Origin of the sequence: Stenotrophomonas sp. SAM-B (assembly GCF_013387485.1) — a bacterium.
GTDB classification, from domain to species: Bacteria; Pseudomonadota; Gammaproteobacteria; order Xanthomonadales; family Xanthomonadaceae; genus Stenotrophomonas; species Stenotrophomonas maltophilia_AA.
Genome location: NZ_JABBXB010000001.1, coordinates 815,590 through 930,932 on the forward strand (window position 1 = coordinate 815,590; position 115,343 = coordinate 930,932).

The following is a 115,343-nucleotide window of genomic DNA, read 5'->3' on the forward strand; positions in this document are numbered from 1 at the left end:
TTCTGGGACGACAACCACATCTCCATCGACGGCAACACCGATGGCTGGTTCACCGACAACACCCCCGAGCGTTTCGAGGCCTATGGCTGGAACGTGGTGCGCGGCGTCGATGGCCACGATCCGGAGAGCATCAAGTCCGCCATCGACAGCGCGCTGTCGCAGTTCGACAAGCCGACCCTGATCTGCTGCCGCACCACGATCGGTTTCGGCTCGCCGAACAAGGCCGGCAAGGAATCCAGCCACGGCGCCCCGCTGGGCAAGGACGAGCTGGAAGCGACCCGCAAGCAGCTGGGCTGGCCGTACGGCCCGTTCGAGATTCCGGAAGAGATCTACGCCGGCTGGCGTGCCGGCGGTACCGGCACCCTGCGCCAGGCCGAATGGGAGCAGCAGTTCGACAAGTACGCGGCGCAGTACCCGGCCGAAGCCGATGAGCTGATCCGTCGTTCGCACGGCGAGCTGCCGGCCGACTTCGTTGCCAAGGCCGATGCCTACATCGCCCAGGTCCAGGCCGACGGCCAGACCATCGCCTCGCGCAAGGCCTCGCAGCTGGCGATCGAAGCGTTCGCGCCGCTGCTGCCGGAACTGGTGGGCGGTTCGGCCGATCTGGCGCACTCCAACCTGACCCTGTGGAAGGCCAGCAAGTCGGTCGCCACCGACGACCCGAACGCCAACTACGTCTATTACGGCGTGCGCGAGTTCGGCATGACCGCGATCGCCAACGGCCTGGCCCTGCATGGCGGTTTCATCCCGTTCGACGCCACCTTCCTGGTATTCAGCGATTACGCCCGCAACGGCGTGCGCATGAGCGCGCTGATCCCGGCCCACGCGATCCACGTGTACACCCACGATTCGATCGGCCTCGGCGAAGACGGCCCGACCCACCAGCCGGTGGAGCACCTGGCCTCGCTGCGCTACATCCCGAACAACGATGTGTGGCGTCCGTGCGATGCGGTCGAATCGGCGGTCAGCTGGAAGTCGGCGCTCACCCGCAAGGACGGTCCGAGCTGCCTGGTGTTCAGCCGCCAGAACCTGCCGCACCAGCCGCGCAGCACCGAGCAGGTCGCCCAGATCGCGCGCGGTGGCTACGTGCTGGCCGACGCCGAAGGCGGCGTGCCGGACGTGATCCTGATCGGCACCGGTTCGGAAGTGGGCCTGGCCGTGACCGCCAAGGCGGAACTGGATGCCGCCGGCATCAAGACCCGCGTGGTGTCGATGCCGTCGACCGACGTGTTCGAGCGCCAGGATGCGGCGTACCGCGAGTCCGTGCTGCCCAACGCCGTGCGCAACCGCGTGGCCGTGGAAGCCGGCGTCACCGGTTTCTGGCGCCAGTACGTCGGCCTGGACGGTGCGGTGGTGGGTATCGACACCTTCGGTGCCTCGGCACCGGCGGAGGCGCTGTACAAGCACTTCGGCATCACCGCCGAGCACGTCGTGGCCGCGGCCAAGGCGCAGCTGGCGAACTGATCGCGGCGCCGGGCTCAGCCCGGCCGCTGCAACACGAAAGGCCGGGGATATCCCCGGCCTTTTCGTTTGTTGAGGGGTGGATCCACGCATGGCGTGGATCTACATCACACTGCCGCCGTGCGCGCCAATCCCAACCGCACCAACCGCGCCTCGATGCGTTCGCCGAACGTCTTCGGCGCTTCCAGTCCCATCCGCTGCAGATAGGCCTGATCGCCATCGCCGGCAGGTTGGGCCACCGCGGCCAGCACCGTGCGCAGCTTCGCCATCGGCGTCTGCGTGTTCTGCTTCAGCCAGCCCAGCGCCTTGACCAGGTGCTGCTCGACCTCGGTGAAGTCGCTGCCCAGCGGATAGTCCGGCAGCAGCCCGGACTGGCGGAACGGCGCCAGCGACGCACTGACCGCCGCGGCCGTGTTGCGCTGCCCATCGGCGGACGGAGTGAAACCGGTCGCCAGCTTCTTCGAGGCTTTCGCCTTGTCCAGCAACGCGGCCTGGAACTGCGCATCGGTGATCGCGGCCATCGCGATCACGCAGTCCTCGTCGGTCATGTTGCGCAGGTCGGCGATGCCGTACTCGTTGATGTAGAGATCGCGCAGGTGCCGGGGGATCGTGGTGTGTCCGTAGTTCCAGCGCACGTTGGACTGCAGCGTGCCCTTGTCCTCGCGGGTGGCGCGGAAGATCAGCGCACTGCGCGCGCCGGGCAGGGCATGCGCCATCGCCACGAAGTTGTACTGGCCGCCCACGCCGGAGACCACGCGGCCGTCTTCGAGCGCATCGGAGACGGCGGCGCCGAGTGCGGTGGCCATCATGCAGGAGTTGAAGAAACGCGCATCGCGTCGCTGCATCCGCTCCAGCGTTTCATCGCCGCCGTAGAGCTGGTTGATCTCGCTGATCCGGCGCATGCCGATCGCGCTGCGCTCGTCATCGGGCAGGTCGCGCAGCCACTGGTAGAACTCCGGCGAGCCCAGGTAGAACGCGCCGTGCAGGTACTCGCCCTCGGCCTCGAGGGTGGCGTAATCGGTGGTCCAGGCGGTGCCGTTCTCGATCCGCTGCAGCAGCGCCAGATCGTCGTGCACCTTGCGCCGGATCACGCGGGTCTGGATCAGCCGGCGGAAGCCCTCGTTGAGCATTTCGCTGCAGCCGTACAGGCCGATCTCGAACGGCTCCAGGCCGCCGCATTCCAGCACGGTCGGGTGGCTGGCCAGGCCGGGATCCAGCGCCTGCAGGATCTGCCGGTAGCGGGCGTTGTCGGTATGCCGCAGCACCAGTGCATGGCTGAGCGCATCGGCCAGCGTACCGATGCCGATCTGCAGCGTGCCGCCATCGCGCACCAGCGTGCTGGCATACAGGCCGATCGCGTAGTCGGCATCGCTGACCGGCTGGCGCGGCAGGCCGAACAGCGCCGGATACGGCCCCGGTGGCGTGATCACCAGATCGAAGAACGACACGTCGACCGTGGCCGAACCGGCCAGGTAGGGCAGTTGCGGATCGATCTCGGCGATCATCAACGGGCGGGGCAACCCGCGCGCGACCATCGCATCCAGCGTGTCCTGGGTGATGTCGTTGTTGCATGACAGCGACAGTCGCCGATCATTCGCGCGCATCGCCACTTTCTGCACGATCGCGTGCGGCGCGCGCTGCGCCACCGCGTCGGCGGCGTGCGTGTAGTTCAGGCTGGTGTAGCTGCGCTGGGCCTGCGACGAGCCAAGCAGCGCGCCGGACTGCATGTAGAACTCTTCCACCTGCACATGCGACGGCAGCTGGTCGCGCACCATCGCATCGGCGTAGGCCAGCCGCGGGAAATCCTCGCCGAAATGACGCTCGGCGAACGGCTTCATGAAGCGTGCCTCCAGCCCCGCACCCCCGCGCGGCGGATTCAGCGACAGCGCGGTATACAACTGCAGTGGCCGCGAAGCATCGTTTTCCACGCGTGCATACAGCGCGTTGAGCAGCCGGTGCGGCTTGCCCAATGCAAGCGGGGCGCCGATGCGCAGGGGGCCATCGACCCGCTGCAGCAGCCAGTCGACGGCGGCGTCCAGGTCGGTCAGGTGTTCGGTCATGCGGCGCTATCCTGCGAAATCATGCGGGTCATTACAGCATTTCCGGTTTGAACAGACGGCGACGCGAGACTTCATCGAGTTTTCGGTAGCGTCTCATCGAGGGCTCCGTGGGGCATGCGCCGATGCTGGCAGCGGCTGCATGAACCGGCTGTCGAAGGGTTGACACTCCCTTCGATTACGGGCGTAATCGGATTGTCGATTACGGGTGTAAATGATGAGCCAGATCAGTGAGGCCGAAGCCGTGGTGATGGAGGTGCTGTGGCGCAGCCATCCGCTGGGCGCCGACGAGGTAGTGGCCGCGCTGGCCAGCCGCGACTGGGCGGAGCCCACCATCAAGACCCTGCTCAACCGGCTGCTGACCAAGGGGGCGGTCAGCGCCAGCCGCGACGGGCGCCGCTATCTGTACGCGCCGGTGCTGCAGCGCCAGGCCTGGGTGGCCGAACAGAGTGAAGGCTTCCTCGGTCGCGTTTTCGACGGTCGCGTCGCGCCTCTCGTGGCGCACTTCAGCCAGCGCGGCGAGCTCAGCGCGCAGGACATCGCCGAGCTCAGAAAGCTGATCCAGGAGATGGACCATGACTGAGCTGCTCGATGGACTACTGCAGGCCAGCGTGTGGCTGTCGGTGGCGACGCTGGTGCTGGCCGCGGCCAGGCCTCTGCTGCTGCGCCTGGGGGGCGCAGCGCTGGCCTACCGCAGCTGGTGGCTGTTGCCGCTGATGCTGATCGCCCCGTACCTGCCGCTGCCGCCGCTGCCGATCACCGAGACGGCGCCGGTCATGGCGATGGCGTCGGCCCTGCGCGCGCCGGCCGTGCCCACCGACACCTCGCAGTGGCCGCTGCTGCTGTTGACGGTGTGGCTGCTCGGGGCCGTGGGGACGGCCTGCCTCGGTTGGCGGGCGCAGCGGCGCTTCGAGCATGCACTGGGCGCGCTGCAGCCGCGGGGGGATGGCAGCTGGCAGGCCAGTGGCGATCCCGGCCTGCCGGCGCTGGTCGGTCTGTGGCGACCGCGGATCGTGGTCGGTCCTGATTTCGAGCAGCGTTTCAGCCCGGCCGAGCAGGACCTGATCCTGCGCCATGAACACAGCCATCGACGTCATGGTGATCCTTGGGCAAACGCTGTGCTGGCCCTGCTGCGCTGCGTGTTCTGGTTCCACCCGTTGCTGCCGTGGGCCGCGCGCCGGTTCCTGCGTGACCAGGAATTGGCCTGCGATGCCCGCACGGTCGACCCGCATCCGGCCCTGCGCCGTCTTTACGCCACCGCGCTGCTCAAGGCGCAGTTGGTCCACCCGGTTGCGCCGATGGCCTGCCACTGGCGCAGCCAACCGATGTTGAAGGAGCGTATTGCGATGTTGAAGGAACACAAGCGCAGGACGGTGCCGTGGTTGACGGGGCAGATGATGGTGATCGGGCTGTGCGTGGGGATGGGGACCGTGGCCTGGGCTGGCCAGGGCAGTGCGGTCCCGGCCGCGAGCGGGATCGGTGGGCGCGCCGTGGTGGCCGATCGCACGGCCATTGCCCACAGAATGCCGCCACCGTCCTACCCGAAGATCGCCGTCGAGCAGCGCATCGTCGGCAAGGTCGTCGTCCGGGTGGACGTCGATGCGGACGGCAAGGCGACCGACGTCCGCGTCCTCGACGCAACTCCGGCGGGCGTGTTCGATGACGCGACGGTCGCTGCCGCGAAGCAGTGGACCTTCGAACCGGCGATCAGAAACGGCAAGGCGGTGGCCTCGGCGCTGAAGATTCCGGTCACCTTCGCGATGGATGACGAGGAGTCCGCGCCGTGATGCGCGTGACGCGCGCGGCAGCGACCGTGCTGTCGGTGGCCCTCCTGGCAGGCTGTGCCGGCCACGACCAGATCACCACGGTGGACACCCGCGCCGAGAACGTGGGCCACCAGCGTCTGGATCCGGACGTCGGCGCTCAGGGGAGCGGAAAGGTGGAGACGTATCAGCTGGGGCCGACCGAGGGCTACCGGATGCCGCAGCTCAATGCGGGGCCTGATCCGGTTGTCGGTGATCGCGATCCGCGCCGCGCGCTGGCACCGACGACGGTGTGCCTGCAGCTGGTGATCGATGCGGAAGGCAAGGTCGAACGCAGTCTGCCAGTGAGCGATCGCAGCGACTGTGCCGCCGGCAATGCGCCTGAGAACGCGCCCCTCATGCAGGCTGCCCAGGAAGCGGTGGCGATGTGGCGCTTTGTCCCTGCGGCCGTCTGTCATTTCCCTCCGCAGCGCGTGCCGACGGATCGGGGCAACTGCGAAGGCGCCGAGCGCATTGAACCGGTGCCGGTGAGCCTGCTGTATGGCTTCACGTTCGAGATCGTGAAAGGGCAGCACGTGGTGCGCCGGCAGGGGCGCTGAGGAAAACGACGGACGGGCCGCACGTTGCAGGGGAGCCGGCCAGCGGCCGGCACTACCTCGGCGGGCCGCCCTGGATGTTCGCCTTCACCGAGGGCTGCATCAGTTTCGGCTCGGGCAGGGTGGCATCACGCGCCTGGCGGGTGGCAACGAACTCGGCCTCGCTGATGCCGCCATGCAGGTGGATGTTGTGCGTGCGCTGCGCGCCGATGGTGGTCTGGTTGGCGACTTCGCGGCCGCCCGGGCCGTAGTCGTGGCAGATGAACACCCGCGTCGCGTCCGGCAATGCCAGCAATCGCTGGATCGAGCGGTACAGCTGCGCCGCGTCACCGCCCGGGAAGTCGCAGCGGGCGGTGCCGCCGTCCGGCATGAACAACGAGTCGCCGGTGAACAGCGCGTCGCCGATCCGATACGCGACGCTGTCACTCGTGTGTCCCGGCACCGCGATCACCTCGGCCTCGATTCCTCCGAGCGTGAAGCGCTCGCCATCGGCGAACAGATGATCGAACTGCGAGCCGTCGGTCGGAACATCGAGCGCGTAACGCGGTGCGAAGGTGCGCTGGACCTGCACGATGCCCTGGCCCATCGCCAGCGTCGCGTCCGGCCACTGGGATTTCAGCCAGCGCCCGGCACTGACATGGTCGGCGTGGGCATGGGTGTCCAGCAGCCAGTGCACCTTTAGGCCATGCCCGCGCACATGCGCAAGCAACGGCTGCAGCGGCCCGGCGCCGAGTGCATCGGTGTCCGGGTCGTAGTCCAGCACGGGGTCGATCACCGCCGCCTGCAACGTCGCCGGGTCATGCACCACGTAGCTGAAGGTGTGGCTGTCCGGGTGGAAGAAACTGGCGACGTGCAATGACATGGTACTGACCTCAGCGCTTGCCCAGGGTGTCGTTGAGCAGCACCGCCAGGCGTTCACCGGCCAGGCGCAGCTCGCGCTCGGCGACCGGGCGATAGGTCGCCGCATAGCTCGGAGCCAGCGTACGCTTGTCCGGGTAAACGCCAGGTGCAATGGCGATCCGGCAGCTGGCTTCGGCCCACTGCACGGCATCGACATCGATGTTCGAACGCTTGCCGAGCGTGGGCTTGGGCAGGGCGAGCAGGCGCTTGAGGTACTGGTCGTCATCCAGCTTCTGCTCGTTCAGCATGCCGCTGTCCCACAGCGAGTGCAGGTTGGTACCGCGGTTGTTGAACTGCACCTGGAAATCGTTGCCGCCCTTGTCGTGGCCGTAGCCGGCATGCATCGGCTGGTGGATGTCGCCGGCGAAATGCACCACGAACTTCAGCGCCTGCGCGCGCTCGGCGTCGGACCTGCTGCGGTCGCCGAGGATCGCGGTCTGCGCCTTCAGCGCCTCGACCACGCAGTTGCCGTTCCTGCAGTGCTTCTGCACCTCATAGTGGCAATCGTCTTCGCCGATGTTGACGTAGTGCCAGCCGGCCGAGCGCTTGCCCAGCCCCGGGTCCTTGGCACGCAGCTCATCGGCCCACGGGGCGATGGCGTGCAGGGTCGGGTCCGGTTCGGCGGCGAGCAGGCGGTCGACCTCGGCCTGGGCCTGCGGGGTCAGCCGGGTTTCGGCGATCCGCGCCACCAGCCGGTGGCCTTGCGCGCCCCAGGCCAGGGCATCGGTGGAGACAAGGGTGAGGGCCAGCGCGAGGGCGGTGGCCGGAAGCAGGGAAGGCATTTTCATCCGCGGCATTCTAGCGGGCCGGCCGCCGTGCCGGCTTGCCAGGATCTGGCCGGCTGCAGCGCCGGTCAGCTTGGGCTAGGCTCGCCGGGTGCCTGGCATCGGGCAGACACCGGAGGTACCCATGGCCCACATCGTTGGCTTGATCGGCGGCATGAGCTGGGAAAGCTCGACCCACTATTACCGGCTGATCAACGAGCAGGTGCGCGACACGCGGGGCGGCCTGCATTCGGGCCGGATCCTGTTGTGGTCGTTCGATTTCGCCGAGATCGAGGCACTGCAGCATGCCGGCGACTGGGACACCGCCACCCAGCGCATGATCGATGCCGCCCAGCGCCTGCAGGGCGCGGGTGCGACGGCCATCGTGATCTGCACCAACACGATGCATCGCATGGCCGACGCGGTGCAGGCGGCGATCGCGATTCCCCTGCTGCACATCGCCGACCCCACCGCCGAGGCGATCAAGGCCGCCGGGCTGCAGAGGATCGGCTTGCTGGGCACCGCGTTCACCATGGAGCACGATTTCTACAAGGGACGGCTCATCCAGGCGCATGGCCTGGAGGTGCTGGTTCCCGCGGCTGATGATCGCGCGGCGGTGCACCGGATCATCTATGACGAGCTGGTGCAGGGGCGGGTGCTGCCGGCGTCGCGCGAGGCGTTCCGCGCGGTGATGCAGCGGCTGGTGGAGCGCGGCGCGCAGGGCATCATCCTGGGCTGCACGGAGATCATGCTGCTGGTCGGCGCGCAGGATGCGACGGTGTCGGTGTTCGATACGACGACGCTGCATGCGCAGGCCGCAGCGCGGCACCTGTTGGCCGAATGAGCCAAAAAAAACCCCGGCCGAAGCCGGGGAAACTGTCTTGCTGCGAGGGTGTTGCCTTGTTGGGTTCTGATCCGCCGATCAGAACTTGAACACGTACGACACGCCGTAGGCGAGCGGGTCGATGTTGACGGTGCCGATCTTTTCGCCGTCGAGCTTGACCTTGCTGTCGATGTCCATCCAGCGCACGTCCACGCGCAGCGAGCCCTTGTCGTTGATCGCGAAGTCCACGCCGGCATGGGCGGCCAGGCCCCAGGAGTCTTCCATCTTGAGCTTGCTGCCGGCCAGCGCGCCGCCGGTCTTCTCTCTGAAGAAGGTGGTGTAGTTGATGCCGGCGCCCAGGAACGGGGACACCTTGCCCGTGCTGTTGAAGTGGTACTGCAGCGACACCACCGGTGGCAGGTGCTTGGTGCTGCCCACGTTGCCGAGGCCGGCGATGTTGATGTCGTGCTTGAACGGCAACGCGGCCAGGAGCTCGATGCCCAGGTTGTCGGCGATGAAGTACTCACCGGTGATGGTCGGCTTGATGTCGTTGTCGACGTCGACCTTCAGCGTGCCGCCGGCCAGCGAGCCGTTGTTGGACTTCGGGGCGACCTGGTGCACGCCGGCACCGATCGTCCAGTCGCCCTTGGACTGGGCCATGGCGGGGGCGGCGGCCAGCGCCAGGGCGGCGGCCAGGCTGGAGAGCAGGAGGGGGGAGGTCTTGCGCATGAGACGGTCTCGTGGCGGGTTGGAATGGCGCCAGTTTTCCCGCCCGCGCCGCTGTGCGCCTTGATCCGGATCAATCCGGGTATTTACCGTTGTAACCGGTTCCCATTCGTCTTCCCCGGGCCGGGCCGGTTCCGGCCCTGCTAGAATGAACACCCCTTTCCATCGGCGCCGCACCGTCGCGGCTGCAGGAGCTTGTGAACATGGCAATCAAGGTTGGCATCAACGGTTTCGGTCGCATCGGGCGCAACGTGCTGCGTTCGGCCGTGCTGAACTTCGGCAATGACATCGAAATCGTCGCCATCAACGATCTGCTGGAGCCGGACTACCTGGCGTACATGCTGAAGTACGACTCCGTGCATGGCCGCTTCAAGGCCGACGTGGAAGTGTCCGGCAACGACCTGCTGGTCAACGGCAAGAAGATCCGCCTGACCCAGGAACGCGATCCGGCCAACCTGAAGTGGGACGAAGTCGGCGTGGACGTCGTCATCGAATCCACCGGCCTGTTCCTGACCAAGGAAACCGCGCAGAAGCACATCGACGCGGGTGCCAAGAAGGTGATCCTGTCGGCGCCGTCGAAGGACGACACCCCGATGTTCGTGTTCGGCGTGAACGACAAGACCTACGCCGGCCAGGCGATCGTCTCGAACGCCTCGTGCACCACCAACTGCCTGGCCCCGCTGGCCAAGGTCATCAACGACAAGTGGGGCATCAAGCGTGGCCTGATGACCACCGTGCACGCCGCGACCGCGACCCAGAAGACTGTCGATGGCCCGTCCAACAAGGACTGGCGCGGTGGCCGTGGCATCCTGGAAAACATCATTCCGTCCTCGACCGGTGCGGCCAAGGCCGTCGGCGTGGTGATCCCGGAATTGAACAAGAAGCTGACCGGCATGAGCTTCCGCGTGCCGACCTCGGACGTGTCGGTGGTCGATCTGACCGTCGAGCTGGAGAAGGAAGCCACCTACGCCGAGATCTGCGCTGAAGTGAAGGCACAGAGCGAAGGCGCGCTGAAGGGCATCCTGGGCTACACCGAAGACAAGGTCGTGGCGACCGACTTCCGTGGCGAAACCCACACCTCGGTGTTCGACGCCGACGCCGGCATCGCGCTGGACAGCACCTTCGTCAAGCTGGTGTCCTGGTACGACAACGAATGGGGCTACTCCAACAAGTGCCTGGAAATGGTCAAGGTCGTCGCGGCGTAAGCCAGCGCTGCCCCTGCGTCATTCCACAGACCCCGGCCCCGTGCCGGGGTCTGTCGTTTCAGGCGGACCATTCACGCCCGTGATCCCGCGCGTACCGCCGATCCATTAGCATGGCCCGCGTGCCGCCGGCACTGCGCCTGCCTGGTGCAGCCGTGGCGACCCTCTTGAGGATGGCCTGGAATGGAAGCTCTGATTGTCCTGCTGGTGCTGGTACTGCTGGCGATCCCGCTGCTGCTGATCGTGGCCCTGGTGATGATCGCGGGCCTGCGCCGCCGTGTGGCCGCGCTGGAACACCGCGCGGCCGGGTCTGCCTGGGACGCCGCGCAGGCGCCAGCCGAACCCGAACGGCCGCTGCGCTGGACGGATATCGAATCCGTCGACACCGTGGCCGCGCCGCTGGACTTCGCCCTGCAGCCCGGCATCGAAACGCCCGTCGAGACCGCGGATACCGCGGCTGCACCCGCAGCGGCGGCCGCCATGCCGCCACCGCTGCCGTCCTCGGCGTCGATGCCCCCCAGGCCCGCGCCGCCGGTGGTGCCGGTTGAACCGCAGGGCCCGGGCATCGGCGAGCGCATCGTCGGCACCATCAAGCAGTGGTTCACCGAGGGCAACGTGCCGGTCAAGATCGGCATGCTGGTATTGCTGGCGGGTGTGGCCGCGCTGCTCAAGTACGCCAGCGACCAGGGCTGGTTGAACGCCCCGATCGAGCTGCGCCTGGCCGCCATCGCGGTGGCGGCGCTGGCCGGGCTGGTGTTCGGCTGGGTGCAGCGCGATACCCGGCGCCTGTTCGCGCTGGCGCTGCAGGGCGGGGCGATCGGCGTCCTGCTGCTGACCATCTTCGCCGCGTTCAAGCGCTACGACCTGATTCCCGCCGTGCCGGCTTTTGCGCTCAGCGTGCTGCTGATTGCCGGCATGGGCGTGCTGGCGGTGGTGCAGAACTCGCGCACGCTGGCCGTGCTCGGCATCCTGGCCGGCTTCATGGCGCCGATCTGGCTGTCCACCGGCAGCGGCAACCATATCGCGCTGTTCTCGTATTACGCCGTGCTCAATGCGGCGATCCTGGCGATTGCCTGGTGGCGTCCGTGGCGCGCGCTGAACCTGCTCGGTTTCGCCTTCACCTTCGGCATCGGCACGGCCTGGGGCGTGCTCCAGTACAGCGCGGACAAGTTCGCCAGCACCGAGCCGTTCCTGCTGCTGTTCTTCGCCTTCTACCTGCTGATTCCGATCCTTTATGCGCGTCGGCAGAGCGCGGAGAAGCGCGACCTGATCGATGGCAGCCTGGTGTTCGGCACGCCGCTGATCGCGTTCTCGCTGCAGGCTGGCCTGCTGCATGACGACCGCCTGCTGCTGGCGTTGTGCTCGCTGGCACTGGCCGCGTTGTACGCGGGCCTGGCGTGGGTGCTGATCAAGCGCGAGCGCTATGCCGCGCTGGGCCAGTCGCATGCGGTACTCGCGGTGGGCTTCGCCACGTTGGCGGTGCCGCTGGCGCTGTCCGCACGGGCCACCGCCAGCGTGTTCGCGCTGGAAGGGGCGGCGCTGGCCTGGCTGGGCCTGCGCCAGCAGCGCTGGCTGCCGCAGATCGCCGGTGCGCTGCTGACCCTGGGCGCCGCGTTCGGCTTCGTGGTCGGCGCGGACTACTGGCATCTCGATGCCACGGCCATCGCCAACCCCACCTTCATGAGCGGCCTGCTGCTGGCGTTGGCCGGCTTCGCCGCGGCCTTCAGCTATCGCCGTGCGCAGCAGGATGCGCCGGCCATCGTCTACTACCTCTGGGGCCTGCTGTGGTGGCTGGGCAGCGTCAGCCACGAGATCCTGCGCTTCGTCGCCCACCGCAACGAACCCGATGCGCTGCTGATCGGCGCAGCGGTGACCGGTTGGCTGGCCGCCGAGACGCATCGCCGCTGGCCGGCGCGCGCGCTGGTGCTGACCACGCTGGCGATGGTGCTGGCCGCGTTCCCGTTGGCGCTGTGGCAGGCCGATGTGCACGATCAGCCGTTCGCCGGCTATGGCGCACTGGCCTGGGCCGTGTTCGCGCTGCTGGGCGTGCGCAGCCTGTGGTGCCTGCGTGTGGGTGATGACCGCACGTCGCTGGCGGCGCAGTTCCTGTGGTGGCTGCTGTGGCCGTCCGTGGTGTCGCTGGCCTGCCTGTGGCTGGCCGACCGTTTCGCGCTGGCACAGGGCTGGGGCCTGGCGTTGATGCTGCTGCCGTGGCTGCTGGTTACTGCAGTGGCGCTGCTGCGCTGGCCGTGGCTGACGGTGCCGCTGGGCGAACGCTTCGATCGCATGCGCGGCGCGTTGCAATGCACGCTGTTCGCCGTGCTCGGCGTGAGCTGGGCGGGCCTGCTGCTGGTGCCGGCCGGCGCTGCGCCGCTGCCGTGGTTGCCGCTGCTCAACCCGGTGGAACTGGTGCAGCTGGCAGTGCTGGTGCTCGCCGCGCGCTGGCTGTGGTCCGGACAGGCGCCGGAGGGCCTGCGTGCGATCCGTATCCCGGTGCTGGCGATTGCCGGTTTCGTCGCGCTGACCAGCATCACCCTGCATGCCGTGCATCACTGGGGCGGGGTGCCGTGGAACGAGCGCCTGTGGTCCTCGACCCTGGCCCAGACCAGTCTGACCGTGGTGTGGAGCGTGCTCGGCGTGATCAGCTGGGTGTGGGGCTCGCGCCGCGGGCAACGCGTCCTGTGGCTGGTGGGTGCGGTGCTGATGGGCGTGGTGCTGGCCAAGCTGGTGCTGATCGATCGCCAGCATCTGGGCAACCTGCTCGGGATTTCTTCTTTCATCGCCTACGGCCTGCTGTGCACGGTCGTGGGCTACCTGGCACCGGCGCCGCCGCGCGCGCCGGACCCCGCCGTGGAGCCGCAGTCTTGAAGACCTTTCGCCCGCTGATCCTCCTTGCCGCGCTGGCGCTTCCGGCGCTGGCCCAGGCCCAGGCCGCCGATGGCCGCCAGGCCTATCGCCAGCAATGGCCGCTGCAGCTCGCGCAGCCGCAGGCGGGTGCGTACCGGTTGACCCTCGACGAGGGCGTGTACCGCACCGCGGTGTCGCCACGTCTGGCCGATGTGCAGGTGTTCAACGCGCAGGGCCAGGCACTGCCGTCGGCGTTGTTGGCCGCCGACCAGCCGCTGGCGCAGGCACCGCAGTGGCAGACGCTGTCCTGGTTCCCGCTGCCGCCGATGGCCGGCACCTCCGGCGATGACCTGCAGTTGCTCACCGAGCGCAACACCGACGGCAGCGTGCGCCGGGTCGAGGCGCGGCTGGGGCGGGGCGGGGCGGCCGGACAACCCGCAGGCTGGCTGATCGACGCCAGCGCGCTGGAGACCGGCGTGCAGGCGCTGCGCCTCGACTGGCAGACGCAGGCGCCCCTGCAGGCGCGCGTGCGCGTGGAGATGAGCAACGACCTGCGCGACTGGTTGCGCATTGCCGATGACGTGCCACTGGTCGACCTGCAGCACGAAGGCCGCCGCCTGCAGCAGCGCCGCATCGAGATCGCGCGCCAGGCCCGGTATTTCCGCATCCTGCCGATCGGTGCCGATGCCTTGCCGGCGCTGTCCACGGTGCAGGCCGAGCTGGCGCCGACCGCGCAGGCGATCGCCTGGCGCTGGCAGTCGCTGACCGGCACCGCCGGCAAGCCCGGCGAGTTCGAGTATCAGCTTGATGGGCGCTTCCCGATCGCGCAGGCCGATATCGCAACGGCCGACAACAGCGTGGTGCAGTGGACGCTGCTGAGCCGCGACGATGCCGACCAGCCGTGGCAGGTGCGGGCCGGCCCATGGGTGGCCTATCAGCTGCAGGACGCCGCCGACCGCCGCCAATCGCAGACCCAGCCGCTGGCGCGCAGCACGCGCGACCGCTACTGGAAGCTGGTGGCCGGCCAGCCGCAGTCGATGCCGGCCCCGACGCTCAAGCTCGGTTACCAGCCCGAAGCGCTGGTGTTCCTCAGCCAGGGCGAGCCGCCTTACACGGTAGCCGCCGGCAGCGTACGCGCGGAGCGCCAGGATGCCCCGGTTGCCACGGTGATCGCGCAGCTGCGCGAACAGCATGGCGCGCAGTGGCAGCCGGCGCAGGCGAGCATGCAGGGCGAACCGCAGGTACTCGCCGGCGATGCCGCGGTAGCGCCGCAGCGCGACTGGAAGCAATGGCTGCTGTGGGCGCTGCTGGTGATCGGCGTGCTGATCGTCGGCGGCTTCGCAGTCAGCCTGCTGCGTCAACCAAATAGGGACGGAGGTAGTTAAGCGCGCTTAACTACCTCCGTCCCCGTTAAGAAGCGCGACGACCAACGGTCGCCGCCTACCTCCGCCCCCGTCATGAATTTGCGATGCACCGCGCCAGCCGGGACAATGACGGCCTGCGCCGTGCGGCGCCCTTCCTTCTTCAGAGCCAAAGAGTTGCTTATGTCCATCGTTCGCATGACCGACCTCGATCTCTCCGGCAAGCGCGTGCTGATCCGCCAGGATCTGAACGTGCCGATCGACAACGGCCAGATCACCTCCGAGCAGCGCATCACCGCGTCGCTGCCGACGCTGAAGCTGGCGCTGGAGAAGGGCGCCGCCGTGATGGTGACCTCGCATCTCGGGCGTCCGAAGGAAGGCGTGTGGAGCGAGGCCGAATCGCTGGCGCCGGTGGCGCTGCGTCTGTCGCAGCTGCTGGGTGTCGAGGTGCCGCTGGTGCGCGATTGGGTCGACGGCGTGGACGTCGCGCCGGGTTCGATCGTGCTGCTGGAAAACTGCCGCATGAATGTCGGCGAAGGCAAGGACGATGAAGCGCTGGCGAAGAAGTACGCCGCGCTCTGCGATGTGTTCGTGATGGATGCCTTCGGCACCGCGCACCGTGCACAGGCCTCCACCCACGGCGTGATCCGCTTCGCCCCGGTGGCCGCCGGTGGCCCGCTGCTGATGGCTGAGCTGGACGCGCTGGCCAAGGCGCTGCTGGCCCCGGCCCAGCCGCTGCTGGCGATCGTGGCCGGCAGCAAGGTCAGCACCAAGCTCGAACTGCTCTCCAGCCTGGTCGGCAAGGTCGACCAGCTGATCGTCGGCGGCGGCATCGCCAACACCTTCATCGCGGCCGCCGGTTACTCGGTCGGCAAGTCGCTGTATGAGCCGGACCTGCTGGACACCGCGAAGAAGATCGTCGCCGATGCCAAGGCGCGCGGCGCCGACATCCCGCTGCCGACCGACGTGGTCGTGGCCAAGCAGTTCCTGCCGGACGCCGAAGCCACGGTGAAGGCCGTCGCCGACGTGGCCGAGGACGATCTGATCCTGGACATCGGCCCGGACACGGCGCAGCACTACGCCGGCCTGATCGCCAAGGCCGGCACCGTGGTCTGGAACGGCCCGGTCGGCGTGTTCGAATTCGAGGCCTTCAGCCATGGCACCGAAGCCCTGGCCCGTGCCATCGCCGCCTCCCCGGCGTTCTCGATCGCCGGCGGCGGCGACACCCTGGCCGCGGTCGACAAGTACGACATCGCGGGCGAGGTGAGCTACATCTCCACCGGTGGCGGCGCGTTCCTGGAGTTCCTGGAAGGCAAGACCCTGCCGGCCGTCGCCGCGCTGGAGGCTCGCGGCGCGTGAGCCGCGATGTCCTGTTCTTCGATCTCGACGGCACGCTGATCGATTCGGCCGTCGGAATCACCCAGTGCGTGGCGCATGCGCTCACGCAGATGGGCCAGCCGGTCCCGCCGCAGGCCGAACTGCGGCGCTGGATCGGGCCGTCGCTGCGCACCAGCTTCGCGCCGTTGTTCAACGATCCGGCCCAGGTCGAGCAGGCGGTGACGTATTACCGCGAACGCTTCGACGTGGTCGGCTGGCGCGAACATGAGGTCTACCCGCGGATCGGCCAGGTCGTGCAGGCCTTCAAGGATCGCGGCCATCGGCTGGCGATCGTCACCGCCAAGAACGAGCCGCACGCGCGTCGCATTGTCGAGCACCTGCCGTTCGGCGACTGCTTCGAGGACGTGATCGGGGCCACCCCGGATGGCAGCCGCAGCGAGAAGCCGCAGCTGGTCGCCGAGGCGCTGCACCGGCTGTCGTTGACCCCGGGGCAGTGCTGGATGATCGGCGACCGGCGCATGGATATCGAAGGCGCCCGTCATCACGGGCTGCGCAATATCGGCGTGTTGTGGGGCTTCGGCGGTGCCGAAGAGCTCACGGCGGCCGGGGCCGCGCACCTCGCGCACGCCCCGGACGACCTGCTCACCCTGATCGATTGAGGGCCGCGGCGGCGATCCGTACGCCGCCGCATGTCCCGCGCAAAGGCCCGCCGCGATTGGCGCTGGCCGCCGGGTGGGCAAACGACTGTCCGCCCGGTCGTCTCGGGCTGTCTGCAGGACAACAGCGAAACCCAAGCGTGCCAGCGGTGTAATCGTATTCATGGGACGTGATGGGTGTGCTAATTTCACTCCTTTAACGGGAGCCCATTAACCATGATTGAGCGTCAGCGTCGCACCAAGATCCTTGCCACCCTCGGACCGGCGACCGACCCGCCGGGCGTGCTGGAGGATCTCTTCCGCGCCGGCGTGAACGTGGTTCGCCTCAACTTCAGCCACGGTGACCCGTCCGGCCAGGCCAAGCGCGCCGCCGATGTGCGTGCCGCCGCTGCCCGCGTGGGCGTGGAAGTGGGCATCCTGGCCGATCTGCCGGGCCCGAAGATCCGCATCGAGCGTTTCGCCGAAGGCAAGATCAAGCTCAAGGCGGGTGACCGCTTCGACCTGGTCGCCTCGCCGAACGCACCCGCCGGCGACACCACCCAGGTGGGCGTGAGCTACCTGGGCCTGCCGCAGGACGTGGTGGCCGGTGACATCCTGCTGCTCGACGATGGCCTGATGCAGCTGCAGGTCACCGAAGTGCAGGGCGAGCGCATCATCAACACCGTGCTCAACGACGGCGTGCTGTCCGACCGCAAGGGCCTGAACAAGCAGGGCGGTGGCCTGTCGCTGGGCGCGCTGACCGAGCGCGACAAAGAACTGATCGGCATCGTGGCCAAGATCGGCGTGGACTTCATCGCCGTCTCGTTCTGCCGCAATGCGCAGGACATGAACGACGCGCGCGAGATCGCCGAGTCGCACGGCTGCTACGCCGCGCTGGTCTCCAAGATCGAGCGCACCGAAGCGATCGACAACCTCGAAGAGATCGTCGACGCCAGTGACGTGGTCATGGTCGCGCGTGGCGACCTGGGCGTGGAAATCGGCGATGCCGAACTGCCGGGCCTGCAGAAGAAGATCATCAAGGCCTCGCTGGCGCAGAACAAAGTGGTGATCACCGCCACCCAGATGCTGCAGTCGATGGTCGAAAGCCCGATCCCGACCCGCGCCGAAGTGCTGGACGTGGCCAACTCGGTCATCGACGGTACCGACGCAGTGATGCTGTCGGCCGAAACCGCCGCGGGCATGTACCCGGTCAAGGCGGTCGAAGCGATGGCACGCATCTGCCTCGGTGCCGAACGCCAGTTCCAGACCGAGACCGATTTCGGTGCCTCGCCGCGCAACCTGGAGCGTGCCGACCAGGCGATCGCCATGGCCACCATGTTCCTGTCCCAGCACGTGGGCGTACGCGCGATCGTGGCGATGACCGAATCCGGTGGCACCGCGCGGTACCTGTCGCGCTTCCGCGCCTCGGCGCCTGTGTTCGCGGTGACCCGCCATGACGGCGCCCGCCGCCAGATGGCGCTGATGCGCGATGTGTTCCCGATCAACTTCGACAGCCGCGGCCTGACCCCGCGCGAAGCCGCGCGCGGTAGCATCCGCCTGCTGTTCGAAGCAAACCAGCTGCAGAGCGGCGACCGCGTCGTCTTCACCAGCGGTGAGCACATGGAAACCCATGGCGCCACCAACACGCTGCGCCTGCTGGAAGTGGGCGAAGACGGCCGTGCCAGCGGCCTGGGCGAACTCTAACCGACCCGCCCCGCAACACCCGGACCCGCGTGGCTTCACGGCCGCGCGGGTTCGTCGTTTCAGATGGAATCGTTTCCAGATTCCGTGGACGGCCAGTTCACGGGAGGCGGGGTCTATAATTGGCGTTTTCCCGCACCCGCCACAGGAAGTACATGAGCATCGAACAGCTGGCTGAAACCGCACAGGCCATGGTCGCCCCGGGCAAGGGCATCATCGCGATCGACGAATCCACCGGCACCATCGGCAAGCGCTTCGCCAGCGTCGGCCTGGAGAACACCGAGGAGAACCGTCGCGCCTACCGCGAACTGCTGCTCACCACGCCCAAGCTGAACGAGCACATCTCCGGCGCGATCCTGTACGACGAGACCATCCGCCAGTCCACCAAGGACGGCGTCCCGTTCGCCAAGTACATGGCGGCCCAGGGCATCATTCCGGGCATCAAGGTCGACAAGGGCGCGCATGCCCTGGCCGGCTGCCCGGGCGAGCTGGTCACCGAAGGCCTGGACGGCCTGCGCGAGCGCCTGCAGGAGTACTACAAGCTGGGCGCGCGCTTCGCCAAGTGGCGTGCAGTCATCAACATCGGTGAGAGCATCCCCTCGGGCACCTGCATCGAGTCCAACGCCCACGCGCTGGCCCGTTACGCGGCGCTGTGCCAGGAATGCGGCCTGGTGCCGATGGTCGAGCCGGAAGTGATCATGGACGGCGACCACGACATCGAGACCTGCTACGAAGTCACCGAAGCCACCCTGCGTTCGCTGTTCGATGCGCTGTACCAGCAGAACGTGCTGCTGGAAGGCACCATCCTGAAGGCCTCGATGGTCATCTCCGGCAAGGGCTGCGAAGAGCAGGCCGACGTCGAGGAAGTGGCCGAGTCGACCGTGATGTGCCTCAAGAGCACCGTGCCGGCGATCCTGCCGGGCGTGGTGTTCCTGTCCGGTGGCCAGAGCGATGAGCAGTCCACTGCGCATCTGAACGCCATGAACCAGATGGGCAACCTGCCGTGGCCGCTGAGCTTCTCCTACGGCCGCGCCATGCAGCAGGCCGCGCTGAAGCTGTGGGCCAAGGACACCAAGGCCAACGTTGCCAAGGCGCAGCAGACGATCTTCGATCGCGCCAAGGAAAACGGCCAGGCCGCCCTGGGCAAGTGGAACGGCTGATTCACGCTTGACCGCAGTCAACGAAAACGCCGGCCTCGTGCCGGCGTTTTTGTTTGCGGGAGACAGCGGTGCGCAGACGCACGCGTGCTCTGGCACGATGCGAACCACCTTCGCGTGGATGGATCCCATGTTCGTTCGTCTCTGTATCTCGCTGTGTGGGGTGTCATTGCTGCTGGGAAGCGCAGCGGCGCACGCATCGACGCCGCGTGGCTTCGATGTGCTGCACTACGATGTCGCGCTGGTGCCGGACATCGCCCACAAGCGCGTCACCGGTCAGCAGACGCTGCGGCTCCGGGCCGAGCGGGAGCTGCGCGCAGTGACGCTGGACAGCGGCGCGCTCACCGTGACGGCCGTGATGCAGGCGGATCGCGCGCTGGCCTTCGCGCAGCACGATGCGAAGGTGCAGATCACGCTGGCCGAACCGCTTCCGACGGGAGACACCGCCAGCGTGACGATCCGCTATCACGGCGAACCGGCGTACGGCCTGGAGTTCGCCCCCGAGCGCGACGAGGTCTACACGATCTTCTCGACCAGTCAGTGGATGCCCTCGGTGGATGCCCCCGACGAGCGCGCCACGCTGGACCTGTCCGTGACCTTGCCGGCGGGTCTGCTGGCTGCGGGCACCGGTCGCGCGCTGCCGCTGCGCACGCTTCCCGATGGACGCATCGAACATCGCTGGCAGCTGGAGACGCCGATGCCGGGGTATGTCTATGGCTTCACGGCGGGGCGCTATCAGGAAGCGACGCAGCAGCATGGCACCATCGGCTTGCGGTTCCTGTCCAGCGAGCGGTCGCCCGCGCAGCTGCAGCGCGTGTTCACCGCCACCGGCGGGATGCTCGATTTCTTCGCCGATCGCGCGGGCCTGCCGTATCGCGGCGACTATCAGCAGGCGCTGGTGGCCCGCACGATCGGGCAGGAAATGGCCGGGATGTCGCTGATGTCCGAGCGCTACGGCCAGCAAATGCTGGAGGATCCCACCCAGACCGCGTTGATGGCGCACGAGGCCGCACATCAGTGGTGGGGCAACCGGGTGACCTGCGCCGGCTGGGAGCACTTCTGGCTCAACGAAGGCATGGCCAACTTCATGACCGCCGCCTACCTCCAACAGGCGCAGGGAGAGGCGGCCTACCAGGCGCAGGTGACGATCTGGCGCACGCGGCTGGACGCGCTGCGTGCCAAGGGGGCGGATCACGCGCTGGTGTATGCGGAATGGAACGCGCCGACCGGCGATGACCGCGCGGTGGTGTACCAGAAGGGCGCCTACGTGCTGCACCTGCTGCGCGTCGAAATGGGCGAAGCCGCGTTCTGGCGCGGCATCCGTGATTACACGCGGGCCAACGATGGGCGCTCGGTGGTGACCGTCGATTTCCAGCGTGCGATGGAAGCAGCGGCCGGCCGCTCACTGCAGCCGTTCTTCGCGCAGTGGGTCTATGGCGTGGGCTGACGCGTCAGTGCGCGGCGGCCGGCGGCAATCCCAACGCCAGAGGCGCGAAGATCGCCGAGGTCGACGGTTCGACCGGCTGACCCAGCGCGGCCAGCGCCGACTGGTAGGCCTTGTACGTCGCCGCGTTGTAGGCCACCAGGATGATCCGGCGCGGTTGGCGGTGCGAGCGCTGCCAGGTCAGGGTTTCGGTGGCGGCGATGTGGGCGGCCTGGTGCAGCGGATACCCGAACACCCCGCAGCTGATCGCCGGGAACGCGATCGATTCCAGCTCGAGCTTCTCTGCCAGCTGCAGCGATTTCCAGTAGCAGTTGGCCAGCAGCGCCGGCTCGTCGCGCAGGCCGTCCTGCCAGACCGGGCCGACCGTATGGAACACATGCCTGGCCGGCAGATCGAACGCGGGCGTCTCGCGCACCTCACCGGTCGGGCAGCGCATGCCGGGGCGGATCTCCGGCAGGGCGCGGCAGGCTTCGAGCAGCTGCGGACCGGCCGCGCGATGGATCGCGCCGTCCACGCCGCCGCCGCCCAGCAGGGATTCGTTGGCCGCATTGACGATCGCATCCACCGCCAGGGTCGTAATGTCGCCCTGCCACACTTCGATCTTCATGCGTACCGCTCCTTACGTACTGATACCGGGTCCATACAACGAAATGACGTGCCTGACCTGCACCGTAACCTGCAGGACATCTAGGCTGCGTCATCGTCGTCTCAGGCAGTGCGACCCGGCGAGCGCTGGCTGACCTTCACACGATGCCGCCGGATCGCTTCACCGCAGATGAAGCGCCAGCAAGCAGAACGCCCGCCGGTCAGGGCGGGCGTTCCGTTCATACGGACCAACGCGGGGATCAGGGCAGACCGGCCAGCCAGTCGTCGTCGGAGCCTTCGTTGATGTCGGCGAACAGCGGGGTCGAAAAGTAGCGCTCGCCGGTGTCGGGCAGCATCGCCAGGATCACCGATCCCGGCGCGGCCTTGGCGGCGATGTCCAGCGCGCTGGCGACGGTGGCGCCGGCCGAGATGCCCACGAAGATGCCTTCCTCGGCAGCGAGCCGGCGCGAGGTCTCGATCGCCCGCGCGTCGTCGATGGTCAGCAGCTCATCGTAGACCCCGCGGTTGAGTACTTCCGGCACGAAGTCCGGGGTCCAGCCCTGGATCTTGTGCGGCTTCCACTCATCGCCCTTGAGCAGGGCGGCGCCTTCCGGCTCGGTGGCGACGATGCGGGTCTCGGGCCGGGCGACCTTGAGCACTTCGCCGACGCCGGTCAGGGTGCCGCCGGTGCCCCAGCCAGTCACGAAGTAGTCCAGCCGCTTGCCGGCGAAGTCGCGCAGGATTTCCGGCGCCGTGGTGTTGCGGTGATAGGCGGGGTTGGCCGGGTTGGCGAACTGGCTGGCCAGGAACCAGCCGTGTTCGTCGGCCAGTTCCTTCGCACGGCGGACCATGCCCGAGCCGCGCTCGGCGGCCGGGGTCAGGATCACCTTGGCACCATAGGCGCGCATCAGCTTGCGGCGCTCGATCGAGAAGGTCTCCACCATCGTGGCCACGAACTTGTAGCCGCGCGCGGCCGCTACCATCGCCAGGGCCACGCCGGTGTTGCCGGAGGTCGCCTCCACGATGGTGTCGCCCGGCTTGAGCAGGCCCTTGGCTTCGGCGTCGAGGATGATCGCCAGCGCCAGACGGTCCTTGACCGAGCCACCCGGGTTGAACGACTCGACCTTGGCATAGAGGGTGACGTGCTCGGGGGCGAGGCGGTGCAGGCGCACCACCGGGGTGTTGCCGATGGTGTCCAGGATGGAGTCGTACAGGGCCATGGGGATGCTCCGGAGAAGTCGTTGCCGCCCGGGGGCCGTGCGGCGGGGAAGGGTCGGTCGGGTGGCGGCGGCAGGCGCCTGGTCGCGGCCGGCCCGGGGTCGGTCAGACCGTACCGCTGGCATATGACCGCGCGAAATGACCTGATTACCTTCTTAAACAACGTTTGGTTATAAGCTGGTGACGGCATTTGCCCTACAGTCGGATGGCCCCCTCTCCATGCGCCGTATCGCCCGCCCATGACGCTGACCCAACTTCGCTATCTGGTCGCCATCGCCGACGCCGAGCTCAACATCACGCTGGCGGCGTCCCGCGTGCACGCCACCCAGCCCGGCCTGTCCAAGCAGCTCAAGCAGCTGGAGGATGAACTCGGCTTCCTGCTGTTCGTGCGCAAGGGCCGCAGCCTGGAAGCGGTGACCCCGGCCGGCGTGGAAGTGATCGGCCGCGCCCGCGCCGTCCTCGGCGAAGCGAACAACATCCGCACCTATGCCGCCAACCAGCGGCGCGAAAGCCAAGGCCAGCTGGTGCTGACCACCACGCACACCCAGGCGCGCTTCGTGCTGCCGCCCGCGGTGGCGCGGATCAAGCAGGCCTACCCGCAGGTCAGCGTGCATCTGCAGCAGGCCGCCGAAAGCGATGCGCTGGACCTGCTCAGCCAGGGTGATGCGGACATCGCCATCATCAGCACCGCCGGCGGTGAGCCCACGGCTGGCCTGGCCATTCCGCTGTACCGCTGGCGCCGGCTGGTGCTGGTGCCGCGCGGTCACGCGCTGGATCGCCCGGGTGCGGCGCCGGACCTGCAGGCGCTGGCCAGCCATCCGCTGATCAGCTACGAATCCTCCACCCGCGGCAGTTCTTCGCTGCAGCGCGCCTTCGCCAGTGCCGGACTGAGCCCGGACATCGCCTTGACCGCCCTCGATGCGGACCTGATCAAGACCTATGTGCGCACCGGCCTGGGCGTCGGCCTGCTCGCGGAAATGGCGGTCAACGCCAGTGATGAAGACCTGCGCGCGTGGCCGGCCCCGGCGCCGATCGACGAGTGCATCGCCTGGGCGGTGCTGCCGCGTGACCGCGTACTGCGCGATTACGCGCTGGAGCTGGTGCACGTGCTGGCCCCGCAGATCGACACCCGCGACCTGCGCCGGGTGATCGACGGCAACCAGGAGGCCAACTGGCCGCTGCCGCCGACCTGGGAATCACTGACGCAGACCATCACCGTCTGAGATGGACGCCCGACCAACGGTCGGGCGCTACCGGTAGGTGCCGACCGTTGGTCGGCACGGTGGCTGAGACCGCTGCTCGGCCCGACCGCTGCGACGGTTGGTCGCAGGGCGTGGGGCTGCCCTGCCAACGGTCGGGCGCTACCATGACGGGGTGAACGTCCGCCGTCGCCCGTATGCCGTCTTTCTGCAGCTTGCCTTCGTGGCGACGTTGCTGATGGCGCTGGCACCGCTGGTCAGCCGCTGGCAGCAGGCTCATGCCGGAGCGCCGGTGATGCTGATGCCGGCCGGCATGACCCACGCGCTGCCGGCGCCGCCGGATGCCCACGCCGGGCACGGCATGCCGCAGCACGACGGGCAACATCACGTCATGCAGCACGGCGACATGAAGCATGACGTGATGCAGCACCACGAGATGGCGATGCAGCCCATGGGCATGCACGCCACGCCCGATGCCCATGACGTCCCCGTACCGTCGCCCCCGATGAGCGAGCACGCCGGGCATGGTGACGCCTGCGAATACTGCATGATGGCCTCGCGCCTGATGCCGTGGCTGGCGGTCCTGATCCTGTTGTTGCCGGCGATGCCGGTCATCGCACCGCGCGTCCTGCGCGCCGTGCCCACGCCCCGCAGCCTGCGCTGGCCGGCCCACGCCGCCCGCGGCCCGCCCGCGATCTCCTGAGACGACCGCCCTTCCTGCCCGTGTCGCCATGATGGCGACGCGTGCCTGCGTGCTTTTCTGGAGTTCCACCATGAATGTTTCTTCCCGCAGCGCGGGCGCACTTACGCGCCTGTCTGTTTCCCTGTCGCTGGCCCTGGTCGCGTTGCCGCTGCAGGCCGCCGCCGACGATGCCCGCACCCTCGATACGCTGGTCGTCACCGCCACCGCGCCGTCCTCGCCACTGCATTGGGTCACCGATCCGCGCCTGCCGCGGCAGCCGGTCCCGGCCAGCGATGGGGCGGACTATCTGAAGACGGTTCCCGGCTTTTCCGCGATCCGCAATGGCGGCACCAACGGCGATCCGGTGCTGCGCGGCATGTTCGGCTCGCGCCTGAACATCGTCAGCAACGAAGGCAATCTGATCGGTGCGTGCCCCTCGCGGATGGACAACCCGCTGTCCTACATCGCGCCGGAAACCTTCGATCGGCTGACCATCATCAAGGGGCCGCAGAGCGTGCGCTGGGGTGCCGGTGCTTCCGCGGGCACGGTGCGCTTCGAGCGCGATACGCCGCGCTTCGACCAGCCGGGCATGGACATCAACGCCAGCGCGCTGGTCGGCTCGCGCAACCGCAACGACCAGGTGGTCGACCTCACCGCCGGCGCCTCGCCGGGCTATGTACGCGTCAACGGCAACCGCTCCGAATCCGATGACTACAAGGACGGCAACGGCGACGTGGTCCCCTCCAGGTGGCGCAAGTGGAACAGCGACGTGGCCGTCGGCTGGACGCCCGATGCAGACACCGTGCTGGAACTCTCGGCCGGCACCGGCGATGCGATCGCGCGCTATGCCGGTCGCGGCATGGACGGCGCGTCGTTCAAACGCACCAGCTACGCCGCTCGCTTCGAAAAGGACAACCTGCCGGGTGCGTGGGACAAGATGCAGGCGAACCTGTACTACAACGACGCCGACCACGTAATGGACAATTACACGCTGCGCACGCCGAACCCGGCCAGCAGCATGCCGATGCCGATGGCGTCCAACGTCGATCGCCGCACCACCGGTGGCCGTATCGCCTCGGAATGGCGCTGGCAGGACATCGCCATCGTGGCCGGCGTGGACGCGCAGGACAGCCGTCACCGCAGCCGCAATGGAATGGGGCGCGATGTGTACCGGCAGCAGCCGTGGCGCACGGATGCGCGCTTCGAGAACCTCGGCGCGTTCACCGAGATCACCCTGGGCGAAGGCACCGCACAGCGCTGGGTAGGTGGCCTGCGCATGGACCGTGCCGAGGTGAAGGACGAGCGCGCCACCAGCGGCATGATGGCGATGCCGAATCCCACCGCCGGGCAGACCCGCCGCGAGAACCTGGGCAGCGGCTTCGTCCGCTTCGAGCGTGACATCGCGCCCGCCCTGACCTGGTACGCGGGTGTCGGTCACAGCGAGCGCATGCCCGACTACTGGGAGCTGTTCTCGCCGGACCTCGGCCCGGCCGGCGCGGTGAATGCGTTCACCGGCGTGCAGCCGGAACAGACCACCCAGCTCGATCTGGGCCTGCAGTACCGCACCGATCGCCTCAATGCCTGGGTCTCGGCCTATGCCGGGCGCATCCAGGACTACATCCTCTTTACCTACCGCGACGGCGGCATGATGGGCAGCACCAGCCAGGCCAGCAATGTCGATGCTCGCATTGCCGGCGCCGAGGCGGGCGCGGAGTGGCAGTTGGCGCAGCAGTGGAAACTCGGCGGCACGCTGGCCTATGCCTGGGGCGAGAACCGCAGCGACGGCCGCGCGCTGCCGCAGATGCCGCCACTGGAAGCCCGGCTCAGCACGGCGTGGGAAGGCGAGAGCTGGTCCGTCGGTGCGCTGGCGCGCGCGGTCTCCCGCCAGGGGCGGGTCGCGGCGGGGCAGGGCAACGTGGTCGCCCGCGATCTGGGGCCCAGCGCCGGCTTTGCCACCGTAGCCTTGAACGCCAGCTACCGGTTCAACGCGGCGCTGCTGCTCAGTGCCGGTGTCGACAACCTGTTCAATCGCGCCTACAGCGAGCACCTGAACCTCGCCGGCAGCGCCGATTTCGGCTTCCCGGCCGATCCGGTGCGGATCAACGAGCCCGGCCGCACCGCCTGGCTGAAAGTGAACTACAGCTACTGAGTCCGGCTGCCGGGCGGGGCACTCACGCCTCGCCCGGCGTCTCCGGCGCCAGCCACGACAGGGCAGCAGGGTGCGCGCGCTTCGACATGCGCCGATACATGGCGATACACGTTCGCTGCCTCCCAGCACGAAAGGGCTTTCGCCCGTCACCGGCAGATGTGAAGACCCCGGTAAACGCTTGGCACATATGCCCCGGCTCGACCCCTCTATACACTCGGCGGTCGAGAAACAACCGGGATTGCATTACATGTTGGGACGCATCGCAGCGCGCTTCGCCGCTGGCATCGCCTTGGTCGCATTGGCAGGGTGTGGCAGTAAAGACGAGGCCGCTCGCCGGCAGGCAGACGCCGTACCGGTCACCACCCAGGTGGTGCAGACCTCGGCATGGAGCGACACCCTGCAGGCACTGGGTACGGCCAAGGCGCGCGAGTCGGTGACGATCACCGCCAAGGTCAGCGAAATCATCGAGACGGTCCACTTCGAGAGTGGCCAGCAGGTCAGCGCCGGCACGCCCCTGGTGACCCTGCGCGGCCAGGCCCAGGAAGCGGCCCTGCTGCAGGCCCAGGCGACGTTCCTGGAAGCGGACCAGCTGTACAAGCGCCAGCGCGAACTCGCCGCCCAGCAGCTGGTGGCCAGCTCCACCCTGGATACGCAGCGCGCCATCCGCGATGCCGCCGATGCACGCGTGCGTGAAATGCAGTCGGATATCGGTGATCGCCGCGTGCGCGCGCCGTTCGCCGGCGTGCTCGGCATCCGCCAGGTCAGTGCCGGTTCGCTGGTCACCCCGAGCACGGCCATCACCACGCTGGACGACATCGAGCGCATGCACGTGGACTTCCAGGTGCCCGAAGCCGAGCTGGCCTCGCTGAGCACCGGCGACAAGGTCAACGCGACCAGCGTGGCCTATCCGGGCCGCAACTTCGAAGGCCAGGTCGCCACCATCGATACCCGGGTCGATCCGGGCACCCGCGCGGTCACCGTGCGCGCCGATTTCATCAACGCCGATCACGCCCTGCGCCCGGGCATGCTGCTGGATGTACGGATGTTCCGCCCCGAGCGCCAGGCACTGGTGATCCCCGAAATCGCGGTGGTCCAGGTCGGGCGCGATTCCTATGTGTTCCGGGTCGCCAAGGACGACATCGTGGAGCGGGTGGACATCACCGCCGGCGCGCGTCGCAGTGGCGTGGTCGAAATCCGCGACGGCCTCACCGCCGGTGACCGCATCGTAGTGGATGGCACCGGCAAGCTGCGCCCGGGCCTGAAGATCCAGGCCGAGGAGGCTGCACCGCTCAGGCCGGCCGCGCCGACGACGGCCGAACCGGACGCCGCCGGATGAAACTCTCCGACGTCTCCATCCAGCGGCCGGTCTTCGCCGTGGTGATGAGCCTGCTGCTGGTCGTGCTGGGCTTCATGTCGTTCACCCGCCTGACCCTGCGTGAGCTGCCTGCCATCGATCCGCCGATCGTGTCGGTCTCGGTGGATTACACCGGTGCCTCCGCGGCGGTTATCGAGAGCCGCATCACCCAGGTGCTGGAAGATGCCCTGGCCGGCATCGAAGGCATCGACACCATCAACGCGCGCAGCTCCAACGGGCGCTCGCAGGTCAGCATCGAGTTCACCTCCAACCGCGATATCGAAGCGGCCGCCAACGACGTGCGCGATGCGGTCAGCCGCGTCGCCGACCGCATGCCCGAGGAAGCGCGGCCGCCGGAAATCGCCAAGGTCGAGAGCGACGCCGATCCCATCATCTGGCTCAACATGAGCTCGACCTCGATGGACACGCTGGAGCTGAGCGACTACGCCGACCGCTACATCGTCGACCGTTTCTCCAGCCTGGATGGCGTGGCGCAGGTACGCATCGGCGGCCGCCAGCGCTATGCGATGCGGATCTGGCTGGACCGCGACCAGCTCGCCGCACGTGGCCTGACCGTGGGCGACGTGGAAAGCGCGCTGCGCAACGAGAACGTCGAACTGCCGGCCGGCCGGATCGAATCCGCCGACCGCGATTTCACCCTGCGCGTGGAGCGCAACTACGTCAAACCCGAGGACTTCGCCGGGATCCCGCTGGGCAAGGGCGCCGACGGCTACGTGGTGCGCATGGGCGATGTGGCCAAGATCGAACTGGCCTCGTCCGAACGCCGCGCCTACTACCGCAGCAACGGCGAGCCGAACATCGGCCTGGGCATCGTCAAGACCTCCACCGCCAACGCGCTGGATGTCGCCCGCGAAGCGCGCGCCGAAGCCGAGCGGATCAGCAGCACGCTGCCGGAAGGCACGCGCATCTTCGTCGCCTTCGACAACACCACCTTCATCGAAGCCGCCGTCGATCGCGTCTACGCCACGCTGGTGGAGGCGATGCTGCTGGTGCTGGCGGTGATCTGGCTGTTCCTGGGCAGCTTCCGCGCGGCCCTGATTCCCGCGGTGACGGTGCCGGTGTGTCTGATCGCCGCCTTCATCGCGCTGTACGCGTTCGGCTTCTCGATCAACCTGCTGACCCTGCTCGCGCTGGTGTTGTGTATCGGCCTGGTGGTGGATGACGCCATCGTCGTGGTCGAGAACGTGCAGCGCCGCATCGATCTGGGCGAGCCGCCGCTGGTCGCCTCCAAGCGCGGCACCACGCAGGTGGCGTTCGCGGTGATCGCCACCACGGCGGTGCTGGTCGCGGTGTTCCTGCCGGTCGGCTTCCTGGAAGGCAATACCGGTCGGCTGTTCCGCGAGCTGGCCGTGGCATTGGCCGCGGCGGTGGCGCTGTCGGCGTTCGTGTCGCTGACGCTGACCCCGATGATGGCCTCCAAGCTGCTCAAGCCGCATACCGGCCAGGCACCGAAGGGCCTGCACGGGGTGATCAACCGCAATCTGGATCGCCTTTCGGCGGCCTACGGGCGCTTTCTGGAAGCGCACGTGACCCGCACCTGGATCTACATCGTGGTGATGATCCTGTCGCTGCTGGCCAGCGCGCTGCTGCTCAAGGTGCTGCCCTCCGAACTGGCCCCGGCCGAAGACCGCGGCTCGTTCCAGATCATGATCGATGGCCCGGAAGGCGCTGGTTTCGACTACACCGTCGGCCAGGTCCAGCAGGTCGAGAAGATCGTGTCGGGCTTCGTCGGTGAAGACCAGCCGATCGTGCGCGCCAACCCGCGCGTGCCCGGAGGCTTCGGTGCCAGCGAGGAAATGCACACCGGTCGCATCAGCGTGTTCCTGCAGCCGTGGCGCCAGCGCGACGTCTCCACCCCGGATGTGGCATCCGAGCTGCAGACCCACCTCAATGATCTGCGCGGCGTGCGCGTGCGCACCCAGGTCGGTGGCGGCCTGGTCCGCAGCCAGGGCCAGCCGTTCCAGATCGTGCTCGGTGGCCCGGAGTACGAAGAGATCGCACAGTGGCGTGACCGCATGCTGCTGCGCATGGCCGACAACCCCGGCCTGGTCGGCGCGGACTCGGACTACAAGGAAACCCGCCCGCAGATGCGCGTGAACATCGACCGCCAGCGGGCGGCCGATCTGGGCGTGTCGGTCACCGCGATCGGCAGCGCGCTGGAAACCATGATGGGCTCGCGCCGCGTCACCACCTTCGTCGACAACGGCGAGGAGTACGACGTGCTGGTCCAGGCCGGCCGCGAAGGGCGCGCCTCGCCGGCCGATCTGGCCGCAATCCGGGTGCGCGCCAGTGGTGGCGAGCTGGTGCCGCTGTCCAACCTGGTCACGCTCAGCGAAGTGGCCGAAGCCGGCAGCCTCAACCGCTTCAACCGCCTGCGCTCGATCACCATCAACGCCGGCCTGGCCCCGGGCTATCCGCTGGGTGAGGCGATCGCCTGGGCCCAGCAGGTGGCCAGCGAGGAGCTGCCGCAGCACGCGCAGGTCAGCTGGAAGGGCGAATCGCGCGAGTACCAGAACGCCGGCAGCGCCGTGCTGCTGACCTTCGCGATGGCCCTGCTGGTGGTGTTCCTGGTGCTGGCCGCGCAGTTCGAGAGCTTCATCCATCCGCTGGTGATCATGCTCACCGTGCCGCTGGGCGTGCTCGGGGCGCTGCTGGGGCTGTATGTCAGCGGCGGCACGATCAACCTGTTCAGCCAGATCGGCATCGTGATGCTGGTCGGCCTAGCGGCCAAGAACGGCATCCTGATCGTGGAGTTCGCCAACCAGCTGCGCGACGAGGGCCGCAACGTGCACCAGGCCATCGTCGAATCGGCGATGGTGCGCCTGCGCCCGATCCTGATGACCTCCATCGCCACCGTGGTCGGTGCGATCCCGCTGGTGGTGGCCGGTGGCCCGGGCTCGGCCAGCCGCGGCACGATCGGCGTGGTGGTGATCTTCGGCGTGACCGTGTCCACCTTCCTGTCGCTGTTCGTGGTGCCGGCGTTCTACTCGCTGCTGGCGCCGTATACGCGTTCGCCGGAAGCGGTGGCGCGCGAACTGGCCCGCCAGGAAGCCGAAACCCCCTCCGTGGGCGGCCATGCCTGACCGGAATGGGCGGCATTGTCGCCCATTCATCGAAATTGCCACTACGCAGCCCGGCGCGGATCGTGGAGAATCGACCGGGTCCCAGCCGACGGGGACGTTCCTTTTGTTTCCGCCGACTGGAGAGAGCGCGTGGAAGAAGTAGTCAGTTTCATCAACGGGATCATCTGGAGCAAAGCTCTGATCTTCCTGTGTCTTGCCGCAGGCCTGTACTTCAGCGCCCGCACCCGTTTCATGCAGATCCGCGGTTTCGTGGAGATGTGCCGGCTGACCGTGCAGGGTGAGAAATCCGATGCGGGCGTGTCCTCGTTCCAGGCGCTGGCCATGTCCATGGCCGGGCGCATGGGCATCGGCAACATCGCCGGCGTGGCCACCGCGATCGCCTTTGGCGGCCCGGGTGCGATCTTCTGGATGTGGGTGATGGGCTTCCTCGGTGCCTCCACGTCGTACGTGGAATGCACCCTGGCGCAGATCTACAAGACCAAGGATGCCGAAGGCCGTTACCGCGGTGGCCCGGCGTATTACATCGAAAAGGCCATGGGCCTGAAGTGGTACGCGCTGGCCTTTGCCGTGGCGACCATCATCGCCGCCGGCTTCCTGATGCCGGGCGTGCAGGCCAATGCGATCGCCGACAGCATCATCAATGCCTGCCGCGGCGGCAGCCTGTGCGGGCCGCTGGATGGCCAGTTCATGGGCCTGGAATCGGTGCAGGCGCTCAAGCTGGGCATCGGCATCGTGGTCGCGCTGCTGCTGTCGGTGGTGATCTTCGGCGGCGTCAAGCGCATCGCCAACTTCGCCGAGGTGGTGGTGCCCTTCATGGCGGCGGCCTTCATCCTGATGGCGATCGTCATCATGATCATCAACTACGACCGCGTGCCGGACATGTTCCGCACGGTGTTCAGCAGCGCCTTCGGCGCGCATGCGGCCTTCGGCGCGATGATGGGCCTGGCGGTGGAGTGGGGCGTCAAGCGCGGCATCTACGCCAACGAGGCCGGCCAGGGTACCGGCCCGCACGCGGCGGCCGCCTCGGAGGTCTCGCATCCGGCCAAGCAGGGTTACGTGCAGGCCTTCGCGATCTACTTCGACACCATGATGGTGTGCACCGCCACCGCCTTCCTGATCCTGGCCGCGGGCACCTACAACGTGTATTCGCCGGTGCCGGGCGGCGCGCCCGTATTCGCCGGTCTGGCTGGTGTGGCTGAAGGCGCGGGCTATGCGCAGGCCGCGGTGGAAACCGTCATTCCGGGCTTCGGCGCGGCCTTCGTGGCGATCGCGATCTTCTTCTTCGCCTTCACCACGATCATGGCCTATTACTACATGGCCGAAACCAACCTGACCTACGTCAACAACAACGCCAAGCGTCCGCTGACCGTGCTGCTGCTGCGCCTGGGCATCATCGGCATGGTGATCTTCGGTGCGTTCCACAATGCCGGCATGGCGTGGGCGCTGGGCGACATCGGCGTGGGCCTGATGGCCTGGTTGAACATCATCGCGATCCTGATCGTGCAGAAGCCGGCGATGCTGGCCCTGCGCGACTATGAGCGTCAAAAGAAGCTCGGCCTGGATCCGACCTTCGACCCCGATGCCCTGGGCATCAAGAACGCCGATTTCTGGCGTACCCGCAAGCTGGAGCTGTCCCGTAGTGAATGATCCCTGGAAGAATGCGCGCCGTCCGTCCTCGCGGCCGCCGCGCGCCACGCCGCTGCCGCCCCGCGAAGGTGGCACGCCGCCGCCGCCCGGCCGTGGCAACGACGAGCTGCGCCTGTACGGCTGGAATGCCGTGCAGGCCCTGTTCGAGCATCGCCCGCAGGCGCTGCGCAAGCTGTACCTGACCGAGGCGCTGATCCCGCGCATGCAGCCGGTGCTGAAGTGGTGTGTCGCCAACCGCGTCGGTTACCGCGTGGTGGAAGATGGCGATCTGAACAAGCTTGCCGCGACCACGCATCACGAAGGCCTGGTGGCCGACGTGCTGCGCGCGCCGATGCTGGAGCTGGAGGAGTGGCTGGCCACGCTTCCCGCCGACGCGCCGGTGCTGGCGCTGTGGCTGGATGGCGTGGGCAACCCGCACAACTTCGGCGCGATCCTGCGCTCGGCCGCGCATTTCGGTGTGGCCGGGCTGCTGCTGCCGCCGGGCGCGACGTTGGCGTTGTCCGGTGCAGCGGCGCGCGTGGCCGAAGGGGGCGCCGAATCGGTACCGCTGGTGCGGCTGCCGGCACTGCCCGAAGCGATGGAACAGCTGCGTGCCGCCGGCTTGAGCCTGGCCGCCACGCTGGTGGAGGGCGGCGATGATCTGTTTGCCAGCACGCTGCCGGCGCGCCTGGTCTACGTGATGGGCGCCGAAGGCGAAGGCATGGATCGCGAGCTGGCGCAGGCGTGCGACCACCAGGTGTCCATCCCGGGTACGGGTGCGGTGGAAAGCCTCAACGTCGCTTCGGCGACGGCAGTGTTGCTGGCGCAGTGGTTCGGACGCAGTCGCGTCTGACCCGTATGTGCGTTTTCGGGGAGAGCGCGGCGTCATTCGCGCCACCCACGGTGTGATCGGTTTCACCGAAATCGTCGTGACTACATCGCTTTCGGATTAATCGCATAGTGCACGCAGTGAAAACTGCGCACAGTGCCGGGTGGACGCTGTGCTGCGTGGGTGAGGAGAGACACCCCCGCAGCGCGGCGATCCGCTTGTCCGGACCGCGAAGGTCTAGCGGCGCTCACCGCGTGGGGTGTGACGTTATCCCGGTAGCCCGGTCGCAATGCGACCGGGCTTTTTTTTTGTACCGACCCACGGTCGGTACCTACCATTTGCCCACGGTCGGTACCTGCCATCTGCCAACGTCAGGTACCTGCCTGTTGGGATTACTCGCTCGGCGGCGTGGTCGGCTTGGCTTCGCTGCCGAAGCTGCCCTCGGCCTCGGCGGCGAGATAGGCGAACACGGTATACGCCGCTACGTTCTGCGCCAGGGCGGCGGGGTCGATCTTGTCGAGCGTGTCGTCCGCGGTGTGGTGCAGGTGGAAATAGTCGCTGCCATCCTGTGCCAGCCACGCCCACGCACCGCCCTTGGCTGCCAGTGGACCCACGTCCGGGCCCGGGCCGCCCTTGTCGGCGGCGTACTCGATGCCAAGCGGCTTGAGCACCTCGGCGATCTGGCGGGTGGCCTCGCGCGAGTTGGCCGGGTTCGGTGAGCCGGTGTTGAAGGCGTAGATGCGGCCCGCGCCGAAATCGCTCTCGGCCGCGAGCTGGTGCAGCACCACATCCTTGGCGTGCGCTTCGGCGTACGCCTTGCCGCCGTACAGGCCCTGCTCCTCGTTGGCGAAGGCGATCACGCGGATGGTGCGCTTCGGCGCCTGCTTGAGCTGGCCGATCAGATGGCCGGCGGCCATGGTGATGCCCACGCCGGCGCCGTCATCGACCGCGCCGGTGCCCAGATCCCAGGAATCGAGATGGCCGCCGATCACCACCACTTCCTTGGGCAGGCTGCGCCCGGTGATCTCGCCGATCACGTTGTACGAGGTCGCCTTGCCGTCCCAGCCGCAATCCAGGCTCAGCTTGAGCGTGGTGCTGCCCAGCGCGACCAGGCGCGCCAGCTGGTTGGCGTCCGGCACCGACAGCGCGGCGGCCGGCACGGGGATCAGGCCGTCATCGAAGCGGGTGATGCCGGTGTGCGGCACGCGATGCGAATCGGTACCAGCCGAGCGCATCACGAAGCCGATCGCACCCTTGCGGATCGCCTCGGACGGGCCCTTGCTGCGCACCGCGCCGCCGTTGCCGTAGTCGCGGCCATCGCGGTAGGCGGTCATCTGGTAATCGACGAAGGCGATCTTGCCCTTCAGCGAACCTTCCGGCGCGGCCTGCAGCGCGGCCAGATCGGCGAAACGCACCACCTCGGCCTCGACCGTGCCGCCCGGGCTGCCGCCGAGGGCGGTGATGGCCAGCGGCTGGGCATGCTTGCCGAGGACTTCGGCGTGCTCACTGCGGCGCTCCCACTTGGGGAAGGTGACCGGCTCGGTCCAGACCTTGTCGAAGCCGAGCGATGTGAACTTGGCGACCGCCCAGGCCACCGCGCGCGCGTCGGCCTCGCTGCCGGCGATGCGCGGGCCGATTTCGGTGGTCAGCGACTCGACCACCTTCCAGCCGGTGTCATCCTTTAGGGCCTGCTCACGCAGCTCGGCGGCGGTGGCCAGCGACTTCGGCGGCAGCGTGGTGATACCGGTCGCCGCGAACGCGGGCGCGGCCAGCAGGGCGAGGGAAGATGCGATGGCAAGGACGCGGCGACGCATGGACGAACTCCGGAAACGGGGCGGAAGCGTCCGAGCTTACCAGCCTGTCCGGCGCGCACATGGGCGGTAGGTCATGCTCCGGCGGATGCTGTTTTCCAAAAGCGAAAACCCCGCCGGAGCGGGGCTTTCAGGTAGTGCCGGCCGCTGGCCGGCTCTGCGCGATGCAGGATATCCGTGGAGCCGGCCAGCGGCCGGCACTACCGTTTCCGTGCTGCCGGCCAGCGGCCGGCACTACCGGTGTCGCTGCCTCAGTGCTTCAGGTTGTCGCGGATTTCGCGCAGCAGCAGCACTTCTTCGCTCGGCGCCGCCGGGGCGGCCGGCTCGGCCTGCTTCTTGCGGGCCAGGCGGTTGATGAACTTCACGACCATGAAGATCGCGAAGGCCACGATCACGAACTGCACCACGGTGTTGAGGAAGTCGCCGTAGCCGATCACCACCGCCGGAATCTCCTTGCCATCTGCGGCGATCCGGGCCGGGGCCAGGGTCCAGGCCAGCTCGGAGAAGTCCACGCGGCCGATCATCCAGCCCAGTGGCGGCATGATGATCTTGTCCACCAGCGCGGTGACGATCTTGCCGAACGCCGCACCGATGACCACACCGACCGCCAGGTCGATGACGTTGCCACGCATGGCGAATTCTTTGAACTCAGTCAGTACACCCATCGGGCTCTCCTGTCGTAGTGGGGAATCAAATGACGCCGCAGCGTAACGCAGGCATTGTCATCCGGCGATGACGCCGTGGCGCTCGGCCACGTTTTCCAGGCGCGCGCTGAAACGGTCGCCCGGCTTCAACGCGGCCACGCCCGACGGGGTGCCCATGAACACCAGATCGCCGGCGCGCAACGCCCACAGCTTGGACAGCTCGTGCAGGATTTCCGGCACGTTCCAGATCATCTGGTCCAGCAGCGACTGTTGGCGCACTTCGCCATTGATCTCCAGCGACAGGTTCAGCGCGGCCAGGTCACCGACTTCACCGGCCGGCACCAGCTCGCTGACCGGGGCGGACTGATCGAAGCCCTTGGCCGGATCCCATGGGTGGCCCTTGGCCTTGGCCTGCGCCTGCAGGTCGCGGCGGGTCAGGTCCAGGCCGACGCCATAACCGAACACCAGCGCTTCGGCCTGGTCGACCGGCAGCTCGCCGGCGGGCGCGTCCTTGCCGATCGCCACCACCAGCTCCACCTCGTGGTGCAGGTCCTGGGTGGCGAGCGGGTAGGGGATCACATCGTCATGGCCGACCACGATCGCATCGGCCGGCTTGCTGAAGAACATCGGGCGGCCGCGATCATCGGCAGACGGCACCGCTGCACCCATTTCGCGCGCGTGATCGGCGAAGTTGCGGCCGACACAGTAGATGCGACGCACGGGAAACGTACCGCCACCGGCGACCGGAATGCGGGGCTGCTCGGGCGTGGGGATTACATCGGTCATGCGTGCGTCCTGTGGAGAGGTTTCGCCGCAGTCTAGAGCGTTTTTCCGGTCCCACAAACAGAAACGGCCGCGCAGGGCGCGGCCGTCATCAGGAGGGGAGCGCGTCGATCAACGCGACATCGGCAAGGCCTGCTTGCGGACCACGCGGTATTCACCGTCCACGACCTGCGACGGAGCGGTGCGCGCACTCTTGCGCTGGGCGAGCAGCTTCCATGCCAGGCCGGCGATGATCATCGCCGCGCCCACGAACACACCGACGAACACCAGCGCGGCCAGGATCGCCAGGCCCAACAGACCGACCGCGACGCGCACCAGCGGATGGCGCGGCTTGCGCGGCGCGAACAGGGTGCGGAATTGGTTGAACTGGAAGAAGCGGCTGTACATGGCACTCTTTTTGGCTGAGGTCAGCAGTGGACGAGTATCCGTGCTGGCTTTTGCCATTGAGTGAAAAAGTCGTTAAACGTACCGCGCGTTCATTGCAAATCAATGACTTGTATTCATCCGGGAGCCAGTGACATGAGCGCGTGAGACACTGTGCCTCCACTGCCCGTTACCTGGATGCCATGTCCGTTCCCGAGACCACCACCACCGCCATCATCGCCCTGGACGCCTTGGCGGACGGAGGATTTGCCGAAACCGACGTGCGTATCGACGGCGACAGCGAATCGGTGGTGCTGTACCGCGAGGGTGACCAGGTGCGCGCCTGGCTGAACATCTGCCCGCACGCGGGCCGTCGGTTGGACTGGGCGCCGGGGCAGTTCCTGAAAAGCAGGGAAGGGCACCTGGTCTGCGCGGCGCATGGCGCCTCGTTCTCGCTGGACACCGGCGACTGCGTGGCCGGCCCGTGCCGCGGCGATCGACTGCGCACGGTCCCCGTGCAGGTACGCGACGGCCAGGTCTGGCTGGGGTGACAACGAACGGCAGGTCGCCAACCCACGGATAGGTAGCGACCGTTGGTCGCTACGCCCACGATGTCGGTCGCACCCGACCGGTAGTGCCGGCCGCTGGCCGGCACACCCTAGAACATCAGGTTGATCATCAGCACCACCACCGCCGTATAGATCAACGACAGCGGGGCGCCGACGCGCCACAGCTCGCGCGGGGTGTAGTTGGCCGGGCCGGTGATCATCGAAATCACCGGGTTCGAGGCGGTCATCAGGTTGTTCGACGCCGACAACGCCACGATCAGCGCGAATGCGGTCGGGCTGCCACCCGCCGCCAGCGCCAGGTTCACCGCGATCGGCACCATCACGATCGTCGCGCCCACATGGCTGATCACCAGAGAGAACATCGTGGTCAGCAAGGCCAATGCGATCTCCAGCACCCACACCGGGATGCCGGTCGGCAGGCGGTCGATGGTATGGCCGGCGATCCACGCCGCCGCGCCACTGCTGTCCATCGCCCAGCCGAGCGGAATCAGCCCGGCCATCATGAACACGGTTTTCCAGTTGATCGAGGCGTAGGCCTCGTCCATGCGCAGCACGCCGGTCAGCAGCATGCCGGCCACGCCGGTCATCAGGGTCAGCGCCACCGGCAGCTTGGAGGTCAGCGCGATCAGGATGGTGATGGCGAAGATGCTCATCGCGATCTTGAACTTGTGCGGCCGCTGCTCACCCTTCGGGTAATCGGTGACCACCACGAAGTCGCGGCTCTTGGCCGCCTGCGCCAGGTCGGTCCAGATGCTGTGGAAGACCAGCATGTCGCCCGCGCGCAGCGCTACGTTGCGCACGTCTTCGCGGATCACCTGCTTGTCGCGGTTGATCGCCAGCAGGCTGATGCCGCGCTGCTTGCGCAGGCGCAGGTCCGAGGCGCTCTTGCCGATCACGTCGGAGGTCGGCGGCACCACCGCTTCGGAAATACCGGCGCGGCTCGGGTTGAACAGATCGCCCAGGTGCTTCAGGCGCGAGGACATCCGCAGGAACTGGTTCTGCGCGAAATCGCTGACCTGCTGGCGCGCGCCCATCACGCCGAGGACGCTGCCAACCCAGATTCGCATTTCGGCCGGCGGTGCCAGGCGGGTGTCGTTGCCGGTCTTGAGCGCCAGCAGCAGCGGCGCGTCATGCACGTTCTCGGCCTCGCCCAGGGTCATGCCGACCAGCGGGCTTTCGGCGGTGACCACCAGCTCGAACACGTCGCCTTCGATGCCGTAGGTCTTGGCGAAGTAGCTTTCGGTGCGCGATGGGGTGACGCCGTCGTTGGCCAGCGTCTCTTCCTCGACCAGCTTGCGATCACCGAAGTAGCGGAAATACAGCAGCGAGGCGATCAGCAGGGCCACGCCGATCGGCAGCGGCGCGAACATGCGAAGTGGCTCGATGGTGGCCAGGCCCGAGGGCAGGTTGTTGTTGGCCGAGGCCAGTAGATCGTTGAGCAGGATCAGCGGCGAGTTGCCGACCATGGTCAGCGCGCCGCCCATCACGATGGCCGCGGCGATCGGCAGCAGCAGGCGCTGCAGGGTCAGCCCGGTACGCGCGGCCAGGCGCGAAGCGACCGGCAGGTACAGCGCCATCACCGAGGGGTTCTGCATGAACGAGGAGTTCAACCCGGCGATCGCGGTGGTCATCATCAGCAGGCGCGTTTCCACGCCGTGCCCGCGCCGCAGCAGCCATGCCGCCAACCGGTTCAGTGCCCCGGTACGGTCCAGGCCCGCGCCGAGGATGGTGGTGGCGATGATGCTCATCACCGCGTTACCGGAGAAGCCGCCGAAGATCTCCTCCGGCGCGATCAGCCCGGTGACGCCGAGTACCACCAGCACCACCAGCGCCACCACGTCGGCGCGGATGCGCTCGAACAGGAACATCGCCATCGTGAAGCCGACCAGCCCGAGGACGAGCTTCATGTCGGTAGTCAGCGTCAGCGCGGTATCCATGGGGTGGCGCGGTTCCTTGAGGGATCAGGTGCGGTCGTACAACAGGTCCCACACGCCATGGCCGAGTTTCTGGCCACGGGTTTCGAAATGGGTCTGCGGGCGCCATTCCGGGCGCTCGACCTGGCCGCGGGGACCGGCGCGGTTGGTCAGCCCGGCGGTGGCGTCGAGCACCTCCCACATCTGCTCGGCATAGTCTTCCCAATCCGTGGCGCAGTGCAGGCGGCCACCCACGCGCAGCTTGCGCACCAGCAGCGCGGCAAAGCCGGGCTGGATCAGGCGACGCTTGTTATGGCGTTTCTTGTGCCACGGGTCCGGGAAATAGATGCGTACTTCATCCAGTGCGCCATCGGCGATTTCCTTCTCCAGCACCTCCACGGCATCGTGGTGGTACAGGCGCACGTGGTCGGCGTCGTCGTCGGCCAGGGCGTTGAGCAGGCGGCCCACGCCGGGGGCGTGCACTTCCAGGCCGATGTAATCGCGGCTGGGATCCTGCTGCGCGGCGAAGCGCAGCGCCGCACCGTTGCCGAAGCCGATTTCCAGCACCTTGTGCGCATCGCGCCCGAAGGTGGCATCGAGATCGCGCGGCTCACCGGTGAAGTCCAGCCCGAAGCGCGGCCAGCGGTCATCGAACGCACGCTGCTGGGCCGGGGTGAAACGGCCCTGGCGCAGCACGAAACTGCGGACCTCGCGGCGGCCTTCGGTGATGGTGAAGGGCTTGGGCGGTGCCTTGGCACCGGCGCTGTCGAAAGGATTGGTCATCAGCCGATCAACCCGTCGATCGGCGAGGAGGCACTGGCGTAGCGCTTGCGTGGAATGCGCCCGGCCAGGAAGGCTTCGCGACCCGCTTCGACGGCCTTGCGCATCGCGCTGGCCATCAACACGGGGTTGCGCGCGCCGGCGATGGCGGTGTTCATCAGCACGCCATCGCAGCCCAGCTCCATCGCGATCGCCGCATCGGAGGCGGTGCCCACGCCGGCATCGACGATGATCGGCACCTTGGCGTCTTCAATGATCTGCAGCAGGTTGTACTTGTTCTGGATGCCCAGGCCCGAGCCGATCGGCGCAGCCAGCGGCATCACCGCGGCGCAGCCGATCTCTTCCAGGCGCTTGGCCAGGATCGGATCATCGGAGGTGTAGACCATCACCTCGAAGCCGTCCTTGACCAGCTGCTCGGCCGCCTTGAGGGTCTGCACCACGTCCGGATACAGGCTCTTCTGATCGCCGAGCACTTCCAGCTTGGTCAGGTTGTGGCCGTCCAGCAGCTCGCGGGCCAGCCGGCAGGTGCGCACGGCGTCTTCGGCGGTGTAGCAGCCGGCGGTGTTGGGCAGGATGGTGTAACGGTCCGGCGGCAGCACGTCGAGCAGGTTCGGCTCGCCCGGGTTCTGCCCGATGTTCGTGCGGCGGATCGCCACGGTGACGATCCGGGCGCCGGCGGCCTCGGTGGCCAGGCGGGTTTCTTCCAGATCCTTGAACTTGCCGGTGCCGGTGAGCAGGCGGGAAGCATAGGTCTTGCCGGCGATCACCAGCGAATCAGTGGGGGCAGGTGCATTCATGGCCCGAATTATCGCCTATCACGCGTCACGATGCTGCCTCAACCACCGCCCAGTGCATGCACGATCTCGACCACGTCGCCTTCGCGCAGGCCGTGGCTGGCGTGCTGGCTGCGGGTGACGATCTCGCCGTTGACCTCGACCGCCACCCGGCGCTCGAGCAATTGCTCGCTGTGCAGCAGGTCATGGACGGTGGCGGTGTGCGGAAGCTGGCGGTTCTCGCCGTTGAGCTGGATGTTCATGACGGTATTGTCCCCCAATCACACCACAGTGCGTACCCTGTGCGCCCCGCGGCAGAGGTGCCGCGAGCGCCAGGCCAACGATGGCCGGGCGGCGGGGCTGGGGCGTTCATGCCGCAGCGCAGCGTGATGCCGGCGGGGTGCAGTGGAACCATGCACCGTGCGCCGGCGTACGTCCGCCGTCCTCCCCACCTTCAAGGAGTTTTCATGTTGCTCACCAAACGCCCGATCCGCTCCCTCATGGCCGTGGCCATCGCCGTGGCGGCGATGCCGGCCATGGCGCAGTCGCCGTACACCAAGACCGTCTTCATCGGCGACAGCCTGTCCGATGCGGGCTACTTCCGTCCGCTGCTGCCGGCCTCGGTACAGCCGGTGACCGGCCAGTTCACCACCAACCCGGGCTGGGTCTGGGCCGAGCACGTGGCGCATTACTACGGCACCAACGGTGCTGCACACGGCAACGGCCAGAACGGTGACAACTACGCCATCGGCGGCGCCCGTGTCGGCGTGGACACCAGCCAGATCCTCGCCCCGGGCGCGCCGGCAGTGCCGGTGTACTCGCTCAAGACCCAGACCGCGCAGTACCTGGCAGCCAACGGCGGCAAGGCCGACGCGAACGCCCTGTACACCGTGTGGGGCGGTGCCAATGACCTGTTCGCCATCCAGGCCGGCGCACCGCTGGTCGCGACCCTGACCAACGCGGTCCGCGACCAGGTCGGCATCGTCGGCACCCTGAAGGCGGCCGGCGCCGAATACATCGTGGTGCCGACCATTCCGGACGTCGGCCTGACCCCGGGCGCCCGCGCCGGTGGCCCGGCCGGCATGGCCGCCGGTACCGCGCTGGCCAAGGCCTACAACGACGCCCTGTTCGGTGGCCTGAAGGCCGCCGGCCTGCAGGTGATCCCGGTCGACACTTTCCACATCCTGCAGGAAATCGTCGCCAACCCGGGCGAGTATGGTTTCGTCAACGTCACCAGCCCGGCCTGCACCACGGCCTCGTCGCTGACCTGCAACCCGACCAGCTACGCCACCCCGGACGCCGCCAACAGCTACGTGTTCGCCGATGGCGTGCACCCGACCACCGCCACCCACCAGATGCTGGGCGAGTACACGCTGTCGATCCTGGAAGCCCCGCGCAACCAGCAGATCCTGACCCACTCCGCGCAGACCATCGGCCGCTCGCGCGCCGACCAGGTGAGCTGGCACGTCGACGGCCGTCCGGCCGACGGCCTGAGCTGGTGGGGCAACCTGCGCGGCGACATGCAGCGCTATGCCCACGCCGATCTGTACGACGGCATGGCCCCGGCCGGCCTGTTCGGTGTGGATTGGGCGCGTGACGGCATGGTGGTCGGCGGCTTCGCCGGCTACGGTCGCATGGACGCCGATTTCGGCCACAACAAGGGCGACTTCACCCAGTCCGACACCACGCTGGGCCTGTTCGCCGGCTGGTATGGCGACCGCGCCTGGGTCAATGGCCAGCTCAGCTACAGCTGGCTGGACTACGACGTGACCCGCAAGCTGCAGCTCGGCCCGGCCACGCGCATCCACAAGGGCTCGCCGGAAGGCAGCAACCTGACCGCCGCGTTGAACGCCGGGTATGAGTTCGGCACCGAGGGCGGCTTCCGCCACGGTCCGGTCGCCGCCGTGATCTGGCAGAAGGTGAAGCTGGACGGCTACACCGAGTCCAACCCGAGCGCCTCGGCGCTGGGCTATGCCGACCAGGACACGGACTCGACCGTCGGCCGCGTCGGCTGGCAGGCCCGCTTCGACGGCGGCAACGTCAAGCCGTACGTCCAGGTGACCTATGACCACGAGTTCGAGGACGGCAAGCAGGCCAGCGCCTGGCTGCAGTCCATGCCGGACGTGGGTATGTACAAGGTGCCGGGCCTCGAGTTCGACAAGAACTACGCCACCGCCGTGCTGGGTGCGCGCCTGAACCTGTGGGGCCTGAGCAGCAACATCGGCATGAGCACCACCTCGATGCAGAAGCGCGCCCGTGACGTGTCGCTGTTCGCCAGCTTCGGCGGCAGCTTCTGATCCACCGTGCGCAGCGCCCGTCCGCGGGCGCCGCGCACGCATGCTGAAAGCGTGAAACAACGGGCGGCCCAGTGCCGCCCGTTGCGTTTGAGGGCCCCGCCCGAATAGACTTACGCCGCGCCTTGCGGGTGTAGCTCAATGGTAGAGCTGTAGCTTCCCAAGCTACTGACGAGGGTTCGATTCCCTTCACCCGCTCCATGTCTCCCAAGGCTTTTGTTCGGAAAGCCCGCGCCGTACCTCCTGCTCCCCTCTGCAAAGCCCAGCCCACCGAACTACTTGTCGGTCGCGCGGGTGGCCTGCGTGTTTCGCCAGTAGGCGATGCCTCCGCAAGGCATCTTTCCCGTCAGTCTCCAATCCTGCTTCGCATTCGACCTTTCATGGTGACGCGTTGCAACGGCTTATCCCTACCCAATTTGGCGGACATGCCCTGTACTCAGGCGCGTGCAGGCAGGGCATCGTGTCTTATCGAAAGTTGAGACTCCTGCGCAGTCTATCGGTATCGAAGAGGGGCAATGAGAAAAAGTATTGGGTTCCTGTCGTTAGTGCTGGGAATTCTGGTCGTGGTGGCAGCTATCTGGCATGTCTTCTTTGCAGGCAATGCGTCGCTGCATATCAATGGCGCTGATGGTGCCCCGCGCGTACTGACACTACCGGCTGTCGACTCGGCTGAGAGCGCTGCCGCCAGTCGCCGAGCTTCATCGCGCACGCCGGGCTTTGATGACGTCCCTGCTGGCAGGGCGATTGATGTCGTGGAGCGTCTGGGCGTCTCTGCGAAGCGTGGTGATGCAGATGCTGCCTTCAGAATTTACGCAAAACTTTCGCGCTGTTTTGATCATGCCTCTCATGAGGTGACAGAGCAGATCAGAGCAGCGTATCGGTCGGCGGGCGTTGGCGACGAAGAGCTCGACAGGGCTGGACGCCGCCTGCGTGACGATTGCCAAGGCGCTGGACAGCTTGTTGCATCGAGGGGTGAATGGCTGGAGCTGGCTGCAGGTCAAGGCGACCCCGAGGGCATGATGCTGTATGCCGCAGACCCTGCTGCAATCCTTGGCGATGGGCTTATTTCAGAGATGGACCCTGAGCGGGTTGCAGACTATGTGGAGCGCAGCGTGGGCTTCATGGAGGGTCTCGTTGATCAGGGGGATCCCGGTGCAATGCTCGCGCTGTCGATCATGTATGGCGCCAGTGAACTGATGCCTCACGACCGGGTGAGATCTGCTGCGTATCGATTGGCGGCGGAGCGCGTCGCTCCCCTTGAAGTGCCCTCGAAGCCAATCGACCTGGCCATGACTGGACTGACCGTGTCGCAGCAGGAAGAAGCGCATGCAATTGCTCAGGAGATAGGGTCGAGGTGCTGTGGGCACTGATTCGTTGAAGTGGATCATTGACCAGGGCGACGCTCTTCTTGGCGAGGGCAGCCCTTTGCTCAAGCGCCCGCATGCACTCGATGTGTCCGGTGCAGCGTGATGTGGCTGTGAGAGGGGAGGCGGCCTGCTGCCCTTTCGACGTTCATTCTCGGTGAGCGCGACCTTGCTTCCCCCATGCGCCCAGCGCGCTATGCTTCGCGCTTTCCCGCCCCCTGCGCCGCGATGAAACTCGCCATCCTGTCCCGCAACAGCAAGCTGTACTCCACGCGCCGCCTGGTGGAGGCCGCGCGTGCGCGTGGCCATACCGTGCGCATCCTCGATCCGCTGCGCTGTTATATGCGGATCGCGGCGGACGGCTTCACCATGCATTACAAGGGGCGGCCGATCACCGGGGTGGACGCGGTGATCCCGCGCATCGGCGCCTCCGTCACCCGCTATGGCACGGCGGTCCTGCGCCAGTTCGAGATGATGGGCGCGCGCACCCCCAATCCCTCCGATGCGATCCTGCGTGCGCGCGACAAGCTGCGGGCGCATCAGATCCTGGCCTCCAAGGGCATCGACATGCCGGTCACGGTGTTCGGCGACAACCCGGATGACACCGTCGATCTGCTTTCGATGCTCGGCCCGCCGCCGCACGTGGTGAAGCTCAACGAGGGCACCCAGGGCCGTGGCGTGATCCTGACCGAGAAGGCCAGCGCCTCGCGGGGCATCGTGGAGGCGTTGCGGGGGCTGTATGCCAACTTCCTGATGCAGGAGTTCATCGGCGAGGCGCAGGGCGCCGACCTGCGCTGCCTGGTGGTCGGCGACCAGGTGGTCGGGGCGATGCAGCGGCAGGCCCCGGACGGCGACTTCCGCTCCAACCTGCATGCCGGAGGCAGCGCCCGCGCCGCCAAGGCCAGCCGCGCCGAGCAGCTGGTGGCCGTGCGCTCGGCCAAAGCCCTGGGGCTGGGGGTGGCCGGCGTGGACCTGATCCGCTCCAGCCGCGGCCCGCTGGTGCTGGAGGTCAATTCCACCCCCGGGCTGGAAGGCATCGAGGCGATCTGCCAGGCCGACCTCGCCGGACGCATCATCGACCACGTTGCCTCGCTGAAAAAGCCAGCAAATACAAAGGGTTGATGCGTATTTTCAAGGTCGGTCAGGGTCTTAACATCGGTTTAATCGACCCGGGCGTAGGCTCTGTCGAACCGCAGCTCTGCCCTCCTCAGCAGGATCGGTAATCGGGAAACACCTTCAGGCCCAGGCGGAAACGCCTGGGCCTTTTTCTCCCTGACCTCCAGCACTTGCTGCCACTGGCAGGCCCGGCATACATTCGGCGTTCACTTCACAGCACGGATCAGCTCGACATGAAGCGTTTGACGATGGCCATGGCGGCCGCGGCACTGGCACTGGCAATGGGAAGCGCCGCAGCGGCGCCGAAGAACAAGGAGATCTTTGAGCCGGGCAAGCCCATGGCTGAACAGATCACCAAGATCGAAGCGGACTTGAACGGCGGCGAGACCTACTCGGAAATCACCGTGGATCAGCGCAGCCGGGTGCGTCAGGCCTTGGGGCATATGCGTGGCATCATCGAGCGGAGCGGCAGCGAGGCCTCCCTGTCTGCGGCCAACCGCAACGAACTGTTCAACGACCAGCAGGTGGTGAACACCGTTTTGACACAGGCGCGCGAAGATAGCCGTCTAATATGCAGGCGTGAGCGCGTGGTGGGCTCCAACATGCCGCAGACGCAGTGCATGACGGTCGCCCAGCGGGAACGGATCAAGAACACGTCCCAGAGCAGCATGGACCAAGCGCAGCGCGTCGGTCGTTTTTCCAACTAGAGGTCACAGTGCGAATCCTTGTAATCGAAGACAACAGCGACATTGCCGCCAACCTGGGCGATTACCTCGAAGACCGCGGCCACACCGTGGACTTCGCTGCCGATGGCGTCACCGGTCTGCACCTGGCCGTCGTCCATGAGTTCGACGCCATCGTGCTGGACCTCAACCTGCCCGGCATGGATGGGATCGAGGTCTGTCGCAAGCTCCGCAACGAGGCGCGCAAGCAGACCCCGGTGCTGATGCTGACTGCCCGCGATTCCCTGGACAACAAACTGGCCGGCTTCGATTCCGGTGCCGATGACTACCTGATCAAGCCGTTCGCGCTGCAGGAAGTCGAGGTGCGTCTGAACGCCCTGTCGCGTCGCGGCAAGGGCGTGCAGACCCGCGTGCTGGAAACCGGTGACCTGGAGTACAACCTGGATACGCTGGAAGTGCGTCGCCAGGGCAAGCTGCTCCAGCTCAACCCGACCGCGCTGAAGATCCTGCAGGCGCTGATGGAGGCCTCCCCGGCCGTCGTCACCCGACAGGAGCTGGAAACCCGCGTGTGGGGCGAAGAGCTGCCGGATTCGGATTCTCTGCGCGTGCATATCCACGGCCTGCGCGCCGTGGTCGACAAGCCCTTCGAGGTTCCGATGATCCAGACCCGTCATGGCATCGGATACCGCATCGCCGCGCCGGAAGCCTGATCCGGTGACGGGCAGGGGGGGGCGTCGCCGCGCGCCATATCGGCGCCGGCTGCGCAGCCGCATCATCGTCTCGTTCGTGCTGTTGGGCTTCTGCCTGACCACGCTGTTTGCGTTCGCCACCAACTGGACCCGCGCCCGCGTGGAGAACCAGCTGGTCGAAGATGTCATGAACCGCAACATCAACGAGTACGCCAAGCGTTTCGCGGCAGACCCCTCGCGCAGCCCCGACCTTCCGGTGCAGCAGATGTACGCCCGACTGGTCCGGCCGGACAAGTTCGAGGCGCTGCGCCTGGAACAGCCGGACTGGTATGAGTTCAACGATGGCATCCACGGTGTCAGCGGCGTGGATGACGGCGGCAAGCCGTTTTCCTACAAACTGGCGGTACGCAAAACGCCGGAGGTGTGGTTCTTCCTCGCCTATGACATGACGGAGAGCATCCGCGGCGAGAGTCAGCTCAACCGCGCGCTGTTCTTCTCGGTCCTGGTGTTCAGTGTGCTGTCCCTCGTTCTGGGCTGGTGGTCCGCCTCCAAGGTGATGAAGCCGGTGTCCGATCTGGCCGCCCGCCTGCGCGCTTACCGCGGTGGCACCAGCGAGCCGGAACCCCTGGCACCGCGTTTCCCGGACGATGAAGTGGGCCAGCTGGCCCAGGCGCTGGATGACTACTCCGCGCGGCTGACCGAAGTGGTGCAGCGCGACCGTGAGTTCAATGCGGACGTCAGCCACGAACTGCGCACGCCGCTGGCCGTGATCCGCGGCGCCACCGAGCTGCTGCTGACCCGCCCGGATCTCGATCCCAAGGTGCTGCAGCGCCTGCAGCGCATCCAGCGCGCCGAACAGCAATGCACCGATCTCATCGGCGCGCTGCTGCTGCTCTCGCGCAACGAGCGCGGACAGGGCAGCAGCAATGTCGCCCGGGTCTCGGAGCAGCTGCTGGATTCGCATCGCGCCCAGCTGGGTGGCAAGCCGCTGGAGCTGGTCTTGGAAGGCAACCACGATCTGGTGATCGACGCGCCGGAATCGGCCCTGTCGGTCGCACTCGGCAACCTGATCGGCAATGCCGTGAAGTATTCCAAGGAAGGCGCGGTGCGGGTACGCGTCGGTGCCAACGCGGTCGAGGTGATTGACAGCGGCCCGGGCCTGAGCGAGGAAGATGCGGCCAAGCTGTTCCAGCGTGGCTACCGCGGCACGCACGCGGGGCATTCGCAGGGCGGTGGTATCGGCCTGTCGATCGTCAGCCGCCTGTGCGATCTCTACGGCTGGCAGGTCAACGTCCGTCCGGGTGCCGGGCGCGGCGTGATCGCCACGCTGACCTTCTCCCCCGCCTGACGCGGTAGAGCCGACCGTTGGTCGGCTCCTCCAGATCTACCGCGCCGCCAACTCCCGATAGGCCCGATCCAGCCGCTCCACATGCGCCTGCAGGTGGTCCGGGTGACCGTCATTGACCACCACGTCGTCGGCCAGGGCCAGGCGCGCCTCGCGGCTGGCCTGCGCGGCGATCATGCGGTCGGCCAGGGCGGTGTCGATGCCATCGCGCTGCATCAGCCGCGCGTGCTGCACGGCCACCGGCACGTCCACCACCAGGATCCGGTCCAGCCAGGGGTACTGCTGGCGGCCACCCGCCTCGGTGAGCAGGGGAATCGCTGCGATCGCATACGGCCCCTCGGCCTGCTCGCAGGCCTGGCGCAGCTGCTGGCGGATCGCCGGATGGGTGATCGCCTCCAGCGCCTGCCGGTCCTGCGCCGAATCGAAGATGCGCGCGCGCAGGGCCGCGCGGTCCAGCTGCCCATCGGCCAGCAGGATGTCGGTGCCGAAGTAAGCGGCAATCCGGGCGAGCCCCTCGCTGCCGGGGGCCACCACCGCGCGTGCGGCCAGGTCGGCATCGGCCACAGTGATGCCCAGCGCCTCGAAGCGGCGGCTGACCTCGCTCTTGCCGGCGGCAATGCCGCCGGTCAGCCCGATCACGAAGCGGCTCATCGGGCGGCCCTCAACGCAGGCCGGCGTAGCTCAGGTAGCCGTTGATCAACGGCTCGCCCCACATGAACACGATCCAGCCCGCGATGGCCAGGTACGGCCCGAACGGGATCGGCGTGGCCCGGTCGCGGCCGCGCGAGTACAGCCAGATCGAGCCGATGATGGCGCCCACGATCGACGACAGCAGGATGATCGGCAGGATGCCCTTGAGCCCGCACCAGGCGCCCAGGGCCGCCAGCAGCTTGAAATCGCCGTGGCCCATGCCTTCCTTGCCGGTCAGCTGCTTGAACAGCCACCACACCGACCACAGCGACAGATAGCCGGCCAGCGCGCCCAGCAGGGCCGGTTTGGCCGGCATGTAGAGATTGTCGCTGGCCGCGATCAGGCCGAGCCACATCAAGGGCAGGGTCAACTGGTCGGGCAGCAGCTGGGTACGCAGATCGATCCCGGACAAGGCCACCAGGAAGCAGCTCAGCACGATCGCACCGAAGCCCTGCCAGCCGAAGCCGAACTGCCAGACGCTGGCAGCCACCAGCACGGCGGTCAGCAGCTCCACCAGCGGGTACTGGATCGAGATCGGCGCATGGCAATGGCGGCACTTGCCGCGCAGGGCCAGCCAGCTGAACAGCGGGATGTTCTCGTACCAGGACAGCTTGTGCTTGCAGTGCGGGCAGTGCGAGGGCTCCACCACGATCCCGGGCGGTGGCGGCTCGTAGATGTCCGGTTCTTCCAGGACCTCGCGCGCATCGCGCTTCCACTCCCACTCCAGCCGCTTGGGCAGGCGCAGGATCACCACGTTGAGGAAACTGCCGATCAGCAGTCCCAGTCCGACCGCGGCGGGGTAGCCGAGACCGGGATGCTGGTCGAGAAATGCCATTTATTGATTATCCAACCACGGAGGCGAGTTTGAAGATGGGCAGGTACATGCCGACCACCATACCGCCGACGACCACACCGATGAAGACCATGATCATCGGTTCGAGCAGGCTGCTCAAGGCGTCGACCGCATTGTTGACCTCCTGCTCGAAGTACTCGGCCACCTTGAACAGCATGGTGTCCAGCGCGCCGGCCTCTTCGCCGATGGCGGTCATCTGCACCACCATGTGCGGGAAGATGTTGACCTGCTTCATGGCCATGTTGACCGGGTAGCCGACCGAGACGTCGTCGCGCATGCGCAGCACGGCTTCCTCGTAGACCTTGTTGCCGGTGGCACCGGCCACGATGCCGAGTGCCTCCACCAGCGGCACGCCGGCCTTGAAGGTCACAGCCGTGGTCCGTGCGAAACGGGCGATCGAGCTGTTGTGCATGATCTGGCCGATCACCGGCACCTTCAGGATGAAGCGGTCCATGCCGTGCTGCATCGAGGGGGAGCGCCGGTAGGCGAAGATGAACCCCACGATCGCGCCGATCACGACGAACAGGATCAGCCACCACCACGCCACCATGAACCGGGACGCGGCCACGATCAGCTGGGTGAAGGCCGGCAGGTCGGCGCCGAAGCTCTTGAACACATCTTCGAACTGCGGCACCACGAAGATCAGCAGGATCGCACTGACGATCATCGCGACCGCGACGACCATGGCCGGATAGAACAGGGCCTTCTTGATCTTGCCCTTCAGGGCCTCGATGTTCTCTTTATAGTTGGCCACCGTGTCGAGCACGGTTTCCAGCACGCCGGCCCCTTCACCGGCCCGGACAAGGTTGCGGTAGAGCTCGTCGAACTGCACCGGGTGCTTGCTGATCGCCTCGTGCAGCGACGAGCCGCCCTCGATGTCGGTGCGGATGCTCTCCACCATTTTGCGCATGCGCGGGTTCTTGTGCCCGCTGCCGATGATCTCCAGCGAGCTGACGATCGGCACGCCTGATTTCATCATCGTCGCCATCTGGCGGCTGAAGAACGCGATGTCCTTGGTGCTGATGGCGCTACCGGCGGCACCGAACAAGGGCTTGGGCTTGGGCTTGACCACCGTGGGCGTGATGCCCTGGCGGCGCAGCTCGGCGCGCAGCAGGTTGGCATTCTTGGCGGGCGTTTCGCCCTTCATCTTGACGCCGCGCTTGTCGGTCCCCACCCAGACAAACGGTTGCAGCTCCATGGTGTTGCGGGCCACGGGCTCTTTCTTGATCGCACTACGGCTGACAGACATTTCAGGCTCCCCAGCCACACCATCCCCAGGCGGGCTATCTCGCGGCATGGTAGCCGGTTCCGTGCACGCTGGGCAGTCCTTCGGAGGTGCCCAGGAGCGGAGGGCTGGCCGGACCGGGCGTGTCAAAAGGTGACGCAACCGGTCACATTGCCGGGTCCATCGCAAATTGTTGTGCGGGGGGTTCCAATCGGGACGATTGCTGCCATCATTGCGCCGGGGAATGCTGGGGAGCATTGCCGACCCACTTGGCATGCAACCTGCTTCGATCCACCCGCACAGGGCGCCCGCCCCGCTCAACCGGCTTGCCGGTCCGGCGACGGCCCAGTGCCCTACCTACTTTTATCTCTAGGGGATGTACGCATGAAGAACCAGAAGGGCTTTACCCTGATCGAACTGATGATCGTCGTTGCGATCATTGCGATCCTGGCCGCCATCGCGCTGCCGCAGTACAAGAACTACACCGCTCGCGCTAAGATCACTCAAGCTATCGGCGCGGTGGCGGGCGAAAAGATTAAGGTTGCTGAAAATTATGCTTCGGAAGCGTCCAGCCTCTGTGCCGGTGCCTCGGGTTGCACCGCCGGCGCTGCTTTGGCTGATCTGAAGCTTGTTGGTGAATCCAACGATAAAACTGCCGGCGTAGAGATTCAGCCGGTCGCTCCGGCCAATGATACCGCGCCGATTACTTGGACCTGCAAGGTCACCAAGTCCAGTGGTCCATACGCGAACAAGCCGTGCGACAATTTGAACGCTGCTGCGCCGTAAGCGGGCTCATGCCGCGAAAAGCGAAATGACTTTTTAGCGTTCTAGGAAATGCCCGCGAGCAATCGCGGGCATTTCTGTTTATGTCCGCCACGCTCTATGTGTTGCTACCCTAGCTACGACCTGATCGAGCCAATTCCATGAACACTGTCGCGGCCACCCCCAACCTCGTCGGCATCACCGGCATCGCCCGCCGCCTGGTCCAGGACGGCGCGCTGGAGGAAGCCGTAGCCCGCACCGCCATGGCCGACGCCACCGCGGCCCGGCAGCCGCTGCCGCAGTGGTTCGCGGACAAGAAGCTCGTTACTGCCGCGCAACTGGCCGCCGCCAACTCCCTTGAGTTCGGCATGCCGCTGCTGGACGTGACCGCGTTCGACAGCAGCCACAACGCCATGAAGCTGGTCAGTGAGGAGCTGCTGCGCAAGCACCACGTGCTGCCGCTGTTGAAACGTGGCGGCAAGCTGTTCGTCGGCACCAGCAACCCGACCCATTCGCTGGACGAGATCAAGTTCCACACCAACCTCGTGGTCGAGCCGATCCTGGTCGACGAGGAGCAGATCCGCCGTACGCTGGAGCAGTGGCAGTCCACGCAGGACAGCCTGGGCTCCGCGCTGGGCGGCGGCGATGACGACATGGGCGACCTGGATGTCTCGACCGGCGATGAGGAGGGCGGGGCCACCGATTCCGGCATCGACGCCAAGGGTGACGACACCCCGGTAGTCAAATTCATCAACAAAGTCCTCGTCGATGCCATCCGCAAGGGCGCCTCGGACATCCATTTCGAACCCTACGAAGACGACTATCGGGTGCGCCTGCGCATCGATGGTCTGCTCAAGAACGTGGCCAAGGCCCCGGTCAAGCTCAACCAGCGCATCGCCGCGCGCCTGAAGGTGATGGCGCAGCTGGATATCGCCGAGAAGCGCGTGCCGCAGGATGGGCGCATCAAGCTCAACCTGTCCAAGACCCGCCAGATCGACTTCCGCGTCAGCACGCTGCCGACCCTGTTCGGCGAGAAGGTGGTGCTGCGTATCCTCGATGGCAGCGCGGCCAAGCTGGGCATCGACAAGCTCGGCTATGAGCCGGCCCAGCAGAAACTGTTCCTGGATGCGATCCACAAGCCGTATGGCATGGTGCTCGTCACTGGCCCGACCGGCTCGGGCAAGACGGTGTCGCTGTACACCGCGCTGGGCATCCTCAACGATGAAACGCGCAACATCTCCACCGCGGAAGACCCGGTGGAAATCCGCCTGCCCGGCGTCAACCAGGTGCAGCAGAACGTCAAGCGCGGCATGACCTTCGCCGCGGCGCTGCGCTCGTTCCTGCGCCAGGATCCGGACATCATCATGGTCGGCGAAATCCGCGACCTGGAAACGGCCGAGATCGCGATCAAGGCTGCGCAGACGGGCCACATGGTGCTCTCCACGCTGCATACCAACGATGCCCCGCAGACCATCGCGCGCCTGATGAACATGGGCATCGCCCCGTACAACATCACCAGCTCGGTGACCTTGGTGATCGCCCAGCGCCTGGCCCGCCGGCTGTGCAACAACTGCAAGCGCCCGGTGGAGCTGCCGGCCAACGCGCTGCTGGCGGAAGGCTTCACCCAGGCCCAGCTGGACGCGGGCATCAAGCTGTTCGAGCCGGTCGGCTGCGATGAGTGCACCGAGGGCTACAAGGGCCGTACCGGTTTGTACCAGGTCATGCCGATGACCGATGAGATCTCCACGATCGTGCTGGCCGGTGGCAATGCGCTGCAGATTGCCGAAGCGGCGCAGCTGGCCGGGGTCAACGATCTGCGCCAGTCGGCGTTGATCAAGGCCGCGGCCGGTGTGACCGGTCTGGCGGAGATCAACCGGGTGACCAAGGACTGATCAGCGCGGTTGGTTGACACGGAAAGGCCCGCGCAAGCGGGCCTTTTTGTTTCTGGGCTGGTGGATGCTGGGCAGCCAACCATGGGGTGGCTCTACTCCATGCCGAGCTTCTTCAGCTTGTACCGCAACGCGCGGAAGGTAATGCCCAGCTGCGCAGCCGTGCGCGTTTTGTTCCAGCGGTTCTCCTCCAGCGCCTTCTGGATCGCGGTGCGCTCCATCTGCTCGATGTAGGAGGGCAGGGCGCCATTGCCGGCCGGCAGATCGACCACCGCTTCTTCCTGGGTGGCGGGTGCATTGCCGGCGCCGAAACGCGGCGCGTGCTGCGGCAGGCGCAGGTCGCTGGCGCCGATGCGGTCTTCCTCGGCCAAGGCCAGGGCGCGCTCGAGGATGTTCTCCAGTTCGCGCACGTTGCCGGGGAAGTGGTACTGGGCCAGGGCGTCCAGCGCTGAGGGCGCCAGCAGCGGGGTCGGGCGGCCGTGGGTGCGGGCCAGCCGTGCCAGGATCGAGGCGGCCAGCGCGGGCAGGTCGCTGCGGCGCTCGCGCAGTGGCGGCACGCGCAGTTCGATCACGTTGATGCGGTAATACAGGTCGTGGCGGAAGCGGCCGTCTTCGACCAGCTCGCCCAGGTCCTTGTGCGTGGCCGAGAGGATGCGCACATCGACCGGCACCTCGGTGGCGGCACCGACCGGGCGGATCGATTTCTCCTGGATCGCGCGCAGCAGCTTGACCTGCATCTGCAGCGGCAGCTCGGCCACTTCATCCAGGAACAGGGTGCCGCCGTGCGCGGCCTGGAACAGGCCGGGTTTGTCGGCATGCGCGCCGCTGAAGCTGCCCTTCTTGTGGCCGAAGAACTCGCTCTCCATCAACTCCGAGGGAATCGCGCCGCAGTTGACCGGTACGAAGGCGCCCGGCGCACGCGCGCTCTGCGCGTGGATGGTGCGGGCGACCAGCTCTTTGCCGACGCCGGACTCGCCGAGGATGTAGACCGGCGCCTGGCTGCGCGCGACCTTGGCGATGGTGGCGCGCAGCAGATCCATCGACGGCGAATCGCCGAGCAGGCGCGCGGCCTGTTCCGGAGCCAGCGGTGCGGGCGCGGCACGCTCGGTGTTGTTGAGTTCCAGTGCGTGCTTGACCAGGCCGCGCAGCACCGAAATATCCACCGGCTTGCTGACGAAATCGAACGCGCCGGCCTTCAGTGCTTCCACCGCCAGGTCCATGCTGCCGAACGCGGTGATCATCGCCACCGGCGTGCGCGGGTAGTGCTGCGCGATTTCGGTGACCAGCTCGATGCCGTTGCCATCGGGCAGCCGCATGTCGGTGATGCACAGGTCGTACGGGTTGCTGGCCAGCAGCTCGCGGGCTTCGGCGAGGTTGGCCGCGGTGCTGATGCGCAGGCCCATGCGGCCCAGGGTCAGTACGAGGAGTTCGCGGATGTCACGCTCGTCGTCGACGACGAGGGCGCTGCGGGTGTCATTCATAAGGAAGGAAGATAGCCGAGGGCGGTCGTTGGCGACAAATGTTTGACGGTGGTGTGCAGGTGTGCGCGGCTCATCCGGCCATCATCGTGTGCGGGCCGGCCAGCACCAGCCGGAAGCAGGCGCCGCCGGCGGGCACCGAGACGTACTCCAGCCGTGCCTGGTTGGCCCGGCAGAGTTCGCGGGCGATATACAGGCCCAGCCCGGTGCCATGCTCGGAGGTGGTGAAGAACGGCCGGAACAGCTGGCTGGCGACGGTCTCGGGAATGCCGGGGCCGCGGTCCATCACATCGATGATGGCGGTGCGGTCCTGGCGCGACACGCGCAGCCGCACGCGCGCAGGCTCTTCAGCCACGCGGCCGTACTTGAGCGCGTTGTGGACCAGCACGGTGAGGATCTGGTGCAGGTGGCGCGGGTCCACCAGGGCGTGCACCGAGGTCTCGCTGATGATCGGCTCCACGCTGTCGGTCTCCAGCGAGAGGCCCTGTTTGTACTCGAGCACGAAGCGGCGCACGAACGCGGCCAGGTCCACGTTCTCCGGGTTGGCGCGCTCGCGCCGGGCCAGCCCGAGCACGCTCTCGACGATGCCGTTGGTGCGCTGGCATTGCTGGTTGATGATCTGCAGCAGGCGGCGGTCGGTGTCGCGGATGTCGGCGGATTCTTCCAGCAGCTGGGCGGCGTAGTTGATCGCTGCCAGCGGGTTGCGGATCTCATGGGCGAGGCTGGCCGAGAAGCGGCCCATCGCCGAGAGCGTCAAGGACTCGGCACGCCGCGAGACCACGGTGGAGTCGTCCAGGAACACCAGGGTGAGGTCGCTGCCGGCGAGCAGGCGGGCAAAACGCGGCTGCACTTCGGGCTGGTCCGGCGAGAGCTGCAGCGGCATTTCCTCGTTGGTCCAGCCGTTGCGCCAGCGCAGCAGCCGGCGGCTCAACTCGGGCGCGGCGCTGCCCAGTTCCAGCCGGCCGCTGCCACTGTTGCCGTCGGCATCGCCGAGCAGGGTGGAGGCGGCCTCGTTGGCCAGGGTGATGCGGTTGGCACCATCGACCACGATCACGCCGGTGCGCATGCGGCGGATGATCAGCTCGTTGATCTGGAACAGGTTGGCCACTTCATCGCCGCGCTGGTTGGCCAGCTGCTGGTTCATGCGGGCGCGGTTGCCGACCTGGTAACTGATGAAGGCGATGGCCAGGTAGCTGGTGACGAACATCGCCAGCTCGGCCAGGGTGCGGGTCGGGTCGCCGCCTTCGAGTTGTTTCCAGAGGTATTCGCCGGCGGTGGCGGCGCTGGCGGCAGCGGCCAGGCCCAGCCCCATGCTCAAGGGCAGCAGGGTGGCGGCCGCGGCGATGTTGAACAGCAGCGACATCGAAATGCCCGCGCTGGCCCCGGGCAGGGCATGGGCGAGCAGGGTGGCGGCGATGATGTCGGCGGCCACGCTCCACACCACGATGGTGCGCAGCCAGCGCTCGTTGCGGCCGAACAGCAGCACCAGCACGGCCACCAGCAGGTAGCCGCTGGCCACGATCGTCGCCAGCTTCGGGTGGTCGGCGGCCCCGACCAGGCTGGTCAACGGGCTGAACAGCAGCGCGCCGATGACGGTGGCCATCAGCAGGCGGTACAACGCGAAGAAATACAGCTCGCGCCGCGGTATCGATTCGATGCGGTCGATCAATGAAGCACTGGGTGACACGCCGGAACTCCCCTTCTGGCACGGGGGCAGTGTAGGGGGTCCGGCCGGGTTTGGGGGCGGGCGTCCGGGGCCGGGCGTGTGAAGGCGGGACGGCGGGCGGGCGCCGGCCGGCTGCGCGGCCGTGCGACGACGCGCCCGCAAGGCGGTTTCCGGCCCCTGCCGCAACTGTCTGAAATTGCGCCGGAAACCCCCTAGCGTGGCTGTCTCCGGACGGACTTCTTTGCGCACGCGCGCCGGGTCGTCCACAATAGTGGGCCCGCCGCGGTCCTTACCGGCGCCCCCGTGAGGGAGCCTTGGAGATGCGTGCGGTCGTTCCTATTCCCACGGTGACGCATGAATTTCCACGAATACCAGTCAAAACAGCTGCTTGCCGAGTACGGCATTCCCGTTCCGGCCGGCAAGGTCGCGGCTACCCCGGACGAAGCGGTTGAAGCTGCCAACGCCCTGGGCCAGGGCCCCTGGATGGTCAAGGCGCAGATCCACGCTGGCGGCCGCGGCAAGGCTGGCGGCGTCAAGTTCTGCAAGACCACCGACGACGTGAAGGCCGCTGCGGCCAAGATGCTCGGCACCAAGATGGCCACCTACCAGACCGCCGGCGTCGAACTCCCGGTCAACCTGGTGCTGGTGACCACCGCCGGCGAGATCGTCAAGGAACTGTACCTGTCGGTGCTGGTCGACCGTGGCACCAAGACCATCACCTACATCGCCTCTTCGGAAGGCGGCGTGGAGATCGAGCAGGTCGCCGCGGAAACCCCCGAACTGATCCACTCGCTCAACGTCGATTTCGTTGAAGGCGTGCAGGGTTACCACGGCCGTGATTTCGGCTTCAAGCTGGGCCTGACCGCCAAGCAGGCCGGCCAGTTCGCCAACATCATGGTGAACCTGTACCGCCTGTTCAACGAAAAGGACCTGGCCCTGGTTGAAATCAACCCGCTGGCCATCCTGGACGACGGCAACCTGTACGCGCTGGACGGCAAGTTCGACAGCGACGACAACGCCGCGTTCCGTCAGAAGGCTCTGGTCGCCATGCGCGACAAGACCCAGGAAGACGAAACCGAAGTGACCGCTTCGGAGCTGGACATCAACTACGTCACCATGGACGGCAACATCGGCTGCATGGTCAACGGCGCCGGCCTGGCCATGGCCACCATGGACGTCATCAAGCTCAACGGCGGCGAGCCGGCGAACTTCCTGGACGTGGGCGGCGGTGCGAACAAGCAGCGCGTCATCGAAGCGTTCAAGCTGATCCTGTCCTCGGACAAGGTCGAAGGCATCTTCGTCAACATCTTCGGCGGCATCGTCCGCTGCGACATGATTGCCGAAGGCATCATCGCCGCGGTCAAGGAAGTGGGCGTCAAGGTTCCGGTCGTGGTGCGCCTGGAAGGCACCAACGTGGAAGAAGGCAAGCAGCTGCTGCGTGACAGCGGTATGGCCATCATCCCGGCCGACAACATCAACGACGGTGCCAAGAAGGTCGTCGAAGCTGTCAAGAACGCTGCCTGATCCGACACCGAAGGAAATCCAATGTCTGTTTTGATTAACAAGAACACCAAGGTGATCGTGCAGGGCTTCACCGGCCAGCAGGGCACCTTCCACGCCACTCAGATGATCGAGTACGGCACCCAGGTTGTTGGCGGCGTGACCCCCGGCAAGGGCGGCACCACCCACATCGACCTGCCGGTCTTCAACACCGTTGCCGACGCCGTGCAGAGCACCGGCGCCAACGCCTCGGTCATCTACGTGCCGCCGCCGTACGCGGCTGACGCGATCCTGGAGGCGGCCGCTGCCGGCATCCAGGTCATCGTGTGCATCACCGAAGGCATCCCGGTGCTGGACATGCTGCGCGTCAAGAATGTGCTGACCCGCTCGCATCCGGACACCGTGCTGATCGGGCCGAACTGCCCGGGCGTCATCACCCCGGGTGAGTGCAAGATCGGCATCATGCCGGGCCACATCCACAAGCCGGGCAAGATCGGCATCGTGTCGCGTTCGGGCACCCTGACCTATGAAGCGGTCAAGCAGACCACGGAAGTCGGCCTGGGCCAGTCCACCTGCATCGGCATCGGTGGTGACCCGATCAACGGCCTGAACTTCGTCGACTGCCTGAAGCTGTTCAACGAAGATCCGCAGACCGAAGGCATCATCATGGTCGGCGAAATCGGTGGCGACGCTGAAGAAGCCGGTGCCGAGTACATCAAGAACCACGTGAAGAAGCCGGTCGTCGGTTTCATCGCGGGCGCCTCGGCTCCGGCCGGCAAGCGCATGGGCCACGCCGGTGCGATCGCATCGGGCGGCAAGGGCACCGCGGAAGGCAAGTTCGCCGCCATGGAAGCTGCCGGTGTTGTCACCGTCCGCTCGCCGGGCGACCTGGGCGCTGCCATCGCCAAGCTGGTGAAATAAGACCGCCAGCCGCGCAGCGGCTGACGTGTCTGTAGAAGCCGACCGTTGGTCGGCTTGGAAAGGCCGCCTCCGGGCGGCCTTTCTGCGTTTCAGGCACTACCCGGGCCGGTAGGTACCGACCGTTGGTCGGTACGCGCCGCGTAGTGCCGGCCGCTGGCCGGCTCCTCATCGTGCTGCCACCGAATGCGTGGTTGCCGGCCAGCGGTCGGCACTACAATGAGCGCATTGCAACCACAGGCTGGACCCCCATGACGTCGCTCCGCATTGCCCTGGCGCAGTTCGATTTTCCGGTTGGCGCAGTGGCGCAGAACACCGACACCATCATCGCGATGATCGCCGAGGCGCGCGACGAGTACGGTGCCGAGCTGGTGGTCTTCCCGGAGCTGGCGATCAGCGGCTACCCGCCGGAGGATCTGCTGCTGCGCCCGGGCTTCCTGTACGACTGCCAGCAGGCGCTGGAGCGCATCGCGGCGGCCACCACCGGCATCGCGGCCGTGGTCGGCTGGCCACAGGCGGCCGGTGCGGTGGTCTACAACGCGGCCAGCGTGCTGCGCGATGGCAAGGTCGAACACACCTACCGCAAGCGCGAACTGCCCAATTACGCGGTGTTCGATGAGCGCCGTTACTTCGATGTCGATCCGGACGGCGGCAGCTGCGTGTTCGAGCTGAAGGGCGTGCCGGTGGGCGTGCTGGTCTGCGAGGACCTCTGGTTCGCCGAACCGTTGGCCGATACCGTCCGTGCCGGCGCGCAGCTGGTGGTGGTGCCCAATGCCTCCCCCTACGAGCGTGGCAAGCACGCCCAGCGCGATGCGCTGCTGGCCGAGCGTACCCGCGAGAGCGGGGCGGCGATTGCCTACCTCAACGTGGTGGGCGGCCAGGACGCGCTGGTGTTTGACGGGGCCTCGGTCGTCGCCGATGGCGATGGCACGGTGCACCCGGCGGCCGCGGCCTTCACCGACCAGTGGCTGGTGGTGGATTACGACGCCGATGCACGCCGCTTCCTGCCGCGCGAGTGGATGGACGACGGCGACGAGAGCATGGACGCGCTGGCCTGGCGGGCGGTGACCCGCGGGATCCAGGACTATTGCCGCAAGAACGGCTTCAAGAAGGTCTGGCTGGGGCTGTCCGGCGGCATCGATTCGGCGCTGGTGCTGGCGATGGCGGTGGATGCGCTGGGCGCGCCCAACGTCACCGCGGTGCGGCTGCCGTCGCGCTACACGGCGGACATGTCCAACGACCTGGCCGCCGAGCAGTGCCGCGCGCTGGGGGTGAAACTGGAAGCGGTCTCGATCGAGCCGGTGTTCGAAGGCCTGATGGCCGCGCTCGGCCCCATGTTCGAGGGGCAGGCAGCCGATGTGACCGAGGAGAACCTGCAGTCGCGCAGCCGCGGCGTGATCCTGATGGCGCTGTCCAACAAGTTCGGCGGGCTGCTGCTGACCACGGGCAACAAAAGCGAGTACGCGGTGGGTTACGCGACCATCTACGGCGACATGTGCGGCGGCTATGCCCCGCTCAAGGACCTGTACAAGACGGAGGTGTTCGGGCTCTCCAAGTGGCGCAATACGGTCGGCGGCGCCCCGGTGATCCCGCCGGCGGTGATTTCCCGCCCGCCCTCGGCCGAGCTGCGCGCCAACCAGACCGACCAGGACTCGCTGCCGGCCTACGACGTGCTGGACGGCATCCTGTACCGCTACGTGGACCAGGAGCAGTCGCGCGAGGAGATCGTGGCCGCCGGGTATGCCGCCGAGGTGGTGGACCGTGTGCTGCGCCTGGTGCGCACCAGCGAGTGGAAGCGCCACCAGGCCGCCCCGGGGCCGAAGGTGTCGCGCCGGGCGTTCGGGCGTGAGCGCCGGTACCCGATCAGCAATGGTTACGAGGGCTGAGAAGCCACCCGGTAGGCGCCGACCGTTGGTCGGCGCGGTGCCTCCGCCAGGACATTCGCCCGACCAACGGTCGGGCGCTACCGTAATAAAAAAGGCCCCTTTCGGGGCCTTTTTATTATTTGCGGTTCATCGTGGCGTTGCGTTCACCGGTACTGGCGGACTTCTCGCCGGCAAACGGGTTCAGCTTGCGGACCATCCACGGGTACTTCGGCCACTTGCCCTGCAGCCACGGGTGGTCGGGCTGGTTCAGCTCGAGCACGCGGCGGGCATCGTCGGCCAGGGTCTTGTTGCCCAGGTGGGTGTAGGCCTCGCCCAGGGCGGCCACGGCGTCGTACTGGAACGCGCTCTGCGGGTAGTTCTCCAGCAGGAAGTTGGCGCGGCCGGCGGCCGAGACGTAGGCCTCGCGGCGCAGGTAGTACAGGGCGTTGTCCAGCTCGTACTGGGCGAACACGTCGCGCAGGGCGATCATCCGCTGGCGCGCGTCGGCGGCGTAGCGGCTGTTCGGGTAGCGCTCGGTGACGATGGTGAAATCGGCATAGGCCTGGCGCGGGCTGGACAGGTCGCGGCGGCTCGGGTCCAGCGACCAGACGCGGCGCAGGAAGACCGTGTCGCGGTTGCCATTGGCCAGGCCACGCAGGTAGTACATGTAGGCGATGTTGCGGTGGGTCGGGTAGGTACGGATGAAGCGGTCCACGCTGGACACCGCGTCATCGTGCTTGCCGGCCTTGTACTGCGCGTAGGCGCTTTCGATCATGGCCTGTTCGGTATACGGGCCATACGGATATTGGGCTACCAGGCGGCGGAAGCTGGCTTCGGCACCGCTCCAGTTCCCCCCTTCCATGAGCTTGTGGCTCTTTTCATAGAGCTGCTCAACCGGCAGGCCTTCATCCGGATTCTTGCCCTTGGTACCGCGGTGGCAGCCGGTGGCGACGAAGAGCAGCACCAGCATCAGGGCGGCGAGGCGGACGGGCGCGGACAGCATAACGGAGCGTCGGATCATGGGGTCAGGGCGGGACGCGGCTGGAATACGAAGGGTCGATGATAGCCTAGTGGCCTGTCCCGCGACTGAAACTGGTCGCCCGGACCCCAAAATTGTCCCTATTGCGGTGTGCCCCCATGTCCGATACCCCTGCTGATTCCGATTCCCCCCGCCAGGCCATCGTGCCCGATACCGCCGCAGGCCGGCGTTTCGACGCCGTCCTGGCCGAGCTGTTCCCCGAGTTTTCCCGGTCCAAGCTGACCGAGTGGATCAAGTCCGGGGATGTCCTCCTGGACGGCGACACCGTGCGCGGCCGCGACCCGGTGCGCGGCGGCGAGGTGGCCAGCCTGCATGTCGTGCTCGACACCCAGACCCATGCCGAGCCGGAGGACATCCCGCTGGAGGTCCTGTACGAGGACGAGCACGTGTTCGTGATCAACAAGCCGGTCGGCCTGGTGGTCCACCCCGGCGCGGGCAACCCGACCGGCACGCTGGTCAATGCGCTGCTGTTCCGCGACCCTTCGCTGTCGGTGCTGCCGCGCGCAGGCATCGTGCACCGCCTGGACAAGGACACCAGCGGCGTGATGGTCATCGCCCGCACCATCCAGGCGCAGACCGCGCTGGTCGAGCAGCTGTCCGCGCGTGAAGTGCACCGCCAGTACCTGGCCGTGGTGGTCGGCGCGCTGGTCTCCGGCGGCACCGCCACCGCCGGCATCGATCGTCACCCGCGCGACCGCATCCGCATGGCCGTGCGCGAAGACGGCAAGGAAGCGATCACCCATTACCGCCTGCGCGAACGCTTCCGTGCGCACACGGCGCTGGAGTGCCGCCTGGAAACCGGCCGTACCCATCAGATCCGCGTGCACATGGCGCACCTGCGCCACCCGATCATCGGCGATCAACTGTATGGCGGCGCGCTGAAGCTGCCGAAGGGTGCCAGCGACGAGCTGGTGGCCGAACTGCGCGGCTTCAAGCGCCAGGCGCTGCACGCTGAAACGCTGGAGTTCGTGCACCCGATCACCGGGGAAAAGATCACCAACAGCGCGCCGCCGCCGGCCGACATGCAGGCCCTGCTGCACGCCCTGCGCGAAGACAGCAAGCGCTTCGCCGAGCAGGAACGCAACCGCCGCTGATGGACGCCCCCGTGCCCGTGTTGCCAGCCGACTGGCAGGCCCCGATCGGGGTCCATGCGCTGACCACCCTGCGCTTCGGCGCAGGCGGTTCGGTGGCGCCGTTCGACCAGTTCAACATGGGCAACCGGTACGCCGCCGACGGCGACGACCCGGCACAGGTGCAGCGCAACCGCGACCTGCTCGTGCCCGGGCTGGGCCTGCCCTCGGCGCCGCACTGGCTGCGCCAGGTGCACGGCACCGGTGTGCGTCGCTTCACCGCCCCGCCGACGGCCGTCGGCGTGGAGGCGGAACCCACCGCCGATGCCGCCGTGACCTCGGTCCCGGGCGTGGTGCTGGCAATCCTCACCGCCGACTGCCTGCCGGTGGTCTTCGCCGCGCGCGATGGCGGTGAGATCGGCGCCGCCCATGCCGGGTGGCGTGGGCTGGCCGACGGCATGCTGGAGGCCACCGTGGCCGCCATGCAGACCCCGGCTGCGCAGCTGCAGGCCTGGCTGGGCCCTGCGGCCGGTCCGGCCCTGTATGAGATCGGCGAGGACGTGTTCGAGGCCTTCGTCGAGCGCGACGAGGGGGCTGCGACGGCCTTCGTGGCGACCCGGCCGGGGCACTGGAAGGTCGATCTGTATGCGTTGGCCCGCCGGCGGCTGCAGTCGGCCGGGCTGGACCCGGCCTGCATCAGCGGCGGTCAGTACTGCACCCTGGCCGATCCGCAGCGGTTCTATTCGCATCGGCGCGACCGCCGCACCGGGCGCATGGCGACCCTGGCGTGGATCGCGCCCTGACTGCGGGACAGACGGTGGGTGGATCGGCAGCTGAAGCGGTCATCGTCTTCGACGGCGTGTGCGCCCTGTGCAGCCGCTGGGTGCGGTTCCTGCTGCGCTTCGACACGCGGGGCCGCTATCGCTTCGCAGCGATGCAGGGCGCGCAGGGACGGGCTCTGCTGCAGGCACACGGGCTGGATCCGGAGGACCCGACGTCGTTCCTGCTGCTCGACGCAGGCCGTGCGTGGACGGACACCGATGCGATCATCCGCGTGCTGACGGGGCTGGGTGGCGCATGGCGACTGCTGGGCGTGCTGCGCTGGGTGCCACGCAGGCTGCGAGACCACGGGTATCGGGCGCTGGCGCGCAACCGGTATCGGTGGTTCGGCCGGCATGACACGTGCTTCCTGCCGACACCAGAGCAGGCGGTGCGGTTCCTGGACTGACGGGTGGACGCGCTGCCGGCCAGCGGCCGGCACTACCTAGACGTCCGCGCCATCACCCGTAGTGCCGGCCGCTGGCCGGCATCACCCTTCCAGCGCCTGCAGATACGTCTGCCGCCAATGATTGATGTCGTACGTGCGCAGGTGGTCCATCATCGCCTGCCAGCGCTCCACGCGCTTCTTCAACGGCATCGTCGCCGCGGTGGCGATCGCATCCGCGACACCATCCAGGTCATGCGGATTGACCAGCAGCGCCTGCTTCAGTTCATCGGCCGCACCGGCCAGCAGGGACAGCACCAGCACGCCGGGGTTTTCCGGGTCCTGCGAGGCGACGTATTCCTTGGCGACGAGGTTCATGCCATCGCGCAGCGGCGTCACCAGGCCGACCGCGGCCGCCCGGTAGAAGCCGGTCAGGGTGGCATGGGTGAAGTTCTGGTTGACGTAGCGCAGCGGGGTCCAGTCCGGCGCGGCATGCCCGCCGTTGATGTGCCCGGCGATCTGCTCCAGCTGGCCGCGCAGCTGCCGGTATTCGGTGACATCGCCGCGCGAGACCGGTGCGATCTGCAGGTAGGTCAGTGAGCCGTGCTGATCCGGATGGCGCTCCAGATAGCGCTCGAATCCCTGGAAGCGTTCGGGCAGTCCCTTGGAATAGTCGAGCCGGTCCACGCCGATCGCCAGTTGCCGATTGCGCAGGCTGCCGCGCAGGTCCTTGACCGCGGGTTTGTTCGCGCCGGCCTTGGCCTGGCGCGCGATGAACTCGGTATCGATGCCGATCGGGAAGGCGGCGGCGCGGAAACGCCGGCCGCCGGGCGCTTCCAGTTCGCCGTCGGGCAGCACACGGCCGCCACCGAACAGGCGCACATAGGACTGGAAGCGGTCCGCATCGCGCTGGGTCTGGAAGCCGACCAGATCGTAGGCGTAGAGGCTGGAGAACAGCCGCAGATGGTCCGGCATCGCCTGCAGCAGATCGGCAGAGGGCATCGGCACGTGCAGGAAGAAGCCGATCCGGCAGCCGATGCCACGCTCGCGCAGCAGCGAGGCCAGCGGGATCAGGTGGTAATCATGGATCCAGACGATGTCGTCCTCGCGCAGCAGCGGCGCGAGCTTCTCGGCGAACAGCGCGTTGACCCGGCGATAGGTCTCGCGGGTGGCGCGGTCGTAGTCGACCAGGTCCAGCCGGAAGTGCAGCAGCGGCCACAGCGTGCGGTTGGCGAAGCCGTTGTAGTAGCCATCGACGTCGCGCTTGTTGAGGTCCATGGTGACGTAGCGGATGTCCCCGTCGACCTGCTCGTGCAGGGCGCCGCTGTTGTCGCGCACCGACTTGCCGCTCCAGCCGAACCACAGGCCACCGCGCTCCTTGAGCGCGGCCAGCAGCCCGACCGCGAGGCCGCCGGCGCGGGATTCACCGGGAACGGCGACCCGGTTGGAGACGACGACCAGGCGGCTCATGACGCCTCCTGCCAGCTGCGCGACAGGCGCATGGCGGCGGTGATCAGGCCCACGTGCGAATAGGTCTGCGGGAAGTTGCCCCAGGCCTCGCCATTGTCGAACGCGAGATCCTCTGAGAGCAGGCCCAGATGGTTGCGGCGCTCCAGCAGCGTCTCGAACATCTCGCGCGCTTCGTCCAGGCGGCCGATCGCGGCGAGTGCATCGATGTACCAGAAGGTACAGATGGTGAAGCTGGTTTCCGGCTCGCCGAAGTCATCCGGCGCCACGTAGCGGTACAGCGCGTTGCCATGTTTGAGATCACGGCCGATCGCTTCGACCGTGGCCACGAAACGTGCGTCGGTGGCCTCGATGAAGCCGATATCGGCCAGCAGCAGCAACGACGCATCCAGACGATGGCCGCCGAAGGTGTCGGTGAAGTGGCCGAGGTCTTCGCTCCACGACTCGCGCATGATGCGCGCATGGATGATGTCGGCGCGCTCGCGCCAGTAAGTGGCGCGGTCGTCCAGCTTCAGCCGCACGGCGATCTTGCACAGGCGGTCGCAGGCGGCCCAGCACATCGCGCTGGTGTAGGTGTGGACTTCGGTGCGGCCACGGAATTCCCACAGCCCGGCATCCGGCACGTCGTGCAGGGTGAAGGCCTGCTCGCCAAGCGGTTCCAGCCGCGCGAAAGTGTGTGCATCGCCCGGGTCCTGCAGGCGGCGGTCGAAGAACAGCTGGGTGGAGGCAAGCACCACGCTGCCATAGACATCATGCTGGCGCTGCACCCAGGCCAGGTTGCCGCGGCGAACGGGGCCCATGCCGCGGTAGCCGGAGAGTGACGGTACTTCGCTCTCTTCAAGCTTCGCTTCGAAGCTGATGCCGTACAGCGGTTGCAGGCTGCCATCGGCGGTGGCCAGGTTGAAGATGTAGCCCAGGAACTGCTCCATCGTGCGGGTCGCGCCGAGGCGGTTGAGCGTGCGCACCACGAAGGCGGCGTCGCGCAGCCAGCAGTAGCGGTAATCCCAGTTGCGGATGCTGCCGGGCGCTTCCGGGATCGAGGTGGTCATCGCGGCGATGATCGCGCCACTGTCCTCGTACTGGCACAGCTTCAGCGTGATCGCGCTGCGGATCACCGCGTCCTGCCATTCCAGCGGGATCGACAGATAGCGCACCCATTCGCGCCAGTAGTCGCGCGTGCGCTGGAAGGATTCCTGTACGTAACCGCTGAGCGAGCGGTTGAGCGATTCGTCCACGCCCAGCACCAGATGCACGGGATGGTTGAGCACGAACGGCAGGCCGTCGCGCACGAAGCGCAGCGGCACATCGGTCGTCAGGCGCAGCACGTGGTCGGGCAGTACCCAGCGGATGTGGTTGCTGCCCCAGGTGGCCTCGGGCACGCGGGCACCCCAGTCGGCCAGCGGGCGCGCACGCACGATGATGCGCGGGTTGCCGGACAACGGACGCACCTGGCGGATCAGGCTGACCGGCCGGTAGAAGCGGTCGTTCTGGCGCCAGCGCGGCGCGAAATCGATGATTTCCAGGGCGCCGCCATGCTTGTCGCGCAGCACGGTGCGAAGGATGGCGGTGTTGGTCAGGTAGCTCTGTTCGCTGTCGACCATGTCCTCCAGCTCGATGCCGAAGTCACCGCCTTCCTGTTGGTTGGGGCCGAGCAGGGCGCAGAAGGTCGGGTCGCCATCGAAGGTCGGCAGGCAGCTCCAGACGACGCGCGCGTGTTTGTCGATCAGCGCGCCGAAGCTGCCATTGCCGACCACGCCCAGATTCAGATCGGGTTCGCTCATGATGCAGGAAGTCTCGTGTCATGCCGCGGCGGCACACCGGTGGGGGAGACCTGCGCGCGGCGTCAGGGGGCCTTGGGATCAAGGCATCAGTAGGCATTCTCGCGAAGCCAAGCGTGCACGCTGCGTATCGTCGGCAGCGCGAACACCGCATCGCTGGGCTCGCGCGCACCGACCAGCACGCTCCAGCCGTGCAGGTCGTTGGCCGCGCCAAAGCCGAATTCATCGGTCAGGTCATCGCCGACGAAGACCGGCATGCGATCACGGAACGGCGGCTGCAGCATCAGCTGCCGCATCGCGCGGCCCTTGTCGCTGCCTTCGGGCAGGAATTCGATGACATGGTCGCCAGGCTGCAAGCGGTAGCCGCCATGCCCGCGGATATGCCGTTCGGCGAACGCGCGCACATCGTTGGCGGCGTGCGGTGCACCGCGCCAGTGCAGGGCCAGGCTGCGGCCCTTGTCTTCCACCAGCACGCCGGGATAGCCATGCGCGAAGCGCATCGCCTGCTGGTGCAGGGCATGCAGCCACTCGCTGGTATCGGCGGAGGGATCACTGGTCTGCGCGCGCTGCTCATGGTTGCGCAGCTCGTGGCCATGCAGGCCGGCAGCGGGCAGGCTCAGGGGCGCGAAGAGTGTGTCGAGCTGGGCGAGCGGTCGCCCGCTGATCAGCGCGACCGCGCCATCCAGGCGGTCGCTGATGCGCCCGATCGCTTCACGCACATCGGGCAGCAGCGCGACCGACTCGGGGTCGTCCGCGAATTCGATAAGGGTGCCATCCACATCCAGGAACAGCGCACAGGCATCGTCCAGCAGCGGCGGCGGCGGACGTTGGGGGAAGTCGTTGGCCATGGTGACCAAGATGCCAGCGTGGATGTGATTGCCAGGTCATGGCAACCACATCCACGTAGTGCCGGCCAGGGGCCGGCATTACCGGTCAGAAGGTGTAGCGGACGCGGCCGTAGTAGTACGCACCATTGCTGCCGATCGGTGACAGCACGTCGTACGGCAGGTTGCCGAAGTAGTAGATGTCATCGTTGGACAGATCCGAGTAGTTGTCGGTCAGGTTCTGTCCGCCCAGTGCCACGCTCCACTGCGGCGTGATCTTGTATTCGACCTCGGCATCCAGCTGCCATTCCGCGCCGTAGGTCTGGCGTGGGATGTAGCCATCACCGAAGTTGAACACACGGGTCACGCTGCCATAGCGACTGAGACGGCTGCTCAGCGACCAGCGGTCATTGGCCCAGCTGGCGGCCAGCGCAGCGCGGGTGCGCGGGGTCGCGTCGGTCAGCGTATTGGTCTCTTCCACGCCGAACAGCACGTAGCCCGGATCCAGCGCCAGCAGACCCGGCGGCGTGGCGAGCACGTTCTTCAGGGTGGTCTTGGTGTAGGCGTAGGTGCCGGTCAGCACCAGCTCGCCATTGCCCAGCGACTGCCGCCAGTTGCTCACCAGCTCGGCGCCCCGGGTGCGGGTATCGGCGGCGTTGACGAAGAAGCTGGCACTCTGCAGGCCGGCCACGCCGAACTGCTGCTGCACGTAGTCGGTCAGCGCATCGCCGGTGATGCTCTCCGACAGTGCGATGCGGTCGTCGATGTCGATCTGGAAGAAGTCCAGCGAGACGTCGAAGTGGTCGCCGATGCGGCTGGTGAAGCCCAGGCTGGTGTTGAGCGACTTCTCCGGCTTCAGGTCGGTGGCGCCGAGGCCGCGGGCGATCGGATTGTTGACCGACAGTACGCGGCCCTGGACCAGCTGGCCGGCGGCGTTGTAACCGGTGGAGGTGGACTCGTAGCCGATCTGCGCCAGCGACGGCGCGCGGAAGTTGTTGGAGATCGCGCCACGCAGCGCGAACGCCGGGGTGAACTCATAGCGCAGGCCCAGCTTGCCGGTCAGCTCGCCACCGAAGTCGTCGCTGTGCTCGTAGCGCGCGGCCAGATCGCTGGAGAAATGCTCGCCGAACTGGCTGGAGAGGCTGGCGTAGGCGCTGGCGACATCCCGCGACAGCGAGGTCGCATCCTGCGGGGTCAGGCCGCCACCGGCCTGCGAGCCGGTCGGGCGGTCCGTGAACGGGCCGGCGGCATAGCTGCTCGGGTCACCCGGGCGGGTTTGGTAATGGTCGCGACGCGCTTCCAGGCCCAGGCCCAGGCTGTGGGTGATGCTGTCGCCCTGAGCGAACACGCGGCCGAGGTCGACATTGGCGACCGTCAGCTCGTTGCGGTAATCACCGGTCTTGAAGCGGGTCGGGCTGGTCGGGCCCAGCGAGGCATTGATCGAGTTGCGCAGGCGGTAAGTGAACGTGTTGACGCCGTAATCCAGGCTGGCGTCGTAGTTCCACTCGCCCCACTGGCCCTTCGCGCCGGCCACGGCCTGCACGTCGCGGTTCTCGCCTTCGGAGATCGGGCGGTAGCCGTTCGGGTAGACCTGGGCCCAGTTGGCGTCGCTGTCCGGGTAGCGGAAGTAGTTCGCGCCTTCGCTGTCGCGCTGGTTGAAGGTGGCGAAGCTGTAGAACGTGGAGGTCTCGCCGAACGGCAGCTGCGCGTTGTACCAGGCGTTGAGATCCTTGGTCTTGCCGTCGCCGAGCACGTAGTTGCGCTTGCCCTGCAGGGCCAGGTTGGTCTCGCTCTGGTCCCACGGCGGAATCTGATCGAAGCCGGCGCGGTTGGTGCCCTCGTGGTTCTTCAGCTCCAGGCCGACGCGCAGGAAGCCGCCTTCGTCGCCCAGCGCGGTGCCGACCTTGGCACTGGCATAGCTGGTCTGGCCATCGGTGATCGTGCGGTCGATCGGCTTGAGGTCGGTGTGGTTGGCACCGAAGCTGGCTTCGAACGCGCCGCCTTCCGGGGCGTCATCGAGGATCACGTTGATCACCCCGGCGACCGCATCGGAGCCGTACAGCGCGCCGGCGCCATCGCGCAGCACCTCGATGCGCTTGATCGCACTGACCGGGATCGCGTTGAAGTCGACCGGGGTGGTGCCCTTGCCGATCTTGCTGTCGGTGTTCACCAGCGCGCTGCTGTGGCGGCGCTTGCCGTTGACCAGCACCAGGACCTGGTCAGGCGAGAGCCCGCGCAGCTGGGCGGCACGGATATGGTCGGCGCCACCGGAATTGGACTGGCGCGGGAAGTTGAACGAGGGCAGCAGCGCCTGCAGCGCGCTGCCCAGTTCACCATTGACCACACCGGCCTTGCGGATGTCCTCGGCGGTGAGCACGTCCACCGGCGAGGTGGATTCCAGCACGGTCCGGTCGATGGCGCGGGTGCCGGTGACGATCACGGTGTCCAGCGTTTTGGCGGTGGTCGGCGCGTCCTGCGCAAGTACGTCCTGGGCCAGCAGGGGGGAGGAGAGGACGAGCGCGATGGCAAGGCCAAGGCGCGACGCGGACGGACGGGACATGCGGACTCCAGCAGGACGACGAGGGGGAGGGAGGGGGGAGGGGGTGTTGCCGACCCATGGCCAGCACTACCAATCCATCCGGATGAAGCGATATATTATCTTCGCGTGATGTCCCTGTGTGACGCAAGTCCCATCGGGGTGGTTATCAGCAGATAGCCGTTGGCGATCTGCACCGGACCCGGATGTCCGGCACGCTCCTTCCCCTGCCTGTCCCTGTGTTTCCGGAGAGTTGTCCATGTCGTTCCGCGCCATTCTGTTTGCCCTGGTCCTGGCCACCAGCGGATGTGCCACCGCCGCCCCGGCCGCCAAGCCGACCCCGCCCACCACCGCCACGGCCACCCTGCAGGGCGATGCCGCGCGCCCGGACGCGGCCGCCGGCTGGGTCCGCAGCGAGCTCTACTTCGGCGTGGGCGAGGAAACCGGCGTGGCCGACCGTCCGCAGACCGAGGGCATCAGCGACGCGCAGTGGCGCGCCTTCCTCGACAAGGAGGTCACGCCGCGCTTCCCGGACGGCCTGACCGTGTTCGATGCCTACGGCCAGTGGCTGTTCCGCGGCGCCCCCGAACCGAACCGCCTGCGCACCAAGGTGCTGGTGGTCCTGCACGAAAACACCCCGCAGCGCCGCGCCGACATCGAAGCCATCCGCCTGGCATGGAAGCAGGCGACCGGACACCAGTCGGTGCTGTGGGCGCAGCAGGCGGTTGAAGTATCGTTCTGATCCCGGGCGCCGCGGTGGCGCCTCACGGAGCGATCATGAAACACAGGGATGCGATGCTGGCCGCGGTGGTGATGGGCCTGGCGGTGACGTGCGCGCACGCGCAGGACGCCGACCCGGCCCCGCTGCGATGGGAGGTCGCACCGGGCGTGCAGGCGCAGGCCGAGGTGCAGGAGGGCGGCAGCATCGCCGTGCTGCTCACGCCTTCCGGCACGCGCCAGGTGCTGCCGGGTGCGGCCGATGCGGACGGCACTGCGCGCCTGTCGGCCGAGGATGTCGACTTCGACGGCCGCCCGGAGCTGGTCGCGCGTGCCTCGGTGGGCATGGTCAACGAGGCGGTGGCGGTCTATCGCTACGACCCGGTGCAGCAGCAGCTGGTCGCACTGGAACCGGTCTCGACCGACGGTGCGCAGTGCGGTGGCCTGATGGGCCTGACCGTGGACGCAGCGACCCGCACCCTGGGCAGCAGCTGCCGCGGTGGCCCGATGTGGTACGTGGACCAGTACCGTTACGACGGCACGCGCCTGTATCTGTACCGCGCCGAACGCCTGTTGATGCTCGACGAACTCCTCGAGCCCTACGTGCTCGTCAAGCAGACCGCCAACAGGGGGCCGCTGGCGGTCTGGAGCACCTTCGATCCTGCCGGCAAGGTGCTGGAGACCGCCATCGGCGATGGCCTGGAGGCGCCGCCCGCCGGCTCGCCGCTGGTCCCTGTTTCCGGCCGTGTGATGGCGGCAAGGCTGCCCTTGTACAGCCAGCCAGGCGATGCCGCTACCAAGCGCTATCTGGTCCTGGACGACCGTGTGGAGCTGCTGGATGAGCGCGACGGCTGGGTGCAGGTGCGCTATGAGAATCCCACGCGCGGTGCAGTGCGGGGATGGGTGAACACGCAGCCGTGAACGCGCAAACCCACATGAATGTCACTTGCCCGGTACTACGCTGACGCTTCCCCCTCGTCGTGGAAGCATGTCATGAGCAAGCGCGTTGCCGAGATCGTGGTTGAAACCCTGCAGGCCGCCGGTGTCCGACACTGTTACGGCATCGTCGGTGACACCCTCAACCATGTCACCGATGCCCTCCATCGCAGTGATATCGAATGGGTGCACATGCGGCATGAGGAGGTGGCCGCGTTCGCCGCCGGTGCCGAGTCGCTGATCAGCGGGCAGCTCACGGCCTGCGCCGGCTCGTGCGGTCCGGGTGGCCTGCACTTCATCAACGGCGTGTTCGAAACGAATCGCAACCGCGCGCCGATGGTATTGATCGCCAGCCAGGTGGTCACCGCCGAGCTCGGGATGGAGTTCCCGCAGGAAGTCGATTTCAAGGCCGTGTACAGCAGCTGCAGCGTGTTCTGCGAGCAGGTCCACAGCCCGGAGCAGGCGCGCCGCGTGGTGACCCTGGCGTGCCAGGCGGCGATCAGCCGTCGCGGTGTGGCCGTGGTGATTCTGCCGGCCGACATCAGCGAAGCCGAGGTCAAGCACGATCCGCCGTTCTCGGTGCACTACACCCAGCCGGTGCTGCGTCCGTCGGACGATGAACTCCAGCGCATCGCCGCGCTGATCGGTGAGGGAAAGCGCATCGGCATCTACGCGGGTGCGGGCTGCGAGCATGCGCATGACGCGCTGGTCGCGCTGGGTGCCAAGCTCAAGGCGCCGATCGCGCATACCTCGCGCGCGAAGGATTTCGTCGAGTACGACAATCCGTACAACATGGGAATGACCGGCATCTTCGGCATCGAGTCCGGGTATCACACGCTGATGGCCTGCGACAGGCTGCTGCTGCTCGGCGCGGACTTCGCGTGGGGCCAGTACTACCCGGACAAGGCCACGCTGATCCAGGTGGATCGCGATGGCAGCCATCTTGGCCGCCGCCATCCGGTGAACCTGGGCGTGGTGGGCGACATCGGCCCGACCCTGGAGGCGTTGCTGCCGTTGCTGCCGGAGCGCGAGGACCGCAGCTTCCTGGACGAGTGCATGGAGCATCGCGAAAAGGCGTTGGCCACACGGGCCAAGGAAGAGCAGCCGGGCGAGGGCGAGCTGATCCACCCCCAGCATCTGACCGCGCTGATCGACCGCCACGCTGCGGACGACGCGCTGTTCACCGCCGACGGCGGCTCGCCGATGGTGTGGATCCTGCGCCATATCCGCGTCAATGGGCGCCGCCGCACGCTGACCAGCCTGCTGCACGGCACGATGGCCAATGCGATGCCGCAGGCGCTGGGCCTGCAGAAGGCCTATCCGGGCCGCCAGGTGATTTCGCTCTCAGGCGATGGTGGCCTGGCGATGCTGCTCGGCGATCTGCTCACCGCGGTGCAGGAAAACCTGCCGATCAAGGTGGTGGTCTACAACAACAGCTCGCTGAACTTCGTCGAGCTGGAGCAGAAGGTCGAAGGCCTGCTGGACAACTACACCGACCTGCAGAACCCCGATTTCGGCCGCCTGGCCGAGGTGATCGGTTTCTACGGGCGCACCGTGACCCGCTCGGAGGACCTGGAGCAGGCGGTGCAGGACATCCTGGCCCACCCCGGCCCGGCGCTGCTGGACGTGCACACCAGCCCGACCGAGCTGGTGATGCCGCCGCAGGTGGAAGCCAAGCAGGTGGCCGGCACCGCGCTGTATGCGGCCAAGGCGCTGCTCAGCGGGCGGGTCGGGGATGTGCGGGACCTGCTGGCCAACAACTTCCTCAACAAGCCCTGATCCGCACCCGTTCGGTAGTGCCGGCCGCTGGCCGGCTCGCGCCATTGCCTGAAGCATTCTGAAGGTGCCGGCCAGCGGCCGGCACTACCGCGCGGTGGCGCGTCCCTACCGCGGACGTTTCCCGCCGTTCCATCCATGTGCCTGTTACTGGCGGCGGTGAGGCCCTACCATCGGCTACCCCTCCCCACGGCCGTCCCCCGCATGTCCGCCACTGCCCCCGTCCCCTCCGGACGCCCCCGCTGGTTCGTTGCCGGCGACCTCAACGGTTTCTTCGGCCTGGTGGTCGACAATCTGTCGATCCTCGGCTTCATCGCGATGGCCCTGGTCGGCATTTTCCAGTTCCCCGCGGATGTGGTGTTCGGCCGGATGTTCCCGGGTACCGCCTTCGGCGTGCTGGTCGGCAACGTGCTCTACACCTGGATGGCACGACGCCTGGCCGCCCGCACCGGCCGCGACGATGTCACCGCGATGCCGCTGGGCCTGGATGCGCCGACCAGCATCGGCATGGCGCTGCTGGTGCTCGGCCCGGCCTTCCTCGCCTTCAAGGGGCAGGGGCTGGCCCCGCACGATGCGGCCATCGCGACCTGGCAGCTGGGCATGGCCTCGCTGGTGATCATGGGCGTGCTCAAGGTGATCCTCTCGTTCTTCGGCGAAGCAGTCACCCGCGCACTGCCGCGTGCCTCGCTGCTCGGTTCCATCGCCGGCATCGCGATCGTGCTGATGGGGTTCCTGCCGCTGCTGGAAACGCTGCGCTCGCCCATCGTCGGCTTCGTCACGCTGGGCCTGCTGCTGTACGTGCTGATCGCCAAGCGGAAGCTGCCGATCCGCGCGCCCGGCGTGCTGGTCGCGTTCGTGTTCGGCACGATTCTGTACTACGGCCTTGGGCTTGCCGGGCTGGGCGCCCCGGGCTTCAAGGTGCCCGAGTGGGTGCCGCCGCAGGTGGTGCTGCCGTGGCCGACGCTGGGCTTCATCGACGGCCTGCCGACCGCGATCACCTACCTGCCGCTGCTGCTGCCGTTCGGCCTGCTGATGGTGGTGGGTGGCATCAACGTCTCCGAGAGTGCACGCGCTGCCGGTGACGACTACCGCACCCGCGACATCCTGCTGGTGGAAGCGATCGCCACGCTGGTGGCCGGCTTCTGCGGCGGTGTAGCGCAGACCACGCCTTACATCGGCCAGCCGGCCTACAAGCACATGGGCGCGCGCAGCGGCTACACGCTGCTGACCGGCCTGTTCGTCGGCATCGGCGGCATGCTGGGGGTGATCTCCGGGCTGGTGCAGTGGCTGCCGCTGGCGGTGCTGGCGCCGATCATCGTGTACGTGGCGATCGACATCACCACCCAGGCCTTCCAGGCCACGCCGCGCGAGCATGCCGGGGCGATGGTGCTGGGCTTCCTGCCCTCGGTCGCCTACCTGCTGGCGATCAAGGCGCCGGGCTGGATCGCACCGGAGCAGCTGGTGGCCTTGACCACCACGCTGGACGGGCACGGCCTGCCCGAGCTGGCGGTGATCTTCACCCTGGGCAATGGCTTCATCATCACCTCGATGCTGTGGATCGCGGCGGTGGTGGCGATGATCGACGGGAAGCTGCTGCGCGCGTCCGGGTTCCTGCTGGTGGCCGCCGCGCTGACGCTGTTCGGCCTGATCCACTCGGTGGACCCGCGCGGTGGGATCTACCTGCCGTGGCAGCTGGAAGGCCTGCCGAAGATCATCAGCTGGCAGTTTGCAGGCGCGTATGTGGCGCTGGCAGGGTTGCTGGCGCTGTTGTCGCTGCAGAAGCAGCCTGCTGAGCGGACCTGACGCTCAGGCTGCGGCACGTCGAACGGGTGTAGTGCCGGCCGCTGGCCGGCTGCTCTACTGCGGAGCCTACCGGCTCACGACCAACGGTCGTGAGCTACCGGATGGAATGGGTGCGTTGCGGAGCCGGCCAGCGGCCGGCACTACCTGGCTCACGACCCTACCTGCGCTCACGACCCAACCTGCGCTCACGACCAACGGTCGTGAGCTACCGGGTGGAGGCGGGCCGGCGAGGGATCAGGCTTCGCCATCCAGCTCCGGGTAGTGCCGGAAGATGCCGTTGGTGTTGAAGGCCAGGCGCCGTTCGGAGGCCAGATAGGCGGCGATGTTGGGCCGGGTTTCCACGCGGTCCTTCAACGCGCGCAGCTGCGGCAGCGTCGGCCACAGCGCCTGCATGCGGCGCGGGAACATGTACTCCAGCCCGCTCAGCAGCTGGAACAGCGACAGATCGACGTAGGAATGCTCCCGCAGCGGATGCCTCCCGCCGTTGTGCTTGAGCACGTTCTCGAAGTACCCCAGGAACTTCGGCATGCGTTCGCTCCGCATCGATTCGGCGCGCGCCTTGGCTTCGCGCTTCTGGTCGTCGTAGTACTTCGAGGCGGCGATCGGGTGATGGGTGTCGTGCACCTCGGCGACCAGATCGGCGATGGTCAGCTGCAACTGCAGTGCCTGCTGTCGCCGCGAGCTGGCATCGGGAACGAGGCCCAGTTCCGGTCCCAGATGGTCGAGGATCGCACCGACCTGGGCGATCACTTGCCGCCCGGTGCGCAGAAACGGCGGGGCAAACGGCTGCAGGCCTTCGACCTTGCCATCCAGGTACGGCTGCATCACCGCATCGCCATGGACCCGCGCCATGTCCGTGTAGCCCGCACCGGCGTCTTCCAGCGCCAGCCGCACGAACTCGCCGCGGCCCTGGATGCCGGTCCAGTAATACAGTTCGTAATGCATGCAGTCACTCCGTGCGGAACCGGCCCCCAGCATCGCGCGCGCGGACGAAAGCAGGCGTGAGCGCAGCGTGGTTCCCGTGCTAGGGTCGAGCGGGGACGTTGACGGGAGTACGGGATGCGGATGTGGGTACTGGGCGCGTGCGTGGCGATGCTGCCGGCCACCGTGGCGGCCGATCCGGTGGCGCTCCACGATGGGTTCGGCTACAGCGATGCGGTGCTGCGTGCGGAGCTGACGACGCTGCGCGGCATGAGCGGCGCGTCCGGCCCGCGCCGCCATCTCGGCGCGGCGGGCTACCACCGCGTCCGCGGAGAGCTGGATGCCTCCAACCGTGCCGCACGCCAGTGCTTGGCCGAAACCGCCGATGCACCGCCGGCGCTGCAGGGCCTGGCCTTCCTGTGCGAATCCACCCTGGCCGGCAATGCGCTGATCGAGGGCGATATCGCGCAGTGGGCGAGCCTGATGCTGCGCGTGCGCGCGGACTACCAGCGCACCATCGTGCCGATGCTCACGCCCGGTGATGAAGTGCCCGATGTCACCCGGCCCGCGTTCGCGGCGTTCACGGCCTGGCCACGCAGCGCGCTGCCGGTGGCCGAGCGCGGGCAGGACGTGGACGTGCCGATCCAGTTCAGCAATGAACTGCCCTCGGTTACGGTGACGCTGCATGGCAGCCGCGATGGCGCTGTCGTCGCCCACGAAGCCTCTTTCATCATCGACACCGGTGCGCCGCGTTCGCATATCAGCCGCGCCCTGGCCGAATCGCTGGGACTGGCGGTTACCGGCAACTTCGTGGTGTCGCGCATCGTCGGGGACGAGATCCAGCAGGCGGGGCTGGCCGCGCCGATCGATATCGAACTCGGTGGCCAGCGCGTGCGCGATGTGTCGTTCAACAGCGAAGCCGCGCGTGAGCTCAACCTGATCGGCCTGGACGTGCTGCGCGCGCTGGGGCCGGTCCGCCTGTCCCGCGAAACATTGACGCTGCTGGGGTCGCACACGCCGGCTGCCTGCACGCGCCGGATGGTGTTCACCTCGTCGCTGTGGGGGCCGTTCCAGCAGGTCCGCTATCCGATCCGGGGCCGCGAGGCTCACCTGATGCTGGTCGATACCGGCTTCCACGGAGCCTTCCAGATGCGCGGCGCGCCGCGCTCGTCGGTACCGGCCGCGGCGATCCAGCGCCGGAACGTGATCACCACGCGCGGCGCGGAGGACATCGAGTACGCCCCGGCCAGCACGCCGCTGCAGATCACCGACACGCCGGTCGCGATTCCGGTGGATATCGCCTTCCAGCCGCCGGACCTGTTCCCGTCGTCGTGGCGGATCGGCTACGGCGTCACCGGGGGCTATGACGTGGCGCTGGACCTGCCCGCCGGCCTCGGCTGCCTGGTGCCGCGCCCGGCCGCACCGCCGGTGCTGGGGCGGCCGCCGAGCGCGTGAAGGCCTGCGCGGCCGGGGGGGGCGAAAAGGGCTGTGGGAAGGCCGACGGTGGCTGAATCGGCATCTCATCTACCCTTGAAACACGCCCACGTAACCGCATCTGACTGAGAGTGCTGGCACGGCCAGCTCCCGTTTACATCGAGGACAAGAATCATGCGGATGGACAAGCTCACCTCGCGTTTCCAGCAGGCGCTGGCCGACGCGCAGTCGCTGGCCGTGGGCCGCGACCACAACATCATCGAACCGGTACATGTGTTCAGCGCGCTGCTGGACCAACAGGGCGGCAGCACGCGCCCGCTGCTGGCCCAGGCCGGTGTCAACGTACCGGTGCTGCGCGAACGTTTGAACGAAACCATGGAGGCCCTGCCCAAGGTCTCCGGGCAGGAAGGCAACCTGTCGATCGGCAACGATCTGAACCGGCTGCTCAACAACACCGACAAGCTGGCCCAGCAGCACGGCGATGCCTTCATCGCCAGCGAGTGGTTCGTGCTGGCCGCGGTCGACGATGGCGGCACCCTGGGCATGGCGCTGCGCGCTGCCGGTGCCGACAAGAAGAAGATCGAAACCGCCATCGAGAAGGTGCGCGGTGGCGAGACCGTGCAGTCGGAAAATGCGGAAGACCAGCGCCAGGCGCTGGAGAAATACACCATCGACCTGACCGCGCGCGCCGAGAGCGGCAAGCTGGATCCGGTGATCGGCCGCGACGAGGAAATCCGTCGCACCATCCAGGTCCTGCAGCGCCGCACCAAGAACAACCCGGTGCTGATCGGCGAACCCGGCGTGGGCAAGACCGCGATCGTGGAAGGCCTGGCCCAGCGCATCATCAACGACGAAGTGCCCGAAGGCCTGCGCGGCAAGCGCGTGCTCTCGCTGGACATGGGCGCGCTGATCGCCGGCGCCAAGTTCCGCGGTGAGTTCGAGGAACGCCTGAAGGGCGTGCTCAACGACCTCGCCAAGAGCGAGGGGCAGGTGATCCTGTTCATCGACGAGCTGCACACCATGGTCGGCGCAGGCAAGGCCGATGGCGCGATGGACGCGGGCAACATGCTCAAGCCGGCCCTCGCGCGCGGTGAGCTGCACTGCGTCGGCGCGACCACGCTGGACGAGTACCGCAAGTACATCGAGAAGGACGCCGCGCTCGAGCGCCGCTTCCAGAAGGTGCTGGTGGGCGAGCCGAGCGTGGAAGACACCATCGCGATCCTGCGCGGGCTGAAGGAAAAGTACGCCGTGCACCATGGCGTGGAGATCACCGACCCGGCGATCGTCGCGGCGGCCACGCTGTCGCACCGCTACATCGCCGATCGCCAGCTGCCGGACAAGGCCATCGACCTGATGGATGAAGCCGCCTCACGCATCCGCATGGAGATCGACTCCAAGCCGGAAGAACTGGACCGCCTGGAGCGGCGCGTGATCCAGCTCAAGATCCAGCGCGAAATGCTCAAGAAGGAAAAGGACGACGCATCGCGCCAGCGCCTGGCCGATCTGGAAACCGACATCGATGCGCTGGAGCGCGAGTTCTCCGATCTCAACGAGATCTGGAAGTCGGAGAAGGCCACGCTGCAGGGCGCGACCCGGATCAAGGAGCAGATCGAGCAGGCCAAGCTGGAGCTGGAGTCGGCGCAGCGCCGCCAGGACTTCGGTCGCATGAGCGAAATCCAGTACGGGCAGTTGCCGCAGCTGGAAAAGCAGCTGGCTGCCGCGCAGGAAGTGGAAACCAGCGAGTTCAAGCTGGTCCAGGACCGGGTCACCGCCGAGGAAATCGCCGAGGTGGTGTCGCGGTGGACCGGCATCCCGGTCAACCGCATGCTGGAAGGTGAGCGCGACAAGCTGCTGCGCATGGAAGAGGTGCTGCACAATCGCGTGGTCGGCCAGGAAGAGGCGATCAAGGTGGTCTCCGATGCGGTGCGGCGCTCGCGTGCGGGCCTGTCCGACCCGGATCGTCCGAGCGGCTCGTTCCTGTTCCTGGGCCCGACCGGCGTGGGCAAGACCGAGCTGTGCAAATCGCTGGCCGAGTTCCTGTTCGACAGTAGCGACGCGATGATCCGCATCGACATGAGCGAGTTCATGGAGAAGCACAGCGTCGCGCGCCTGATCGGTGCGCCCCCGGGCTATGTGGGCTACGAGGAAGGGGGTTACCTGACCGAGGCGGTGCGTCGTCGCCCGTATTCGCTGATCCTGCTGGATGAAGTGGAGAAGGCGCATCCGGATGTGTTCAACATCCTGCTGCAGGTGCTCGACGACGGTCGCTTGACCGATGGCCAGGGGCGCACGGTGGACTTCCGCAATACCGTCATCGTGATGACCTCCAACCTGGGCTCGCACCAGATCCAGGACATGAGCAGCGATGACAGTCCGGAGGCCTATACGCAGATGAAGGCGGCGGTGATGGGCGTGGTGCAGGCGCACTTCCGCCCGGAATTCATCAACCGCCTGGACGACATCGTCGTGTTCCATCCGCTGGACAAGGTGCAGATCAAGCAGATCGCCCGCATTCAGATGCAGGGCCTGGAAAAGCGCCTGGCCGAGCGTGGCCTGCGCATCGAGGTCAGCGACGCCGCCTTCGAGCTGCTGGGCAACGTCGGCTTCGATCCGGTGTACGGCGCCCGCCCGCTCAAGCGTGCGATCCAGTCGCAGCTGGAGAATCCGCTGGCGCAGAAAATCCTGTCCGGCGAGTTCCTCAACGGCGATGTGATCCGGGTCGATGCGGCCGAGGGCAAGCTGGTGTTCAACAAGGATTGAAGGGACGGAATCCCTCGAGACACGGCCCGGCGGCGGAAGCTGCCGGGCCTCGAGGGCTACCAGCGGTACTGGTAGCCGCTCATCGCCCCCAGCTGGGTCTGCTTCTGCACGATCGGGCTGTCGGCCGCGTCGCCGAGCAGGCGCGTGCCTTCCACGCCGATGAACCAGCTGCTGCTTGCATCGATCGGCCGCACCCATTTCAGCCCCATCCCCGCGCTGGTCAGCCCGGCCGACTGTTTGCGCTGGGCGAAGCCACTGCGCGCCGACTGCGCCTCGCTCACCCCGTACCAGGTCTGCACGTAGCCGGCATCGCCGTACTCGGCGGACACGCTCGCGCCCAGGCTGCCGCCGGCCACATCGAACAAGGGGACTTCCAGCGACAGCGCCACGCGCCGGGTAGCCAGTCCATTGTCGCCGCGGTCCGAGTCTTTGGGCGCATGCTGCACGCTGGCACTCAACACCGTCGGTCCGATCGAAAGACTGCCATCCACGCCGACCAGCGCCCGTGTGCGGATCTCGCCCATGCCACGAAGATGGTCGGAGCCCCCCAGCAGCGAGTCCCGGTCGCGCCGACTGGCGCTGCCACCGAGATAGGCGCGGACGCTGGCGCGATCGCCCAGCGTGGTACCCCAGCCCAGCCCGCTGCTACCCAGAAACCAGCCGCCGGGCGCGCTGACCTCGAATCCCAGCTGCGGCACGCCGGTGTAATCCTCGCTGCCGCTATAGCGCGGCGCCACACCGCCGCCGACGATCACTTGAAACCCCCAGCGGTCAGGTACAGGCGTAGCTGCCTGGGCGGGGGCCACGGACATCAGGCTCAGCGGAGCCAAGGCGAGGATCATGCAAATCGAATTCATGCGGGTGCTCTGAAAGGGGAGGGACGCCATCTTGGCGAGGCGACCGCTGCCGTTCTTTCCGCATTTGTAGGAGAGTTGTAATCAGATGTAACCGGGTCCGGCGGCGGTTCAGCCTCGGGCGCACGGCCAGCGGATTTCCAACCGTGCGCCGCCCAGCGAGGCGCGCGATACCACCACACTCCCATGATGGCGCTCGGCGATGCGACGCGCGATCGCCAGGCCCAGCCCGAAGCCGCCCGTGTCGCGGTTGCGGCTGTCGTCGAGCCGGGTGAACGGCTGCAGCACGCGAAGGCGGTCGGCCTCGGCGATGCCTTCGCCGTCATCGTCCACGCGCAGGCAGCAGTCATCGTCGGTCTGCAGCAGACTCACCTGCACCTGGCTGCGTGCATGGCGCAGCGCGTTGCAGACCAGGTTGCTCAGGGCCAGTTGCATCAAACGCGCGTCGACGTGCAGGCTGGCTGCATCGCAGCGGCACAGCGCCAGTCCGATACCGGTGGCAGCCGCGTCGCGGAGTGGGTCTGCCAGGCTGTCCTGCAACCAGCGCAGTGCGTCGACGGCGGGCCAGCGACGGTCATCGTCGCGATGTTCCAACCGTTCGTACGCCAGCAGTTCGTTGACCAGCCGGTTGAGTTCGGCCAGATCGGCGCGCATGCCCTGCAGCAGGGCCGGTCGGCGCTCCTCGCTTGCCTCTTCGACCAGATCCAGCCCGAACGCCAGGCGCGCGACCGGTGTGCGCAGTTCGTGCGATACCGCATGGGTCAGGTCACGTTGGCCCTGCACCAGGTCGGCCACCCGCCTCGCCATCCGGTTGGAATGCTCCACGATCACCCGGATCTGCGAACGCGGCGATACCTGCGCTCGCGCGTGCAGGTCGCCGGCCCCGATGCGGTCGGCATGCCCGCGCAGGATTTCCAGATCACGCCACAGCAACCGCACCCACAGGAAGATGCTCGCGCCCAACAGCGACAGCACGCTGACGTAGGCGAGTATCGTCATGTGCAGAGTCATGGAAACCTCACCGGGCAGGCGCAGGCTCAGCCAGCGTCCTTCTGCGCCGTCGATCGGCAACAGCACCCACTGGAAGGCGTCACGGACCACGAAGCCGTGCGCGCGCAGCGCCGCCTGCTCGTCGGCGGAGACGGTGGGCGGCGTATCGAGCAGGGACAAGGCGATGCCGTAATGCGGCTGCCACTGCGCCAGCTGTTGGCGCTGTTGCGCCCGGTCGCGACCGGCCAGGCCCTCGCGCAGGGTGTGCACCTGGCCCCGCAACTGCTGCACGAAGAGCGCGTCCTGCACCGGCGAGTAGATCCGGTCCAGCAGCAGGTTCAGGCCAAGCACCGACACGACGAAGCAGGCGCCGGTAATCAGCCACAGGCGCAGGAACAATCGAATCACGGCTTACCATCCCGCCGGGTTGAACTGGTAGCCTCGGCCCCAGATGGTCTTGATCCGGCGGGGCTCGCGCGGGTCGTCGCCGAGCTTGCGGCGCAGCTTGCCGATGCAGACGTCCACGCTGCGGTCCAGGCCATCGAAGCCGATGCCGCGCACCGCCAGCAGGATCTGGTCGCGCGAGAGTATCTGCCCGGGCTGGCTGGCCAGCACCCACAGGATTTCGAATTCGGTGGTGCTCAGCTCGATCCGTTGTTGCTCATGGCTCACCTCGCGCTCGGCGCGATCGATGTGCAGGCCGCCGAAGCTCGCCTTGCGGCGATTACCGCCGGCCGGCTGCTGGCGTCGCAGCAGGGCGCGCAGCCGGGCAAGCAGCAAGCGCGGCTCGATCGGCTTGAGCACGTAGTCGTCGGCCCCTGATTCCAGCCCCAGCACCTGCTCCACGTCGTCTTCGCAGGCAGTCAGGATCAGGATTGGCACCTCCGAGAACGCGCGGATCTGCCGGCATACGTCGATCCCGCCCATGCCGGGCAGCATCAGATCCAGCACCACCACCTGTGGTGACAGGCGCCGGCAGGCGTCCACAGCCTGGTCACCGCGGTGCACCGTCACTACGGCGAAACCATGTTCACCCAGGTAGTGCTGCACCAGCTCGCCGAGACGACGGTCGTCTTCCACCAACAAAACCTGCGGCCGCGCAAGGGGCAGGTTGTCGGGCATCCAATGCATTGCGGACATCGTCCGGGGTTCCTTGCCGGGAGTGGGCGGTGTCGCCCTGGCGCGGAAGACTAGCAATGGGGCGGGGCGGAATCGCTGAACCCCGGACAACGGACACCATGCGTCGGCGTGCGGTGGGCGGCGCAGATCACCGGGGCGACTAAGACCATGCGCGATCGGCATGACAACGTATGCGTGGCCGCGGGTATTGTCGGGGTTCAACCGGAGGCGATGCGATATGTCCGAACACGGCAGTCCCGAATCACAGTGGCGCGCGGAGACCATCGCCGTGCATGGCGGCTACCGGCCCGACCCGACCACGCGCGCGGTGGCGGTGCCGATCTACCAGACCGTGGCCTACGCCTTCGATGACACCCAGCACGGCGCGGACCTGTTCGACCTGAAGGTGCCGGGCAACATCTACACCCGCATCATGAATCCCACCACCGATGTGCTGGAGCAGCGCATCGCCGCGCTGGAAGGTGGGATCGGTGCGCTGGCGCTGGCGTCGGGGCAGGCCGCGATCACCTACGCGATCCAGACCATCGCCGAAGCAGGCGACAACATCGTCTCGGCCAGCGCGCTGTATGGCGGCACCTACAACTTGTTCGCACATACGCTGCCGCAGTTCGGCATTGAGACGCGCTTTGCCGACTATCGCGATCCGCAGGCGTTCGGCGCGTTGATCGATGACCGCACCAAGGCGGTGTTCGTCGAGTCGATCGGCAACCCCCGCGGCAACATCACCGACATCGAGGCGGTGGCGAAGATCGCGCATGCGCATGGCGTGCCGCTGATCGTCGACAACACGGTGGCGACGCCGTACCTGCAACGCTCGTTCGACTTCGGCGCGGACATCGTGGTGCATTCGCTGACCAAGTACCTCGGCGGTCATGGCACCAGCCTGGGTGGCGCCATCGTGGACTCCGGGCGCTTCCCATGGGCCGAGCACAAGCAGCGCTTCCGTCGCTTGAACGAGCCGGACGTGAGCTACCACGGCGTGGTCTACACCGAAGCCCTTGGGCCGGCTGCCTACATCGGTCGCGCGCGGGTGGTGCCGCTGCGCAATACCGGCGCGGCGATCTCGCCGTTCAATTCCTTCCTGATCCTGCAGGGCATCGAGACGCTGGCGCTGCGGCTGGACCGGATCAACGCGAATACCCTGGCCGTGGCCAAGCACCTGCAGGGACATCCCAAGGTCGCCTGGGTGAACTACGCCGCATTGCCCGACCACCCCGAACATGCGCTGGTGCACAAGTACCTGCGTGGGCACGGCTCCGGCGTGCTGACCTTCGGCCTGCCCGGTGGCCGCGCGGCTGGCGCGCGCTTCCTGGATGCGCTGCAGCTGTTCACCCGGCTGGTGAACCTGGGCGATGCCAAATCCCTGGCCACGCATCCGGCCTCGACCACCCACCGGCAGCTGGATGCGGCCGAGCTGGAAAAGGCGGGCGTCAGCGAAGACACGGTGCGGCTGTCGGTGGGCATCGAGCACATCGACGACCTGCTGGCGGACCTCGAGCAGGCGTTGGCCAAGGCGTAGAGGCAGGACCCACGGCGGCCGGTGCGGGCCGGCCGCCGTGGGGTTTTTTGGCGTGGCTCTACCGGCAGGGTTAGGATCGGCTGACGATCCCCCAACTGCGCAAGATCGGCCACGCGCCGGGGTGGGGCACGACGCACGCTGAGCGTCACCCCGAGATGGAGCCCGCCATGAGCCGCATTGCCCAGGTACGCCAGCGCCACGGTATCGACCGCGTCATCGCCCATCTGCAGGCGTGCCTGCGCGCTGGCGATCCCTTGCCCGATCTGGAGGCACTGGCCGCGATCGCGCACCAGTCCCCGTTCCACTTCCATCGTCTGTACCGCGCGCTGACCGGCGAAACCCCCGGGCGTACCGTGGCCCGCCTGCGCCTGCTGCAGGCGCTGACGCTGCTGGGCCAGGCGGACAGCCGGGTCACCGAGGTCGCCTTGCATGTCGGTTATGAGAGTCCGCAGGCGCTGGCCCGTGCCTGCCGTCAAGCGCTGGATGCCACGCCGAGTACCCTGCGCGAGGATGCCGGGCTGCGCAGCCACTGGCAGCAGCAGCTATCGCTGCCGGCGGGTGATCACAGCGCCGACGCGGTCCCCCTACAAGTGACCGTGACCATGCTGGAGCCTTTCGATGTGGTGGCGCTACGCAGGGAAGGCGCCTTCGATGATCTGGACCAGGCGTTCGGCGAGATTTTCACCTGGTCGGCCGAGCAGGGCTGGGCCGAGCAGTTGCAGCAGCTGGTCGGCATCGCACGCACCGATCACCGCGATGTCCCGGTGCGCGAGTGCGTGTTCGACTGCGGCATGGGGTTCGCTCGCACGCCGCACGCGCTGCCGGCACCGCTGCGCGCGCTGACGCTGGGCGGCGGCGCGTATGCGGTGCTGCGCCATGTGGGCAGCCATGCAGGGCTGGAGGCCGCCACCGACGTACTGCTGCGGGACTGGCTGCCCGAGAGCGGCCACACGCTGCGCGATGCCGAGCTGTATTACCACTACCTCGACGATCCGGAAGAGGTCCCTGAGGCGATCCTGCGTGCGGATATCTGCGTGCCGGTCGCGTAGCGTCCCTCACACCACCGGAATGCTGTGCTGCTGCCTCATCGCGCGGTACGGCGGGGTGGACATCACCATCTCGGCCAGCGAGTAAGCCAGCTCGCGCTCGGCCATCACCGTGCCATCGGCGCCATGGGCGAGCAGATGCTTCACCTCGGCATCGCTGTGCGCACGTGCCAGCAGGGTCAGGCCGGGATTGAGCGCGCGCAGCTTGGCCAGCGTCTCACCGGCTTCCAGCGGCTGCGGGATCGCCAGCACGGCGATCTTGGCGCGCTCGGGATGCGCTTCGGCCAGCACGCGGTCGGAGGCGGCGCTGCCACGGATGCCGGGCAGGCCGGCCGCATGCGCCTCGGCGACGTGTTCCTTGTTGTCGTCGATGATCATCACCGGCACGCCACGGTCGCGCAGCACTTGCGCCAGCGCGCTGCCGACGCGGCCGTAGCCGATCACGATGGCATGGTCGTGCAGGTCCAGCGAGGGGCCGGGTGGCAGCTCGGTCTCCACCGTGGTCGGGGCGGTTTCCTGGTGCTTGAGCAGCCAGCGGTCGAGCAGGCCGAACACCAGCGGGTTGAGCATGATCGAGATCAACGCACCGGCCAGCACCAGCGCCTGCCCGGTCGGCGGCAGAATTTTCAGGGTCACGCCGAGGCCGGCGATGATGAAGGCGAATTCGCCGATCTGCGCCAGGCTGGCCGAAATGGTCAGCGCGGTACCGGTCGGGTGGCCGAAGGCACGCACGATCACGAACGCAGCGGCGGACTTGCCGAACATGATGATCGCCGCGGTGGCCAGGACCTGCCACGGGTGCTCGATCAGGATGGCCGGGTTGAACAGCATGCCGACCGAGACGAAGAACAGCACCGCGAACGCATCGCGCAGCGGCAGCGAATCGTTGGCGGCCTTGTGGCTGAGTTCGGATTCGTTGAGCAGCATGCCGGCGAAGAACGCGCCCAGCGCGAACGACACGCCGAACAGCATTGCCGAGCCGAACGCCACGCCCAGCGCGATCGCCAGCACGGCCAGGGTGAACAGCTCGCGTGAACCGGTACCGGCGATGCGCTCCAGGATCCACGGGATCACGCGGCGCCCGACCACCAGCATCACCGCCACGAACAGGCCTAGCTGCACGAAGGTCCAGCCGATGCTGGCCAGCACGCTGCCGACGGTATGGGTCTCATTGGCCGCGTCCGGGCCGAACACGCCGGCCAGAACCGGCATCATCACCAGGGCCAGAACGCAGGCCAGGTCTTCCACGATCAGCCAGCCGATGGCGATCTTGCCGCGCGTGGTCTCCAGCAGGCGCCGTTCTTCCATCGCGCGCAGCAGCACCACGGTACTGGCCGTGGCCAGCGAGAAGCCGAACACCACGCCGTAGATCACCGGCCAGCCCATCAGGGCCGCCAAGCCCCAGCCGAGCAGGGTGGCGACCAGGATCTGGCCGATCGCACCCGGGATGGCGATCGCTTTGACCTCCATCAGGTCTTTCAGCGAGAAATGCAGGCCGACCCCGAACATCAGCAGCATCACGCCGATCTCGGCCAACTGGTTGGCCAGCGCCTGGTCGGCGACGAAGCCGGGGGTGAACGGGCCTACGCAGATGCCAGCAACCAGGTAACCGACCAGCGGGGACAAACGCAGTTTGTTGGCCAGCGCGCCAAGGATGAAGGCGAGCCCAAGGCCAACGGCCACGATGTTGATCAGGTCGGTGTCATGGTGCATCGGGGCTCGCAATGTGGGGAATGCCCCGATTTTCACCGATGCGGCTGGATACGGCAAACCGTAGCGTGGTTTGCCTGGGCAGGCACGCTCACTCCGGCCCTACGCCGCCGGTTCCAGGTGCACCCTCTTCGGGTCGTTCGTCGTGGCGCCAGTCAGTGGCTGTCTCAACGGGACTGGATCAAACCAGCCGCCGATGCTGGACCTCTTCAAGTACCTGGGCAGGTTCGGCGACCGTAGCTGCAGCCTGCTGGCGGTCGATCTGCTGCAGTTGCCGGATCGAATCGTCGACCGAGGTATGCACTGCGGCGTCGATCCCCATATGGGCCCGCCGGTGGGCAGGGTCGTCCAGCGCGCCCTGGATCACGAATACGTTCTGTGAGTCGGAAGAGGGGCCAGTAGGTTTTCCCAGGACAACGTGGTCAATCCGCTCTAGACCTTGGGCCCGGGCCAGGTTCGCCAGGCTGGCGGCCATGCGCTCGCTGGACTGGTCAGGCTGCCTTGCCAGGGCTGCGTCCAGCTTGTGGACGCCCTCGATGGCTTGTTGGTGCAGCGACAGGGACGTGTCGCTCAGCGATCCTGCACTGGATCCCTGCTGCCTGGGTTCCGGCGGAGGCTGCGGGTTCGCCGGGGTAGTGGGCTGAAGGCGTTCTGCCTTGCGGATGGATTCGATCAGTTCCCGGGGCGTATCGGTGAGCATCAGCTCGCCGGCATCCAGCGTTTGCCCGGTCACCTTGGAGACCGTGGCCGTCGCCCATGACGCGCAGGTGTTGGTGTAGGCCCATGTGACATTCTCGTTCAGGGCCTGATCGAGCTGCTTTTCCTGCTCGGGTGTCAGCTCGTAGTAGCGGGAGGCCGAAGGGACCAATTCGGCTTCCATTCCTTCGCGGATGTCAGTTCCAGGCCCATTGTCCGGCACTTCGGAGTGCGCATCCGGCCAGAGGCCGTAATAGCGTGTGTCGCCTCCGCGGGTCACGGAGATCCATGCGTGGCCATCGATGAGCTGGTTGAGCGAGCCCTGCGTGTTGGGGTCTACATGGCTGTGGATGCCCAGGACCGTTTTCTCAGTCATGGCACACCCTTATGGAAAGACCTGTTCTTCGCCGTCGGCGAAAACCATCACAACGCGAGGCGCCAACAGCGGAATATCCTGCACCGCAGGCTTGGGCGGGCCAGGCACGATGTGACGACGCAGCATGGTCGCGCAGTCACCAGAAATCGGACACCGGTCGATGACGATCTTCATGATGTCTGCCTCGACAACGTAGCTGATTCCCGCGGCGTAATACATGCTTTCAAGTGGATTCTTGAACTGCACCTGGAGGGTGGAGTCGGACACTTTGGTCACCACGACCGGCTCGACGCTTGACTTGGAATAGCTCGGTTTCACGTGATCTCCTGCACATCCGGAAAGCGGGACTGCCGCCAGCGCCGCCCATGCGACGGCGCAGCGCACCACGCGGCGTGCGCTGCTGGACAGGTTCAGTGGGAGGTCTGGGCGATTCATGCCTGGATTCTGGCATGGCGCCGCGTGTGAAATGCGTGTCGGGGCGCACAGTAGTGCCGGCCAGCGGCCGGCACTACCCCTGTTACCACTTGTAGGTCACGCGCCCGTATACGTACGCACCATTGAACCCGTACGGCGAGTAGTTGCTGTACGGCAGCATGCCCCAGGTGGAGTTCTGCAGGTCCACGGTGCGGTCCGGGTATTCGTCCAGGATGTTGTCCGCGCCCAGGGTCAGGGTCCAGTTCTCGCTCGGCTTGTAGCTGGCCGAGGCATCCAGCACCCACGAGGCGTCGTAGGTCTGGTCGCGCAGGGCGGTCGCCGAATTGCGCACGGTGAACGAGCCGTAGCGGGTGGCCGCCAGGTTCAGGTCCCAGCGGTCCGAACGCCAGGTACCGCTGAGGATGGTCTTGTCGCGCGGGTAGCTGTCCTCGATGCGGCCGATCTCATCGCGGCCGATCAGCGACTGGGTGATGCCCAGCGTGCCGAACACCGGCGGCGAGCCGATGAACTTCTTCACCTCGGTTTCGTTGTAGCTGTATGCAGCGGTCAGCTCCAGCGAGCTGGCGGCGAAGGGAATCGTGTAGCTGGAGACCGCATCCACGCCGCGGGTGCGGGTGTCCACGCCGTTGGTGAAGTAGGAGAACGCAGTGACGCCCGGCAGCCCCAGCCCGGACAGCAGTGCGTTGGCGGCGTCATTGGTGGTGATGTTGGTCGACAAGACGATGCGGTCGTCGATGTCGATCTGGTACGCATCCACGGTCAGGTACAGCCGATCCACCGGCTGCAGCACCAGGCCCAGGCTGTACGAGGTCGAGCTTTCGGCCTTCAGCGGGCTGGCACCCAGCGCCTGCGCGGCAGGGCTGGTGGTCGGGAAGGTGCCGCGTTCGACGAACACGCCGTTGACGATCGTGCTGGTCACCGCCTGGTAGCTCTGCTGGGCCAGCGACGGAGCGCGGAAACCGCTGGAGGCAGTGGCGCGCAGGGCGACCTTGTCGGTGAAGGCGTAGCGTGCGGAGAGCTTGCCGGAGAACTTGTCGCCGAAGTCCGAGTAGTCCTCGTAGCGGCCGGTCACGCCGGCGGAGAACTTGTCGGTGAGGTCGGCTTCCAGCCCGGCATAGACGGCGTAATTGTCGCGGTCGGCGTCGACGGCGTTGAGCGGGGTGAAGCCGCCGAAGCCCTGCGCACCGCTGCCGGTGTAGGAGTTCAGTTCACCGGCCGACTGCTCCCACTTCTCCTTGCGGTACTCACCGCCGAAGGACAGCGTGACCGGGTAGGCCAGGCCCCAGTCCAGGGTCTTGGTCACGTCGGCATTGACGATGTTCTGGGTGTACTCCAGCGCGCCGTCGTAGAACGAGCGCGGGCTGTTCACACCGAGCGCGTAGTTGATGCTGTTGCGGGTGTGGAAGTCGATCTTGTTGGCGCCATAGTTGTAGCTGACATCCCAGTTCCAGCCGTTGTCGGAGCCGCCCTTGACACCGGCGACCAGCGAGCGGTCCTTGGAGTACTGGTTGATCTCCGGCACGAAGCCGTCCGGGTAGGTCTGCGCCAGCAGCGGGCCCTGGTTGCTGTTGTTGCGCGAGCGGTAGAACGCGAACGAGGTGATGTCGCGGTTGCTGGCCATCGCGGTGGCGTAGGCCGAGACGTGGTCGCTGAACTGGAAGCTGGCGTTGGCCGAGGCGGCGGTCGCATCCACCTGCGGGTCGCCGACCACGAAGGTGGTCTGGCCGATGTTGGGGAAGTTGCCGGTGTTCGGCGCGGTGCCCTGGTACGGGCCGGCCCGGTTGCTCTCGTCCTGCTGGACGATCTGGCCGGCCACGTGGACGCTGCCGCGGCCGTCGGCGAAGCCGATGCCGGTATCGCCGGAGAGCTGGTACTTGTTGCCGTCACCGGCCGAGTACTGGCCGGCGTCCAGCGCCAGGCTGCCGCCGGAGGACGAACCCTTGAGCACGATGTTGATCACACCGGCGATGGCGTCCGAACCGTACTGCGCCGAGGCGCCGTCGCGCAGCACTTCCACGCGCTCGATCGAGGCGATCGGGATCGCGTTGATGTCCACCGCCGAGGAGCCACGGCCAATGCTGCCGTTGACGTTGATCTGCGCCGAGGTGTGGCGGCGCTTGCCGTTGACCAGCACCAGCACCTGGTCCGGGGACAGGCCGCGCAGCTGCGCCGGGCGGATGCCGCTGGTGCCATCGGTCAGCGCCGGGCGCGGGAAGTTCAGCGAGGGCAGGGCGCGGGCCAGCGCGGTGGCCAGCTCGGTGGTGCCGGTGGACTGCAGCGCCTCGGGGGTGATGATGTCGATCGGCGACTGCGACTCGGCCACGGTACGGTCGGCTACGCGGGTACCGGTGACGATGATGGTGTCCAGGGTGTTGGCCGCCGTGCGGGCGGGCGCGTCCTGGGCGGTGGCGGCGAAGCTGGACATACCGAGCGCGACAGCTACGGCGGCGGCGAGCGTACTGGTCTTGCGGTTCATCAGGATGTGGCTCCGGTAGGGGCGGTGCTGCACCAAAGCGACATCACGACATCGAGGATCGGGTCTGCGAAGGCGGTTGTTGCGGTGCGCAAGAGACGGATTAACGGGATATTCATCGCTTGTCAAATATTTGCCATGTTCGCAAAAAACGTTGCAGCAGCAACCATTTACGTGAGGTCGAGGATCTGACAGGAGGGTCCCGGGGGGCGCAGGCAGGGTCGTGGGAGAGAGAAACGAGGCCTGCCGCGCATCCCGGGGCCCGTCAAGTATTCGTTAACGCTAGAATTACGTCGCAGGAAAGGTGCTCACGAGCACATTCCATTCCGTTATATGGACCCCCAAGATGATTTCCCTTCGTAACTTCGCCTTGCGCCGTGGCGAGCGGCTGCTGTTGTCCAACGTCGACCTGACCCTGCACGCGGGGTACCGCGTCGGCGTGGTCGGCCGCAATGGCGCTGGCAAGTCCAGCCTGTTCGCCGCCGTGAAGGGCGAGCTGGAGGCGGACAAGGGCGACGTCGATCTGCCCGGCAAGATCCGCATCGCCAGCGTGGCCCAGGAAACCCCGTCGCTGCCCGACCCGGCGCTGCAGTTCGTGCTGGAGGGCGACACCGAGGTGGCCGCCGTCATGCGCGAGGAAGCCGCCGCCGCCGCGCGTGAAGACTGGGAAGCGGTCGCCACCGCCCACCAGCGCATGGCCGAGATCGGCGCCTATGACGCCGAAGCGCGCGCCGGCAAGCTGCTGCACGGCCTGGGCTTCCCGGCCGAGACGCACTCGCGCGCGGTCTCCTCGTTCTCCGGCGGCTGGCGTGTGCGCCTGAACCTGGCGCGCGCGCTGATGATGCCCAGCGACCTGCTGCTGCTCGACGAACCGACCAACCATCTGGATCTGGACGCGGTGTTCTGGCTGGAACAGTGGCTGCTCAAGTACCCCGGCACCCTGCTCCTGATCTCGCACGACCGCGAGTTCCTCGACAACGTGGCCACCCACACCCTGCATCTGCACGGTGGCGGCGCCAAGCTGTACGTCGGTGGCTACACCGATTTCGAGCGCCAGCGCGCCGAACAGCTGCGCCAGCAGCAGCTCGCCCACGACAAGGAACAGGCCGAGCGCGCGCATCTGCAGAGCTTCATCGACCGCTTCAAGGCGCAGGCCAGCAAGGCCGCGCAGGCGCAGAGCCGCATGAAGCGCCTGGCCAAGCTGGCCGGCACCGAAGCCGTGCGCGCCGAGCGCGAGTTCCGCATCGAATTCGCCCCGCCGGCCAAACTGCCGTTCTCGCTGATCCGCCTGAACCATGTCGAGGCCGGTTACGGCGCCGATTCGGTGATCCTGCACAACGTGGGCTTCGGCCTGGAAGCCGGCCAGCGCATCGGCCTGCTTGGTCCGAACGGCGCCGGCAAGACCACCCTGGTGAAGACCCTGGTGGGCGAACTGGACCCGATCAGCGGCGAGCGCGCCGCGCATCCGGACCTGCGCATCGGTTACTTCGCCCAGCACACGGTGGAGTCGCTGCATGAAGGGCAGTCGCCGATGGAGCACTTCCGCGACCTGGCGCCGGATGCACCGAACCAGTCCTTCCGCGATTTCCTCGGCAAGTGGAACTTCGCCGGCGACCGTGCCTTCGAACCGGTGGACGGCTTCTCCGGTGGCGAACGCGCGCGCCTGGCGCTGGCGCTGATCGCCTACCAGCAGCCGAACGTGCTGCTGCTCGACGAACCGACCAACCACTTGGACCTGGAAATGCGCGAAGCGCTGGCCGAAGCACTGGCCGACTTCGAGGGCGCGATCGTGATGGTCTCGCATGACCGCCATCTGATCGGCCTGGTCTGCGATACCTTCTGGCGCGTCGCCGATGGCGTGGTCGAGCCGTTCGATGGCGATCTGGATGCCTACGCCGCCTGGCTGCGTTCGCGTCCTGCCGCGCAGGGCACCAAGCAGAAGATGGCCGCGGCCGCCCCGGAGCCGGTGCCGCCGACCCCGCCGCTGCCGCCGAAGAAGCCGGTCAATCCCCACAAGCTGGCTGCTGCCGAAGCCAAGGTGGGCGAACTGGAGGCGCTGCTGGCCGACCTGGACCGCGAGCTGGCCAACCCGGCCAACTACGCCGATGCGACCCGCATGGCAGTCCTCGGCCGCGATCGTGAAGCCACCGCGACCCTGCTCACCAAGGCCGAGCAGACGTGGATGGAATTCCTGGACGCGTAAACGGCATGCCGACCAACGGTCGGCATCTACCTGGCACCCTCAGGCAACCGGTAGGTGCCGACCGTTGGTCGGCACATCGTCCTGCGCCTCCAGCCATTCCCGGAACCGTCGCGCCGCATCGCTTTCGGCGCGCGAGCGCAGCCGCGTCAGCCAGTACCGCCCCAGGTCCAGCGTCTGTGCAAACGGCTGGATCAGGCGCCCCTGGGCCAGGTCCTGCTCGAACATCTTCAACGGCAACAGCGCCACGCCGGCGCCGGCCGCGGCGGCACTGGCCAGCGTCAGGGAAGAATCGAACACCGGCCCGCGCGCTTCCAGCTCCGGAGCCCCGGCCGCCTGCAGCCAGCGTGGCCACTCGTCGCTTCGGTAGGAGCGCAGCAACGCCACATTGGCCAGATCGCGCGGCTGCCGCAGCGTACGTGCCAGCGCGGGTGCGCACAGGGGCGCGAACGGTGCATCCAGCACCGCATCGCTGACCTGCCCCTGCCAATCGCCGTCGCCGAACCGGATCGCAAGGTCCAGCCCTTCACCGGCCAGATCGATGCGGTTGTTGTGGGTCTGCAGGCGCAGCTCGATATCCGGATGCCGCGCGTTGAAATCGCCCAGGCGTGGCAGCAGCCAGCCGGTGGCGAAGGTGCCGACCACGCCCACGCTCAATACCTCGCGGAAGTGCCCGCCGACGAAACGGTCCAGGCTCACTGCGATGCGGTCGAAGGCCTCATTGAGCACCGGATACAGGCGGGCTCCTTCATCGGTCAGGGCGACCCCGCGCGGCAACCGGGTGAATAGCGACACACCCAGCCGGTCCTCCAGCGCCCGGATCTGATGGCTCAGCGCGGCCTGGCTGACGCACAGCTCCAACGCGGCGCGGGTGAAATTCTGGTGCCGTGCAGCGGCCTCGAAGGCGCGCAGGGCATTGAGCGGCAGCTGGGGGCGGAGCATGGGTCGAGCCGTGAGCAGGAGTGATGCATCTTCGCACTGAGGGGGCTGCTGCGGGGAGCAGCTGGCAGAGATGAGGGCAATTCCTGCGTTCATTCCCAGAGGTTGGTCCGGTAGGCATGAGGGCAGGTAATGGCTGCCGCTGAAAATCCTCGCTGGTGGCGGCGCCGCAACCTGCCAATACTCAGGCCTTCGCCACGGAGAACCGCATGATCGCTCGACGACAGTTCCTGCAATGGACCGGCGCGGCCGCCGCCTCGGCATTGGCCGCCGCTGCCTTTGCCAAGACCCCGCTGCCCTCGCCGAAATCAACCGCCGCGGCGAAGGACTTCGCGGCATTGGAAGCAGCGAGCGGTGGGCGCCTCGGCGTGACCCTGCTCAACACCGGCACCGGCTGGCGCACCGGCAATCGGCAGGACGAACGCTTCCCGATGTGCAGCACGTTCAAGTTCGTGTTGTCCGCGGCTGTCCTGCATCTGGCCGACCAGGGCAGGCTCTCGCTGGACCGGCGCGTGGCCGTGCGCCAGCGGGACATGCTCTCGCATGCCCCGGTGACCACGCGGCATATCGGCAAGGACGTGACGGTGCGTGACCTGTGCCGGGCGACCATGATCACCAGCGACAATCCGGCGGCGAACCTGCTGCTGGGCATGGTCGGTGGGCCGGCCGGCGTGACCGCGTTCCTGCGCGCGAATGGCGATGCGGTGACGCGCAATGATCGACTCGAGCCGGAGATGAACCGGTTCGCCCCGGGCGATCCGCGCGACACCACCAGCCCGGCCGCGATGGCCGCCAGCCTGCAGCGCTTCGTACTCGGTGACGTCCTCAAGCCCGCCTCGAAACAGCAGCTGGCCGATTGGCTGATCGACAATGAAACCGGCGATGCGCGTCTGCGCGCCGGGCTGTCCAAGGCATGGCGGGTGGGCGACAAGACCGGCAGCAATGGCGAGGACACCACCAACGACATCGCGATCCTGTGGCCGCTCGCCGGCGGCGCTCCGTGGGTGCTGACCAGCTACCTGCAGGGCGCGACGGTCGATGATGCCGGCCGCAACGACGTGCTGCGGCAGGTCGCAGTGATCGCCGAAGGCATCATGCAGCAGGCCGGGTAGGCCACGCCGCCCGATAGGCACCGACCGTTGGTCGGTGCGCACTGAGGGTAGTGCCGGCCGCTGGCCGGCTCCCCATGAAGCAGTCACCGCTCACCGCCGTGATCGCCCGCAGCCAGCACCGCGTGGAGCCGGCCAGCGGCCGGCACTACCCACGAAACCCGCATCGCACGCAGCCCGCACCGCCTGCAGCAGAGCCGGCCAACGGCCGGCACCACCGTTCCGGCGTCAGCCTTCGGGGTGGCTGTTGCGTACCGCCTCCAGGAAATCCCGGCCCCAGCGGTCCACGTCGTAGTACTCCACGCTGCCGAACAACTGCCGCATGCGCCCGGTCGCTTCGTCGTCGGGCATCGACAACGCCTGCAGCAGCCCTGCCGTCAGATCGGCCGGATCGTGTGGGTTGGTCAACACCGCGCCCTTCAGCTCCGCGGCCGCACCGGCGAACTCACTGAGCACCAGCACACCGTTGCTGCCCTCGATGCCCTGCGTGGCCACGAACTCCTTGGACACCAGGTTCAAGCCATCGCGCAGCGGGGTGATCCACATCACCTGCGCGGCCGCGTAATGCGCCACCACTTCCTCGAACGGCAACGCCTGCGCGAAGAAGCGTACCGGGGTCCAGTCCAGCCGCGAGAAGCGCCCGTTGATCCGCCCGACCGCCTGTTCGATCTGGTTCTGCAGCGTGCGGTAGATGGTCATCTCGCGCGCGGCGGGGACGCAGATCATCAGCAGGGTGACCTTGCCCTGGCGATCCGGATGCTGTTCCAGCAGCCGTTCGAAGGCTTCCAGTTTGGCCAGCGTGCCCTTGGTGTAATCCAGCCGCTCCACCGACAGCACCAGCTTGCGCGCGCCGATCTCGCGGCGCAGCTTGAAGATGTCGTTGCGCACGTCGCTGCGCGCGAGCACGTTGTGGATGCGGCGCAGATCGGTGCCAACCGGATGCGCACCGAGCGCGACTTCGCGATCGCCCACGCGCAGGCGCGTGGTCATCGTGTCCAGGCCGACCGCACACCCGTAGGTGAGGAAGCGGGGTGCGCAGCTTTCCCAGGCCAGCCGCTCGGCCGGCATCGCACCGCGGACCACGTCGACGAAGTTCTCCACCTGGCGTGGAATGTGGAAGCCGATGTAGTCGCAGCTGAGCAGGCTGCCGATGATCTCGCGGCGCCACGGCACCACGTTGAACACATCGGCCGAGGGGAAATAGGTGTGGTGGAAGAACGCGATCTTCAGGTCCGGGCGCAGCTCACGCAGCGTGGCCGGCACCATCCACAGGTTGTAGTCGTGGATCCACACGGTCGCGCCATGCGCGGCTTCGGCGGCGGTGGCCTCGGCGAACTTGCGGTTGACCTTCAGGAACACCTGCCAGTCTTCTTCGCGGAACTTCGCGCGCTCCCAGAACACATGCAGCATCGGCCAGAACGCTTCCTTGGAGAAGCGCTTGTAGAAGATGTCCACCTCCTGCTTGCTCAGCGGCACGCGCGCGGCGGTCAGGGTGGGGTAGCGCTCGGCATCCACCGCCAGATGGGTCTGGAACGGGCCGCGCTTGGGCTCGTCGATGCCCCAGGCCACCCACGACCCTTTCTGGCCGCCTTCGAAGAAGCTCAGCAGCGAGGGAATGATGCCGTTCGGCGAGCGCGGTGGGCGCTGCACGAGCACGCCGTCTTCCATCACTTCATCGAAGGGCAGGCGGTGGTAGACCATCACCAGGTCCGCACCGTCGGCGCGCGCCTGTGCCGGCGGACGCAGGAAAGGATCGTCATCGGCGAGCAGGCCGAACTGTTCGATCGCCTCGAGGATCCCGCCGCAGCCGGGCGCCTGCGCGTGGTAGGTGTGCTTCAGGTCGGCGGTGGCGGCGGTCAGTGCCGGCTCGGAATCGCCGACGCACACGCCGCGGAAACCGGAGGTGTACATCGACAGGTCATTGAGGGTGTCACCGGCCACCAGGATGCGGTCGCGAGGGAGTTCCAGCAGGCGCGCAAGCGCGGCCAGGGTGCGGCCCTTGTCGGTATCGGGCGGCAGGATGTCGAGATAGCGGTCGGCCGAGTACAGCACATCGCAGCCCAGCGCCTGTGCGGCAGCCTGGATCTGCGCGCGCAGCGGCGCCAGCGTGTCGGGATCGCAGAAGTACGAGCAGCGGCGTTCCTGGGGAACGTCCTGGCGCTGCAGCGCGGTGAACGGGCGCATCGCCGCGGCGACCACCTGCTCGCCTGGCCAGTGCGCATCGATCATCGATTGCAGGGGCTGCAGCGGCTGCAGGGTGTGGCCGTCGACGACGGTGGCGCCGACATCGCAGACCACGTAATCCGGACGCGGGATGGCCGGATCGGAGAGCAGGGGCATCACCGCTTCCAGGCCGCGGCCGGTGATGAAGATCAGGCGGATGCCGGGGTGCTGGTCGACCAGCCGGTAGAGCCGATGGCGCGCGGCGGGATCGCCGGCGAGGAAGGTGCCATCCAGATCGGTGGCGAGGATCAGTTGCGGTGCCGGCGGGGCCGGCGGTGTACGGGTTGGAGTGAGGGAGGTCGGTGTCGAAACAGTCAATGCACTTCCTTATCGGAGTCAGAGGGGAGGGGGGAATCGGAATCCGGCGGCGCGGTGTCGGTCTCGGGCATCAGCTCCAGTGCCGACGGCGTGGTGCGCAGCATCAGCCGAAACCCGACCGGATGCGTGCGCAGGCGCTGGAAGCTGAGCAGGCGCGCGGTGGTGAACAGCGCCAGCAGCATCAGCACCACCGCGAAGTACAGCGGAAGTGCCGGCGCACCGAAACGCTGCATGGCGGCGCCCGCCAGCGCGGGGCCGAGCGCCGCGCCGACGCCATGCACCAGCAGCAGGCTGGAGCAGCCGGACAGCAGATCCTCGCGCGGCAGGTAATCCAGCATGTGCGCGACCGCGAAGGGATAGAGCGCGAAGGCCAGCCCGCCGTAGAAGAAGAACAGCCCGAACAGCAGATGGGTCTGCAGCTGGATCATCGGCAAGGAGGCCACCACGGCGATGCCGGCCGCGGCCAGGCTCAGTGCGACCAGTCCGGTGCGGCGGTCATGTCCATCGCTGATGTGGCCCAATGGCCATTGCAGCAAGGCACCACCGGCGATGGCGGTCAGCATGAACAGGGCGACGCCGTTGCCGTCCAGGCCGACCTCGCCGGCGTAGACCGGCAGCAGGCCCCAGAACGCGCCCATCGCCAGGCCGGAGAGGCCGGCGGCAACCGTCGCCACCGGTGCCATCGCATACAGCCGCGCCAGTTTCAGGCGCGGCACCGAGGGGATTTCCGGCGGGCGCAGGCGCGTAGCGGTGACCGGCAATACCGCCGCGCAGACCAGGATCGCGGTGAGCATGAACATCGAGGTCGCGCCGGCGTCGCCGAGCATCAGCAGCACCTGGCCGAGGGCCAGTGCCGAGAGGTTGACCACCATGTAAAGCGAAAAGGCGCGGCTGCGCAGGCGCGGGTCGGGCTCGGCGTTGAGCCAGCTCTCGATCACCGTATAAAGGCCCACCAGCGCGATGCCGGTGAGGATGCGCAGCACGCCCCAACCCACGGGATTGATCCACAGAGGGTGCAGCAGCACCGCGATGGCGGCGAGGGCGGCAAAGAAGGCAAACGCACGGATATGGCCGATGCGGCCGATCAGCGAGGGGGCGAAGAAGGTGCCGATGAAAAAACCGGCGAAATAGCCGGACATCACCAACCCCAACGTACCGGCACCGAAGCCGGCTTCGCCACCGCGCACCGCCAGCAGAGTGCCGAGCAGGCCGCTGCCGGTCAGCAACAGCGCCACGCCGGCGAGCAGGGCGGTCAACCGCAACATGCGTGCGTCCTTCGTGGGGAAGAAGGCGAACGAGTCACGTGACCGACCATAACACAGGGGGGATGAAGTCCCGGTTGCAGCGCTGCGGGCGCGCGTGTGCGTGTCACGACGGGGGCAGGACGCCTGGTTTGCGCTGGTCGTTCGGGCCCGTTAGGGTGGGGCCATGAATGTAGTCAAACTTCTTCCCTTGGCGGCTGCACTGGCGATCACCGCCTGCAGCGGCTCCAACGACACCGTCGGCCATGAAGTCTCGATGGCGCCGTCCGATGCCTTCATGTCTGCCGTCGCTGCGCATTGCGGCAAGGCGTTCGAGGGCCGCATCGCGGTCAATGAGCCGCGCACCGATGCACCCGATCCCTTCGAGGGCAAACGGCTGGTCATGCATGTGCGTGGCTGTGAGGATCCGGCACATGAGCTGCGGATTCCCTTCCATGTCGGCGACGACCACTCGCGCACCTGGGTGTTGAGTCGCACCGAAAATGGGCTGCGGCTCAAGCACGATCACCGCCACGAAGACGGCAGTCCGGATGCGGTCACGCTGTACGGCGGCGACAGCAAGCCGCCAGGCACCGCGCAACGTCAGTCATTCCCGGTGGATTCGGACTCGGTGGCGATGTTCCGCAAGGCCGACATGCTCGCCTCGGTGCAGAACACGTGGGCGATGGAGGTCGAGCCGGACCAGCGCTTCGTCTACGAATTGACCCGTCCCGGCGGGCGCCACTTCCAGGTGGTGTTCGATCTGAGCAAGCCGGTGGCCTTGCCGCCGGCGCCGTGGGGCAGCGAGACCCCTGCACCGTAATTCCGTCCGGTAGCACCGAAGCCTGTTCTCCGGCGCCGTGAGGGGAGGGTGCCGACCAGCGGTCGGCACCTACCACGATGTGGCAGCGCTCAGCGTGCGCCGAAACGGGCGCGGCAGCCGCCGCTGACCCACAGGCTGCCGTTGCTGTAGCCCCAGCTGCGGCCTTCCACGCACGCCGTGCCGGACAGTTGCTGGACCAGTGCCGGACGTCCCTGGCGGTCGTCCCAGGCGCAGGTCTGCTGGCGCTTGTCGTTGCTGCTGCAGGTCACGCTGTAATTGCTGTTGCCGCCGCCACCGCCCCAGTTGCCGCCGCTGTTGCCACGCGCTTCGGCGAACTCGCCGCGGCAGCCGCGGTTGACCCAGACCGCGCCATTGCGCACGCCCCAGGTCTGGCCCTCGACACAGGCCGTACCGGAGATCTGGCGGACCAGGGTCGCATTGCGCCAGCCGGTGTTGCAGCTCCGTTCGCGGTTGTCCTGGCTCTCGCAGCGGATCGTCGCGCCGGTGCCACCGCCGCCGCCGCCCCAGTTGCCGCCGTTGCCCCGGCCCTCGACGAACTCGGCGCGACAGCCGCCGCTGACCCAGACCGTTCCGTTGCGCGAGCCCCAGTTGCGGCCCTCGGTACAGGTGGTCCCGGAGATCTGGCGCGACAGCCGGGCGCTGCGCCAGCCGGTGTTGCAGACCCGCTCGCGGTTGTCCTGGCTTTCGCAGCGGACCGTGCCGCTGTTGCCCGGTCCGTTGCCGCCGCCATTCCAGCCGCCCCCGCCGCCATTGCCGCGCAGGGACGTGGCGATGTCCTGCTTGATCCGCGAGAAGTTCCAGCCCGAATTGACCTGGGCCAGGTAGAAGCGCAGCTGGTCGTCCGGAATCCGGCGGCCATTGGACTGGTCGGCGTATTCCTGGGTGATGACCCGGCTGCGGTCGCTGCTGGACAGTTGCGACAGGTTTTCCGGCGCGTAGGCGCGGGTGCTCATCTGGGCCTGGGCGGCCGGGGCGGTACAGGCCAGTGCGGCGGCCAGGCAGGCAACGGTCAGACGTCTGTTCATGGCGGCATCCCTTGCGGTCGTTGGTGCGCGGACTATAGGAAGAGTCGGGGTTCAAAAGGCGTGATGCCGCCCGGGCGGGCCATCCGGGCGCCGCCGGGCCGGCTCACGGCGCAGGGGGATTTGCCCCGGCCGGGCCGACGTCGCAGAATAAAGGGCTGTCCGGCGCAACCTGATGCCGGCATTCTCCTGCGGAGCTTTACCCCCATGCGTACCCACTTCTGTGGCCTGGTCGACGAGACCCTGATTGGCCAAACCGTTACCCTCGCCGGCTGGACCGACGTCGCCCGCAACCAGGGCGGCGTGTGCTTCATCGATCTTCGCGATCATGAAGGCATCGTGCAGGTGACGGTGGAAGTCGACAACGCGGCCGTGTTCGCCGTGGCCGCCAGCCTGGGCTACGAGGACGTGCTGCAGGTGGAAGGCGTGGTGCGCGCGCGCCATGCGGCCAACGACAAGCTCCGCACCGGCAAGGTGGAAGTGATCGCCACGGCCATCACCGTCCTCAACAAGGCCGAGCCGCTGCCGTTCCACGCGCACGAGAACCCGGGCGAGGAAACCCGCCTGAAGTACCGTTACCTCGACCTGCGCCGTCCGGAAATGCAGCGCATGCAGCGCACCCGCATCAAGCTGGTGCAGGCCCTGCGCCGCCACCTGGACGCCACCGGCTTCCAGGACATCGAAACCCCGATCCTGACCAAGGCCACCCCGGAAGGCGCCCGCGACTTCCTGGTGCCGGCGCGCATGCACCCGGGCGAGTTCTACGCCCTGCCGCAGAGCCCGCAGCTGTTCAAGCAGATCCTGATGGTGGCCGGCTTCGACCGTTACTACCAGATCGCGCGCTGCTTCCGCGACGAGGCCCTGCGCGCCGACCGCCAGCTGGAATTCACCCAGCTGGACATGGAGTTCGCCTTCGTGCGCGAGCAGGATGTGCAGGACTTCGTCGAGAACATGATCCGCGCCATCTTCAAGGAAGTGGTGGACGTCGAGCTGGCCGCCAGCTTCCCGCGCATGACCTGGGCCGAGGCGATGCGTCGCTATGGCTCGGACAAGCCGGACCTGCGCATCGCGCTGGAGCTGGTGGACGTGGCCGAGCTGGTCAAGACCAGCGAGTTCCCGGTGTTCACCGCCGCCGCCAACGATGCCGATGGCCGCGTGGCCGCGCTGCGCGTTCCGGGCGGTGCCAGCCTGTCGCGCAAGCAGATCGACGAATACGCCGCGCATGCCGCCAAGTACGGCGCCAAGGGCCTGGCGTACATCAAGATCAGCGACAGTGGTGAAGTCAGCTCGCCGATCGCCAAGTTCTTCAGCGAAGAGGCCTTCGCCGCGCTGGTCGCCCACGTCGGTGCCGGCAACGGCGACATCGTGTTCTTCGGCGCCGGTGGCTACAACAAGGTCTCCGACTTCATGGGCGCCCTGCGCCTGAAGGCCGGCAAGGACTTCAACCTGGTCACCGCCGGCTGGGCACCGCTGTGGGTCACCGACTTCCCGATGTTCGAATACGACGACGAAGCCCAGCGCTACGTCGCTCTGCATCACCCCTTCACCGCACCGGCGGTGGACGACATCGCCGACCTGCGCGCCAACGCGAAGACCGCCGTGTCGCGCGGCTATGACATGGTGCTCAACGGCAACGAGATCGGCGGTGGCTCGATCCGTATCCACCGTTCGGACATGCAGAGCGCGGTGTTCGAGCTGCTGGGCATCGGCGCCGAAGAGGCCGAGGGCAAGTTCGGCTTCCTGCTCGATGCGCTGCGTTTCGGCGCGCCGCCGCACGGCGGCATCGCGTTCGGCATCGACCGTATCGCCGCGCTGATGGCCGGTACCGAATCGATCCGCGACGTCATCCCGTTCCCGAAGACCACCGGCGCGCAGTGCCTGATGACCGGCGCGCCGTCGCCGATCCCGGACGAGCAGCTGGCCGAAGTGCACGTGCAGGTCCGCCCGCGCGCCGTCAAGGAATAAGCCGGGACGCGCCGGCCCCCGGTCGGCGTCGACACGTGGCAGGTACCGACCGGTGGTCGGTGCCTGCTGCGGATCCTGGCCCGCCATGATCGACAGGTTCGCGGGTCGTGGGGCGCCATCGCCGCCACGTTCAGGTAAATTGGCGGTTCTCGCCGATGCCGATGCTCCCGCCGTGACCCCAGGCCGCTACACCATCCGCCGCGCCACCCCGGACGACGCCCAGACCCTGTCGGTGCTGGCCACGCGCACGTTCGTGGAAACCTTCGGCCATCTGTACCCGACGGAGGACCTGCAGGCCTTCCTCGATGAGGCTTACCCGGCGCAGCGCCAGCGCATCATTCTTGAACACCCCGACTACGCGGTCTGGCTGCTGGAGCTGGACGGTGTTGCCGTGGGTCATGCCGCCGCCGGTCCCTGTGGCCTGCCGCATGCCGAGGTGCAGCCCGGCGATGGCGAGCTCAAGCGCCTGTACCTGATCAAGGACCAGCAGAGCTGTGGCTGGGGCAGCCGCCTGTTCGAAACCGCGCTGGCCTGGCTGGAACGCGAGGGACCGCGCACGCTGTGGCTGGGCGTGTGGTCGGAGAACTTCGGCGCGCAGCGTTTCTACGCCCGCTACGGCTTCAGCAAGGTCGGTACCTATGAGTTCCCGGTTGGCAAGGTGCTCGACCTGGAGTTCATCCTGCGCCGCCCGCCCACGGCGGCCTGAGCGTGACACTTTCACGGCCTGCAGCGGCTTCACCTGCCGTTGTCCGGTCCATTCGTCTAATGACGCTGTTTCCTTCTGCAGGCGCCCCGCCCATCGGGCTAGGCTGACACCATGAATCCCCCTGTTTTATTGCTGCACGGCATCTGGAACGCACGCGCCTGGGTCGGCCCCCTGGCCTGGCGCCTGCGCGCCCGTGGCTTCGCCGTGGACACCTTCGGCTATTCGAGCGTGTTCGGTGGCCCGGACGTGGCCGTGCCCCAGCTGCTGGAGCGGCTCCAGGGCAGTGGCCCGATTTCCCTGGTCGGCCACAGCCTGGGCGGGCTGGTCGCGCTGGAGGCCCTGCGGCGGGCGCCCGAACTGCCGGTGTCGCGGGTGGTCTGCCTGGGTTCGCCGCTGCGCGGCAGCGTGACCGCGCGCTCCTTGAGCGATCACGGCTGGTCGCTGGCGCTCGGCCGCAGCTCGGAACTGCTGCTGGATGGCCTGCCGGCGTGGGAGGGCAGGGCGCAGGTCGGGCTGATCGCCGGTTCGGTCCCGCACGGGCTGGGCAGCCTGCTCGGCGCCTGTGGCGATGCCTCCGATGGCACCGTGGCGCTGGATGAGACGCAGTTGCCGGGCCTGGCCGACCACTGCGTGATCCCGGCCAGCCACAGCGGGCTGGTGTTCTCGCCGGATGCCGCGCGCCAGACCGCCGCGTTCCTGCGCGATGGCCGGTTCCGGCGTGATGATGCGGCCCACGCCGCCTGAGCGGGCTGGGCACTGACACGGGCCGGCCGGCGGATCAGGTAGAATTCGCGCCCTGTTCCTGACAGAAGCACGAGAGTCACCCCATGGGTAGAGGCCCCTCCATCGAGAACCGCAAAAACGCGTCTGACGCGAAGCGCGGCAAGATTTTCACCAAGATCATCCGCGAGATCGGCGTTGCCGCGCGCGGCGGTGGAGGCGACCCCAACAACAACCCGCGCCTGCGCGTGGCCATGGACAAGGGCCTGTCCTCGAACATGTCCAAGGATGTGATCGAGCGCGCCATCAAGAAGGCGACCGGTGAGCTGGAAGGCGTCGAATACGAAGAGATCCGCTACGAGGGCTATGCCCCCGGTGGCGTGGCCGTGATCGTGGACTGCCTGACCGACAACCGCGTGCGCACCGTGGCCGATGTCCGCCATGCGTTCAGCAAGTGCGGCGGCAACATGGGCACGGAAGGCTCGGTATCGTTCATGTTCAAGCGCCTGGGCGTGCTGCACTTCGCCGCCGGTGCGGACGAAGAAGCCGTCACCGAAGCCGCGATCGACGCCGGCGCGGACGACATCGTGGTCTACCCGGAAGACGGGGCGATCGACGTGGTCACCGCGGCCGACAGCTACCACGCCGTCAAGGATGCGATGGCGGCCGCCGGGTTCACGCCCGACCACGCCGAAATCACCTACCGCGCCGACAACGACATCAAGGTCGAGGGCGACACCGCCCTGCAGGTCAAGAAGCTGCTGGACATGCTCGAAGACCTGGACGACGTGCAGGACGTGTTCTCCAACGCCGACCTCGGCGCGGACGCCTACGCCTGAGCGGGCGCTTCACCGGTCGCTTTGCGCGACCGGTGAGCGGACAATGCGGACCATGATGACCCCAGCCGTTCCCCGTTATCCCCGCCGCATGTGTCCCTCCCGGGCCGCGGGCGGCCGTGTGCGTGCCGCATGACGCGCATTCTTGGCATCGACCCCGGTTCGCAGCGCACCGGGGTGGGCATCATTGATGTGGACGCCGCCGGCAAGGTGGTGCATGTCCATCACCTGCCGCTGGTCCTGCTGGGCGCCGACGACTTCCCGCAGCGGATGAAGCTGCTGGTGGTCGGCCTGACCGCCCTGGTCGAGGAATACCGCCCCGACGAAGTGGCCATCGAAAAGGTGTTCATGGCGCGCAATCCGGATTCGGCCCTGAAACTGGGCCAGGCGCGCGGCGCGGCGATCTCGGCCGTGGTGATGCGCGACCTGCCGGTCAGCGAGTACGCCGCCACCGAGATCAAGCTGGCCGTGGTCGGCCGCGGTGGCGCGGAAAAACAACAGGTCCAACACATGGTCGGGCTCATGCTCAACCTGAAAACCAAGCTGCAGGCCGACGCCGCCGATGCGTTGGCCGTGGCGATCACCCACGCCCATGTCCGGGCCACGGCGCTGCGCCTGGGCGTCAATGCGCGCCAGGCCTGGAGCCGGAAATGAGGAACACTGCATGATTGGTCGTCTGCGCGGGATCGTGGCCTACAAGGCGCCGCCGTGGCTCATGGTCGACGTCAATGGCGTCGGTTACGAACTGGAGGCGCCGATGAGCACCTTCTACGACCTGCCCGAACTGGGCCGCGAGGTCACCTTGTTCACCCATTACGCGCAGAAGGAAGACAGCGTTTCGCTGTACGGCTTCCTGCGCGAGGGCGAGCGCCGCCTGTTCCGCGATGTGCAGAAGGTCAGCGGGATCGGCGCCAAGATCGCGCTGGCGGTGCTGTCCGGCGTGAGCGTGGACGAATTCGCCCGCATGCTGCAGGCCGGCGACATCACCGCGCTGACCCGCATCCCGGGCATCGGCAAGAAGACCGCCGAGCGCATGGTGCTGGAGCTGCGTGACCGCGCGGCCAATTTCGGCGGGGGCGGCGCGCCGATCGCCGGCGCCGCACCGGCGACCGATCCGGTCTCCGAGGCGACCGTAGCCCTGCAGCAGCTGGGCTACAAGCCGACCGAAGCCGCACGCATGGCGCGTGATGCCAATGCCGAGGGTGACGACGTCGCCACGGTCATCCGCAAGGCCCTGCAGGCCGCGCTGCGCTGAGCCGCGCGCCTGCCTTCCCTAGCTAACGACACCAACGACCGCGTCCGCCCGGAGCCCCATGTCCACCACTTCCCCCCAGCACAGCGACGGCCAGGCCCCGCACGGCCACGCGCCGGCGGCCGGCGGCATGGCGCTGATGATCGGCGCCATCGGCGTGGTGTTCGGCGATATCGGCACCAGCCCGCTGTACACGCTGAAAGAAGCCTTTTCTCCGCATTACGGCCTCAACAGCGACCATGACACCGTGCTGGGCGTGCTGTCGCTGGCGTTCTGGGCGCTGAACATCGTGGTGACGCTCAAGTACGTCACCATCATCATGCGCGCCGACAACGACGGCGAGGGCGGCATCATGGCGCTGATGGCGCTGACCCAGCGCACCCTGCGCAACGGGTCGCGCTCGGCCTATGTGGTCGGCATCCTCGGCATCTTCGGCGCCTCGCTGTTCTTCGGCGACGGCGTGATCACCCCGGCGATCTCCGTGCTGGGGGCGGTCGAAGGCCTGGAGGTCGCGGCCCCCGGGCTGCATGCGTTCATCGTGCCGATCACCGTGGTGGTGCTGCTGGCGGTGTTTGCCGTGCAGCGCTTCGGCACGGCCAAGATCGGCAAGCTGTTCGGGCCGATCACCTCGATCTGGTTCATTTCGCTGGCCGCGATCGGCATCTGGAACATCGTCGACGCCCCGGAAGTGCTCAAGGCCTTCAACCCGATGTGGGCACTGCGCTTCTTCATGGAGCACGGCTGGCACGGCATCTTCATCCTCGGCGCGGTGGTGCTGGCCGTTACCGGTGGCGAGGCGCTGTATGCGGACATGGGCCATTTCGGCGCCAAGCCGATCCGCCATGCCTGGTACTTCTTCGTGCTGCCGTGCCTGGTGCTGAACTACCTGGGGCAGGGCGCGCTGGTGCTCAACAACCCCGCGGCGGTCAAGAACCCGTTCTTCGAAGCGGTGCCGGACTGGGCGCTGTACCCGATGATCATCCTCGCCACGATGGCCGCGGTGATCGCCTCGCAGTCGGTCATCACCGGTGCGTTCTCGGTCTCGCGCCAGGCCATGCAGCTGGGTTACATCCCGCGCATGCGCATCACCCATACCTCGCACGACACCATCGGGCAGATCTACATCCCGGGCATCAACTGGGGCATTGCGGTGATGGTGATCGGGCTGGTGCTGGCCTTCCGCAGCTCCTCCAACCTGGCGGTGGCCTACGGCATCTCGGTCTCGGCGACCATGCTGATCGATACCCTGCTGCTGGCGCTGGTCGCCCGTGCGCTGTGGCCCAAGGCCCGCAACTGGATCATCCCGCTGTGCGTGGTGTTCTTCGTCATCGACCTGGGCTTCGTGATCGCCAACGGCGCCAAGCTGCTGCAGGGCGCGTGGTTCCCGGTGGTGCTGGGCATCGTGCTGTTCACCATGATGCGCACCTGGCGGCGTGGGCGCGAGCTGCTGCGCGATGAGATCCGCAAGGACGGCATCCGCATCGACACCTTCCTGCCGGGCCTGATGCTGGCCCCGCCGGTACGGGTGCCGGGCACCGCCGTGTTCCTGACCGCCGACCCCTCGGTGGCGCCGCATGCGCTGATGCACAACCTCAAGCACAACAAGGTGCTGCACGAGCGCAACGTGTTCCTGCATGTGGTGACGCTGCCGGTGCCGTACGCGCCCTCGGGCCAGCGCCTGAAGATCGAGTCGGTGGGCGATGAGTTCTACCGGATCTACGTGCGCTTCGGCTTCATGGAGACCCCGGACGTGCCGCTGGCGCTGATGCGCTCGTGCGACCACGGCGGGATCTATTTCGACCCGATGGACACCACGTTCTTCGCCAGCCGCGAGACCATCGTGGCCACCGCCAACCGCGGCATGCCGATCTGGCGCGACAAGCTGTTCGCGCTGATGCACCGGAACGCGGCCCCGGCGACCGGATTCTTCCGGATTCCGGGTAACCGGCTGGTCGAGCTCGGGGCGCAGGTGGAGATCTGACCGGACGGCCTACCAACGGTCGGCCGCTACCCCACGGTTTGCGATGCAAACCGTAGGCCCCGGCGGCATTCCCCCTTATCCCCGCGCCTTTGGCGCGCCCCCTTGAACAACAAGGGGGCTCTTCCTCCGATGCGATCCCGGTAGTGCCGGCCGCTGGCCGGCTCCTCATGACATCTGCATCGCGCGGCGCCGGCCAGCGGCCGGCACTACCGGACGCGGATCGCGCCGCTTTTGCCGCATAATTGCCGAATGACCGACGACCGCATCATTGCCGCCGGTGCCACCCGCGAAGACGAGGGCACCGACGCCAGCATCCGCCCCAAGCGCATGGCCGATTACCTGGGCCAGGCGCCGGTGCGCGAGCAGCTGTCGATCTACATCGAGGCGACCAAGGCCCGTGGCGACGCGCTCGATCACGTGCTGATCTTCGGGCCGCCGGGCCTGGGCAAGACCACCCTGAGCCATGTGATCGCCAACGAGCTGGGGGTCGCGCTGCGCGTCACCTCCGGCCCGGTGATCGAAAAAGCCGGTGACCTGGCCGCGCTGCTGACCAATCTGCAGCCGCACGACGTGCTGTTCATCGATGAGATCCACCGCCTCTCGCCGGTCGTGGAAGAAGTGCTGTACCCGGCGATGGAAGATTTCCAGATCGACATCATGATCGGCGAGGGCCCCGCGGCCCGCTCGATCAAGATCGATCTGCCGCCGTTCACCCTGATCGGCGCGACCACCCGTGCAGGCCTGCTGACCGCGCCGCTGCGCGACCGCTTCGGCATCGTGCACCGGCTGGAGTTCTATACGCCCGAAGAGCTGACGAAGATCGTCCGGCGCTCGGCCAGCATCCTCAACATCGACTGCACCGCCGAAGGCGCGGCCGAGATCGCACGGCGTTCGCGCGGCACCCCGCGTATCGCCAACCGCCTGCTGCGCCGCGTGCGCGACTTCGCCCAGGTGAAGGCCGCCGGCCACATCGACCAGGACGTCGCCCAGGCCGCGATGCAGATGCTCAAGGTGGACCCGGAAGGCTTCGACGAGCTGGATCGGCGCCTGCTGCGGACCATGGTCGATTACTTCGACGGTGGCCCGGTCGGCATCGAATCGCTGGCCGCCGCCCTGTCCGAAGAACGCGGCACGCTGGAAGACGTGGTCGAGCCGTACCTGATCCAGCAGGGTTTCCTGATCCGGACCGCGCGGGGCCGCATGTGCACGCACAAGGCCTACCGGCACATGGGCCTGAAGCCGAAAAACCCGCCGGCCGACCTGTTCGCGGAGGTCCCGGATGTCGGTTGATCCCCGGGTTGAGCCGCGATTCAGTTGGCCGACACGCATTTACTGGGAAGATACCGACGCTGGCGGGGTCGTATACCACGCCCGCTACGTGGCCTTCATGGAACGGGCGCGCACGGAATGGATGCGTGCACTGGGGTATGGTCAGGAGCGCATGCGCTGCGACCACGGCCTGGTGTTCGCGGTGCGCAGCATGACCATGGATTTCCTCAAGCCGGCGCGCCTGGATGACGCGCTGGATGTCACCGCCACGCTGGTGCAGTGCAAGCGCGCCAGCATGGTGTTCGCCCAGGCAGTGTGCCGGGGCGACCAGACACTGCTGACCGCGCAGGTGAAGATCGCCGCGCTCGATGCAACCACCTTCAAACCGCGTGGCATGGACGATGCACTGCATGCCGCGCTGAAACACCTCGAATTTCCAGAATCCGCACACTGAGGAACAACGGATGATCGCAATGCTCCTGGCCCTGCAGGCCACGGTGACCGAAGCGCTGCCGCAGGAAGTCACCAGCGCCGCGGCACAGACTGTCGCCCAAGCCGCGCATGGCGGTGGCATCAATTACCTGGACCTGATGATCAAGGCCAGCATCCCGGTGAAGATCATCGTGCTGCTGCTGTTGGCCGGCTCGTTCATCAGCTGGGTGATCATCTTCCGCAAGGCGCGCGTGTTCAACGCCGCCAACCGTGAGGCCGACGAGTTCGAAAGCCGCTTCTGGTCCGGCGCGGACCTGGGCAAGCTGTACAGCTCGGCGACCGACCGCAACCGCAAGGTCGGCGGCCTGGAAGCGATCTTCGAAGCCGGTTTCCGCGAGTTCACCCGCCTGCGCGACAAGCGTCGCCTGGATGGCCGGGCCCAGCTCGAGGGCGCCCAGCGCGCCATGCGCACCACCTATACGCGTGAAGTGGACCAGATGGAGCGCAGCCTGGAGCTGCTGGCCAACATCGGCTCGACCGCCCCGTACGTGGGCCTGGTCGGTACCGTGTTCGGCATCATGGTGACCATGCACGACATGATCAACAGCGGTGAGCAGGCCGGCATCGCCTCGGTTGCCCCGGGCATCTCCGAAGCCCTGTTCGCCACCGCGATCGGCCTGTTCGTGGCGATCCCGGCCGTGTGGGCCTACAACCGCTTCACCACCCGCGTGGAGCGCATGTCGGTGCGCTTTGAAACCTTCGCAGAAGAGTTCAGCTCGATCCTGCAGCGCCAGACCGCGGGCGACGAGTAAGCGCCCAGCACAGGAGTCCTGCCATGACCGCAGCCATTGGCCGCCGCAAGCGCCGAAAGCTCAAATCCGAAATCAACGTCGTGCCGTATATCGACGTCATGCTGGTGCTGCTCATCATCTTCATGGTGACCGCGCCGCTGCTCACGCTGAGCTTTGAAGTGGATCTGCCGACCTCCCAGGCCAAGGCGCTGGAGAGCAAGCAGGATCCCGTCGTCGTGTCCGTCCGCCTGGATGGCCAGCTCAGCCTGAAGCTGCCCGAAGCCAAGGACCCGGAGCCGATGGATGCGGCCCGCCTGCAGGCCCAGCTGTCCGCGCTTTCTTCGCAGGACAAGAACCTGCGCGTGATCGTCGCCGCCGACCGGGCCGTGGCCTATGAAAAGGTGGTCGCGGCCATGGACGTGATCAAGCGCGCCAACGTGGAAAAGGTGGGCCTGGCGACCGATGCACACTGAAGCCCTGCCACCGCAGCGCGCACGGGATGAGGAGTGGGGCCTGCCGATCGCGCTGGCGCTCGGCGTCCATCTGCTGCTGGCACTGATCTTCATCGCCGCCTGGTTGTGGTCGCCGCAGCGCACCACCGAAGCGGCCGCCGGCGATCCGGCCATCGAAGCCAGCCTGCAGCTGTCCGCGTCCGAAGCCTCGGCCGCGCGCCAGGCCCTGCGTGCCTCCGAATCGCTGCCGGACCTGCCCGAGCCGGTCGCTGAGCCCGAGCCGATTCCGGAAGACACCGTGCCGCCGCCGCAGCCGTTGCCCGAGCCGCGCCCGCAGGACGCGCCCACCCCGCAGCAGTCGCAGGCGCAGGAACGCATCGCCCAGCCCGACACGGTCGACCAGGAAGCGGTCAACGCGCTGGCGATCTCGGCTGAAAAGGCCAAGCAGGAGCAGGAAGCCAAGCGCCGCCAGGAACAGATCGACCTGACCGAGCGCAAGCGTCAGGAACAGGCCGAGCAGAAGCTGCGCCTGGCCAAGCAGCAGGAAGAGGCGGAAAAGAAAAAGCTGGCCGAGCAGGAACAGAAGGCCAACGACGCCAAGGCCGACGCCGAGCGCGACAAGAAGCTGGCCGAGATCCGCCGCAAGCGGGCCCAGGCCGAGAACGAAGCCAAGCTGGCCGAGCAGAAGCTGCGCCAGGTCACCGCCGCGCGGGCCGCCAATGCCTCGGCCTCGACCGCCGGTGCCACCGGTGCGGCCAAGCCGGCGGCCGGGGCAGGGGGCACCAGCGACGACCTCAGCGCCAAGTACGCCGCCGCGATCCAGCAGAAGGTCTCCGCCCAGTGGACCCGTCCGGATTCGGTCCCGTTGGGCCAGCGCTGCCAGGTCTCGATCACCCAGATCCCCGGCGGGCAGGTCATCCAGGCCAAGGTCAGCGGCAACTGCCCGTTCGACGAGGCCGGCCGCCGCTCGATCGAGGCCGCCGTGCTGAACGCCCAGCCGTTGCCGTACCGCGGTTTCGAGTCGGTGTTCGCGCGCACGATCAATTTCACCTTCACCGCCCAGGATTGATCCCGGGCGGGACCCTGTCGTTAACGGCTCGTGAGATTTGTGCGCCCGGTGACTCGGAATTCACACGGCCTTGGTTCATGATTGCGAAACTGTTCACCGCCGTCCTGTTATCCCTCGTTCTGGTTTCTCCCCTATTGAGCGCTCCATGAAAAAGATGCCTCGCTGGTTTGCCGTTGTTGCGGCCCTGTTGTTGCCCTTTGCTGCCATGGCGCAGCAGAAGGGGCTGGATATCGACATCATCGGCGGCAACGCCTCCGCCACCCCGATCACGGTCGTCCCGATGCCCTACCAGGGTTCGGCAGGTGCGCCCCAGACCGATGTCGCCGCGGTCGTGCGCGCCGATCTGGACCGTTCGGGCCAGTTCCGCAACCTGCCTGAAGCGCAGATCGTCGAAAAGCCGACCCGCGGCAGCGAGATCCAGTTCGCTACCTGGCGGGCGCTGAAGCAGAACTACATCGTGGTCGGCCGCGTCATGGACGCCGGCGCCGGTGCCTATCGCGTCGAGTACGAGCTGTACGACGTGCCCAAGGGCGAGCGCCTGCTCGGCCTGGCGATGACCGCCCGTGGCAACGCCATGCGCGATGTCGCCCACCAGATGGCCGATGCCATCTACGAAAAGATCACCGGGGTGCGCGGCGCCTTCTGGACCCGCATCGCCTATGTCACCGCCAGCGGCAAGGGCGATGCCATGCGCTATGCGCTGATGGTGGCCGATTCGGACGGCTTCAATCCGCAGACCATCGTGCGCTCGGCCGAGCCGCTGCTCTCGCCCAGCTGGAGCCCGGACGGCAACAAGCTGGCCTACGTGAGCTTCGAGCGCGGCAACTCGGCGATCTACATCCAGAACATCTCCAGCGGCGCCCGTGAGCTGGTCACCAGCTTCCGCGGCATCAACAGCGCCCCGTCGTTCTCCCCGGACGGCCGTCGCCTGGCCCTGTCGCTGTCGCGCAGTGGCAACCCGGAGATCTACGTGATG

At 67.3% G+C, this 115,343-nt stretch carries 95 protein-coding genes and 1 tRNA gene (2 of these 96 only partly in view); 60 read left to right on the top strand and 36 right to left on the bottom strand.

What is annotated here, in order from left to right:
- On the top strand, positions 1-1,464 hold the 3' portion of the coding sequence (tkt, locus tag HH110_RS03530) for a transketolase (RefSeq protein ID WP_176988345.1). The gene continues 546 nt to the left of window position 1, outside the view; the window shows 1,464 of its 2,010 coding nt (coding positions 547-2,010); its start codon lies off the left edge, out of view; the stop codon is at positions 1,462-1,464.
- 104 nt (positions 1,465-1,568) lie between these two features.
- Here tkt and HH110_RS03535 read toward each other — a convergent pair whose 3' ends face one another.
- Positions 1,569-3,521, bottom strand: coding sequence for an acetyl-CoA hydrolase/transferase C-terminal domain-containing protein (locus tag HH110_RS03535; RefSeq protein WP_176988346.1), 1,953 nt, complete (start codon positions 3,519-3,521; stop codon positions 1,569-1,571).
- A gap of 214 nt (positions 3,522-3,735) precedes the next feature.
- Between HH110_RS03535 and HH110_RS03540 the strand changes: the two genes are divergently transcribed.
- Genes HH110_RS03540 through HH110_RS03550 form a run of 3 tightly spaced genes read left to right on the top strand, consistent with a single transcriptional unit; the run spans position 3,736 to position 5,880 of the window.
- Positions 3,736-4,101, top strand: coding sequence for a BlaI/MecI/CopY family transcriptional regulator (locus HH110_RS03540; protein ID WP_176988347.1), 366 nt, complete (start codon positions 3,736-3,738; stop codon positions 4,099-4,101).
- Positions 4,094-5,305 carry a TonB family protein gene (locus HH110_RS03545; protein WP_176988348.1) on the top strand — a complete coding sequence of 404 codons (1,212 nt, stop codon included), beginning with the start codon at positions 4,094-4,096 and terminating at the stop codon, positions 5,303-5,305. Before HH110_RS03540 ends, HH110_RS03545 begins: the two co-directional genes overlap by 8 nt.
- Entirely contained in the window at positions 5,305-5,880 is a 576-nt protein-coding gene (locus tag HH110_RS03550; RefSeq protein WP_176988349.1) for a hypothetical protein, read from the top strand. Before HH110_RS03545 ends, HH110_RS03550 begins: the two co-directional genes overlap by 1 nt.
- 52 nt (positions 5,881-5,932) lie before the next feature.
- On the opposite strand, the gene HH110_RS03555 is transcribed toward HH110_RS03550, so the two are convergent.
- Together HH110_RS03555 and HH110_RS03560 are read right to left on the bottom strand one after the other, a co-directional pair.
- Positions 5,933-6,739 (bottom strand): MBL fold metallo-hydrolase, encoded by an 807-nt coding sequence (locus HH110_RS03555; protein WP_176988350.1) that lies wholly within the window; start codon positions 6,737-6,739, stop codon positions 5,933-5,935.
- Between the two features lie 10 nt (positions 6,740-6,749).
- Positions 6,750-7,565, bottom strand: coding sequence for a S1/P1 nuclease (locus tag HH110_RS03560; protein ID WP_176988351.1), 816 nt, complete (start codon positions 7,563-7,565; stop codon positions 6,750-6,752).
- A 121-nt stretch (positions 7,566-7,686) separates the two neighbouring features.
- Between HH110_RS03560 and HH110_RS03565 the strand changes: the two genes are divergently transcribed.
- Positions 7,687-8,385: an aspartate/glutamate racemase family protein gene (locus HH110_RS03565; RefSeq protein WP_176988352.1), complete on the top strand. Its 699-nt coding sequence runs from the start codon at positions 7,687-7,689 to the stop codon at positions 8,383-8,385.
- Between the two features lie 78 nt (positions 8,386-8,463).
- On the opposite strand, the gene HH110_RS03570 is transcribed toward HH110_RS03565, so the two are convergent.
- Positions 8,464-9,093, bottom strand: coding sequence for an OmpW family protein (locus HH110_RS03570; RefSeq protein WP_176988353.1), 630 nt, complete (start codon positions 9,091-9,093; stop codon positions 8,464-8,466).
- A gap of 200 nt (positions 9,094-9,293) precedes the next feature.
- Between HH110_RS03570 and gap the strand changes: the two genes are divergently transcribed.
- From gap to HH110_RS03610, 8 genes are all read left to right on the top strand, one after another.
- Positions 9,294-10,295: a type I glyceraldehyde-3-phosphate dehydrogenase gene (gap, locus tag HH110_RS03575; protein ID WP_121039371.1), complete on the top strand. Its 1,002-nt coding sequence runs from the start codon at positions 9,294-9,296 to the stop codon at positions 10,293-10,295.
- A 180-nt stretch (positions 10,296-10,475) separates the two neighbouring features.
- On the top strand, positions 10,476-13,160 hold the full coding sequence (locus HH110_RS03580; RefSeq protein WP_176988354.1) for a DUF2339 domain-containing protein: 2,685 nt from the start codon (positions 10,476-10,478) through the stop codon (positions 13,158-13,160).
- Positions 13,157-14,524 (top strand): DUF3999 domain-containing protein, encoded by a 1,368-nt coding sequence (locus tag HH110_RS03585; RefSeq protein WP_176988355.1) that lies wholly within the window; start codon positions 13,157-13,159, stop codon positions 14,522-14,524. The genes HH110_RS03580 and HH110_RS03585 overlap by 4 nt, the downstream gene beginning before the upstream one ends.
- A 159-nt stretch (positions 14,525-14,683) precedes the next feature.
- A complete protein-coding gene (locus HH110_RS03590) occupies positions 14,684-15,859 on the top strand; it encodes a phosphoglycerate kinase (protein WP_176988356.1) in 1,176 nt (391 codons plus the stop codon).
- Entirely contained in the window at positions 15,856-16,497 is a 642-nt protein-coding gene (locus HH110_RS03595) for an HAD hydrolase-like protein (protein WP_176988357.1), read from the top strand. The genes HH110_RS03590 and HH110_RS03595 overlap by 4 nt, the downstream gene beginning before the upstream one ends.
- Before the next feature lie 213 nt (positions 16,498-16,710).
- A complete protein-coding gene (gene pyk, locus HH110_RS03600) occupies positions 16,711-18,177 on the top strand; it encodes a pyruvate kinase (RefSeq protein WP_121039358.1) in 1,467 nt (488 codons plus the stop codon).
- 152 nt (positions 18,178-18,329) lie between these two features.
- On the top strand, positions 18,330-19,334 hold the full coding sequence (locus HH110_RS03605) for a class I fructose-bisphosphate aldolase (protein ID WP_121039354.1): 1,005 nt from the start codon (positions 18,330-18,332) through the stop codon (positions 19,332-19,334).
- 127 nt (positions 19,335-19,461) lie between these two features.
- Positions 19,462-20,778, top strand: a complete 1,317-nt coding sequence (locus tag HH110_RS03610) for a M1 family metallopeptidase (RefSeq protein ID WP_194243566.1) — start codon at positions 19,462-19,464, stop codon at positions 20,776-20,778.
- Between the two features lie 4 nt (positions 20,779-20,782).
- Here the strand turns inward: HH110_RS03610 and HH110_RS03615 are convergent, their stop codons facing one another.
- The gene (locus HH110_RS03615) at positions 20,783-21,382 is read right to left on the bottom strand and encodes an O-acetyl-ADP-ribose deacetylase (RefSeq protein ID WP_176988358.1); all 600 of its coding nucleotides are present in this window, start codon (positions 21,380-21,382) and stop codon (positions 20,783-20,785) included.
- Positions 21,383-21,620: 238 nt separating this feature from the next.
- Entirely contained in the window at positions 21,621-22,580 is a 960-nt protein-coding gene (cysK, locus tag HH110_RS03620; RefSeq protein ID WP_176988359.1) for a cysteine synthase A, read from the bottom strand.
- Positions 22,581-22,817: 237 nt separating this feature from the next.
- Between cysK and HH110_RS03625 the strand changes: the two genes are divergently transcribed.
- The 7 genes from HH110_RS03625 (at position 22,818) to HH110_RS03655 (ending at position 33,545) form a co-directional block, all read left to right on the top strand.
- Entirely contained in the window at positions 22,818-23,801 is a 984-nt protein-coding gene (locus HH110_RS03625) for a LysR family transcriptional regulator (protein WP_176988360.1), read from the top strand.
- Between the two features lie 214 nt (positions 23,802-24,015).
- Complete coding sequence (locus HH110_RS03630; protein ID WP_176988496.1) at positions 24,016-24,480, top strand: hypothetical protein; 465 nt, start codon at positions 24,016-24,018, stop codon at positions 24,478-24,480.
- Between the two features lie 70 nt (positions 24,481-24,550).
- On the top strand, positions 24,551-26,608 hold the full coding sequence (locus HH110_RS03635) for a TonB-dependent copper receptor (protein WP_176988361.1): 2,058 nt from the start codon (positions 24,551-24,553) through the stop codon (positions 26,606-26,608).
- Positions 26,609-26,855: 247 nt separating this feature from the next.
- Positions 26,856-27,944, top strand: a complete 1,089-nt coding sequence (locus HH110_RS03640; protein WP_176988362.1) for an efflux RND transporter periplasmic adaptor subunit — start codon at positions 26,856-26,858, stop codon at positions 27,942-27,944.
- Positions 27,941-31,066 carry an efflux RND transporter permease subunit gene (locus HH110_RS03645; RefSeq protein WP_176988363.1) on the top strand — a complete coding sequence of 1,042 codons (3,126 nt, stop codon included), beginning with the start codon at positions 27,941-27,943 and terminating at the stop codon, positions 31,064-31,066. The genes HH110_RS03640 and HH110_RS03645 overlap by 4 nt, the downstream gene beginning before the upstream one ends.
- A gap of 129 nt (positions 31,067-31,195) precedes the next feature.
- Entirely contained in the window at positions 31,196-32,713 is a 1,518-nt protein-coding gene (locus HH110_RS03650) for an alanine/glycine:cation symporter family protein (protein ID WP_176988364.1), read from the top strand.
- Positions 32,706-33,545: a TrmH family RNA methyltransferase gene (locus tag HH110_RS03655; RefSeq protein ID WP_176988365.1), complete on the top strand. Its 840-nt coding sequence runs from the start codon at positions 32,706-32,708 to the stop codon at positions 33,543-33,545. Before HH110_RS03650 ends, HH110_RS03655 begins: the two co-directional genes overlap by 8 nt.
- A gap of 368 nt (positions 33,546-33,913) precedes the next feature.
- Here the strand turns inward: HH110_RS03655 and HH110_RS03660 are convergent, their stop codons facing one another.
- The 4 genes from HH110_RS03660 to HH110_RS03675 form a co-directional block, all read right to left on the bottom strand.
- Positions 33,914-35,335 carry a M20/M25/M40 family metallo-hydrolase gene (locus HH110_RS03660; RefSeq protein WP_176988366.1) on the bottom strand — a complete coding sequence of 474 codons (1,422 nt, stop codon included), beginning with the start codon at positions 35,333-35,335 and terminating at the stop codon, positions 33,914-33,916.
- 248 nt (positions 35,336-35,583) lie between these two features.
- On the bottom strand, positions 35,584-35,997 hold the full coding sequence (gene mscL, locus HH110_RS03665) for a large-conductance mechanosensitive channel protein MscL (RefSeq protein WP_121039325.1): 414 nt from the start codon (positions 35,995-35,997) through the stop codon (positions 35,584-35,586).
- Positions 35,998-36,054: 57 nt separating this feature from the next.
- On the bottom strand, positions 36,055-36,762 hold the full coding sequence (locus tag HH110_RS03670) for a fumarylacetoacetate hydrolase family protein (RefSeq protein ID WP_176988367.1): 708 nt from the start codon (positions 36,760-36,762) through the stop codon (positions 36,055-36,057).
- A 108-nt stretch (positions 36,763-36,870) separates the two neighbouring features.
- Positions 36,871-37,146 (bottom strand): hypothetical protein, encoded by a 276-nt coding sequence (locus HH110_RS03675; RefSeq protein WP_176988368.1) that lies wholly within the window; start codon positions 37,144-37,146, stop codon positions 36,871-36,873.
- Between the two features lie 179 nt (positions 37,147-37,325).
- On the opposite strand from HH110_RS03675, the gene HH110_RS03680 reads away from it, so the two are divergent.
- On the top strand, positions 37,326-37,673 hold the full coding sequence (locus HH110_RS03680; protein ID WP_176988369.1) for a Rieske (2Fe-2S) protein: 348 nt from the start codon (positions 37,326-37,328) through the stop codon (positions 37,671-37,673).
- 107 nt (positions 37,674-37,780) lie between these two features.
- Here HH110_RS03680 and HH110_RS03685 read toward each other — a convergent pair whose 3' ends face one another.
- From HH110_RS03685 to thiS, 4 genes are read right to left on the bottom strand one after another with little or no spacing between them, the layout of a single operon-like run.
- Entirely contained in the window at positions 37,781-39,628 is a 1,848-nt protein-coding gene (locus HH110_RS03685) for an SLC13 family permease (RefSeq protein WP_121039313.1), read from the bottom strand.
- Between the two features lie 24 nt (positions 39,629-39,652).
- Positions 39,653-40,387 (bottom strand): tRNA (guanosine(46)-N7)-methyltransferase TrmB, encoded by a 735-nt coding sequence (trmB, locus tag HH110_RS03690; RefSeq protein ID WP_176988370.1) that lies wholly within the window; start codon positions 40,385-40,387, stop codon positions 39,653-39,655.
- A complete protein-coding gene (locus HH110_RS03695; RefSeq protein WP_070471215.1) occupies positions 40,387-41,181 on the bottom strand; it encodes a thiazole synthase in 795 nt (264 codons plus the stop codon). The genes trmB and HH110_RS03695 overlap by 1 nt, the downstream gene beginning before the upstream one ends.
- Before the next feature lie 38 nt (positions 41,182-41,219).
- Complete coding sequence (thiS, locus tag HH110_RS03700) at positions 41,220-41,420, bottom strand: sulfur carrier protein ThiS (protein ID WP_176988371.1); 201 nt, start codon at positions 41,418-41,420, stop codon at positions 41,220-41,222.
- 204 nt (positions 41,421-41,624) lie between these two features.
- Here thiS and HH110_RS03705 point away from each other — a divergent pair, with 204 nt between their 5' ends.
- The 7 genes from HH110_RS03705 to HH110_RS03735 all read left to right on the top strand — a co-directional run bounded on the left by HH110_RS03705 (position 41,625) and on the right by HH110_RS03735 (position 48,651).
- On the top strand, positions 41,625-43,454 hold the full coding sequence (locus HH110_RS03705) for an autotransporter outer membrane beta-barrel domain-containing protein (RefSeq protein ID WP_176988372.1): 1,830 nt from the start codon (positions 41,625-41,627) through the stop codon (positions 43,452-43,454).
- Between the two features lie 124 nt (positions 43,455-43,578).
- Positions 43,579-43,652, top strand: a tRNA-Gly gene (locus tag HH110_RS03710).
- A gap of 314 nt (positions 43,653-43,966) precedes the next feature.
- Positions 43,967-44,821 (top strand): hypothetical protein, encoded by an 855-nt coding sequence (locus tag HH110_RS03715; protein ID WP_176988373.1) that lies wholly within the window; start codon positions 43,967-43,969, stop codon positions 44,819-44,821.
- Between the two features lie 222 nt (positions 44,822-45,043).
- Entirely contained in the window at positions 45,044-45,937 is an 894-nt protein-coding gene (gene rimK, locus HH110_RS03720) for a 30S ribosomal protein S6--L-glutamate ligase (protein ID WP_176988374.1), read from the top strand.
- 227 nt (positions 45,938-46,164) lie between these two features.
- Positions 46,165-46,638 (top strand): hypothetical protein, encoded by a 474-nt coding sequence (locus HH110_RS03725; protein ID WP_176988375.1) that lies wholly within the window; start codon positions 46,165-46,167, stop codon positions 46,636-46,638.
- A gap of 8 nt (positions 46,639-46,646) precedes the next feature.
- Entirely contained in the window at positions 46,647-47,324 is a 678-nt protein-coding gene (locus tag HH110_RS03730; protein ID WP_019183933.1) for a response regulator transcription factor, read from the top strand.
- Complete coding sequence (locus HH110_RS03735) at positions 47,287-48,651, top strand: HAMP domain-containing sensor histidine kinase (protein WP_176988376.1); 1,365 nt, start codon at positions 47,287-47,289, stop codon at positions 48,649-48,651. Before HH110_RS03730 ends, HH110_RS03735 begins: the two co-directional genes overlap by 38 nt.
- Before the next feature lie 36 nt (positions 48,652-48,687).
- Here HH110_RS03735 and coaE read toward each other — a convergent pair whose 3' ends face one another.
- From coaE to HH110_RS03750, 3 genes are read right to left on the bottom strand one after another with little or no spacing between them, the layout of a single operon-like run.
- Positions 48,688-49,299, bottom strand: coding sequence for a dephospho-CoA kinase (gene coaE, locus HH110_RS03740; protein ID WP_176988377.1), 612 nt, complete (start codon positions 49,297-49,299; stop codon positions 48,688-48,690).
- A gap of 10 nt (positions 49,300-49,309) precedes the next feature.
- Positions 49,310-50,173 (bottom strand): A24 family peptidase, encoded by an 864-nt coding sequence (locus tag HH110_RS03745; protein WP_176988378.1) that lies wholly within the window; start codon positions 50,171-50,173, stop codon positions 49,310-49,312.
- Between the two features lie 7 nt (positions 50,174-50,180).
- On the bottom strand, positions 50,181-51,440 hold the full coding sequence (locus HH110_RS03750; RefSeq protein ID WP_176988379.1) for a type II secretion system F family protein: 1,260 nt from the start codon (positions 51,438-51,440) through the stop codon (positions 50,181-50,183).
- 360 nt (positions 51,441-51,800) lie between these two features.
- Between HH110_RS03750 and HH110_RS19485 the strand changes: the two genes are divergently transcribed.
- Together HH110_RS19485 and pilB are read left to right on the top strand one after the other, a co-directional pair.
- Positions 51,801-52,202: a prepilin-type N-terminal cleavage/methylation domain-containing protein gene (locus HH110_RS19485; RefSeq protein WP_176988380.1), complete on the top strand. Its 402-nt coding sequence runs from the start codon at positions 51,801-51,803 to the stop codon at positions 52,200-52,202.
- Between the two features lie 137 nt (positions 52,203-52,339).
- A complete protein-coding gene (gene pilB, locus HH110_RS03760) occupies positions 52,340-54,070 on the top strand; it encodes a type IV-A pilus assembly ATPase PilB (RefSeq protein ID WP_176988381.1) in 1,731 nt (576 codons plus the stop codon).
- A gap of 92 nt (positions 54,071-54,162) precedes the next feature.
- On the opposite strand, the gene HH110_RS03765 is transcribed toward pilB, so the two are convergent.
- Positions 54,163-55,548 carry a sigma-54 dependent transcriptional regulator gene (locus tag HH110_RS03765; protein WP_176988382.1) on the bottom strand — a complete coding sequence of 462 codons (1,386 nt, stop codon included), beginning with the start codon at positions 55,546-55,548 and terminating at the stop codon, positions 54,163-54,165.
- A gap of 70 nt (positions 55,549-55,618) precedes the next feature.
- Positions 55,619-57,232, bottom strand: coding sequence for an ATP-binding protein (locus HH110_RS03770; RefSeq protein ID WP_176988383.1), 1,614 nt, complete (start codon positions 57,230-57,232; stop codon positions 55,619-55,621).
- A 333-nt stretch (positions 57,233-57,565) separates the two neighbouring features.
- On the opposite strand from HH110_RS03770, the gene sucC reads away from it, so the two are divergent.
- From sucC to HH110_RS03785, 3 genes are all read left to right on the top strand, one after another.
- The gene (gene sucC / locus HH110_RS03775) at positions 57,566-58,735 is read left to right on the top strand and encodes an ADP-forming succinate--CoA ligase subunit beta (RefSeq protein WP_176988384.1); all 1,170 of its coding nucleotides are present in this window, start codon (positions 57,566-57,568) and stop codon (positions 58,733-58,735) included.
- Positions 58,736-58,756: 21 nt separating this feature from the next.
- Positions 58,757-59,632, top strand: coding sequence for a succinate--CoA ligase subunit alpha (gene sucD, locus HH110_RS03780; protein WP_176988385.1), 876 nt, complete (start codon positions 58,757-58,759; stop codon positions 59,630-59,632).
- 248 nt (positions 59,633-59,880) lie between these two features.
- Positions 59,881-61,515, top strand: a complete 1,635-nt coding sequence (locus HH110_RS03785) for an NAD+ synthase (protein ID WP_176988386.1) — start codon at positions 59,881-59,883, stop codon at positions 61,513-61,515.
- Positions 61,516-61,630: 115 nt separating this feature from the next.
- Here the strand turns inward: HH110_RS03785 and HH110_RS03790 are convergent, their stop codons facing one another.
- On the bottom strand, positions 61,631-62,515 hold the full coding sequence (locus tag HH110_RS03790; RefSeq protein ID WP_176988387.1) for an outer membrane protein assembly factor BamD: 885 nt from the start codon (positions 62,513-62,515) through the stop codon (positions 61,631-61,633).
- A 116-nt stretch (positions 62,516-62,631) separates the two neighbouring features.
- Here HH110_RS03790 and rluD point away from each other — a divergent pair, with 116 nt between their 5' ends.
- From rluD to HH110_RS03805, 3 genes are read left to right on the top strand one after another with little or no spacing between them, the layout of a single operon-like run.
- The gene (gene rluD / locus HH110_RS03795; RefSeq protein ID WP_019183947.1) at positions 62,632-63,627 is read left to right on the top strand and encodes a 23S rRNA pseudouridine(1911/1915/1917) synthase RluD; all 996 of its coding nucleotides are present in this window, start codon (positions 62,632-62,634) and stop codon (positions 63,625-63,627) included.
- Positions 63,627-64,406 (top strand): peptidoglycan editing factor PgeF, encoded by a 780-nt coding sequence (pgeF, locus tag HH110_RS03800; RefSeq protein ID WP_176988388.1) that lies wholly within the window; start codon positions 63,627-63,629, stop codon positions 64,404-64,406. Before rluD ends, pgeF begins: the two co-directional genes overlap by 1 nt.
- Entirely contained in the window at positions 64,403-64,831 is a 429-nt protein-coding gene (locus tag HH110_RS03805; RefSeq protein ID WP_176988497.1) for a thiol-disulfide oxidoreductase DCC family protein, read from the top strand. Before pgeF ends, HH110_RS03805 begins: the two co-directional genes overlap by 4 nt.
- A gap of 81 nt (positions 64,832-64,912) precedes the next feature.
- On the opposite strand, the gene otsA is transcribed toward HH110_RS03805, so the two are convergent.
- The 4 genes from otsA to HH110_RS03825 form a co-directional block, all read right to left on the bottom strand.
- Positions 64,913-66,277, bottom strand: coding sequence for an alpha,alpha-trehalose-phosphate synthase (UDP-forming) (gene otsA / locus HH110_RS03810; RefSeq protein WP_176988389.1), 1,365 nt, complete (start codon positions 66,275-66,277; stop codon positions 64,913-64,915).
- On the bottom strand, positions 66,274-68,055 hold the full coding sequence (locus tag HH110_RS03815) for a glycoside hydrolase family 15 protein (protein WP_176988390.1): 1,782 nt from the start codon (positions 68,053-68,055) through the stop codon (positions 66,274-66,276). Before HH110_RS03815 ends, otsA begins: the two co-directional genes overlap by 4 nt.
- An 86-nt stretch (positions 68,056-68,141) precedes the next feature.
- Complete coding sequence (otsB, locus tag HH110_RS03820) at positions 68,142-68,900, bottom strand: trehalose-phosphatase (protein WP_176988391.1); 759 nt, start codon at positions 68,898-68,900, stop codon at positions 68,142-68,144.
- Positions 68,901-68,985: 85 nt separating this feature from the next.
- Entirely contained in the window at positions 68,986-71,436 is a 2,451-nt protein-coding gene (locus HH110_RS03825) for a TonB-dependent siderophore receptor (protein ID WP_176988392.1), read from the bottom strand.
- 235 nt (positions 71,437-71,671) lie between these two features.
- On the opposite strand from HH110_RS03825, the gene HH110_RS03830 reads away from it, so the two are divergent.
- From HH110_RS03830 to HH110_RS03845, 4 genes are all read left to right on the top strand, one after another.
- Positions 71,672-72,154 carry a DUF3574 domain-containing protein gene (locus HH110_RS03830; RefSeq protein WP_176988393.1) on the top strand — a complete coding sequence of 161 codons (483 nt, stop codon included), beginning with the start codon at positions 71,672-71,674 and terminating at the stop codon, positions 72,152-72,154.
- A 35-nt stretch (positions 72,155-72,189) separates the two neighbouring features.
- On the top strand, positions 72,190-73,050 hold the full coding sequence (locus tag HH110_RS03835; protein WP_176988394.1) for an SH3 domain-containing protein: 861 nt from the start codon (positions 72,190-72,192) through the stop codon (positions 73,048-73,050).
- Positions 73,051-73,122: 72 nt separating this feature from the next.
- Positions 73,123-74,844 (top strand): thiamine pyrophosphate-dependent enzyme, encoded by a 1,722-nt coding sequence (locus HH110_RS03840; protein ID WP_176988395.1) that lies wholly within the window; start codon positions 73,123-73,125, stop codon positions 74,842-74,844.
- A 201-nt stretch (positions 74,845-75,045) separates the two neighbouring features.
- The gene (locus HH110_RS03845; protein ID WP_176988396.1) at positions 75,046-76,644 is read left to right on the top strand and encodes a hypothetical protein; all 1,599 of its coding nucleotides are present in this window, start codon (positions 75,046-75,048) and stop codon (positions 76,642-76,644) included.
- 234 nt (positions 76,645-76,878) lie between these two features.
- Here the strand turns inward: HH110_RS03845 and HH110_RS03850 are convergent, their stop codons facing one another.
- A complete protein-coding gene (locus HH110_RS03850; protein ID WP_176988397.1) occupies positions 76,879-77,589 on the bottom strand; it encodes a glutathione S-transferase in 711 nt (236 codons plus the stop codon).
- Positions 77,590-77,703: 114 nt separating this feature from the next.
- Between HH110_RS03850 and HH110_RS03855 the strand changes: the two genes are divergently transcribed.
- Together HH110_RS03855 and clpB are read left to right on the top strand one after the other, a co-directional pair.
- Entirely contained in the window at positions 77,704-79,020 is a 1,317-nt protein-coding gene (locus tag HH110_RS03855) for a retropepsin-like aspartic protease (RefSeq protein ID WP_176988398.1), read from the top strand.
- A gap of 153 nt (positions 79,021-79,173) precedes the next feature.
- Entirely contained in the window at positions 79,174-81,759 is a 2,586-nt protein-coding gene (gene clpB, locus HH110_RS03860; RefSeq protein ID WP_176988399.1) for an ATP-dependent chaperone ClpB, read from the top strand.
- Positions 81,760-81,815: 56 nt separating this feature from the next.
- Here the strand turns inward: clpB and HH110_RS03865 are convergent, their stop codons facing one another.
- From HH110_RS03865 to HH110_RS03875, 3 genes are all read right to left on the bottom strand, one after another.
- A complete protein-coding gene (locus HH110_RS03865; protein WP_176988400.1) occupies positions 81,816-82,616 on the bottom strand; it encodes a MipA/OmpV family protein in 801 nt (266 codons plus the stop codon).
- A gap of 108 nt (positions 82,617-82,724) precedes the next feature.
- Positions 82,725-84,011, bottom strand: coding sequence for an ATP-binding protein (locus tag HH110_RS03870; RefSeq protein ID WP_176988401.1), 1,287 nt, complete (start codon positions 84,009-84,011; stop codon positions 82,725-82,727).
- A 3-nt stretch (positions 84,012-84,014) separates the two neighbouring features.
- The gene (locus tag HH110_RS03875; RefSeq protein WP_176988498.1) at positions 84,015-84,734 is read right to left on the bottom strand and encodes a response regulator transcription factor; all 720 of its coding nucleotides are present in this window, start codon (positions 84,732-84,734) and stop codon (positions 84,015-84,017) included.
- Between the two features lie 226 nt (positions 84,735-84,960).
- Here HH110_RS03875 and HH110_RS03880 point away from each other — a divergent pair, with 226 nt between their 5' ends.
- Both HH110_RS03880 and HH110_RS03885 read left to right on the top strand, forming a co-directional pair.
- Positions 84,961-86,262 (top strand): O-acetylhomoserine aminocarboxypropyltransferase/cysteine synthase family protein, encoded by a 1,302-nt coding sequence (locus HH110_RS03880; RefSeq protein ID WP_176988402.1) that lies wholly within the window; start codon positions 84,961-84,963, stop codon positions 86,260-86,262.
- Positions 86,263-86,429: 167 nt separating this feature from the next.
- Entirely contained in the window at positions 86,430-87,311 is an 882-nt protein-coding gene (locus HH110_RS03885) for a GyrI-like domain-containing protein (RefSeq protein WP_176988403.1), read from the top strand.
- 6 nt (positions 87,312-87,317) lie between these two features.
- Here the strand turns inward: HH110_RS03885 and ybaL are convergent, their stop codons facing one another.
- The 4 genes from ybaL to HH110_RS03905 form a co-directional block, all read right to left on the bottom strand.
- Positions 87,318-89,021, bottom strand: a complete 1,704-nt coding sequence (ybaL, locus tag HH110_RS03890) for a YbaL family putative K(+) efflux transporter (RefSeq protein WP_176988404.1) — start codon at positions 89,019-89,021, stop codon at positions 87,318-87,320.
- A gap of 178 nt (positions 89,022-89,199) precedes the next feature.
- Positions 89,200-90,090 carry an XVIPCD domain-containing protein gene (locus HH110_RS03895; RefSeq protein ID WP_176988405.1) on the bottom strand — a complete coding sequence of 297 codons (891 nt, stop codon included), beginning with the start codon at positions 90,088-90,090 and terminating at the stop codon, positions 89,200-89,202.
- A 9-nt stretch (positions 90,091-90,099) separates the two neighbouring features.
- Positions 90,100-90,525, bottom strand: coding sequence for a hypothetical protein (locus tag HH110_RS03900; protein WP_176988406.1), 426 nt, complete (start codon positions 90,523-90,525; stop codon positions 90,100-90,102).
- 82 nt (positions 90,526-90,607) lie between these two features.
- On the bottom strand, positions 90,608-93,001 hold the full coding sequence (locus HH110_RS03905) for a TonB-dependent siderophore receptor (RefSeq protein WP_176988407.1): 2,394 nt from the start codon (positions 92,999-93,001) through the stop codon (positions 90,608-90,610).
- 343 nt (positions 93,002-93,344) lie between these two features.
- On the opposite strand from HH110_RS03905, the gene HH110_RS03910 reads away from it, so the two are divergent.
- Positions 93,345-95,201 carry an ABC-F family ATP-binding cassette domain-containing protein gene (locus HH110_RS03910; RefSeq protein ID WP_176988408.1) on the top strand — a complete coding sequence of 619 codons (1,857 nt, stop codon included), beginning with the start codon at positions 93,345-93,347 and terminating at the stop codon, positions 95,199-95,201.
- 39 nt (positions 95,202-95,240) lie between these two features.
- Here the strand turns inward: HH110_RS03910 and HH110_RS03915 are convergent, their stop codons facing one another.
- Positions 95,241-96,140 carry a LysR family transcriptional regulator gene (locus HH110_RS03915; protein WP_176988409.1) on the bottom strand — a complete coding sequence of 300 codons (900 nt, stop codon included), beginning with the start codon at positions 96,138-96,140 and terminating at the stop codon, positions 95,241-95,243.
- Between the two features lie 206 nt (positions 96,141-96,346).
- Here HH110_RS03915 and blaL2 point away from each other — a divergent pair, with 206 nt between their 5' ends.
- Entirely contained in the window at positions 96,347-97,249 is a 903-nt protein-coding gene (blaL2, locus tag HH110_RS03920) for a L2 family extended-spectrum class A beta-lactamase (RefSeq protein ID WP_176988410.1), read from the top strand.
- 225 nt (positions 97,250-97,474) lie between these two features.
- Here the strand turns inward: blaL2 and ggpS are convergent, their stop codons facing one another.
- Positions 97,475-99,721 (bottom strand): glucosylglycerol-phosphate synthase, encoded by a 2,247-nt coding sequence (gene ggpS, locus HH110_RS03925; protein WP_176988499.1) that lies wholly within the window; start codon positions 99,719-99,721, stop codon positions 97,475-97,477.
- 62 nt (positions 99,722-99,783) lie between these two features.
- Complete coding sequence (locus HH110_RS03930; protein ID WP_176988411.1) at positions 99,784-101,052, bottom strand: MFS transporter; 1,269 nt, start codon at positions 101,050-101,052, stop codon at positions 99,784-99,786.
- A gap of 163 nt (positions 101,053-101,215) precedes the next feature.
- On the opposite strand from HH110_RS03930, the gene HH110_RS03935 reads away from it, so the two are divergent.
- The gene (locus HH110_RS03935; protein ID WP_176988412.1) at positions 101,216-101,851 is read left to right on the top strand and encodes a hypothetical protein; all 636 of its coding nucleotides are present in this window, start codon (positions 101,216-101,218) and stop codon (positions 101,849-101,851) included.
- Positions 101,852-101,940: 89 nt separating this feature from the next.
- Here HH110_RS03935 and HH110_RS03940 read toward each other — a convergent pair whose 3' ends face one another.
- On the bottom strand, positions 101,941-102,897 hold the full coding sequence (locus HH110_RS03940; protein WP_176988413.1) for a DUF3011 domain-containing protein: 957 nt from the start codon (positions 102,895-102,897) through the stop codon (positions 101,941-101,943).
- Between the two features lie 204 nt (positions 102,898-103,101).
- On the opposite strand from HH110_RS03940, the gene aspS reads away from it, so the two are divergent.
- The 13 genes from aspS to tolB form a co-directional block, all read left to right on the top strand.
- Positions 103,102-104,859, top strand: coding sequence for an aspartate--tRNA ligase (gene aspS / locus HH110_RS03945; RefSeq protein WP_176988414.1), 1,758 nt, complete (start codon positions 103,102-103,104; stop codon positions 104,857-104,859).
- A 172-nt stretch (positions 104,860-105,031) separates the two neighbouring features.
- The gene (locus tag HH110_RS03950; RefSeq protein WP_176988415.1) at positions 105,032-105,565 is read left to right on the top strand and encodes a GNAT family N-acetyltransferase; all 534 of its coding nucleotides are present in this window, start codon (positions 105,032-105,034) and stop codon (positions 105,563-105,565) included.
- 111 nt (positions 105,566-105,676) lie between these two features.
- Complete coding sequence (locus tag HH110_RS03955) at positions 105,677-106,309, top strand: triacylglycerol lipase (RefSeq protein ID WP_176988416.1); 633 nt, start codon at positions 105,677-105,679, stop codon at positions 106,307-106,309.
- 83 nt (positions 106,310-106,392) lie between these two features.
- Positions 106,393-107,124 carry a YebC/PmpR family DNA-binding transcriptional regulator gene (locus tag HH110_RS03960; RefSeq protein ID WP_176988417.1) on the top strand — a complete coding sequence of 244 codons (732 nt, stop codon included), beginning with the start codon at positions 106,393-106,395 and terminating at the stop codon, positions 107,122-107,124.
- A 129-nt stretch (positions 107,125-107,253) separates the two neighbouring features.
- Entirely contained in the window at positions 107,254-107,775 is a 522-nt protein-coding gene (gene ruvC / locus HH110_RS03965) for a crossover junction endodeoxyribonuclease RuvC (RefSeq protein WP_121039160.1), read from the top strand.
- Between the two features lie 10 nt (positions 107,776-107,785).
- On the top strand, positions 107,786-108,376 hold the full coding sequence (gene ruvA / locus HH110_RS03970; protein WP_088433901.1) for a Holliday junction branch migration protein RuvA: 591 nt from the start codon (positions 107,786-107,788) through the stop codon (positions 108,374-108,376).
- Positions 108,377-108,503: 127 nt separating this feature from the next.
- Positions 108,504-110,354, top strand: coding sequence for a potassium transporter Kup (locus HH110_RS03975; RefSeq protein ID WP_176988500.1), 1,851 nt, complete (start codon positions 108,504-108,506; stop codon positions 110,352-110,354).
- 249 nt (positions 110,355-110,603) lie between these two features.
- The gene (gene ruvB / locus HH110_RS03980; RefSeq protein ID WP_121039149.1) at positions 110,604-111,644 is read left to right on the top strand and encodes a Holliday junction branch migration DNA helicase RuvB; all 1,041 of its coding nucleotides are present in this window, start codon (positions 110,604-110,606) and stop codon (positions 111,642-111,644) included.
- Positions 111,634-112,077 carry a tol-pal system-associated acyl-CoA thioesterase gene (gene ybgC / locus HH110_RS03985; RefSeq protein WP_176988418.1) on the top strand — a complete coding sequence of 148 codons (444 nt, stop codon included), beginning with the start codon at positions 111,634-111,636 and terminating at the stop codon, positions 112,075-112,077. Before ruvB ends, ybgC begins: the two co-directional genes overlap by 11 nt.
- 10 nt (positions 112,078-112,087) lie before the next feature.
- Positions 112,088-112,867 (top strand): protein TolQ, encoded by a 780-nt coding sequence (tolQ, locus tag HH110_RS03990; RefSeq protein WP_121039143.1) that lies wholly within the window; start codon positions 112,088-112,090, stop codon positions 112,865-112,867.
- A 23-nt stretch (positions 112,868-112,890) separates the two neighbouring features.
- The gene (gene tolR / locus HH110_RS03995; RefSeq protein WP_121039140.1) at positions 112,891-113,319 is read left to right on the top strand and encodes a protein TolR; all 429 of its coding nucleotides are present in this window, start codon (positions 112,891-112,893) and stop codon (positions 113,317-113,319) included.
- Positions 113,309-114,367: a cell envelope integrity protein TolA gene (tolA, locus tag HH110_RS04000; RefSeq protein ID WP_176988419.1), complete on the top strand. Its 1,059-nt coding sequence runs from the start codon at positions 113,309-113,311 to the stop codon at positions 114,365-114,367. The genes tolR and tolA overlap by 11 nt, the downstream gene beginning before the upstream one ends.
- Before the next feature lie 145 nt (positions 114,368-114,512).
- On the top strand, positions 114,513-115,343 hold the 5' portion of the coding sequence (gene tolB / locus HH110_RS04005) for a Tol-Pal system beta propeller repeat protein TolB (RefSeq protein WP_176988420.1). The gene runs 489 nt beyond the window's last position; only the first 831 of its 1,320 coding nucleotides appear in the window; its start codon is at positions 114,513-114,515; the stop codon falls past the right edge of the window.

Excerpts from the sequence above, each read along its gene's own strand:
- HH110_RS03705 (WP_176988372.1), top strand. The coding sequence starts at position 41,625 with ATGTTGCTCACCAAACGCCCGATCCGCTCCCTCATGGCCGTGGCCATC.
- HH110_RS03840 (WP_176988395.1), top strand. The coding sequence starts at position 73,123 with ATGAGCAAGCGCGTTGCCGAGATCGTGGTTGAAACCCTGCAGGCCGCC.
- HH110_RS03680 (WP_176988369.1), top strand. The coding sequence starts at position 37,326 with ATGTCCGTTCCCGAGACCACCACCACCGCCATCATCGCCCTGGACGCC.
- HH110_RS03540 (WP_176988347.1), top strand. The coding sequence starts at position 3,736 with ATGAGCCAGATCAGTGAGGCCGAAGCCGTGGTGATGGAGGTGCTGTGG.
- HH110_RS03885 (WP_176988403.1), top strand. The coding sequence starts at position 86,430 with ATGAGCCGCATTGCCCAGGTACGCCAGCGCCACGGTATCGACCGCGTC.
- HH110_RS03750 (WP_176988379.1), bottom strand. The coding sequence starts at position 51,440 with ATGTCTGTCAGCCGTAGTGCGATCAAGAAAGAGCCCGTGGCCCGCAAC.
- HH110_RS03715 (WP_176988373.1), top strand. The coding sequence starts at position 43,967 with ATGAGAAAAAGTATTGGGTTCCTGTCGTTAGTGCTGGGAATTCTGGTC.
- HH110_RS03535 (WP_176988346.1), bottom strand. The coding sequence starts at position 3,521 with ATGACCGAACACCTGACCGACCTGGACGCCGCCGTCGACTGGCTGCTG.
- HH110_RS03725 (WP_176988375.1), top strand. The coding sequence starts at position 46,165 with ATGAAGCGTTTGACGATGGCCATGGCGGCCGCGGCACTGGCACTGGCA.
- HH110_RS03875 (WP_176988498.1), bottom strand. The coding sequence starts at position 84,734 with ATGCATTGGATGCCCGACAACCTGCCCCTTGCGCGGCCGCAGGTTTTG.
- HH110_RS03615 (WP_176988358.1), bottom strand. The coding sequence starts at position 21,382 with ATGAAGATCGAAGTGTGGCAGGGCGACATTACGACCCTGGCGGTGGAT.
- HH110_RS03955 (WP_176988416.1), top strand. The coding sequence starts at position 105,677 with ATGAATCCCCCTGTTTTATTGCTGCACGGCATCTGGAACGCACGCGCC.
- HH110_RS03815 (WP_176988390.1), bottom strand. The coding sequence starts at position 68,055 with ATGAGCGAACCCGATCTGAATCTGGGCGTGGTCGGCAATGGCAGCTTC.
- otsB (WP_176988391.1), bottom strand. The coding sequence starts at position 68,900 with ATGGCCAACGACTTCCCCCAACGTCCGCCGCCGCCGCTGCTGGACGAT.
- tolA (WP_176988419.1), top strand. The coding sequence starts at position 113,309 with ATGCACACTGAAGCCCTGCCACCGCAGCGCGCACGGGATGAGGAGTGG.
- HH110_RS03960 (WP_176988417.1), top strand. The coding sequence starts at position 106,393 with ATGGGTAGAGGCCCCTCCATCGAGAACCGCAAAAACGCGTCTGACGCG.
- clpB (WP_176988399.1), top strand. The coding sequence starts at position 79,174 with ATGCGGATGGACAAGCTCACCTCGCGTTTCCAGCAGGCGCTGGCCGAC.
- trmB (WP_176988370.1), bottom strand. The coding sequence starts at position 40,387 with ATGACCAATCCTTTCGACAGCGCCGGTGCCAAGGCACCGCCCAAGCCC.
- tolR (WP_121039140.1), top strand. The coding sequence starts at position 112,891 with ATGACCGCAGCCATTGGCCGCCGCAAGCGCCGAAAGCTCAAATCCGAA.
- ybaL (WP_176988404.1), bottom strand. The coding sequence starts at position 89,021 with ATGCACCATGACACCGACCTGATCAACATCGTGGCCGTTGGCCTTGGG.
- HH110_RS03625 (WP_176988360.1), top strand. The coding sequence starts at position 22,818 with ATGACGCTGACCCAACTTCGCTATCTGGTCGCCATCGCCGACGCCGAG.
- HH110_RS03670 (WP_176988367.1), bottom strand. The coding sequence starts at position 36,762 with ATGACCGATGTAATCCCCACGCCCGAGCAGCCCCGCATTCCGGTCGCC.
- HH110_RS03735 (WP_176988376.1), top strand. The coding sequence starts at position 47,287 with ATGGCATCGGATACCGCATCGCCGCGCCGGAAGCCTGATCCGGTGACG.
- sucD (WP_176988385.1), top strand. The coding sequence starts at position 58,757 with ATGTCTGTTTTGATTAACAAGAACACCAAGGTGATCGTGCAGGGCTTC.
- ruvB (WP_121039149.1), top strand. The coding sequence starts at position 110,604 with ATGACCGACGACCGCATCATTGCCGCCGGTGCCACCCGCGAAGACGAG.
- HH110_RS03930 (WP_176988411.1), bottom strand. The coding sequence starts at position 101,052 with ATGTTGCGGTTGACCGCCCTGCTCGCCGGCGTGGCGCTGTTGCTGACC.
- cysK (WP_176988359.1), bottom strand. The coding sequence starts at position 22,580 with ATGGCCCTGTACGACTCCATCCTGGACACCATCGGCAACACCCCGGTG.
- HH110_RS03570 (WP_176988353.1), bottom strand. The coding sequence starts at position 9,093 with ATGCGCAAGACCTCCCCCCTCCTGCTCTCCAGCCTGGCCGCCGCCCTG.
- HH110_RS03910 (WP_176988408.1), top strand. The coding sequence starts at position 93,345 with ATGATTTCCCTTCGTAACTTCGCCTTGCGCCGTGGCGAGCGGCTGCTG.
- thiS (WP_176988371.1), bottom strand. The coding sequence starts at position 41,420 with ATGAACATCCAGCTCAACGGCGAGAACCGCCAGCTTCCGCACACCGCC.
- HH110_RS03565 (WP_176988352.1), top strand. The coding sequence starts at position 7,687 with ATGGCCCACATCGTTGGCTTGATCGGCGGCATGAGCTGGGAAAGCTCG.
- HH110_RS19485 (WP_176988380.1), top strand. The coding sequence starts at position 51,801 with ATGAAGAACCAGAAGGGCTTTACCCTGATCGAACTGATGATCGTCGTT.
- HH110_RS03785 (WP_176988386.1), top strand. The coding sequence starts at position 59,881 with ATGACGTCGCTCCGCATTGCCCTGGCGCAGTTCGATTTTCCGGTTGGC.
- otsA (WP_176988389.1), bottom strand. The coding sequence starts at position 66,277 with ATGAGCCGCCTGGTCGTCGTCTCCAACCGGGTCGCCGTTCCCGGTGAA.
- HH110_RS03695 (WP_070471215.1), bottom strand. The coding sequence starts at position 41,181 with ATGAATGCACCTGCCCCCACTGATTCGCTGGTGATCGCCGGCAAGACC.
- HH110_RS03605 (WP_121039354.1), top strand. The coding sequence starts at position 18,330 with ATGAGCATCGAACAGCTGGCTGAAACCGCACAGGCCATGGTCGCCCCG.
- rimK (WP_176988374.1), top strand. The coding sequence starts at position 45,044 with ATGAAACTCGCCATCCTGTCCCGCAACAGCAAGCTGTACTCCACGCGC.
- HH110_RS03745 (WP_176988378.1), bottom strand. The coding sequence starts at position 50,173 with ATGGCATTTCTCGACCAGCATCCCGGTCTCGGCTACCCCGCCGCGGTC.
- ybgC (WP_176988418.1), top strand. The coding sequence starts at position 111,634 with ATGTCGGTTGATCCCCGGGTTGAGCCGCGATTCAGTTGGCCGACACGC.
- gap (WP_121039371.1), top strand. The coding sequence starts at position 9,294 with ATGGCAATCAAGGTTGGCATCAACGGTTTCGGTCGCATCGGGCGCAAC.
- HH110_RS03865 (WP_176988400.1), bottom strand. The coding sequence starts at position 82,616 with ATGAATTCGATTTGCATGATCCTCGCCTTGGCTCCGCTGAGCCTGATG.
- HH110_RS03895 (WP_176988405.1), bottom strand. The coding sequence starts at position 90,090 with ATGACTGAGAAAACGGTCCTGGGCATCCACAGCCATGTAGACCCCAAC.
- HH110_RS03685 (WP_121039313.1), bottom strand. The coding sequence starts at position 39,628 with ATGGATACCGCGCTGACGCTGACTACCGACATGAAGCTCGTCCTCGGG.
- HH110_RS03765 (WP_176988382.1), bottom strand. The coding sequence starts at position 55,548 with ATGAATGACACCCGCAGCGCCCTCGTCGTCGACGACGAGCGTGACATC.
- HH110_RS03660 (WP_176988366.1), bottom strand. The coding sequence starts at position 35,335 with ATGCGTCGCCGCGTCCTTGCCATCGCATCTTCCCTCGCCCTGCTGGCC.
- coaE (WP_176988377.1), bottom strand. The coding sequence starts at position 49,299 with ATGAGCCGCTTCGTGATCGGGCTGACCGGCGGCATTGCCGCCGGCAAG.
- HH110_RS03635 (WP_176988361.1), top strand. The coding sequence starts at position 24,551 with ATGAATGTTTCTTCCCGCAGCGCGGGCGCACTTACGCGCCTGTCTGTT.
- HH110_RS03935 (WP_176988412.1), top strand. The coding sequence starts at position 101,216 with ATGAATGTAGTCAAACTTCTTCCCTTGGCGGCTGCACTGGCGATCACC.
- HH110_RS03940 (WP_176988413.1), bottom strand. The coding sequence starts at position 102,897 with ATGAACAGACGTCTGACCGTTGCCTGCCTGGCCGCCGCACTGGCCTGT.
- HH110_RS03545 (WP_176988348.1), top strand. The coding sequence starts at position 4,094 with ATGACTGAGCTGCTCGATGGACTACTGCAGGCCAGCGTGTGGCTGTCG.
- HH110_RS03855 (WP_176988398.1), top strand. The coding sequence starts at position 77,704 with ATGCGGATGTGGGTACTGGGCGCGTGCGTGGCGATGCTGCCGGCCACC.
- HH110_RS03850 (WP_176988397.1), bottom strand. The coding sequence starts at position 77,589 with ATGCATTACGAACTGTATTACTGGACCGGCATCCAGGGCCGCGGCGAG.
- HH110_RS03880 (WP_176988402.1), top strand. The coding sequence starts at position 84,961 with ATGTCCGAACACGGCAGTCCCGAATCACAGTGGCGCGCGGAGACCATC.
- rluD (WP_019183947.1), top strand. The coding sequence starts at position 62,632 with ATGTCCGATACCCCTGCTGATTCCGATTCCCCCCGCCAGGCCATCGTG.
- HH110_RS03640 (WP_176988362.1), top strand. The coding sequence starts at position 26,856 with ATGTTGGGACGCATCGCAGCGCGCTTCGCCGCTGGCATCGCCTTGGTC.
- pilB (WP_176988381.1), top strand. The coding sequence starts at position 52,340 with ATGAACACTGTCGCGGCCACCCCCAACCTCGTCGGCATCACCGGCATC.
- ruvA (WP_088433901.1), top strand. The coding sequence starts at position 107,786 with ATGATTGGTCGTCTGCGCGGGATCGTGGCCTACAAGGCGCCGCCGTGG.
- HH110_RS03590 (WP_176988356.1), top strand. The coding sequence starts at position 14,684 with ATGTCCATCGTTCGCATGACCGACCTCGATCTCTCCGGCAAGCGCGTG.
- HH110_RS03550 (WP_176988349.1), top strand. The coding sequence starts at position 5,305 with ATGCGCGTGACGCGCGCGGCAGCGACCGTGCTGTCGGTGGCCCTCCTG.
- HH110_RS03645 (WP_176988363.1), top strand. The coding sequence starts at position 27,941 with ATGAAACTCTCCGACGTCTCCATCCAGCGGCCGGTCTTCGCCGTGGTG.
- HH110_RS03790 (WP_176988387.1), bottom strand. The coding sequence starts at position 62,515 with ATGATCCGACGCTCCGTTATGCTGTCCGCGCCCGTCCGCCTCGCCGCC.
- HH110_RS03915 (WP_176988409.1), bottom strand. The coding sequence starts at position 96,140 with ATGCTCCGCCCCCAGCTGCCGCTCAATGCCCTGCGCGCCTTCGAGGCC.
- HH110_RS03610 (WP_194243566.1), top strand. The coding sequence starts at position 19,462 with ATGTTCGTTCGTCTCTGTATCTCGCTGTGTGGGGTGTCATTGCTGCTG.
- blaL2 (WP_176988410.1), top strand. The coding sequence starts at position 96,347 with ATGATCGCTCGACGACAGTTCCTGCAATGGACCGGCGCGGCCGCCGCC.
- sucC (WP_176988384.1), top strand. The coding sequence starts at position 57,566 with ATGAATTTCCACGAATACCAGTCAAAACAGCTGCTTGCCGAGTACGGC.
- ruvC (WP_121039160.1), top strand. The coding sequence starts at position 107,254 with ATGACGCGCATTCTTGGCATCGACCCCGGTTCGCAGCGCACCGGGGTG.
- HH110_RS03975 (WP_176988500.1), top strand. The coding sequence starts at position 108,504 with ATGGCGCTGATGATCGGCGCCATCGGCGTGGTGTTCGGCGATATCGGC.
- aspS (WP_176988414.1), top strand. The coding sequence starts at position 103,102 with ATGCGTACCCACTTCTGTGGCCTGGTCGACGAGACCCTGATTGGCCAA.
- HH110_RS03825 (WP_176988392.1), bottom strand. The coding sequence starts at position 71,436 with ATGTCCCGTCCGTCCGCGTCGCGCCTTGGCCTTGCCATCGCGCTCGTC.
- HH110_RS03560 (WP_176988351.1), bottom strand. The coding sequence starts at position 7,565 with ATGAAAATGCCTTCCCTGCTTCCGGCCACCGCCCTCGCGCTGGCCCTC.
- HH110_RS03835 (WP_176988394.1), top strand. The coding sequence starts at position 72,190 with ATGAAACACAGGGATGCGATGCTGGCCGCGGTGGTGATGGGCCTGGCG.
- HH110_RS03630 (WP_176988496.1), top strand. The coding sequence starts at position 24,016 with ATGGCGCTGGCACCGCTGGTCAGCCGCTGGCAGCAGGCTCATGCCGGA.
- HH110_RS03580 (WP_176988354.1), top strand. The coding sequence starts at position 10,476 with ATGGAAGCTCTGATTGTCCTGCTGGTGCTGGTACTGCTGGCGATCCCG.
- tolQ (WP_121039143.1), top strand. The coding sequence starts at position 112,088 with ATGATCGCAATGCTCCTGGCCCTGCAGGCCACGGTGACCGAAGCGCTG.
- HH110_RS03555 (WP_176988350.1), bottom strand. The coding sequence starts at position 6,739 with ATGTCATTGCACGTCGCCAGTTTCTTCCACCCGGACAGCCACACCTTC.
- mscL (WP_121039325.1), bottom strand. The coding sequence starts at position 35,997 with ATGGGTGTACTGACTGAGTTCAAAGAATTCGCCATGCGTGGCAACGTC.
- HH110_RS03905 (WP_176988407.1), bottom strand. The coding sequence starts at position 93,001 with ATGAACCGCAAGACCAGTACGCTCGCCGCCGCCGTAGCTGTCGCGCTC.
- HH110_RS03900 (WP_176988406.1), bottom strand. The coding sequence starts at position 90,525 with ATGAATCGCCCAGACCTCCCACTGAACCTGTCCAGCAGCGCACGCCGC.
- HH110_RS03845 (WP_176988396.1), top strand. The coding sequence starts at position 75,046 with ATGTCCGCCACTGCCCCCGTCCCCTCCGGACGCCCCCGCTGGTTCGTT.
- pgeF (WP_176988388.1), top strand. The coding sequence starts at position 63,627 with ATGGACGCCCCCGTGCCCGTGTTGCCAGCCGACTGGCAGGCCCCGATC.
- HH110_RS03830 (WP_176988393.1), top strand. The coding sequence starts at position 71,672 with ATGTCGTTCCGCGCCATTCTGTTTGCCCTGGTCCTGGCCACCAGCGGA.
- pyk (WP_121039358.1), top strand. The coding sequence starts at position 16,711 with ATGATTGAGCGTCAGCGTCGCACCAAGATCCTTGCCACCCTCGGACCG.
- HH110_RS03675 (WP_176988368.1), bottom strand. The coding sequence starts at position 37,146 with ATGTACAGCCGCTTCTTCCAGTTCAACCAATTCCGCACCCTGTTCGCG.